The organism is Pseudomonas sp. LD120, from assembly GCF_009861525.1.
Lineage (GTDB): Bacteria > Pseudomonadota > Gammaproteobacteria > Pseudomonadales > Pseudomonadaceae > Aquipseudomonas.
This window is the reverse complement of record NZ_WVHL01000005.1, coordinates 1598320-1711526: the sequence shown is the minus strand read 5'-3', so window position 1 is coordinate 1711526 and position 113207 is coordinate 1598320. Positions and strand designations below refer to the sequence as shown.

Below are 113207 nucleotides of genomic sequence, written 5' to 3'. Positions count from 1 at the left end.
AGTGACAGGTAGGCCCCTGCATCCCAGGTGGCCTCCAGGCGCAGTTGCAACAGCGAGTGATAGAAGGCCAGGCTGCGGGGCAAGTCGCTGACCGCCAGGGTCAGGTGATTGAGGCCGGTGAGCATCGATTACTGTCCTTTCAGGGCTTTGCTCAGTGCATAGCGCTGGCCGTCATAATGCAGGGTCGCCACCGTGTTCCTGGGCGGCAGATCACGGCTTTCACAGCCGTCGCTGCCCTTGAAATGCCTGGTGCTGACTTCACGGGTACGCACGATCAGATCGGCATAACCGTTGCGCTGGCCACTGCCGACTTCCAGGGTCCGGTGCAGGGTCCGGGAGCGGCCCTCGCACTCACTGCCCCAGCCAAACTCGCCGTGGCTCTCATCCATCACCAATCCTTCCAGCAGCGGCAGGACTTCCTTGTCTTCACGTCGATACAGGGTCAGCACGCTTTTCTCGTAGGGCATGGCACTGGAGCTGTGGTGATAGAGAACCCGCAGGCCAAAGGCTCGCTGCTCTTTATTCAAACGGTAGCGCCCGGTGTCGATCTGCAGCCCCTGCAGGGCCACGGCATCGGAGAACAGAGCGGAGTCCTTGTAGTTGCTGGCCAGGGTCCAACCGGAGTCGATGTCCTGCAGCGATACGTCCAGGCTGTAGCTGCTGACGTCGCCAGTCTGGCTCCCGGGCATGGGCGTCGCCCGGGCACTGATGCTCAGCTCCGGCTCCGCGGGCCAGGGCTTGCAGACATAGAACTCTCCGGGAACACCCGTCGTGTTGTCGCACCCCGCTTGCGCCGCCGTGCCCCCCCCCAACCCGGCACAAAGGGCCAGGCCCAGGCCGCATGATTCAAGCCACTTCATCAAAACTCCCTCAGATACCGCTGTAACCATTGGGCAGGACGTAACGCTGGCCATCGTAATGCAGAGTGATGAGCACCGGTTTGGCGGTCACGGACGTGGACCGGCACGCTTCCCCGACTTTTTCGCTCTGGGTACTGACGCTGACCGAACGCACGATCAGGTCGGCATAACCATGGCTGCGGGTCTTGGCGATCTCCAGGGTACGCGTGGTTTGCGTGCCCTCGCCAGCGCACTGGCCATTCCATTCTCCGCTGTAGGAATGGGCCAGGAACTTCTCCAGCACCGGGCGCAGAGTGCTGCCTTCGCGCACGTAGAGGCTGAGCCAGATCTGATTGAAGGGATTGACCCGGGATGAGCCCTCGAACGCCGCCCGAACCCCAAACGCCCGCAGCTGTGGCGTCAATTGGAAGCGCCCGGTGTCGAGCGTCAGGCTGTCCAGGCGGAAGGCATCGGAAACAAAAGCCACAGGTTGCCTGTAACTGGCCAGGACCTGCCCGCTGTGGCGCTCCAGCAGCGCCAGTTGCAGGCTGTAGGTGCCGTCCCCCTGACCAGTGTCGCTGGGGTCCGGGACCCGTTCGGACAGCAGGCTGATGCTCTGATCGGCAAAGGCTGGCCAGTCCTTGCACAGGGAAAAGCCCGGGACCTCGGCATTGCGTGGCGGCGGCAGGCACTGGGCCGAGACCGTACCCAGCCACAGCAGCGCTAGGCTACCCAGAACAAGCGTCAGGAAGGATGGACGGTTCATTCACGGTTCCTTGTGATCAGACGGGATAAGAACCGCACTATCCTCTTTGGAACCTGTGCTTTCAACGCTGCTGACCTTGAATAGGATGACGCAAGTGCGCCTGGCCTGGTAACCGCTCCCTGCGCGTCCTGTCCCTGCGCTTGCCCGATCTGAAGCCCTCGCTCCGTGGGCAGAAGCCCGGCGGGGCCTGGACGGGCCCTTTGCCGGCAAGTCGACTCAGCAAGGGTCGGCCTGCCAGCACAAGTGCTCCAGCGGTTCCTCAAAATGCGCTGCGGAAAATCTCCTCGATCTGTCGTTGATCCGCCGCACGCGGGTTGGTCAGGCCACAGGCGTCTTTCAGGGCATTGGCCGCCAACAGCGGAATGTCTGTCAACTTGGCGCCCAACTCGCGCAGACCGGCAGGAATATCCACATCACGGGCCAGGGCGCGAATCGCCGTGATCGCTGCTTGAGCCCCCTCCTCCGGGCTGAAGCCACGAATGTCCGCGCCCAGGGCGTGGGCCACGTCGGTCAGGCGCTCGGCACAAACGCTGGCATTGAAGCTCTGCACATGGGGCAGCAGCACCGCGTTGCACACGCCGTGAGGCAGGTCGTAGAAACCGCCCAACTGGTGGGCCATGGCGTGCACGAAGCCCAGGGAAGCGTTGTTGAAGGCCATGCCGGCGAGGAACTGCGCATAGGCCATGTTCTCCCGCGCCAGCAGATCGCTGCCATCGTGCACTGCCTGACGCAGGTTGTGACTGATCATGCTGATGGCTTTCAACGCGCAGGCATCGGTGATCGGGTTGGCGGCGGTGGACACATAGGCCTCCACCGCGTGGGTCAGGGCATCCATGCCGGTGGCGGCGGTCAGGCCCTTGGGCATCGCCACCATCAGCGCCGGGTCGTTGACCGACAGCAGTGGCGTGACATTGCGGTCGACGATGGCCATTTTCACGTGGCGCGACTCATCGGTGATGATGCAAAAACGCGTCATCTCGCTGGCGGTGCCGGCGGTGGTGTTGATGGCGATCAGTGGCAACTGCGGTTTGCTCGACTGATCAACCCCCTCGTAATCGCTGATATGCCCGCCGTTGGTGGCACACAGGGCAATGCCCTTGGCGCAGTCATGGGGCGAACCGCCGCCCAGGGAGATCACGAAATCGCATTGCCCCTGCTGCAGGTGCGCCAGTCCTTGTTCGACGTTGGCGATGCTCGGGTTGGGCTTGGCGCCGTCGAAGATCTGCGAGTCGATGTCCTGCATCGCCAGCTTGTCGGCGATCATGCTGGCCACGCCAGCCTTGGCCAGACCGGCATCGGTAACGATCAACGCTTTACGAAAGCCATAGTTGCGGATGGCGCTCATGGCCTCGTCAAGGCAACCAATGCCCATGATGTTGACGGCTGGAATAAAGAAGGTGCTGCTCATGAGGAGGTCTCCGGGCGAATGCTCAATGCGGGATGTCGATTCAGGTCTGCCCGACAGGATCGACTGATCGGTCACGGACGATCTTGATCTGGCTCAAGAGTCGGTCGTGATAAAGTCGGCGCCCTGACTCCCTTCTGCCTTGAGACCGATGACCGCAATGATGGATTTCCAGGAATTTGACGCCGAACTTGAAGACTGGAACGCCCTGCGCGAAAGCACCTCGTTTACCGGCCTGCTGATCGGCAACGGCGCCAGTCGCGCTGTGTGGGAAGACTTCGCCTACGACTCGCTGTTCGAAAACGCCCGCACCGTGGAAGAAAAGCCCCTCAGCCCCTCCGAACTCAGCGTGTTCGAAGCCCTGCAGACCCGCAGCTTCGAGCAGGTATTGGGGGCGCTGAAAACCACCAGCCGGGTCAACAAGGCCCTGGCGGTCAGCTCGGCGGCACCGCGCAATCGCTACTACGCCATCAAGGAAGCGCTGATCAACACCGTGCACGCCGTGCACATTCCCTGGCGCCTGGTGCAGGCGCAGAGCCTGGCGGCCATCAACCAGGAACTGCGGCGCTATCCCACGGTGTTCACCAGCAACTACGACCTGCTCAACTACTGGGCCGTGCAGCATGACACCGAAGGCCTGGACGACCTGTTTGACGGTGCCGATCCGTCCTTCGAACTGGGCGCCGCCAGCACCGGGCAGGCCCGCATCCTTTACCTGCACGGCGGCCTGCACCTGGTGCGCAATCTGGACGGCAGCGCACGCAAGCTGACGTCCACCGAAGGCACCCTGCTGGGCAGCTTCGCCATCAACAACACCCTCAAGACCCTGGACGACGTGCCGCTGTTCGTCAGCGAAGGGCCGCTGGCGGACAAGCTCAAGACCATCCGCAGCTCGGACTACCTGTCGTTCTGCCACCAGCAACTGCTGGATCACAGCGGCGCCCTGTGCATCTTCGGCCACAACCTCGGGCCCCAGGACGCGCACCTGGTGCAGGCGATCCGCCAGTCGGCCGCCACGACCCTGGCGATCTCCATCTACCCGCGCAGCGCGGCGTTCATCCAGCACCAGAAGCGTCACTATGCCAAGCTATTCGAAGGCCTGGACCTGAGCCTGCGCTTCTTCGATTCCAAGACCCACGCCTTGGGCAACCCGGCGCTGTCGGTGCCCGTGGAACGCTGATTGCGCCGGGCGCGGGAGTCCTTGGGATTGCTGCAGGCCTGCGGCCCGTTCGCAGCCTTCGGCAGCGGCTACAAGGCTCAGTCTTCGTTGCTGTGCACGACCACCAGCAACTGCGCCTGCACGTCCCCCAGGGAGCGGATGCGGTGGGGTTTCTGCGCATTGAAGTGCAGCGCGTCGCCACGGTTGAGAATCACCCGCTCGTTCATGAAATCCACTTCCACCTGGCCTTCGTGGACGAACAGGAACTCTTCCCCCAGGTGTTCCTTGAAGGTCTTGTCACTGAACTCCTTGGCCGGGTAGATGATGAACGGCAGCAGGTTGCGCTCGCTGACCTGATGAGCCAGCACCGCATAGCCCGGGGCTTGGTCGTTGGTCGCCAGCGACTGGCGCTCGCCACTGCGCACCAGGCTGTAGCTGTCGAGGCTGATGCTGTCCTCGGCGAACAGCTCCTCGACCTTGACGTTCAGCGCCTTGGCCAGTTTCAACGCCGCCGCGATCGACGGAGTGTTCAACCCGCGCTCGACTTTCGACAGGTAACTCTTGGTCATCCCGGATTTTTCGGCCAGGGCCTCCAGGGTCACACCAAGTTTTTTTCTCAGTAATTTCAAACGGATAGACATGTAGAGCGGTTAATCCATCTAGGAAACAACGATTGGCGCTTGCCAATGACACAACGTGTCATATAGCCTCTTAAGTGTCATCGCGACTCACCCAACGACCTCGCAAGCAGCAGGTGAAGCGCAGATCCGACGTCCATTGCACTCCTCAAAGGACCTTCGACATGGCCAAGACATTAGCACTGCCCAAAGACCAGCTGGTCAAGCAAGCCCTGACCCAGATGCAAAACACCCTGGCGGATAATACGTGGACCGACCGGCAAAAGCTGGCCCTGACCTGCCGCATCCTGTTCGAGAACGGCCATGACTCGGGCCTGGCCGGGCAGATCACCGCCCGCGGCCCGCAACCGGGCACCTACTACACCCAACAACTGGGCCTGGGCTTCGATGAAATCAGCGCCAGTAACCTGCTGCTGGTCAACGAAGACCTGGACGTCCTCGAAGGCCACGGCATGCCCAACCCGGCCAACCGCTTCCACAGCTGGGTGTACCGCGCCCGGCCGGATGTGAACTGCATCATCCACACCCACCCGACCCACGTTGCCGCGCTGTCGATGCTCGAAGTGCCGCTTGAGGTGTCGCACATGGACCTCTGCCCGCTGTACGAGGACTGCGCCTTTCTCGAAGCCTGGCCGGGGGTGCCGGTGGGCAACGAAGAAGGCGAAATCATCTCCGCGGCCCTGGGCGACAAGCGCGCGATCCTGCTTTCCCACCACGGCCAGCTGTCCACCGGCGCCAGCATCGAGGAGGCCTGCGTGATCGCCCAACTGATCGAGCGCGCGGCCAAACTGCAACTGCTGGCCATGGCCGCCGGCCGCATCAAACCGATCCTCCCGGAGCTGGGCCGCGAAGCCCATGACTGGATCTCCAAGCCCAAGCGCCACGGTGCCGCTTTCAACTATTACGCTCGGCAAAACCTGAAAAAACACGCCGACTGCCTGAACTGATCCCCCCCCTTATGCCTTGCAGGAGTTGCACCATGCCTACCCCCAAGATCCACGGCATCATCGGCTACACCGTCACCCCCTTCGGCGCCAACGGCGAAGGCCTGGACCTGGATGCCCTCGGGCGTTCCATCGACCGCATGATTGACGCCGGCGTCCACGCCATCGCGCCCTTGGGCAGCACCGGCGAAGGCGCCTACCTCAACGACGCAGAATGGGATCAGGTCGCCGAGTTCAGCCTCCAGCACGTGGCCAAGCGCGTGCCGACCATCGTCAGCGTCTCCGACCTGACCACCGCCAAGGCCATCCGCCGCGCGCGCTTTGCCCAAGCCCAGGGCGCCGACGTGGTGATGGTGCTGCCCGCCTCCTACTGGAAACTCAGCGAGGCCGAGATCCTCGCCCACTACCAGGCCATCGGCGCCAGCATCGACGTACCGATCATGCTCTACAACAACCCGGCCACCAGCGGCACCGACATGTCGGTGGAGCTGATCCTGAAGATTTTCCACGCCGTGGAAAACGTCACCCTGGTCAAGGAAAGCACCGGCGACATCCAGCGCATGCACAAGCTGCAACTGCTGGGTGAAGGCCAGGTGCCGTTCTACAACGGCTGCAACCCCCTGGCCCTGGAAGCCTTCGCCGCCGGCGCCCGCGGCTGGTGCACGGCGGCGGCGAACCTGATCCCCCAGCTCAATCTCGATCTGTACCAGGCTGTGCTGGAACATGACCTGCAACGGGCCCGGGCGCTGTTCTACCGTCAGCTGCCGCTGCTGGACTTCATCCTCAAGGGCGGCTTGCCGGCCACGGTCAAGGCCGGGCTGGAACTGACCGGGCTGAACGCCGGCGAGCCACGCCGGCCGGTGTTTGCCCTGAACGACAGCGCACGCCAACAGTTGCAGACGCTGCTGCAGACCCTGAGTTGAAGCCCTGACCAAAAAGCCCGGGCGGCTGACACCGTCCGGGCTTTGGCATGGGTCACGTTCACGCGTGACTCAGTGACTGTTCAGCGCCACCGGGGCCAGGGCCTTGAACTGCGGGTCCTGCAGCATCTGCGCAATGAAGTCGTCGGTGATGCGCTGCACATGCTGGTATTGGCCACCATCGGGGTTGGCCCAACCGCGCCAGGAACGAGTGTGGTTGCTGACCCGGTACTTGGCCAGTGGCTGGTCGCCACGGCTGACATGGAACATCACCTGACTGTCCCAGGTGGCCCGGCCCGGTACGATGAAAAAGGTCATCGCACTGAGCAGCCCCATGGGAATGTTCTGCCAGCCAAAGTAATCACTGTTGGCCATCACGATCACGTTGTAGCCATCGACGCTGAACCCCGACTGCACCTGCTCGAAGGTGCCGCGCCGACGCAGTTCATCACGGATCAGGCCGGCAGGGATGGCCCCCATCACACTGACGCTGATCGCCGGCAACCGCTGCTGATAATCCACCTCGGCCGGCTTGAGACTATGGCTGGTCTGGCAACCGCCAAGCCCCAGCATCAGCACCAGCAACAACCACAACCGACTGCGCATTACAGATCCCCCGAGAGCATGGCCTTGAGCATCGACGCCTTGGGCCCCTGCTCCTTGACGATCAACGACGTGACGTCTTCCATCTTCTCGAGATCGACCCGCTGCAGGCTCGGCACCTGCGGGTACTTGGCGCGTACCAGGGCGGCGTCGCGCTCCAGGTGGTCACTGTGCAGAAACACGCACTTGGCCCCCGCCGCCGACAGGCAGCCAGCGCGGAAATCACCGACGTAATAGGCCTTGCCGGCTTCCAGTTCCAAGGGAATGGAGAAGTCTTCGCGGCTCCAGGCGGTGGCGTTACCGCGGTCGAAGTGCAAGTTGTAGATCTCGTAGCGCCCGGGTTTGAGCGGCATCACGAACAGGCTGCCAATGCCGTGCCAAGTCTCGCGCACATCCCGTGGCGTGCGGCCGTAGATCTGGTTGTACAGGCGCGCCGAGGCGAATCCTTCACCGCCCCGTGGGCGAATCAGCAGCATCTGTTCGTTGGCGGTGTGCACCGCCTTCGGCCAAATGCCCACCACGCCCACCACATACGCCCCCCCCGACTGCGAATCCGGGCGCATGCTCTCGGCGATTTTCGTGGAAGGCAGGCTGTAGCAACCGCTCAGCGCCAGCAGCGCGGCGAGTAATACGAGAGGGCGAATCATGAGGTCGCAGATCCCTTGGACAATGATCGATAACGTCACTCAAGGTGCCTGGCATGCCGAGCGCCCGGTGACGGGCGCGGAGGATAATGCATGCGATGGCGTTTCGCCATGATTCCATCGCCAGTCGGCTGACGCCCGGCAGAGGCTCGAATTCAAGCTCGCCGCCATCGCAAGTGACGAGCTTCAGCCAAGCCGATGGCGGTGCAGCAAGGCCGCCTGGCCCCTGATCAGGCCGGACGGCCTTGCTGCGCCGGGCTCAAACGGCAGTCAGGTCCTTGATGTTGTGGCTCGGGCCGTTGGCCTTGACGCTGGCAATGCCCTTGTCCCGGGCTGCTTCCGACGAATAGGTTTCACTGCTGCCGATGATCTGGTGATTGGCTGCCTTGAGATTGAAATAGGGTTTACCGTCCTTGGCGCTCTTGCGTTCGTAGCGTTCCTCCAGCGGGCTGTTGGTCTGCACCGAGGCAATGCCATTCTCTGCGGCAGCGCGGGTGGTGTATTGCTCGCTGGTGAGAATGATCTCGGCGTTGGCCGCCTTGAGTACAAAACGGAACTGGCCGTTGCTGCTTTTCTTCAACTCATACCATCCGGACATGCTGTTGCTCCTTGTGTTGATCGCTGGGCGTTGCGCCTTGAGAGTAAAGACCCTTTCAGCGATTCAGCCATTGCCCCGATGACTGAAAATTCGGTTTTCCACTCGCGCAAATCCCAGGTGTTCGCGCAGGGTAAGCCCCGTGTACCGCTGTCGGAGCAAGCCCTGGCGTTGCAACTGCGGGGTGATCAATTGCACGAAAATCCTCGATGGCTTCCGGCAAATGAGTGAACAACACATTGAAGCCACCGGCGGCGTATTCCTCGCACCAGGTCGCCAGTTCATCGACGATCTGTACTGGCGTCCCCAGCAAGACCTTGCGCCCGCCGGCAAGCCGGCTCCAAGGCGCAGAACCGGATTGGCCCGGAAAAACAGGTGCTTGGGACCCCATCATCAGCAAAGTGACAAATAGCAATAATTCTCGATATCATTCGCGACCTCATGCTCACCGCGTCGTCAAGAAGGATATCCATGTCTCGCTCCAAGACCGACTCTGCGTCGGCGGACTCTGTTCGCGGGTTCTATGCGGACATCCTGCACTTCCTGCGTAAACGCACGGACAACGCCAGCGACGCGGCGGACATGACCCAGGACGTGTTCACCCAATGGTTCGATTACCGTGATCGGGCGCAGGTCGAGCAGCCCCGGGCCTTCCTGTTCCAGATGGCGCGCAATCTGTTACGCGATCATTGGCGGCGCCAGCAAGTGCGCTCCAAGGCCCGCCCCGAGGAAAATTTCGACAGTGAGCCCCTGGCCGACGAACAGCACGAGCCGCTGCCCGCCGCCCAGCGCCTGCAACGCCTGGAACAATTGAAAGAAGTCCTCGCGCAACTCTCGCCGCGCCGCCGCGAAGCCCTTATGCTGCATCGCTTCGAAGGGCTGAGCCAAGCGCAGATCGCTGAACGCATGGGCATTTCCGTGAGCATGGTAGAAAAACACATTGCCTTTGCCCTACTGCACTGCAAGCAGCATCTACAACGAGAGAAAGGCAAGGAGCAGCCTGAATGAACCGCTTTCCCGGCACCCACGACGACCCCGACAGTGAACAGATCGATGCCGAGGCCGCCAGTTGGTTCGCCCGTAATCGTAATAATCCGGACCGTGCCACGCGCAAGGCCTTCGATAGCTGGATCAGTGAACCGGCCCATTCCTGGGCCTACGCCGAATTCGAGGCGCTGTGGGACGACCTGGCGCAGTTGCAAAAACTGAGTCGCCCTGTGCCCCAGCCCCGACGCAAGACACCACGCTGGCGCCCTGCCGTGGCGGTGGCCGCAGCCGTGCTATGCGCTGTGCTCGCGGTCAACCTGGGCAAGCCACAAGGGCCCTTCACTCAACAGATCGCAGCTCAGCAACAGGGCGCGCGGTCCTTCCAGCTACCCGATGGCAGCACCTTGTACGTCAACGCCAACACCCAGGTGCAGATCGATTTCAGCGCGCAACAGCGCGATATCTACCTGCAACAAGGCCAGCTGTACCTGGAAGTCGCTGCCAACAAAGACCGGCCACTGTGGGTGCATATCGGCGCGGCCAAGGTACGGGTGGTGGGCACCGCCTTTGATGTGCGCCGCGGCCAGCGCCAACTGGTGGTCAGCGTGGCCCACGGTCAGGTGGCTTTCAGCCCGGACGGCAAACCCGAGGCATTGACTCTGCTGGGCGCCCGGCAGCAAGCCACCTACGACCTGAAAAAAGGCACCCTGCGCCAACAGACCCTGGACCGCGACGAGGTGGCCGACTGGCGCAGCGGGCGCCTGGCCTTTCGCAACCGCGACCTGGCCAGCCTGGTGGACGAGCTGAACCTGTACCGCCATCAACCGGTGCAACTGGCCGAGGGCCCGCTGGGCGCCTACAAGGTTTCCGGCAACCTCGACGTCAACGATCCCGATGCCCTGCTCAAGGCCCTGCCGGCCCTAATCCCGGTGAAAACCCGAGTCCAAGCCAACGGTCAGCTGAAGATCGAAGCCCGCTGACCCACACATGAGAATATCTTTCATTCGCATATGAGGTTTTTTTTCACTGCCGCGTCTTCCTCCCGTCTGCGATCTGCACGCAGCGCTTTTTTTGGCCTTTAAGCCACTTTGGGGGAAGTCATGTTTCGCGCGTTCTTACCTGTTCCGTTAGTCCGTACCCGCCCGACCCTATTCGCTGCCTGCCTGGCATTGAGCCTGCAAGCTCACGCCGGGCCGCTGCATTTCCAGTTGCCGGCGCAACCTTTGGCCACCTCCCTGAGCCAGATCGCGCAACAGGCGAAAATCCAGCTGCTGTTCGATGAGCAACTGCTGAGCAATGCCAAGGCCCCAGCCCTGCAAGGCGACTACAGCCCGGAAGAGGCGATCCGCGCCCTGCTGCCGGACGGCCGGTTCAGCCTGATGAAGGTCGACAACACCTATATCGTGCGCCCTACCGAGAGCAGCCTCAGCAGCGGTTCAGCCCTGCAGTTGGGGGCCATGAGCGTGATCGGCAACGGCACCGAGGTGGACTCCGCCAGTGTTGGCCGCTCGACCCTGAACCAGGCGCAAATTGATCGTCACCAGGCCACCAACGTGGTCAGCCTGATCGACACCTTGCCCGGGATCAGCCTGGGCGGCTCGCTGAAACCCGGCGGTCAGACCATCAATATCTGGGGCCTGGGAGACGCCGAAGACGTGCCAATGAGCGTCGATGGCGCCACCAAAAGCGGTTTCGAACGCTACCAGCAGGGTTCAATCTTTATCGAGCCGGAGATGATCAAGCGCATCGAAGTGGAAAAAGGCCCGCACTCCCCCGAAACCGGCAACGGAGGCTTCGGCGGCACCGTACACATGGAAACCAAGGACGCCCCGGACCTGCTGCAAGACGGCCGTAACGCCGGCGCCATGGTCAAGTACGGCTACAGCAGCAACAGCCATGAACAGGCCTACACCGGTGCGGTATACGGCCGGACCGACGATCAGCGTTTCGACGCCTTGGCCTACTGGACCAAGCGTGACGGCGACGACATGAAACTGGCCAGCGCCCAGCCGGACCCGAACAATGAATACCCGATCAATCCCAAGCGCCTGCCCAATACCGCCCAGGACCTGGAGGGCGAGCTGTTCAAGCTGAATATGCAGTTGACCGACGAACATCGCCTGGGCTTCACCTACATGCGCTCCATCAGCCATATCTGGGCGCCCTTCTCGGCCAAGAGCTACCCGACACCGCCAAAACAGAGAGACATCGACAGGTTCGGGTATGACGGCGCTACCCGGCGCTTTTTGGCCCAGCGCAATACCGTCGATACCACCTGGCTGGCCAAGTACCAATACACCCCGGTGGATAACCCATGGATCGACTTCCAGGCGCAGTACTCGGACTCGATCACCGACCAGACCGATGAGCGCGGCCCGAATGCCTACTACCAGCCCTCCTCCGGCGGTCGCAAGATCACCGTCGGCTACGAGGACCGGATCCTCTCGCTGAAAAACACCAGCCGCTTCAGCACCGGCGCGCTGGAACATACGCTGGTCAATGGCCTGCAGATCCGTAAACACGCCCGCGAAGTGGACATGTGGATGCCAGGCAAGACCTACGGGGTGCCCAAGTACAACAACGGCTACTACCAGCCAGGGTTCATGCCGCACGGCAAGGTCGACACCCACTCTTTCTATATTCAGGACGCCATCGCCCTGGGCGATTTCACCCTGACCCCGTCCCTGCGCTACGACCATGTGCGCAACCGTGGGCAGAAAAACGACGCACCGATCTACAACAGCCCCGATCCGCTGGCCGGTCACGATTACGGTGACAAGACCTACACCGGCTGGTCCCCACGCCTATCGGCGTTCTGGACAGTCACTGCGCAATTGGACCTGTTCGCCGACTACAGCAAGACCTGGCGCGCGCCGGTGATCGACGAACAATACGAAGTCCAGTCCGCCACCAGCACCCGCTCGGCCACCAGCCGTCACCTCGACCCGGAGCGCATCAGCGCCTTGCGTGGCGGCGCCATCACCCGTTTCTCCGACGTCCTGACCAAGGCCGATACCGTGCAGATCCGTACCACGGTGTTTCGCAACCAGATCAAGGACGAGATCATGAAGAACCTGGGGATCGGCTGCCCCGAACAACTGAGCACCGGCAAAAGCATTCGCCAGGTGTGCAACCAACCGACCATCGGGGTGTATCGCAACATCGGCGACCTGACCATCAAGGGCTTCGAAGTCGAGAGCTTCTATGACGCCACCTACCTGTTCGGCTCCCTGTCGTATTCCTGGATCACCGGCAAGCATCAAGGCGCCTATACCAACCCGTGGGGGCCGAACGTCTGGGCCCGGGACATTCCACCACGCAAGTGGGTCGCCAGCCTGGGGGTGAAAATCCCGCAGTGGGATGCGCAAGTGGGTTGGCAGGGCCAGTGGGTTCGCCAGACCGACCGCGTGCCCAGCGACATCTACCCGAACGGCCCGGCCAGCGCCGCAGGCGACTCCTACTGGGATCAGTACGAAAACAAGCGTTACAACGTGCACGGTCTGTTCGCCAACTGGAAACCGCAGCAGGCATACCTCAAAGGCACCGAAGTCAACTTCACCCTGGATAACATGTTCAACCGCGACTACCGCCCGCCATTGAGCGGCGAAAACGCCTCAAGCCTGGGGCGCAACGCCAAGATCAGCGTCACGCGTTTTTTCTGATGGCCACGCTGCCCGTCGGCGGGCAACTCCTCCCCCGCGCCCGCAAAGGCGCGGCCAGCAGCGAGGTCTGACGCCAGGCCCTACAAAGCGTTGCGGCGAACCAGGCTGAGATCGGGAGCCGTGACGCGACGCTGGCTCAGGTAGCGGGTGCAACTAACCCGCAGGAAGGAGGCGAAATTCACCACTTCGCCGCGGTAGTCCATGACCTCTTCATACAGCTTGGCAATCAGCTGGTTGGTGGTCATGCCGTCGACTTCGGCAATTTCGCTGAGGATGTCCCAGAACTGGTTTTCCAGGCGCAAGGTGGTGACCACGCCACAGATACGCAACGAGCGGGAACGGGATTCATAGAGAATCGGGTCGGCCTTGACGTACAGCTCGCACATGGCGTGGTCCTCGCTTACAGGGTGATTTTGGTGCCCAGCAGGCCAAGGAAACCGGCCAGCCAGCTGGGGTGCGCCGGCCAGGCTGGGGCGGTGGCCAGGTTGCCCTGGACGTGGCCATCAGTCACCGGAATGTCGATGTAGGTACCACCGGCCAGCCGTACTTCCGGGGCACAGGCCGGGTAGGCGCTGCACTCGCGGCCTTCAAGGATGCCGGCCGCGGCCAGCAGTTGCGCGCCGTGGCACACCGCGGCAATCGGCTTACCGGCCTGGTCGAATTCCTTGACCAGTTGCAGGACTTTTTCGTTCAGGCGCAGGTATTCCGGTGCACGTCCGCCGGGGATCAGCAGGGCATCGTAGTCGCTGGAGGCGACCTGGGAGAAATCGAAGTTCAAGGCAAACAGGTGGCCCGGTTTTTCGCTGTAGGTCTGGTCGCCCTCGAAGTCGTGGATCGCTGTACGCACGGTCTGCCCGGCGCGCTTGTCCGGGCACACGGCGTGCACCGTGTGACCGACCATCAGCAGCGCCTGGAATGGCACCATCACTTCGTAGTCTTCAACGTAATCGCCAACCAGCATGAGGATCTTTTTCGCGGCCATGGAGTGGGCTCCTTTCAGGGCAAGACGTGGGCGGAATGAGTACTCAAGGTAGTCCCATTCCGCCAGCCCGGGTAATAGCCACTTACTACAGCGGCAAGCTGTAAGCCTCAAGCTGCTGGCGTGGAACTCCAGACTGGTGGCTTGCAGCTTACTGCTTGGCGCTGCGGCTCTGTAGATAGCCGTCGGCCTTGAGCAGGGTTTCCAGGCAGTGCTCGCTGATCTGGTAGAACGCCTTGAGTTCTTCGATCCTGGCCAACAATTGGGTCGGGTCGAGCGGTTCGGCGCGCTTGACCGCCAGGATCATCTTGTTCTTGTTGGTGTGTTCCAGGGAGATGAACTCAAAGACCTTGGTGTCATAACCGCAGGCTTCGAGGAACAGCGCCCGCAGGCTGTCGGTGACCATCTCCGCCTGCTGCCCCAGGTGCAGGCCGTATTGCAGCATCGGCTTGAGCAGCGCCGGGCTCTGGATCTGCAGGCGGATCTGCTTGTGGCAGCACGGCGAGCACATGATGATCGCCGCGCCGGAGCGGATGCCGGTGTGGATCGCATAGTCGGTGGCGATGTCGCAGGCATGCAGGGCGATCATCACGTCCAGTTGGCTGGGGGCCACGCTGCGCACGTCACCGCACTTGAACACCAGGCCCGGGTGTTCCAGGCGCTGCGCGGCGGCGTTGCACAGGGTCACCATGTCCTCGCGCAATTCGACGCCGGTCACCTCGCCCTCGGCCTTGAGAGTGTTGCGCAGGTAGTCGTGGATGGCGAAGGTCAGGTAGCCCTTGCCGGAACCGAAATCCGCCACCCGCACCGGCTGATCAAGATGGATCGGCGAGCTGCTCAGGGCGTGGCTGAAGACCTCGATGAACTTGTTGATCTGCTTCCATTTGCGCGACATCGCCGGGATCAGCTCATGCTGCTTGTTGGTCACCCCCAGGTCGGCGAGAAACGGCCGGCTGAGGTCGAGGAAGCGGTTCTTCTCTCGGTTGTGCTCGGCCGACGGCACATCGCGCTGGGTTTGCGGCTTGCCCTTGAACAGTGAGCTTTTGCCCTTCTTACTGTATTCGAGCTGTATTTCATCGGTCAGGGTCAGCAGATGGGCGTTCTTGAACGCAGCCGGCAGCAAGCCGGCAATGCTCGCCACGCCCTCGTCCAGCGGGAAGTTCTTGGTGATGTCGCGGGTCTTGTAGCGATAGACGAAGGACAGGCACGGCTGCTCCTTGACCGTCAGTTGCTTGATGATCAGGCGTTGCAGGTCCGCCTCCGGGCCCACGTGCTTGGCCAATACCAGCTTGATAAAGGCGTTCTGTGCGAGGCTGGTGTCGAGCAATTGCAGAAACTGGGCGTGGTGATCCGGCGCGGAGCGGGCGGAAGGTGCGGTAACGGACATGGGGGCAGGTGCCTCGGGCGATGCGGGGTGTGAATCAGGGAGTGGCGGGTATTTTAGGGAGCAAACCCCGTCGGGGCACGGAGTTATTCACCCGACGGTAAAAAAATCGTCGCCCACAGGGACTGGATTGCCAGCACAGGCGTCCCCGAGGGCGGTACAAGGCTCAGGGGGGCTCTTCGCCGGCAAACCGTCCACTACAAGAACACCCGCGATATCGCGCCAGCTGGAGCCGGCTGCCAGCGAAGGCGTCCTCAGGACGGTACAAGGCTCAGGGGGGGCTCAGTTGAGCACCACCAGGCGGTTGGGCAATTCGTTGCGCACCTGGGTCAGGGGTACATGGGCCTTGAGCAGTTCGCCGCTGGCGTCAATGCAGTCGAGAAAGCCCTGCAGGGTCTGGCCCTGCCGGACTTGCTGGGTAAAGTTGCGCACAATGCCGTTCCACTGTTTGTTATCCAGACGCTTGGAAATACCCTCGTCCACGAGGATTTCCACGTAACGCTCGGCTTCGCTGACAAAGATCAGCACCCCGGTGCCGCCGACGGTGTGGTGCAGATTCTGTTCGAGGAACTGGCGCCGGGCCAGGTTGGAGGCCCGCCAGTGGCGTACCGAACGCGGAATCAACCGGGTGGTGATCCGTGGCAGGCGCAACACCAGGCCCAACACGATAAAAGTCGCCCATTGTGCCAGCAGCAACAGGTGCATGTTCAGCCAGCCAGTGACGTAGTGCACCACCCCCGGCACCACCAGCGCCAGCAAGCTGGCCCAGAGCAGCGCAATGTAGGCGTAGTCGTCGGCCCGGGCGGCCAGCACCGTCACCAGCTCGGCGTCGGTATGGCGCTCGACCCGGGCGATGGCTTCGGCCACTTGCCGTTGTTCGTATTCACTGAGTAATGCCATGTCGTTGGATATCCGCTCTTTATGTTGAGTTACCAGCCGCCGGAGGAACCACCGCCGCCAAAACTGCCGCCACCGCCGCTGAAGCCACCGCCGCCGGACCCACCACCAAAACCACCACCGCCGAAACCGCCACCGCCACCGCCACCGCCGCGCCCGCTGGTGGTGGTGATGAACCCAAGCGCCTGCGCCACCATGACCACCAGGATGAACAGCAGCACCAGGAACAGGAACAGCAACGGATGACGCTGGACAAAGTCGTCCTGGGGGCCACTCTCGCCGCTGTCGTAGGCCGTGGCCGGCGCGTCCAGCGGCGTGCCGCCGAGCACCAGCAGCATGGCCGAGACGCCGTCGCTGATGCCCTTGCTGAACTGCCCGGTCTTGAACGCCGGAGTGATCACCTGGTGGATGATCACCGAGGCCTGGGCATCGGTCAGGCGATCCTCCAGGCCATAACCGACTTCGATGCGCAGCTTGCGCTCGTCGCGGGCAACGATCAGCAGCGCGCCGTTGTTCTTGTCCTTCTGGCCAATGCCCCAGTGGCGCCCCAACTGATAGCCGTAGTCCTCGATGCTGGCGCCTTGCAGGTTCGTCAGGGTCACCACCACCAGCTGCTCGCCGGTGGCCTGTTCGTGGGCTTGCAGTTGCTGGGTCAGCTGGGCGCGGACGGTTGGCTCGATCATCTGCGCCTCATCCACCACCCGCCCGCTCAGGGCCGGAAACCTCAGCTCGGCCTGGGCCGTGACTGCGAAGACCCAGAGCAACAGCACCAGGCCGATTTTATAAAGTCGCATCAGCACCTCATCCTTAATGTTTTTCCCCGTGGGCTACCACTGCCGGACGCCCCGCCACCGCCAAAACTGTCACCGCCGCCACGGCCTCGGTCCGCAGATCGTCCAGCCCCTAGCCAACTTCGATGCGCACCTTGCGATCATCCAGCGCCACCCGCAGCGGGACACCGTTGTTCTTGTGCTTCTGGCCACGCCCCAGTAACGGCCCAAGCGCAGCCCTACGTCGTCGATGCTGTAGCCCACCCAGGTTCGCACCGGTGACCACGACCACTTGGTCGCCGGTGCTACGCTCGCGCCGGGCCAGCATTTCGCTCAGGTACGGCCCCCTCTCCGGCGTCAGCTTCTGCGCCGTGTCCACCACCGGCCCCGTGAGTTTGGGGAACAGGCTTTCAATTGGCCCTGCGGTGGCAATGACCGGTACGGGCTCGACCCAGACAGCAGGTTGCGACGCACGCACTGGCCCGCCATCCGTGAGCGCGGCCCCTGGTTGTTGCGCCAGTGCGGCGCCACTCGCCAGCCATAGCGCCAGCAGCGCGCTTCGCAACACGCGCTGCCCCCGAGGCATCAGAATTTGACTTGCGGAGCTTTGTCGGCGTCAGGGCTCGTGGCCTCGAAGGATTCACGCACCGGCAGGTCGCTGTACAGCAGGCCGTGCCACAGCCGACCAGGGAAGGTGCGGATCTCGGTATTGTACTTCTGCACCGCCAGGATGAAGTCGCGGCGGGCCACGGCGATGCGGTTCTCGGTGCCTTCCAGCTGGGATTGCAGGGCCAGGAAGTTCTGGTTGGCCTTCAGATCCGGGTAGCGCTCGGAGACCACCATCAGACGGCTCAGGGCACCACTCAACTGATCCTGGGCCTGCTGGAACTGTTTGAGTTTTTCCGGGTTGTCCAGGGTGCTGGCGTCCACCTGGATCGAGGTGGCCTTGGCTCGCGCCTCGATCACCGCGGTCAGGGTTTCTTCCTCATGCTTGGCGTAGCCCTTGACGGTTTCCACCAGGTTGGGGATCAGGTCGGCGCGGCGCTGGTACTGGTTCTGCACCTGGCCCCAGTCGGCCTTGACCTGCTCATCGAGGGTCGGAATGTTGTTGATACCGCAGCCGCTGAGCAGGCTGCTGAGCAGCAACAGCGCGGCAATGGGCCAGCTCGAGCGCAGGCTTTGGGTGATGTTCATGGGTGGGGCTCCTTGCACAACCTGATTGAAATGGATCGTTTGCCCGGTTTCATGCAGGGCGCGGGGCAAAATCTGCCTGCGCCACTGGAATGCCTCGGGCTGATGGGCTAAAAGAGGCCCAGCGCGAAAAACAGTTCGGAAGTGTGATGGATTTATCTGAACAACAATAGTCGCTCCCTAAATGTCGGCTGCTCGACGCCTCTCGCCTGCGTCGATCTTGAGCCCTTGAGAACCATATTCATGAAGAAGCTGTGTTTGCTCAGCCTGCTGGTCAGTCTGGCCTGTCACCCGGTGCTTGCCGAATCCGCCCCGGTCCCCCTGGAAAACAAAGATGCCTTTATCAGCGATCTGCTCAAGCGCATGACCCTGGAAGAAAAAATCGGCCAGTTGCGCCTGATCAGCATCGGCCCGGAAATGCCCCGCGAACTGATCCGCAAGGAAATCGCCGCGGGCAACATCGGCGGCACCTTCAACTCCATCACCCGCCCGGAAAACCGCCCGATGCAGGACGCGGCCATGCGCAGCCGGCTGAAGATCCCGATGTTCTTCGCCTATGACGTGATCCATGGCCACCGGACCATCTTCCCCATCAGCCTGGCCCTGGCCTCCAGCTGGGACATGGACGCCATCGGCCGCTCCGGGCGCATCGCTGCCAAGGAGGCCAGCGCCGACAGCCTGGACATCACCTTCGCGCCGATGGTGGATATCTCCCGCGATCCGCGCTGGGGCCGCACCTCCGAGGGCTTCGGCGAAGACACCTACCTGGTCTCGCGCATTGCCAAGGTCATGGTCAAGGCCTACCAGGGCCAGAGCCCGGCCCTGCCGGACAGCATCATGGCCAGCGTCAAGCACTTCGCCCTGTATGGCGCGGTGGAGGGCGGTCGCGACTACAACATCGTCGACATGAGCCCGGTGAAGATGTACCAGGACTACCTGCCGCCCTACCGCGCAGCCATCGACGCCGGTGCCGGCGGGGTGATGGTGGCCCTGAACTCGATCAACGGCGTGCCCGCCACCTCCAACACCTGGCTGATGAACGACCTGCTGCGCAAGGAATGGGGCTTCAAGGGCCTGGCGGTGAGCGACCACGGTGCGATCGTCGAACTGATCCGCCACGGCGTGGCCAAGGACGGTCGCGAGGCCGCCAAGCTGGCAATCAAGGCCGGCATCGACATGAGCATGAACGACTCGCTGTACGGCAAGGAACTGCCGGGGCTGCTCAAGTCCGGCGAAATCGAACAGAAGCACATCGACAACGCCGTGCGTGAAGTGCTGGCGGCCAAGTACGACATGGGCCTGTTCAAGGACCCTTACGTGCGCATCGGCAAGGCCGAGGACGACCCGGCCGACACCAACGCCGAAAGCCGCCTGCACCGCAGCGACGCCCGGGACATCGCGCGGCGCAGCCTGGTGCTGCTGAAGAACCACAACGACACCCTGCCGCTGAAGAAAACCGCGAAGATCGCCCTGGTCGGCCCGCTGGCCAAGGCGCCGATCGACATGATGGGCAGTTGGGCCGCCGCCGGCGTGCCGGCGCAGTCGGTGACGCTCTACGACGGCATGCGCAACGTCCTGGGCGACAAGGCCCAGTTGGTGTACGCCCGGGGTTCCAATATCACCGCCGACCAGAAGGTGGTGGACTACCTGAACTTCCTCAACTTCGACGCCCCGGAAGTGGTGGACGACCCACGCCCGGCGCAGCAGATGATCGACGAGGCAGTGAAAGCGGCCAAACAGGCGGACGTGATCGTCGCCGCCGTGGGTGAATCCCGGGGCATGTCCCACGAATCCTCAAGCCGCACCGACCTGCTGATTCCCACCAGCCAGCGCGAGCTGATCAAGGCCCTCAAGGCCACCGGCAAGCCTTTGGTGCTGGTGCTGATGAATGGCCGGCCACTGTCGCTGCTGGAAGAAAACCAACAGGCCGACGCGATCCTGGAAACCTGGTTCAGCGGCACCGAGGGCGGCAACGCCATCGCCGACGTGCTGTTCGGCGACTACAACCCGTCGGGCAAGCTGCCGATCACCTTCCCCCGCACCGTGGGGCAGATTCCGACCTACTACAACCACCTGACCATTGGCCGGCCGTTCACCCCGGGCAAGCCGGGCAACTACACCTCGCAGTACTTCGACGACACCACCGGCCCGCTGTATCCGTTCGGCTATGGCTTGAGCTACACCCGCTTCAGCCTGTCGGACATGGCCCTGTCCTCCAGCACCCTGAACAAGAGCGGCAAACTCGACGCCAGCGTGACCGTGAAGAACACCGGCAAGCGTGACGGTGAAACCGTGGTGCAGTTGTATATCCAGGACGTGGCCGGGTCGATGATTCGCCCGATCAAGGAACTGAAGAACTTCCAGAAAATCATGCTCAAGGCCGGAGAAGAGAGGTCCATTCACTTCACCATCACCGAGGACGACCTGAAGTTCTACAATGCCCAGCTCAAGTACGCTGCGGAACCGGGCGACTTCAATGTACAGATCGGCCTGGATTCCCAGGACGTCAAGCAACAGAGCTTTGAACTGCTCTGATCCCAGTCAGCGGCCGGAACAAGACCTGCACCGGCCGCCTCCCTTTGCCCTGTGCCCTCTCTACAACCGCTGCAACCTCCGCAACCTCCGCAACCTCCGCAACCGCGCAATCTCTACCGCTGCTGCGAGGCTGCGACAAGGTCCGCAGGACCTTGCTTGACGATCTCCCGCCGAACCTCCTGCGCCCTTGAGCCCCCCGCGGTCCTTCAGGCCGTTCGCAGCCTGAGCAACGGCAATCAACCGCGCCGATCCAACAGATTGACCACCAGACGGTCGACCCAGCCCCAGATCCGCTGCTTGATCCGCCGCCATAACGGCCGATTAAGCCACTGCGCCAGGCTGACCTCTTCGCTCTGAGCGAAATCCGCCTCGAAACTCGCCGCCACCGCACGGGTCAGTGACGGGTCCAGGGCTTCGAGGTTGGCTTCCAGGTTGAAGCGCAAGTTCCAGTGGTCGAAGTTACACGATCCAACGCTCACCCAGTCATCCACCAGCGCCATCTTCAAGTGCAGGAACTGTGGCTGATATTCAAAGATCCGTACCCCGGCCTTGAGCAGGCGCGGGTAATAACGGTGACCGGCATAACGCACCGCTGGGTGATCGGTGTGCGGTCCGGTCAGCAGCAGGCGCACGTCGATGCCCCGGGCCGCTGCCTTGCGCAGCGAGCGGCGCACCGACCAGGTGGGCAGAAAATAAGGCGTGGCCAGCCAGATGCGCCGTCGGCCGCTACTCAAGGCGCGAATCAATGAATGCAGGATATCGCGATGCTGATGGGCATCGGCGTAAGCCACCCGGCCCATGCCCTTGCCCTTGTCCGGCACGCGCGGTAGCCGCAGCAAGCCGAAGTCGGCCTGGGGCTTCCAGGCGCCACTGCGCAGGTTGGCAACCCATTGGCGATCGAACAGCATTTGCCAATCGCGCACCATGGGGCCGGCGATTTCCACCATGACTTCATGCCAGTCGCAGTTGTTGTATTCAGGCCGCCAGAACTCATCGGTGACTCCGGTCCCTCCCACCATTGCCAGGGACTGATCCACCAGCAGCAGTTTGCGATGGTCGCGGTACAGGTTGAGAAAGCCCTGGCGCCACTTAAGGCGGTTGTAGAAACGCAACTCGACACCCGCCCGCAGCAGGCGCTGACGCAAGACCTGGGTAAACGCCAGGCTGCCGTAATCATCGAACAGACAACGTACTCGCACCCCGCGCTCGGCGGCCTGCACCAGCGCCTGGACCATGGCTTGAGCACAGGTGCCGGCTTCCACCAGGTACAGTTCAAGCTCGACCTGTTCCTGAGCACGGGCAATGGCCACCAGCATTCGCGGAAAGAACTCGGGACCGTCGATCAACAACTCGAAGCGGTTGCCTTCGCGCCAGGGGAACACCGCTCCACGCATTTCAACGCGCCGTGAAGATCAGTACCGCACCCACCGGCACCGAAAAGCTGATGGCGGACAAACCCGCAACCTTGCGCAAGCTCTCCAGGCCCGGCGCCAGGTTGAAGTCTTCTGCATTGAGGACCAGCGGTTCGAGGGTCACCACTTGAAAACGCTGGTCATCAAGACGAGTGGCCAGCAGTTCGGCGTTATAGGTGTGTTCCTCGCCGTGCAAGGCCACAGTGACCGGCAACAGCAACTCGATCTGCGCGCCAGGGGCCAGGTCATTGATCGGTCGCAAGTTGATCTGCGCGGTGATCAAGGCGTCGGGAAATTGCTGAACCTGAAACAGATCCTGGCGCAGCCGTTCATCACGCAGGGGAATGCCGCCGCTGACCGAATCCAGCTCGATCTGCAACTGGGCCTTGCCCTTGTCGTCGACCTTGCCATGCAGCACCAGGAAGCGCTGGACCTCGGAAATATTGGCATTCTTGGTGGTCACGAAGGACACACGGGAAGACTCATTGTCCAGATACCAGCCAGCGTGGACCGGCAGGGCCAGCACTCCGAGCAGGCTGAGAAGAAGGCGAATCGGCGTACGCATGCAAGCTCCCGTGAACAGAAGGCGCCACCTTAACCGGCCGCCAGAAGGCTGGCAAACTCCGCGACAGGGTGGCACCCACCGATAGAGCCAGAAGCGATAGTTATAGTTCAGACAGAAACGTTCGGCGCTGTGGCGGGTGATCCTCGCCGCGCCCTCATCAACCGCGGGCGTGACCAGAGAACACGCAGTGCAGGTCGAGCTTGAGACCTGTCCAACCGAAATCGGCCACGCTCGTCACCCTGGCCCTGGACCAGCCGGGCGCCCGGCGGAATGCGCGAATAGCGTTCGGCCTCCCACGCAATCACCTGTTCACCTGATTGGCATGGACATCACGGCCGTCGTTGACAGAGCTCGCCTCACTCTCGGATCACCGGGCACAGCCCGATGGCCAGGGGGTGCACCGAGTGGAATCGAGCGGTGACGGCACCGCGACGTCCGTCACCTGTGTGCAATGCCCCCAAAGCTGGATTCAGACCAGGCGTTTCTGCACTTGCTCGATGGTGTCGGCCAGCAACGTCAGATGGCGATTGCGCACTTGCTCGACACAGCTCAGGTCCGTTGGCCAATGCAGAGCAATGCTGCCAATCACCCGACCTTCGGCCCGCAACGGCAAGGCCACGGCTCGAATCAGAAACGGCAGGCGCACCGGATATTCCCAGTGACCTTCTGTGCGTTGGCCGAACCCCAGGTACTGGGACTGCGCGCGAGCCTGTTGCTGCTCTTCGACCGGCACATGCTCACGCTCGGCCAGACGCTCGACTTCGTCGCAGGCCAGGGCCCCCAGGCAGGCTTTGCCCATGGCGGAATGAAACAGACTGGCGTGCAGGCCGACAATCCGGCCGTTACTCGGGTAGCGCTTGCGCAACACTCCAGGCACGGCACTTTCCAGAACTTCCAGGCAGTTGCCATCAAAACTCGACAAATCGCTGACCAGGCCGGTTCTCGCACTCAACTCCAACAGCCAGGGCGCAATCTGTTCCACCAACTGGCATTTGCAGCGTTGTCGGCTGTCGCCGAACATGCTGCGCGCACTCAAGCGATAACGCCGGTCACTCAGACCACGGTAGAGCCAGCCCTTCTCCTGCAGGGTCAGCAGCATGCGCGACACCGTTGCCTTGGGCAGGCCCGTCAGGTAGTGCAGCTCCTCCAGACCCAGGGCCTGGTGCTGGCCCAGCAACTCGACGATGGCCAGCGCGCGCTCGACTGAACGCACACTGCCGGTTTCCACCTTGCGGACCATTGTCCGAACTCCCTAACGACTGAGGATGAGCAATGACCTGACACAGCAGGATGCAGGCCACAGGCACGTATCGACAGCGCTTGGTTGATTACAGCAGATTGCTGGGAGGGTGCTGGCGTACCCACTGCGTGAGCTGCTCGTGGGCACAAGCCAGTGGCAGCACGGCATGGTCGGCCTGGGCCGGACCGATGATCTGCAACCCCATGGGTAAGCCTGAAGGGTTGAACCCCACAGGGATGCTGATACTCGGCAGACCGGCCAGGGTTGGGCCAATCACCACTTCCATCCAACGGTGATAAGTGTCCATTTCCTGCCCATTGATCGGCTTTGGCCAAGGCTGGCGCGCATCGAAAGGGAACACTTGGGCGGTAGGTAACAACAGAAAGTCATAACGCTCGAACAGCCGCAGCAGCGCACGGTACCCATCACTGCGACTCTGAGACGCGCGATACACATCCACCGCACGCAAGCTTGCCGCGCCCTCGACCTCCCAGCACGCCTCAGGCTTGAGCCAGCGACGTTTGTCCGGATCGTTGTACAAGGGTCCCAGGGTGCCCTGGACCAGCCAGTGCCGGTGCACCAGCCAGCAGTCCCACAACTGGGCCAGGGAGAACTCCGGCTGACAGTTCTCCACCTCGCACCCCAGGCTGATGAAGTCGGCAAGAGCCCGCTCGCACAGACTCAACACGCCGTCTTCCATGGCCAGATAACCGTTGTAGTCTCCCAACCAACCCAGGCGCAGACCTTGTACGTCGCGCTGCAGGGGCGCCCTCAAGAACACCGGGTCGTCCTTCAGGGACAAGGGCACTTGCGGGTCGTAACCGGCCTGAGTTCTCAACAGCCGCGCCACGTCGGCTACCGTGCGTCCCATGGGGCCTTCGGTGGCCAGTTGCTGGACGAATAGCTCCGGGGTCGGACCGAACGGCCCCCGTCCCAGGGAGGGGCGCATGCCAAACACATTGTTGAAGGCCGCCGGGTTGCGCAGCGACCCCATCATGTCGCTGCCATCGGCCACCGGCAGCATGCGCAAGGCCAGGGCCACCGCAGCCCCGCCGCTGCTGCCTCCGGCGCACAAACCGCTGTCGTAGGCATTGAAGGTGGTGCCCAATAGCTGATTGTAGGTATGCGAACCCAAGCCAAACTCCGGCACATTGCTCTTGCCGACGATGATCGCGCCACTGGCCCGGACCCGGGCCACGCTGATAGCGTCAACCTGGGGCACCTGTTGGGCGAACAGCGGCGACCCCAGGCTGGTGGTCAGCCCCTCGGTGAATGCCAGGTCCTTGATCGCCTGGGGCATGCCATGCATCCAGCCCATGGACTGTCCTCGGTCCAGTTGCCGGTCGCGCTCATCGGCCTGGGCCAGCCAGTCTTCGGAATCGCGCAGCAACACCAGGGCATTGACCTCGGGATTGAAACTCTCGATTTGTACCAAGCAAGCCAGCATCACCTCTCGGCAAGACAGCTCGCGGGCATGGATCGCCCACGACAGCGCCAGAGCGTCCAGTTCGACAATCGGGTTATGCCAGGGCGTGAGGGGCTCATGATGGTTGATCAAGACTCACCTTCCAGGGTCACGGGATCGGGCTTGTCGTCTCTAACCGCGTCATACATGTAGTAGATGCCCAGCAGGCTCACGATCGAGGTCAGCAAGACATAAAAAGACGGCGCCACCGGCGTCGCCATGACCCGGCTCAGCCAGGTCACGATCAACGGCGCAAACCCGCCAAACAGCATCGCCGTGATGTTGTACGCCACCGCCACTCCGGTGGAGCGCACCTCGATGGGAAACTGTTCTGCCAGGGCAGTGGGTCCCGGCCCGAAGAACCCACCGATCGCCGTACATAACAGGGCCTGCATCACCAACAGCCGCTCGATGGAAGGTGCCACCGCGACCCAGACATACAGCGGATAGACCATGATAAAAAACGCCAGTGTGAAAGCCATCAGTACCGGGCGCCGGCCGACACGGTCGGACAGTGCTCCGGCCAAGGGAATCACCAAGGTCATCAGGGCCACGGCAAGCATTTGCACCAGCAGTACCTGATTCAGCGGCAGGCCGAGATTGGTGTGGGCAAAGGTCGGCATGTTCACCAGCACCACATAGAAAGACACCGTACCGCCGCAGCCGAGCGCCATGGAGACCAGGATCGACCGGCGATAAGCCCGTACCACCTGCATCAGGCTGGGATCATGGCCACGTACTTGCTTACGGGCGTCGAGATAGACCTGCGGCTCTTGCATGTACTTGCGAATCCACAATCCCACCGGACCGATCAACAAGCCCATCACAAAGGGGATGCGCCAACCCCAGAGATCCAGGGTCTGCGGCGAAAAGGCATGAGTCACCGCTGCCACCATCGCCGCACCACTGAACACCGCCAGGCACTGCCCCACGAGTTGCCAGGAACCGTACAAACCCTTCTTGTCGGCCGGTGCGCTTTCCACCAGGTAAGCCGTAGCGCTGGCGTACTCGCCCCCCGTGGCAAACCCTTGAAGCATGCGCGCCACCACGATCAGCAACGGTGCTCCCAAGCCAATGGCCGCGTAGGTGGGGGCAAACACAATCATGGCGATGGCCAGGGTCATCAACTGGATAATCACCAGCATCGCCGCCTTGCGGCCTTTACGGTCGGAATAGATGCCCAGCAATACGCCGCCCACCGGGCGCATGAAGAACCCCACGCCAAAGGTGGCCAGGGCCATCAACAACGAGGTGTATTCATCTTCCCCCGGAAAGAACTGACGGGCGATGAAACTGGCGAGAAAGCCATAGACGATGAAGTCGTACCATTCCAGGGCGTTGCCGACGACAGCGGCAACCACCTGCCGGGTCTTGGAAGCAGCGGGGCTCGGAGTGCTCATGGAAAGTTCCTTGGTTACTTTTGAGCCTTGGGCCAGGCTCGGAAAAGTGCCGGGCGCCTACAACGCTCGGGCCGGTCAGAAACACAGGAGCAGGAAGAGTCAGGAGGGCTTGAGCCAGCTTTCCGCCAGGGCGCTCCAGTAAGCGGCCCCGATCAGCAGAATGTCGTCGTTGAAGTCGTAACCCGGGTTATGCACCATCGGCTGCGCAACGCCATTACCAATGAACAGGTAGCTGCCGGGACAGCGTTGCAGCATCCAACCGAAGTCCTCGCTCCCCATCAGTTTTGGCGTGTTGCCGTTGACCGCGTCGGCCCCTACCAGCTCAACTGCGACCTGCCGGGCGAACTCGGTTTCTTCCGGACTGTTGACCAGCACCGGATACGCCGGACGATGCTCGATGCTGGCGCTGCAGCCAAAACTTGCGGCTTGGGTCTGGATGATCGCCTTGACCCGCTCCAGCATCTGCTCGCGCACCGGCGCATTGAGCGCCCGCAGGCTCAAGCGCAAAAGCGCCTGCTGAGGGATCACGTTGGCGGCTTCGCCAGCCTGCAGGGCGCCGACGGTGACCACCGCGGCTTCCTGGGTATCGATATTGCGCGCCACCACCGTCTGCAAGGCCATGACGATACTGGCCGCCGCCACCAAGGGATCTACCGCCAGATGCGGCATGGAGCCATGACCGCCCACACCCTCGACGATCACCTCGAGTAAATCCTGTGACGCCATCATCGCCCCCTCGCGAAACCCCATGTGCCCGGCCGCCAGCCCCGGCATATTGTGCAGCCCGAACAATGCGTCACAGGGGAAACGCTCCAGCAAACCATCGGCCAGCATCGCCTCGGCTCCGCCCTGGCCCTCCTCCGCGGGCTGGAAGATCAGGTTCAGGGTACCGTCGAACTGGCGAGTAGCCGCCAGATAGCGCGCAGCTCCCAGCAGAATCGCGGTGTGACCATCGTGTCCGCAGGCATGCATGCAACCGCTGTAACGACTGCTGTAGGGAACCCCGGTGTTCTCGATGATCGGCAGGGCATCCATGTCAGCCCGCAGCCCCAGGGTGCGCGAACCATGGCCATTGCGCAGCACGCCCACGACCCCGGTCCGACCGACCCCCGCATGCACTTCGTAGCCCCATTTTTCCAGGCAGCGGGTCACCAGCGCCGAGGTGCGATTCTCCTCAAAGCCCAGTTCGGGGTGGGCGTGAATATCTTGGCGGATGGCCCGCAGATCGCTGGCGACATCATTGAGCCAGGCAAAGATGTGCTGGTGTCGGGTCATGGTGTATCTCCTTTGGATCGGGTGCATTCCCGCTCTTGTTTTTCGGAGCACGGCACGAAGTGGCAAGGCGTGCTCAAAGCTCCGCGTCAGGTAACCGCGAGCCTGAACACAGGACAATCAAATGCGGTTCCATTAGACGGAACACATACCGTGGGCGGGTCAATCATCGAGGTTCAAGGATCGAGGCGGCAGCCTTCTCGCGGGCCCAGCCAGAGCGCGCTGTGGCTACGCCCCAGAGCACTGGCGGTGACCCTTCGGGACTGCGTGTCATCGCTAAAATCGCTGAGGGGCAGGTACTGGCGGACATAGGCGCGACAGTCGTTCGCTGTGTGTTGCATCACGTAACGGCAAGAGCAGTATTCCTTGGCGGTATAGGCACCGAGAATATCCGGGAAGGCCTGCAAGGCAAGCCGTTGCTGCCAGACCCAGCCCATCAGCAGGAGTCCCGCCATCAACAGCAGGCTGAGCAGCGGACGACGACGGATAAAGGCCCGATGCTTCATCGCGGCTCGCTTGTGCCAAAAGCCGCGAGGACACGTTTCAGCAGTTCATTGTGCTGATAGCTGCCATCGCGATCGTCGCCATAGCGCACGATCACCAGTCGCTCGGCGGGCAGCACATACAACGCCTGCCCCCAGTGCCCCAAGGCCGCGTAGGTATCCGCCGGCGCATCCGGCCAAGGCTGGGGGGCGCCATCCAGCGCCCGGTTGAGCCACCAGTGCCCGCCCGCCACGGCCACATCCTGCCGGGCTCGATAACCGGCAAACGGTGTACGACAAAACTCCACCCAGGCCTTGGGCAGCAACTGCTGTTCGCGCCAGCGCCCGTCACGTTGCATCAGCAGGCCAATACGAGCCAGATCACGGGCCGTCAGATAGAGATAGGAAGACGCCACGAAGGTGCCGGCGGCATCCCGCTCCCACGCCGCCTGGGTGATGCCCAACGGCTCGAACAATGCCTGCCAGGGATAGTCGGGGTACTGCGCGCCGCCGACCATGCCCCGCAGGCTGGCCGCAAGCAGATTGCTATCGCCACTGGAGTAGCGAAACGCCTGACCGGGGGTGCTGGAAGCCGCTTGTTGCGCGGTGAACGCTGCCATGTCCCGATGTCCTCGGGTGTAGAGCATGGCCACCACGGAGGAATTGAGCGGGGCGTATTCGTAGTCTTCCTGCCAGTCCAGACCTGAAGCCCAGTGCAGCAGATCGGCCACAGTGATACGCGGATGGGCCTTGAGCGCCGGGTAGAAACGCATGGCGGGGTCCTGCAATTGAAAGCGTCCTTCACCGAAGGCGACTCCCAGCACCACCGCCAGCACGCTTTTGCTGGCGGACCAGATGAGATGCGGCGTCTGCGGCCCGTTAGGCCCGGCGTAACGTTCGTAGAGCAACTGACCGTCACGAATCACCAGCAAGGCATCGGTGCGCACGCCCTTGCGTGACTCATCATCGCGGGCAACGAAGGCGTACGCCTCCAGGGCCTTGAGCGCCGGACCGCTGGCGGCAGGCCCGCGGCTCCACTGCTGCGTCGGCCACTCCTCGGCCCAGACCGGCAAACAGAGGTACACGAGCAACGCCAGCAAGATCGGACGTTTGACCATGGATGAAACTCGAATGACGTCAGCCAACGAGGCTAGTCCAAGCTGATGACAGTTTTACTGCAAACGCCGACCTGTGTCGGAGCGGGCTTGCCAGCGAGGGCGTCATCAAGCCTTGTGCAAATCCCCGCCCCTTTCGCCGGCCAGCCTGCTTCTCGGGGGCGGCCCTTTCTAATGCGCGGCCAGGGCTTTGGCCAGACGTTGCTCCCGAGCGCTGGCCGCCAGGTCCAGCAAGGCCTGGTCCCGGGCCCATTGACCACGCCAACACTCAGGGCCATTGGCGAATGCCGCGTCGATTCCAGCCCGCAAAACCTGGAACTGCGCGAATAAACCGCCCAATAGAATATGTCCGCCACTCAAGGAAGGGTTTTGCCGGCTGACTTCGGCACACCCCGCCAGCAACCCCAGCAACTGCAGTTGCAGGGACTGCGGCCAGCCACTGTCCTGCCCCACGCCATACAACCAGGCACACATGGCGCTCAGTACATAGATGTCTTCCAGGGTGCGAAACGGTTTGACGTAAGCATCCCAGCCATCGCCGGCCAGCAGCTCGCAGGTGGCGTTGTCCAGCAGCAAGCAGCCATGGCTGATCTCCGGCATCAAGCCAATGGCCGGCAGAGTCTGGACCTTGACCCCGGGTTCTCCGGCATAGACCACGGTCAAGCGTAACGCCGCACGTTCCCCCGGTGCCTCGCAGCGCGCCGCCACCAGCAACCAGTCAGCGGCATCCCCGGCGGTGACGAAATCCTTGCGTCCGTGCAGGTGCAGGTCTTCCAGTCGGGTCTGCATGTCCGCCGGATGCAGGCTGCGGCGTTCAGTCGCGCACAAAGCTCCCAGACTGAGGGGGGCACTGGGCCACAACATGCGCAACGCCGCTTGGTAACCCACCAGGAAGGCCAGCCCCGGCGTCGCCATCAGGCGCCCGCCCAACACCGCCAGTTCGAAGGGCGTGACGCTGCCCAGATGCGCCAGCAACGCCCCGTAGCCTTCGGCAAGATCGGGGGTAACGGGCAGTCGTTGACGGCTGTCGAGCAGAGCTTGCCAGGGCATTCGAAGGTCCTCAGGGGCTGTCATATAAGCATCACCAAAGCTTCATGGCGATGACACCGGGGCTACATAGCCTGACTTTGCACAACAAAGTCGATTGGCTGCAACCCAAGGCGGGTCAGTGGCCCGCACGGAGATTCACAATGACTCAGATCGCCCGCATCAGCGACACCGGCACTGAACGCCGCCTGCAAGCCGAACGCCTGATCGGCGCCCAAGCCCTGCAGGAAGCCCAAGCCTTGCGCTTCAACGTCTTCAGCGGCGAGTTCAACGCCAAGCTCAAAGGCGCAGAATTGGGTCTGGACATGGATGACTATGATGTTCACTGCAGCCACATTGGTGTGCGCGACCTGAACACCGGGCGCCTGGTGGCCACCACCCGCCTGCTGGACCACCAGGCCGCCAGCAGTCTGGGGCGGTTCTACAGTGAAGAGGAGTTCAGCCTGCACGGCCTGGTGCATCTCAAAGGGCCGATCCTGGAAATCGGCCGCACCTGTGTCGATCCGGCCTACCGCAACGGCGGCACCATCGCCGTGCTCTGGGGCGAGTTGGCAGAAGTCCTCAACCAGGGCGGCTACAGCTACCTGATGGGCTGCGCCAGCATTCCGATGCAAGATGGCGGCGTGCAGGCCCAGGCCATCATGCAGCGCCTACGCGAGCGCTACCTGAGCACTGAACACCTGCGTGCCGAACCGAAGACCCCGCTGCCGAGCCTGGACATTCCGTCCAATGTGATCGCCGAGATGCCGCCGTTGCTCAAGGCCTACATGCGCCTGGGCGCGAAGATCTGCGGCGAACCGTGCTGGGACCAGGACTTCCAGGTAGCCGACGTGTTCATCCTGCTTAAGCGCGACGAGTTGTGCCCGCGTTATGCCCGGCACTTCAAGGCAGCCGTCTGATGGGCCGGCTGCGGATCTACGGGCGTATCGCCCGGGTACTGCTGGTGGTGGCGCTGGGGCTGAGCATGGCCAGTGTCTTCGGTCTGCTGGAGCGCCTGGGCGTGGCCAATTCCATGATCCGGCGCCAGCGCTGGTCGCGCTTCTTCATGGCGCGCTTGAGCAATGCCCTGCCCTTCCAGATCTCAGTACATGGCGAGTTGCCCGCGCAGCCGATGCTCTGGGTCAGTAATCATGTGTCCTGGACCGACATTCCGCTGCTGGGCATGCTCACGCCGCTGTCCTTCCTGTCCAAGGCTGAAGTGCGTACCTGGCCCGTGGCCGGCTGGCTCGCCGCCAAAGCCGGCAGCCTGTTCATCCGCCGTGGTGCCGGTGACAGCCAATTGATCCGCAAGCAGATGACCCGCCATCTGCAGGAACAACACCCGCTGCTGCTCTTCCCCGAAGGCACCACCACCGACGGCCGCGGCCTGCGCACCTTCCACGGGCGCCTGCTGGCCAGCGCCATTGATGCCCAGGTGTTGCTGCAACCCGTGGCGATCCGCTATTTGCGTGACGGCCAAATCGATAGCCTGGCGCCCTTCATTGGCGACGATGACCTGCTCTCGCACCTGATGCGGCTGTTCGCCAACGACCGGGGCCAGGTGGAGATTCATCTGCTCAAGCCGATTGCCTGTCAGGGCCAGGAACGTGCGGCGCTGGCCTTTCAGGCACAGCAAGCGGTGCAAAAGGCACTGTTCGGCGATGTGGCCCAGCCGGCCGAACCGCGCCGCAGCGGCGAATTGGTCGCCGCCTGACCCGTCCTGCGGGAGCCGGCTTGCCAACGAAACAGCCCTCGCCCCCTGCGCCGTTGATGAGGGCCCTTCGCTGGCAAGCCAACCCCAAGAACGATCGCGAGTCAGGACAAATGGCTGCGCTGCGCAGCGAATGCCTGCAACTGCGGGTAGAAGGCGCGGAAATCTTCGCTCAACGGCTCGTACAACCGCTCCAGCTCGCCCATCGCCGCAGTCAGCTCCTGTGGCTGTGACAGGCGCCGGGCGATCCCCCGCAACACCTGCTCCAGCACTGCAAATTCGCGATAGGAACCAAGCCAGTCATCCGCCGCCATATAAGGCGCAATGTGCGCCAGGCGCGCCGGCAACTGCGGCTCGGCCGCCAGCACCCGGTACACCTCGGCAGTGAACGATGGCAAGGGCTGGTCGGCGTAATGCTGCCAGTCCCGAGCCAGGCAATGATCGAAGAACACGTCGATGACGATGCCGGCATAGCGCCGCCGGGTCAGGGAGAAGCGCGACAGCGCCGCCGAGACCAACGGGTGGCTGTCGGTGTAGGTATCGATGCGCCGATGCAGCTCAATTGCCGCCTCGACCTCGGGGGCAAACTGCCCTTGCAGGCGGCCTTTGACGAAATCGCCATATAAGCTGCCCAGTAATTGACCCGGGCGCTGGCCGCCAAGGTGCAGATGTGCGAGATAATTCATTCGCGCAGCTTAGCACCGCGCCCAACATATCGTTATAACTCGATATACCAATAAGCGATGACCTAAGATCAAAAATATATTGGAATATCGCGAAATAACGATTTAAATTTCGCCTCATCGCGATACAACGTTTTACGGAAAACGAGCACCGCCATGTCCCTTGACCTCGACGAAATAATAAAAGCGCTGGCACATCCGGTTCGCAGAGAAATCCTGCACTGGCTGAAAGACCCGACTGTCGAATTCCCCGATCAGGCTCACAGCAATGAACACGGCGTCTGCGCCGGACAGATCGATCAACGCTGCGGCCTGTCGCAGTCGACCGTGTCCGCCCACCTCGCCACCTTGCAACGAGCGGGCCTGATCACCAGCCGAAAAGTCGGCCAATGGCATTTTTTCAAACGCAATGAGGAAGTCATCCAGCAGTTCCTCACGCAAATGAGCCAACAGCTCTGATCTGACAAGGACCCGACAATGCCCCTTTCGCTCCTCATCCTGGCCTTGAGCGCCTTCGCCATCGGCACCACCGAGTTCGTCATCATGGGGCTTTTGCCCGATGTGGCGGCGGACCTCGGGGTGTCGATTCCCGGCGCCGGCTGGCTGGTCACCGGTTACGCCCTGGGCGTGGCGATCGGTGCGCCGTTCATGGCCCTGGCCACCGCCAAACTGCCACGCAAGGCGGCCCTGGTGGCGCTGATGGGGATCTTCATTGTCGGCAACCTGCTGTGCGCACTGGCCAGCGATTACAACGTGCTGATGTTTGCCCGAGTAATCACCGCGCTGTGCCACGGTGCCTTCTTCGGTATCGGTTCAGTGGTGGCCGCCGGCCTGGTGCCCGCCAACAAACGCGCTTCGGCCGTGGCCCTGATGTTCACCGGCCTGACCCTGGCCAATGTCCTCGGCGTGCCCCTGGGTACTGCCCTGGGCCAGTCAGCCGGATGGCGCTCGACCTTCTGGGCGGTGACGGTGATCGGCGTGGTGGCCCTGATCGGCCTGGTGCGTTTTTTGCCGGCCAAGCGCGATGAGGAAAAACTCGACATGCGCTCGGAACTGGCAGCCCTCAAGGGTGCCGGAATCTGGCTATCCCTGAGCATGACCGCGCTGTTCGCCGCGTCGATGTTCACCCTCTTCACCTATGTCGCGCCGCTGCTCGGCGATGTCACCGGGGTCTCGCCCCAGGGCGTGACCTGGACTCTGCTGCTGATCGGCCTGGGCCTGACCTTGGGCAACATCATCGGCGGCAAGCTGGCGGACAAGCGCCTGGGCGCCACCCTGATCGGCGTGTTCGCAGCCATGGCGGTGGTCTCCACCGTACTGACCTGGACCAGCGTTGCCCTGATCCCCATGGAAATCACCCTGTTCCTCTGGGCCACCGCCTCCTTCGCCGCCGTGCCAGCCTTACAAGTCAATGTGGTGACCTTCGGCAAGGCCGCGCCAAACCTGGTTTCGACCCTGAACATCGGCGCCTTCAACATCGGCAACGCCCTGGGCGCCTGGGTCGGCGGCAGCGTCATTGCCCACGGTTTTGGCCTGACCAGCGTGCCACTGGCGGCGGCGGCCCTGGCGATCCTGGCCCTAGTGGTGACGCTGATTACCTTTCGCCAGGGCGGCCATGCCGAACTGGCTCCTGCGAACCACTGATCCGTTCCTTTAATGAAGGCTGCATTCCATGACGACTCTCTTTGATCCGATCAAGCTCGGCGACCTCGAACTCTCCAACCGCATCATCATGGCGCCGCTGACCCGCTGCCGTGCCGACGCCGGCCGTGTGCCAAACGCGTTGATGGCCGAGTACTACGTGCAACGGGCTTCCGCGGGCCTGATCCTCAGCGAAGCCACTTCGGTTACGCCCATGGGCGTGGGCTACCCGGACACACCCGGCATCTGGTCCAACGACCAGGTGCGTGGCTGGGCCAACATCACCAAGGCGGTGCACGGCGCCGGCGGCAAGATCTTCCTGCAACTGTGGCACGTCGGACGGATCTCCCACCCGTCCTACCTGAACGGCGAAACGCCAGTGGCGCCGAGCGCCATCCAACCCAAGGGCCATGTCAGCCTGGTGCGTCCACTGGCCGACTACCCGACCCCGCGGGCCCTGGAAACCGCTGAGATCGCCGACATCGTCGAGGCTTACCGGGTCGGCGCGGAAAACGCCAAGGCGGCGGGTTTCGACGGTGTGGAAATCCACGGCGCCAACGGTTACCTGCTGGATCAGTTCCTGCAAAGCAGCACCAACCAACGCACCGATCAATACGGTGGTTCCCTGGAAAACCGCGCTCGCTTGCTGCTGGAAGTGACGGATGCGGCGATCGAGATCTGGGGCGCCGGCCGAGTAGGCGTGCACCTGGCACCAAGGGCCGATGCCCACGACATGGGCGATGACAACCTGGCGGAAACCTTTACCTACGTGGCGCATGAACTGGGCAAGCGTGGCATCGCCTTTATCTGCTCCCGGGAAAAGGAAGGCGCCGACAGCCTTGGGCCGCAACTCAAAGCCGCCTTCGGGGGCCCGTACATTGCCAACGAGCGCTTTACCAAGGACAGCGCCAATGCCTGGTTGGCCAGCGGCAAAGCTGACGCCGTAGCATTTGGCGTGCCCTTCATCGCCAACCCCGACCTGCCGGCCCGCCTTAAGGCCGATGCACCGCTGAATGAAGCGCATCCAGAAACTTTCTACGGCAAGGGTCCGGTCGGCTACATCGACTACCCAACGCTGTAAGCCTGCCTCTGTATAACTAAAAAGCCCCGACGCTCACCAGCCGGGGCTTTTTAGTTACCAGCAGAATCAACGTTTGCGCTGAGCCCAGGCAACAGCCAAGCCGCTGAGACAGATCACCGCAATACCGACAAAGCCATAGTTGTCCGGGGTGTGGCCGAAGATCAGGTAGCCGTAAAGGCCGGCGAAAAGAATCTGTCCATAACTGAACGGCGCCAGCATCGCCGGCGCCGCATGACGGAAGGCCTGGGTCAGTAGCATATGGCCCAACATGCCGCAGGTGCCCAGGCCAATCATGAACAGGCCGTGAACCCAGGTCGGCGTACTCCAGAAAAACGGCAGCAAAGTGCTCATGATCAGGCTATTGAAGATGCCAGTGAGGAAGTTGCTGGTGGTCGGGCTATCGATACCGCTGAGTCTACGGGTGAGTAACTGGTAGCAACCAAAACACAATGCCGAGCCCAAAGGCAGCAGGATCGCCGGAGTAAACAGAGCACCGCCGGGACGCACGACGATCAAGACCCCGACGAACCCGGCCAACACGGCCAACCACTGGGCCCGGGTGACCCGCTCCCCCAGCAGCGGCACCGACAAGGCGGTGACCAACAGAGGCGCGAGAAAGTTGACCGCGGTCGCTTCCGCCAGAGGGATGTAGCGCAGGCCAGTGGTGAACAGCAGGCTGGTACCGATCAAACACAGGGCCCGAAGCAGTTGCAGACCGGGACGCTTGGTGCGCACCACGGCGGAAAAGCCGCTACGTGGGACGAACACCACCAGCATCAGCAGGGTATGCACTACATAACGGGCCCAGACCACCATGACGATGGGATAAAAAGCCGAAAGGTATTTGGCCAGCGTGTCATGGCTGGCAAAGAGCAGAACCGCCAGACACATCAGGGCGATCCCTTTGATGGGCTGCTCCGCGCCACTGAACGGTGAAGGGGTCACACTCATTCACATACCCGCAACAAATTCCCTACAAAATACGTAGCTGACTATCTATCAAGATGCAGCCAGCCCCTATATAAAAGCACCCCACTGCAATCTGGCGACTTTAGGAAGCAATGCCCGTCGCCTTAAATCTTGACACAACTAGACTCAATTACGCATGTTGTCTTAATGACGCAGACTGGGACTCAAGCGCAGCATATCCAGCCCAATATCGATCCAGCGCTCGGCCTCGCTGTGCAAGGAAAAGCTGTCCGGGGCCAGCAACCATTGGTAAAGGATGCCATCGATAAATGCATGCATGCTGATCGCCGCCCTGACCGTATCGAGGTTCTCGGGCAACTGCCCGCGATTCACTGCATTGCGCAATGCCAACTCGATGTGAACGTTGCACTCGAGACTGGCGGCTCGACGCTGGCGGCGCAAATCGCACATTTCATCGGTGAATTCGCACTTATGAAACAGAATTTCATTAACGCGCCGGGTCTTCGGATCCAGGGCAACTTGATGAAACAAATGAATGAGCAATTTGCGCATCCAACCCAAGGGGTCTATTTCATCTACATTTTCACTGGCGGCGGCCATCTCATCCAGAGGCTCACGCAGGCTGTCGAGCATGGCCTGCACCAAATCGGCCTTGTTGCTGAAGTGCCAATAGATAGCGCCACGTGTCACCCCCGCCAGCGCCGCGATGTCTGCCAGGGTGGTACGCGCCACGCCACGCTCGTAAAAGGCCTTTTCAGCCGCCTCGAGTATCTGGCTGCGGGTTTCTTGTGCTTCCTCTTTGGTACGACGGACCATGGCAGTAAACCTCGATCAGGATCTTTCAGCGATGCGTGAAGACCTTCTGAATAAATATGGAACGGCATCTGGGGTGCCGTTTGACCAACCTAAAATTCAACACCTACAGGGGCTTTTGTCACCGGATAGGTACGCCGCCAGGGTATTTACAAACAACCGTGAACGTAAGTATATTCCTTAGCAAGCTACTAATCCACTTAGCCAACGCCTTTTCACCTTCCACTTTTCTTGTGCGCATCTTGCGTGCCTGACCGAGGATCTTCATGCAACTCAAGCCAGCTGTTACCGCTCTGGTCACTGCCGTCGCCCTGGCATCGCTGCTCAGCGGATGTAAAAAGGAAGAGGCGGCACCTGCCCCTCAAGCCCCTCAGGTCGGTGTAGTCACTCTGCAACCACAAGCCTTCACCTTGACTTCCGAACTCCCGGGCCGGACCACTGCGTTTCGCATCGCCGAAGTTCGCCCACAGGTAAATGGGATCATTCTCAAGCGCCTGTTCAAAGAAGGCGGAGATGTTAAGGAAGGTCAGCAGCTTTATCAGATCGATCCATCGATCTATCAGGCAACGCTGAAGAGTGCCGAGGCTAATCTGCAAGCCACCAAGTCGATTTCTGATCGCTACAAGCAGTTGGTCAATGAGCAAGCCGTAAGCCGTCAGGAATACGACACGGCCGTGGCTAATCGCTTGCAATCGGAAGCCGCATTGCAAAGCGCCCAGATCAACCTGCGCTACACCAAGGTGTTGTCACCACTGACCGGGCGCATCGGACGTTCTTCGGTGACTGAGGGCGCTCTGGTGAGCAACGGCCAAGCCGATGCCATGGCGGTGATCCAGCAGTTGGACCCGATCTACGTCGATGTCACCCAATCCTCGGTGGAATTGCTGGAACTGCGCCGCGAGCTGGAAAGCGGGCGACTGCAGAAAGTCGGTAACAACGCGGCCAAGGTCAAACTGACCCTGGAAGACGGCAGCCAGTACAAGCTCGACGGCAAGCTGGAGTTCTCGGAAGTGTCGGTGGATGAAACCACCGGTTCGGTCACCCTGCGTGCTGTATTCCCCAACCCTGAGCACACCCTGCTGCCGGGCATGTTCGTCCACGCCCAACTACAAGCCGGTGTGAACAGCTCAGCGATCCTGGCGCCGCAACAAGGTGTGACCCGTGACCTGAAAGGCACCCCGACCGCCTTGGTGGTGGGTCCGGACAACAAAGTCCAACTGCGCGAACTCAAAGCCAGCCGCACGGTCGGCAGCCAATGGTTGGTGGAGGATGGCCTCAACGCCGGAGATCGACTGATCACCGAAGGCCTGCAATTCGTTAAACCTGGCATTGAAGTCAAAGTCAGCGAAGCGACCAACGTTCCAGCAAAGAACCCGGCCCCCGCACAGGCAACTGACAAAGCTGCAGGCGGCAAAGGGGAGTAAACCATGTCGAAATTTTTTATCGACCGTCCGATCTTCGCCTGGGTAATTGCCCTGGTGATCATGTTGGTCGGGGCTCTATCGATCCTCAAATTGCCGATCAACCAGTACCCGAGCATCGCCCCTCCGGCGATTGCGATCTCCGTGACCTACCCGGGCGCTTCTGCACAGACCGTACAGGACACCGTGGTCCAGGTGATCGAGCAACAGCTCAACGGTATCGACAACCTGCGTTACGTGTCCTCGGAAAGTAACTCCGACGGCAGCATGACCATCACCGCCACCTTCGAGCAAGGCACCAACTCGGACACCGCGCAGGTCCAGGTACAGAACAAGCTCAACCTGGCCACCCCGCTGCTGCCGCAAGAAGTGCAGCAACAGGGTATCCGCGTGACCAAGGCGGTGAAGAACTTCCTGCTGGTGATCGGGGTGGTGTCCGAGGACGGCAGCATGTCCAAGGACGATCTGTCGAACTACATCGTGTCGAACATGCAGGACCCGATCTCGCGAACCGCGGGTGTGGGTGACTTCCAGGTGTTCGGTGCCCAGTACGCCATGCGAATCTGGCTCGACCCGGCCAAGCTGAACAACTTCAACCTGACCCCGGTGGACGTGAAGACCGCGGTTGCCGCACAGAACGTCCAGGTCTCCTCCGGCCAGCTCGGTGGCCTGCCCGCCCTGCCCGGCCAGCAACTGAACGCCACCATCATCGGCAAGACTCGCTTGCAAACGGCCGAACAGTTCAAGGCGATCCTGCTGAAGGTCAACAAGGACGGCTCGCAAGTACGCCTGGGTGATGTTGCCGATGTAGCGCTGGGCGGTGAAAACTACGCCATCAGCGCCCAGTTCAACGGCAAGCCGGCGTCCGGTCTGGCGGTGAAGCTGGCCAACGGTGCCAACGCCCTGGACACCGCCAAGGCGCTACGCAAGACCATCAGCGACCTGGAACCCTTCTTCCCGCAAGGCATGAAGGTGGTATTCCCCTACGACACCACGCCAGTGGTCACCGAATCCATCAAGGGCGTGGTTGAAACCCTGGTGGAAGCGATCGTCCTGGTGTTCCTGGTGATGTTCCTGTTCCTGCAGAACTTCCGCGCCACGGTGATCACCACCATGACGGTGCCGGTGGTACTGCTGGGGACCTTCGGCATCCTCGCGGCGGCCGGCTTCAGCATCAACACCCTGACCATGTTCGGCATGGTACTGGCCATCGGCTTGCTGGTGGACGACGCCATCGTCGTGGTGGAAAACGTCGAGCGGGTGATGCACGAGGAAGGCCTGTCACCCAAGGAAGCGACAAAGAAATCCATGGGCCAGATCCAGGGCGCCCTGGTGGGTATCGCCCTGGTGCTGTCCGCAGTACTGCTGCCGATGGCGTTCTTCAGTGGCTCCACGGGGGTGATCTACAAACAGTTCTCGATCACCGTGGTGTCGGCCATGGCCCTGTCGGTGCTGGTGGCCCTGATCTTCACCCCGGCCCTGTGCGCCACCATGCTCAAGCCTGTGGTTGCGGGGCAGAATCATGAGAAGCGCGGCTTCTTCGGCTGGTTCAACCGCACCTTCGATCGCAGCGTGAAAGGCTACGAGCGCGGCGTCGGCAACATCCTGCGCAACAAGGTTCCGTACCTGCTGGCCTACGTCCTGATCGTCGTGGGCATGATCTGGCTGTTCACCCGCATCCCGACTGCGTTCCTGCCCGAAGAAGACCAGGGCGTACTGTTCGCCCAGGTGCAGACTCCGGCCGGCTCCAGTGCCGAACGGACCCAGGTGGTGGTGGACGAGATGCGCGCCTACCTGCTGGACAAAGAAAAGGACACTGTGGCTTCGGTGTTCACCGTGAACGGCTTCAACTTCGCCGGTCGCGGCCAGAGCTCGGGCATGGCCTTCATCATGCTCAAGCCCTGGGGCGAGCGCTCCGCAGAAAACAGCGTGTTCAACCTGGCGGCCCGTGCCCAGCAGCACTTCTTCAGCTTCCGTGACGCGATGGTGTTCGCCTTCGCCCCGCCAGCGGTACTGGAGTTGGGTAACGCCACCGGTTTCGACGTGTTCCTCCAGGACCGCGCCGGTATCGGTCACGAGAAGCTGATGGCTGCGCGCAACCAGTTCCTCGGCATGGCGGCCCAAAGCAAGGTGCTATCCCAGGTGCGTCCGAACGGCCTGAACGATGAACCGCAATACCAGTTGAGCATCGATGACGAACGCGCCAGCGCCTTGGGCGTCAGCCTCACCGACATCAACAGCACCTTGTCGATTGCCTTGGGCAGTAGCTACGTCAACGACTTCATCGACCGTGGTCGAGTGAAGAAGGTCTACATCCAGGGGCAGGCCAGTGCGCGCATGAGCCCCGAAGACCTGAAGAAGTGGTACGTACGCAACAGCGCCGGGACCATGGTGCCGTTCTCCGCCTTCGCCAAGGGCGAGTGGATCTACGGTTCGCCGAAACTGGCCCGTTACAACGGCGTGGAAGCCATGGAAGTCCTCGGTGCACCAGCCCCTGGCTACAGTACCGGTGAGGCCATGGCCGAAGTCGAAGCCATTGCCGCCAAGCTGCCGCCGGGTGTGGGTATCTCCTGGACCGGTCTGTCCTACGAGGAACGCCTGTCGGGTTCGCAGGCGCCTGCGTTGTACGCCTTGTCCCTGTTGATGGTGTTCCTGTGTCTGGCAGCGCTGTATGAAAGCTGGTCGATTCCGATCGCGGTCATGCTGGTGGTACCTCTGGGGATCATCGGTGCGCTGATGGCCACCAGCCTGCGCGGCCTGTCCAACGACGTGTACTTCCAGGTGGGGCTGTTGGTGACCATCGGTCTGGCGGCGAAAAACGCCATTCTGATCGTGGAATTCGCCAAGGAACTGCACGAGCAGGGCCGCACATTGGTGGATGCCGCCATCGAGGCCTGCCGCATGCGTCTGCGTCCGATCATCATGACCTCCCTGGCCTTCGTCCTCGGGGTCGTGCCATTGGCCGTCTCCACCGGCGCCGGCTCGGGCAGCCAGCATGCGATCGGTACCGGGGTAATCGGCGGCATGCTCACCGCGACCATTCTGGCGATCTTCTGGGTGCCATTGTTCTTCGTCACGGTATCGTCCATGGGCCGCAGGAAAGCGGACCAATCAGAAATTACTGCAACTTCTAAAGAGGCTGGCCAATGAGCAAGTCGCTACTCTCCCTAGCAATCGCCGCCATCGCGCTGAGTGGTTGCTCGCTGATACCGAATTATCAGCGACCGGATGCGCCGGTGGCGGCGCAATTCCCCCAAGGCCCTGCCTACTCGCCCAAGGAGGCCGCCAACGTGGCGGCCGCCGAACAGGGCTGGCGGCAGTTCTTCCATGACCCAGCGTTGCAGCAACTGATCCAGACTGCACTGGAAAACAACCGCGACCTCAAGGTCGCGGCGCTGAACATCGATGCCTACGCCGCGCAGTACCAGATCCAGCGGGCTGATCTGTTCCCTGCGGTTTCGGCCAACGCCAGTGGCAGTCGTCAGCGCACGCCGGCGCGTATGTCGCAAACCGGCAAAGCCGGGATCACCAGTCAGTATTCGGCCACGGTGGGCGTCAGCGCCTATGAGCTGGACCTGTTCGGCCGTGTTCGCAGCTTGAGCGACCAAGCCTTGCAGACCTACTTCTCCAGCGAAGAAGCCCGACGCAGCACCCAGATCAGTCTGGTGGCCAGCGTGGCCAATGCCTACATGACCTGGCAGGCCGACAAGGAGCTGCTGAAGCTGACCCAGGACACCCTAGATACCTACGAGGAAAGCTACCGCCTGACCTCGCGCAGCAATGAAGTGGGCGTGGCTTCGGCCCTGGACCTGAGCCAGGCGCGGACCTCGGTGGAAAACGCCCGGGTGCAACTGGCTCGTTACACCCGCCAGGTGGCTCAGGATGAAAACAGCCTGACCCTGCTGCTGGGTACCGCAATTCCGGCCAACCTGCCAGAAGCCCAACCGCTGTCGGCCAACCTGCTGAGCGATCTGCCAGCCGGACTGCCATCGGAACTGCTGCAACGGCGCCCAGACATTCTCGAAGCCGAGTACAAGCTCAAAGCAGCCAACGCCAACATCGGCGCAGCACGGGCAGCGTTCTTCCCCAGCATCAGCCTGACGGCCAACGCGGGGACCTTGAGCCCGGACCTCTCGGGGCTGTTCAAGGGCGGCTCGGGCACCTGGCTGTTCCAGCCGCAGATCAACCTGCCGATCTTCAACGCCGGCAGCCTGCGCGCCAGCCTGGACTATTCGAAAATCCAAAAAGACATCACCGTCGCGCAGTACGAGAAGTCCATCCAGACCGCCTTTCAGGAAGTCTCCGATGGCCTGGCGGCACACCAGACCTACAACCAGCAGTTGCAGGCGCAGCGAGATTTCGTCAACGCCAACCAGGACTACTACCGCCTGGCAGAGCAGCGCTATCGCATTGGGGTCGACAGTAACCTGACCTTCCTCGACGCCCAGCGCTCCCTGTTCAGTGCCCAGCAGGCGTTGATCACCGATCGACTGTCGCAACTGACCAGTGAGGTCAACCTGTACAAGGCCCTCGGCGGAGGCTGGAACGAACAGACAGCGAAGAACGAGCCACTGGCTGAAAAGGCCCCGGCACTGCATCTGTTCTGAAGCACTGCCTGTGCGTATGAAAAACCCACCTGACGGTGGGTTTTTTTATGCCTTGCGCGCCCTCCCCTCAGCCGCCGGCACCATTGAGCAGGAACACCGGCTCGCGCAGGTAATCCAGGCCCAGTCGGGTTTCGAAGGTCTCGTCGCGCAAGGCTGCCGTGGTGCAGCTCTTGAGCCCCAGCGCCGTGGCCACCAAGGCGAAGCTCTGACTCAGGTGGCCGCAGTCCATCAAGGCCACGCGCAAGGCCCGGCTGCCCGGGTACTTCCAGGCCAGGCGCTCAAGCCGCGCGGTGGACAGAAACACCACGGCGGCCTTGCTGATCCAGTCCTGCTCGCCACAGGCTGCGCCAATCCACGCCCTGGGGTCCTCTCGCGACAACAGTTCAAGCCCGTGCCGACGCACCGAATAGTGGTACAACCCCGCCTCGAAGCCCTGCACATTGAGCAGGATCGGATAGACCTCGATGGCATGCAGAGAGCCGCCGGAGGCCGAGGTTTTCTTCAGGAAGAAGTCGCCCATGGGGTTGCGGCGCATCTGGGTAGCGCCCCAGGTGTAATACAGCAGCAGGGACAACTGCCGGGCGCTCAGGGGCGAACCGTCGAAGGTGCGGCAAGTTTCGCGATCGCTCAGGACGTCCAGCAGGCTCTGCTGACCCAGCGCCGGTGCAGATGCCAACAGAGGATTGTCCAGGGCAAGGAACGGGTGTGAAAAGTAGTCCTTGAACGCCGATGGCTGACGCTGCTGCAACGCCTTGCCTGCCAGCTGTTCTTCCATCTGCGCCACACTGATGTAGGGCGTAGCGGTTTGAGTGCGAGTCCCCAGGTAGAAATCCAGGGCGTCCTGCCAATGGGCCCAGATATCGCTGGCGTCCTCGGGCTCGGCAAGGCCCCGGGACTGCCCGGGCTGCAACAGGCCCAACTCAATCAGCTCCTGGAGCACCGCCAGGCTCTCGCCCTGCAACGCGCCGGGTAGCAAGAGTGCACTGTCCAGGGTCCGCGGGCAGAGAAAATGCCGTACCAGCGGCAAAAACTCCGTCGACAACTCCAGGTCCAGACCGCGCCGACGATCGCGCAGGGAAAAGGACTGATGGGCGAAACCGAGCCAGGTCCCCGGCCGCAGTTCGAACAAACTCTGGCCATCCACCGCGCCACCCGCCGGAGCCGGCGCACTGGCAACAGGCGCAGCCTGCCAGAACAGAGGTTCGGACCGCAGGGCCTTGATCTCCTTGATCAGCGCCGACAACTGCGGGTCCTCGGCTCGATCGGCAATGTCCCACTCGATGGTGATCGCCTTGAGCGGCGCACACTGCAAGAGTTGGCGCAATATGTCCCAGTCCCGGCGCGGATCGCCGATATGCACCTCAATCAGACGTTGCAGCGGCAATGAGCGCAGGTAATCGCGCAAGTCGTAGCCCAGGGCCCTGGCCGTGCTGATGGCGCTGTCCAGGTCCAGAAGAAAGCCACTGTCACTGCGCTCGACCACACTGCAAATGAACCCGCCTTCGGAGAGTTCCTGGCCAATGTCCATGGAAAACAGCCGGGGAGCGTTCTCCAGCACCAGGGGGGTCCGGGTGAAGGCCTGCAGCTCGAGGGCGTTGGCCACCACCGTATCGGCCACTTCGCGGGCCAGGCTCGGCAAAATGAAATGCTGGGTATCACCGCCCTGAAACCGTGACCAGGAAATATGCTCCGCCAGCCAGGGGGATGAGGTCCGATCGCACAGACGGCGGGTCATGTGCAAAAACTCCCGGTCCATCTCAATGCCGACGCTGCCCAGGGACAGGCTGGAAGAATGCAGCAGCACCGGCACCCGTCCGCCCAGCTCTTTCAGCCGCGGCTGCAGAATGCAGTGGGTGGGTTGGAACTCCAGGTAATCGAAGTACGGCAGCCCTTCACCCAGAATCCGCTCGATGGTGGGATCGAGCCCTCCTGCCCCGGCGCCATGCGGCAAATGGTATTCCAGCCCAACCCCGGCTTCGGGGAAACGCGAAGAATCGAAGTTTTGCATGTTCGCCTCCCTGGCTCAGGCCGTCAGGTGCAGGGGCGCGACAACGGTGCTGGCACCCTCGCCCCGACTCAGCAACCCGGCATGACGACGCTCCAGCCGACGCACTTCCTGCATCAGGTTGCCCAGCAGTTCCCGCCCTTGCGCGGTGAAACCCGGTGCGGTTTCGAAATCCGCCAGCGCCTTGCTCAAGCCCCGCAGGATAAACAGCATGCGCTGCTCGGCCCGGCGCATTTCCTCTGCCGGACGGGCCTGGACCCGCTCCAGGTACTTGACCAGGGCGATGTAGACGTAGAAGGCGTGGAAGTAGCCATACAAGTCACGCTGCTGCCCCGACCAGGGCAAGGAATACAGGGCCTCTTTGGAAGCGTGTGGCTCCACCACCGCAGCGACTTCAACGATGTTGTACAGCAACTGGTGGGTTGCTTCATGCACCAGCGACTCTTCCATATCGAGTATCGAGTTGTCCCGGCTCGACAGCAGGATCACCCCGGTATAACGGGACGCCGAGCAACTGCGAAAACTGCCGTCGGGCAAATAACACACGGCCTTGACCAGCACTTGCCACTGTTCATGACAGGCCGGCCAGGTGTGCTTGATCCGCAGCAGGGCAAGTTGCATGACGTCCTTGAAAAAGGCTTTGGAATAACCCGCCCGCTCCAGCTGACGCCGGGTCTGCTCATCTGGCGGATAGTCATAACTGGGCGGCGTGACCTGGGTGATCAACGGGTCGACATCGAATCGATAAACCGGCGGGTATTGCTCATCGACCTGTGCATCCTGCGAAGCTTCGATCCGTTGCAGTACTTGCGCAAACTCCAGCAGCCTGGCTTTAACTTCAGCATCATCCAGCGTCTTTCCGGTCAACAGATAGTTAACATCACGAAACGTCAGAATGCTCCAGATCTGAAACACTGGATGGGCGATAAGTTTGGCGCGAGCACTGGGTGGAGACAGAATAATATCCAGCGCCTGTTTAAAAAAAAGATTCAACGCAGAGTCGGCGACAAACAACTTTGACAGCTCGGCATATAACGCGACAAACATCGTATAACGATTCTTTTCGACGTGCTCCTGTAACTTTAAAAAACGTTCCGACTCGCTGTCCGGGAGAAAAGTAGTGCCCTGAAATAGCTCATCAATGGAAAGTTCTGGTTGCTGACTGTTAACGCTGTCCATGGTTCAACCTTCCCTTAAGGTCACGGCAAGGGCTTGCTCATCGTCAGGCTGGCGACTTCATAGCCCAGCAGTTCATAAAGACGACGCGCCCCTAGGTTGTGCCCGAAGACATGCAAACGCATCTCGTCACACCCCCACTCACGCGCCGCCGACTCACCGGCCAGCAGCGTCTGCCTGGCGTAACCCCGGCGACGTTCGATCGGTTCGATATAAAGATCGAGGATGAAGGCAATCCGTCGAGAGCCCACCTGGCGCTCGGCGATCCACAACTCGCCCACCGCCCGTCCCGCACACAGCGCCCGCCACAAGTGATTGTGCGTACTCAGACGCCCCTGCGGCAGCAACTGGCGGAACACCTCTGCCGCCTGGAGCGAAGCCTGCTCCGGCAACCATTCCCCGGCCGCCACCATGCCGGTGGCGTATTCATCCAGGGCTCGCTGGGCGAAACGACTGAAGTCGGCTTCCTGCATCGACACCAGGGTGATGGACACGGACAGGCACTCCACGATGACCTTGAATCTCGGTTCCGGTGTGCCGCACTGATGAAAACTTGAGCGCGGCACCCCGGACTGCACACGCCTGGCTCAGTCCATGCGCGCCTGTTGCTGTTGAGTGTCAAAGATTGCCGCGACACCAATTTTGTCGCGAATCGCCGAACCGGCGCTGGTCAGTTTTGCCGTATCGATACTTTTCACTGCACCCACTTCGGTAACACTCAGGTGCACGCCGATGCCTTTGGCCGCTGCTTCTGGGTCCTTTTGCAACTGTGCGGCGAACTCCTTATCCAGAAGTGCGCGACCGACTACCGACGCCAAGCGTTCCTGATTGACTCTCGTACTCATGGTATTTCTCCTTGTATATTCACAACACGATAAAAAGCCCTCTCCCGACGAAACTTTAAACTTATCCTTGTCCGCCTTGAGGAACTTTAATATAGCAAGGCAAACCTGCTTTTCCAGCGAGCACAAACCTTTCACTTAAACCTTTTTACGATAATCGATAACACCGAATATCAAGCTTAACTGGCGATTAGCCCTATATCCTTTTATATAAGAACAACATCCAACAACAAGGATTTACTACTAAAGCAATAAGTCCTTTTTATTAACTAGTTGATGCCGCCCGCAGCGTCATGGAAATAGCGCAACTTCCAGCATTGATCGATCAGCGAGGACAACCTCAGGATTCATCAGGGATATATCCACTGGCGGCTCGCCACACCCGGCCCGATAACTGTTCGTTAATCGCCCAGAACCCGCATTCGCCAATTGATCGGCCCTGATCCGCGACGCACCATTCCCGGCACCCGAACACACCAATAACAACAGGTTCGATGCCATGCCCTCACGTCCTACCCGCTCCGGCTGATCCTGCAAGCACCTCCTCCCACACCTTGAAAGCTGTCCGCATGGGCTTTTTGCGGCAGTGGATCGTTGCACCCCTAACAATTAGAGAGACCGACGAATGAAGCCAATCACCCCGCCGCAATACCTTCTGCCCAGCCTTCTGGCCCTGGCGCTGACCAGCGCCGCCCTGCCGGTCATGGCCGCAGAGTCGGGCTTTCTCGAAGATGCCCAGGCCAACCTGAACCTGCGCAACTTCTACATCAACCGCAACTTCACCAACCCGAGCAAGGTCCAGGGCAAGGCTGAAGAGTGGACGCAGAGCTTCATCCTCGACGCCAAGTCAGGATTCACCCAGGGCACGGTAGGCTTCGGCATGGATGTATTGGGCCTGTACTCGCTGAAGCTCGACGGTGGCAAGGGCACCGGCGGCACCCAACTGCTGCCCCTGGACCACGACGGGCGCCCGGCGGACAACTTCGAGCGCCTGGGAGTGGCCTTCAAGGCCCGGCTGTCGCAGACCGAGGTCAAGGTTGGCGAATGGATGCCGGTGCTGCCGATCCTGCGTTCGGATGACGGTCGCTCGCTGCCGCAGACCTTCCGCGGCGGCCAGATCACCTCGAAGGAAATCGCCGGCCTGACCCTCTACGGCGGTCAGTTCCGTGGCAACAGCCCCCGCGACGACAGCAGCATGAGCGACATGACGATGTTCGGCAAAGCGGCCTTCACCTCGGATCGCTTCAACTTCCAGGGGGCCGAATACGCCTTCAATGACAAGCGCACCCAGATCGGCCTGTGGAATGCCGAACTCAAGGACATCTACAGCCAGCAGTTCGTCAACCTGATCCACACCCAGCCCCTGGGCGACTGGACCCTGGGGGCCAACCTGGGCTTCTTCTACGGCAAGGAAGACGGCAGCGCCCGGGCCGGCGATCTGGAAAACCGCACCTGGTCCGGCCTGTTCTCGGCCAAATACGGCGGCAACACCTTCTACGTCGGCCTGCAGAAACTCACTGGCGACAGCGGCTGGATGCGGGTCAATGGCACCAGCGGCGGGACCCTGGCCAACGACAGCTACAACGCCAGCTACGACAACGCCAAGGAAAAATCCTGGCAACTGCGCCATGACTACAACTTCGCCGCCCTGGGCGTGCCTGGTTTGACCCTGATGAACCGCTACATCAGCGGCAGCAACGTGCACACCGCCACCGTCAGCGATGGCAAGGAATGGGGCCGGGAAAGCGAGCTTGGGTACACGGTGCAGAGCGGCACCTTGAAGAACCTCAACCTGAAATGGCGCAACTCCACCATACGCCGTGATTTCAGCAACAACGAGTTCGACGAGAACCGCCTGATCGTCAGCTATCCGCTGAGCCTGCTGTAACCGCGCCTGGCTGATAGATCCATTCCACCAGCAAGCCGGCTTCTGCAACAACAAAAAAACTCGATCCGTCTTTTGCAGGAGGAGCCCCCAATACGATTGCAGACGATTTTTTCACGCCCGTACGCTGGAGTTATGACGGAGTGTGCAAGCTCCTCTTGGGAAGGTCAGGCTCTATATCCCTGGCCCTCCGGCCCTCCCACCTTCCTTGCTTGGTTTTCCGGCACAGAGTGATGGCTCTGCTTGATACAAGGTCACAGCAGTTCCCGGTGGTGCCCAAACCAGGAACAGGCCAAGACAGGATGCCAAGTGAGACTCTGAACTTTCCCCTTTAAGGCTAAAGATTTTACTGAATAACCGACAGAATACTCTCAATAAGTTTGTGTCTATTGCTCTAAAAGAGCCTTGAACAGCTTATTTAGCCTCACGATAAATCTCTCGCCCCCTGTCTTTCCCCAATCAATCCAGAGCATTGCGTGCCCTGAATAGTTTTTTACCTGCCCGGTAGGCTGTTGACCCTGGCCGAAGTTCAGCAACAACATTGCCCGGCGATTCAACAGCCCAATAACCCAAGGAACGGGAAAGCCATGTCCTCTCATCACATCGAACATGTCGAGGCCCATCTCGTCGGCCTACCTCTACTGCGGCCGCACAAATTAGCGATGCACACCATAGAAACCCAATTGACAGTGATTCTGCGCATACGCTGCAGTGACGGAGTTAGCGGAATCGGCGAAGCAGCCACCATTGGCGGCCTGTCCTATGCCGGAGAGAGCCCGGAGAGCATCAAGGTCAACATCGAGCGCTACTTCACTCCACTGCTGATCGGACAAAATCCCTACAACCTCAACGCATTGATGGAGCGTATAGACAACTCGATAAAGGGCAATACCTTCGCCCGCTCTGCAGTTGAAAGCGCATTGCTGGATGCTCAAGGCAAGCACCTCGGCCTGTCGGTGGCCGAAGTGCTCGGAGGACCGCTAGTCGACGCCCTGGAAGTCGTCTGGGTCCTGGCCAGCGGCGATACACACCAGGACATCGATGAAGCCGAAAAGATGCTGGACCTACATCGCCACCGGCACTTCAAGGTCAAGCTGGGAGCGACCTCGCTCGCCCGGGACGTCCAGCACGCGGCCACGATCAAGCAGGCATTGGGCAATCGTGCCAGCGTGCGCGTCGACATCAACCAGTCCTGGAGCGAGTCGCTGTGCATCGGTGCGGGTGCCCAGTTGGCCGCAGCCGGCGTCGAGATGATCGAGCAGCCCGTACCCCGTCACGACTGGCGAGCCTTGGCACGGCTGAGCCGCCACCTGCCCATTCCATTGATGGCCGATGAAGCAATCGAATCCGTAGCCGACAGTTTCAACCTGGCTAGCGCCGCCTCTGCGCCAATCTTTTCCCTGAAGATCGCCAAGACCGGCGGCCCCCGCGCAGTCTTGCGTACGGCAGCTATCGCTCAGGCCGCAGGAATCGATCTGTATGGCGGCACGATGCTCGAAAGTAGCATTGGCACACTGGCCTCAGCCCATGCATTTGCAACCTTGCCACCACTGGCTTGGGACACTGAACTGTTCGGCCCCTTGCTGCTGGCCGAGGACGTGGTCAGCGAGCGCCCGCAATACCACGACTTCAAGCTGTGGTTACCCAAAGGGCCGGGGCTGGGGGTGCAGATTGATGAAAACCAATTGGCGCGGCTCATCCAACGTTGAAACCTGCTCAAACCTGACTGGAAACGGCCTGAATCAATCTCGATACCTCTTGCTGGAGGGCCGTCTCCCGGCGCTGCGGATGACGCATCAGAACAGCCGTACGGGTGGCATCTGGATTTTGAATAGGAATATGCACCAACAATGGGTCTACACGCAGCTTGTGTTCGAAATGCACCAAGGCAATCTGCGGGTTCGACCGTACAAGACTCAACAAACAGTCAAGAGAACCTAACTCGACCTTTATACTTTCGTCGATAAAATGCCCAAGCAATTCATCGATCAGTTTCCTTGAGTGATAACGCGAGGTCTGCAACGCTAGGTTCATGGATGTAAGCTCAGTGGCATCAACAACTGTTCTAGATGCAAAAACATGAAGAGTCGATACCGTCAGCACCAAGGATTCAACAAATAGGGGCATCACTTGAAAATCGAGCTTAAATGATTCCGAGAATGAAATACCCAAATCGATCCCACCGGACAACAATGCTTCTGCAACCTCACCAGCCGATAGTTCCTCGGCAACTACTCGAACATTTGGATATCGCCTATTCAAAGAGGAAACCACCTTGGGTAACAAGCTATCGATATAACTACTGATACCACCTATGCGTATAAGACCGTGGGCCGGAGAGTCTATGTCGCGCAGCGCCAGCGCCCCCTCCTCGACCTCCCTCAATGCGCGAATGGCATATTCCAGAAACGCTTTTCCGGAAAAGCTCAACTCAACCCCACGGCCAACTCGATCGAAAAGCTGTACCCCCAACAATGTTTCCAACTGTTTTATTTGATGCGAAAGAGTGGATTGGGTCACACATAACGATTCTGCCGCACGAGTCATATGCTGAAACTTGGCAATCGCAATAAAATAACGAAGATGCCTTAACTCAATCATGATCAATCACCAGCATCGATGAATATGATGGAAATATACCATTGGTTGTCTTCTACAACGCTGCCATACCATTTCCAGCCGCTGCGCGACTGCGCGCAAAGTCAGGAATATTTTCCAGGAGGAACGACGGCAGTGAACAATCATCCACGTACAGAAAAACATAAGAACTTCCTTCCCATAGAAACTCAAAGCAACCACATCCCGCATTTTAATTACCCCAATGAGTTTTACGATTTCATCCGGGACCAAGTACCAACCTGTGGCCATGCCTGGGACTGTGCCACTGGCCGAGGCCAGGTAGCAATCAACCTGGCAGTGTTCTTCGAAAGGGTGACTGCTACCGATATCAGCGCGCATGAAATTCACAATACCCCCTATATCTCCAACGTGAACTTTCAGGTTCTCGCAGCAGAAGACGCCTGCTTCGCAGCCAATCTCTTCGACACTGTGTGCGTGGTCCAGGCCATTCACTTGATCGATACGCAAGCCCTCTATCGTCAAGTCGATCATTGCCTGAAAAGCCAGGGGCTGTTGCTCATCGCTGGCTATACCTTCAACAAGCCGTTGAGTACCGCATTGGAACAGGTAGTCGAGCACTTCCGCTGTGTAGTCCTGCAGAAGGACTGGCCAGCAAATCACCTGCTATTGCTTGATGGGCTGCAGCACCTGCCCTTTCCCTACGAACGCATTCACACCCCCAAACTCCTTATTCGCCAACGCTGGAATCTACAGGACTACCTCCGTCACATCCGAACTTGGTCGGCGACCCAACGCTATGTCGAACGCTGCAGGCTGGACCCGATGCCAAGACTGGCCAGGGAACTGGCGGCCGCGTGGCCGGCAGGCCGGGAATACCTGGAATTCGAATGGGAGTTGTTCCTGCTGGCAGGCAAGAAGCCTTGAACAGGACAGCCCCGAAAGTGCTTGGCAATACCTCGAACAATAGGCCCACACTCAAGGAAGAATCATGAACTCAATCGTCTCTTTTTTCACCGAACTGATGCGGCGTTTCCTGCCAGATCCGTTTGTCTTCGCCATCGTGCTGACCTTTCTGGCACTGCTGTTGGCGATACTGGTCGAGGGCGTTCCTGCTGTTGAGTCACTGCTGCAATGGGGCGATGGTTTCTGGAACCTGCTGGCCTTTACCACCCAAATGGCGGTGATCCTGGCGATGGGCTATGTGCTCGCCACATCACCTCTGGTGAACCGTACCCTGGACGCCATAGTGCGACGGGTGAGTACGCCACGGAATGCAATCATCATCGCCACGCTGGTGGGAGGCCTGGGCAGCTATCTGAACTGGGGATTCGGCCTGGTGGTAGGAGGCATCGTCGCGCGCAAACTGGCAGTGCATATCCGCGGCATTCACTATCCATTGATCATCGCCTCCGCCTATAGCGGCTTCACTCTCTACGGACTTGGCCTGTCGGCAACCATTCCAGTGCTGATCTCCACCCCAGGGCATCCGATGCAGCACAACCTGGGGCTGATCAGCCTTAGCCAGACCATATTTTCCTGGCCAATGCTGCTCACGGCACTGGCCGTGCTGATCACCTTGCCACTGCTCAATGCCGCACTACACCCCGCGCCTGGCACCCCGATAGTTGAAATCGATATTGGTCAATTCGAGTCGCAGCAAACACAAAAGCAAGGCGCGCCCTTGCTTGGAGACCACACTCTGGCGACCCGCCTCAATAACAGTCGGCTGCTGAGCCTGGGTATCGGCCTACTGGGGCTGAGCTATCTGGCCGTAAGCTTCTATCGTGGTGCGAGCCTGGACCTGAACAAGGTCAATGGACTGATTCTGTTTCTCGGCATACTGCTGTTGCGTACGCCCGCGCAATACATCATCCGCCTCAACGACGGTATCAGAACCATCAGCGGCATCATTCTCCAATACCCCTTCTACGCGGGAATCATGGCGATCATGGCGGGGTCTGGCTTGGTGGACAGCATCTCCAGGGTCTTCGTGGATATCTCCACTCAACAGAGCCTGCCCTTCTGGGGACTGATCAGCTCATTCCTGATTAACTTCTTTGCCCCTTCGGCCGGCGGACATTGGGCAATCCAAGGCCCCTTCATGATCGAAGCCGCTAAAGCCCTGGACAGTTCCCTAGCGCAAACCTCGATGGCGGTGATGCTGGGCAATGCCTGGAACGATCTGGTACAGCCCTTCTGGATATTGCCCGCCCTGGCGCTTTCCCGCCTGCAGCTCAAGGACATCATGGGTTACACCGTGATCAGCATGTTCTGGGTAGGTCTGATCTACATCACCAGCGTGCTGCTCTGGGGCTATATGGGCCAAGGCTGAGAGGACTCGACCCAATACTCGGCGTAGCGCACCAAAGAACATCCCTGGCTCCCAACTCGGCGGCGCATCCTGACCGGCAGGTGGCATAACCTGTTCAAGGACATCTAGCGCTGGCAGGTCGTCAGCCTGATTCATAGCCGGCTACCGGGCCACCGGGCCTGGACCTGGTTGTTCTCGGCCAAATACGCTGCCAACAACGCCCATAGCTAACGGCCCTTTTCGCCGGCAAGCCGGCTCCAACGACAGCATCAGCACCATCTGCTCTGCGTAGGAGCGAGCCTGCTCGCGAACAGCAGCAAGGCCGTTCGCCTACAGCCGCGATTCGATGCCCAGTTCATCCCAGATCGATTCAGCCAGATGGAAGGTACTGTTGGCTGCCGGGACCCCGCAGTAGATCGCGCTGTGCATGATCAACTCCTTGATTTCTTCACGCTTTACACCGTTGCTCGCCGCAGCCCGCAGATGCATTTTCAGTTCGTCATTACGATTAAGGCCGATCAGCATGGCAATGGTGATCAGGCTGCGGGTATGCCGCGGCAGGCCCGGACGGGTCCAGATATCACCCCAGGCATGGCGGGTGATCATTTCCTGGAACTCCGAGTTGAACTCGTTCAGGGCATTCAGGCTGCGGTCCACATGGGCGTCGCCCAGTACGGCGCGGCGCACCTGCATGCCTTCGTCATAACGTTGTTTCTCGTCCACAAAGGGCTCCTTGAATCCGGGGTCAGGCCAGCAGGAATTCCACGACACGGTCGCTGAACGCGTCACCGGCCTGGACGTTGGACAGGTGCGCGGCATAGAACTCGGCGTACTCGGCACCGGCCACGTGCTGCTGGATGAAGTGACTGCCAGAAGGCGGCGTCACCGCGTCTTCGCTGCCAGCAATCACCAGGGTCGGCACCTTGATCGCTGCCAATTGCTCACGGAAATCCGCATCGCGCACCGCTGCGCAGTTGGCGGCATAACCCTGGGGCGAGGTGGCGGCGAGCATGTCGGTGATCAGCTTGGCCTGATGAGGATTGGCCTCGGCATAGTCCTCGGTGAACCAGCGGGCGATGGACGCATCGCGCAACGCCACCATGGCGGCCTGGCCGTCACGCAATACCGTCTCGATGCGTGGGTTCCAGATGGACGGGTCACCAATCTTCGCCGCGGTGTTGCACACCACCAGCTTGTGCAGACGCTCGCCGGCATTGATCCCCAGCCACTGGCCGATCAGGCCGCCCATGGACAGACCGCAAAAATGCGCCCGGCGTATATCCAGGGCATCGAGCAGTGCCAGCACATCCTGGCCCAGTTGCTGGATGCTGTAAGGCCCCTCGGTCACCAGCGAACGGCCATGGCCGCGAGTGTCCATGCGCAACACCCGAAAGTGCCGGGTGAACGTCGCGATCTGCTTGTCCCACATGTGCAGATCGGTGCCCAGGGAGTTGGACAGCACCAGTACCGGCGCACCTTCTGGCCCTTCGAGTTGATAGTGCAGATCGCCCTCGGCGAGTTTCACGATTCCCACAGCAGTCTCCTTCAGGCCTTCAAGGCAAAATGTTCAGCCACGGCGCGCTCGACCCAGGCCTGGGCCTGGCCGAGGTAATGCGCCGGGTCCATCAGACGATCCAGCTCTGGCGCCGACAGCTCGGCGCTGACCTGGGCATCGTCCGCCAATACCTCGCGCAGATGGCGTCGTTCAGCCACCGCACGTTTGCAGCATTGTTCCAACAGGTGATGGGCCGTCTCCCGCCCCAGGCGCTGGGCCAGCTCAATGCTCACCGCTTCCGCCAGAACCAGGCCCTGGGTCAGGTCAAGGTTGCGCGCCATGCGTGCGCTGTCGACCTCCAGGCCCTCGGCGACCAGCAAGGCTTGTTGCAGGGCTCCGGACACCAGGCAGCAGATCTCCGGCAGGGTTTCCCATTCGGCGTGCCACAAGCCGAGGCTGCGCTCGTGCTCCTGGGGCATGGCGGCAAACATCGTCGCCAAGAGCCCCGGAACCCGGGTCGCGGCGCTGATCAAGACCGCCGCGCCCACCGGGTTGCGCTTGTGCGGCATGGTGGACGAACCGCCCTTGCCCGGCGCCGAGGGCTCGAAGACTTCCGCCGCCTCGGTCTGCATCAACAGGCTGATATCGCGCCCCAGCTTGCCCAGGCTGCCGGCCAGCAGGCCCAGCACCGAGGCGAACTCCACCAGGCGATCACGCTGGGTGTGCCAGGGCTGCTCCGGCAGGCTCAATTGCAACTGCTCGGCCAAGGCCCGGGCAATCGGCAGCGCCTGCTCACCGAGGGCTGCGAGGGTTCCGGAGGCTCCGCCAAACTGCAGCACCAACAGGCGCGGCTTGAGTTGCTGCAGGCGCTCACGGCTGCGGGTCAGCGCCCCCAGCCAACCGGCGATTTTCATGCCCAGGGTCACCGGCGTCGCGTGTTGCAACCAGGTACGGCCGGCCAGCGGGGTGTCCGCATAGCGTTGCGCCTGAGTCGCCAAGACCTCGCCCAGGCGATGCAGGTCCTGTTCCAGCAGATGCACGGCACGACGCACCTGCAGCACCAGCCCGCTGTCCATCACATCCTGGCTGGTGGCGCCCAGGTGCACATAACGCTCGGCCTCGGCATCGGTCCGGGCGATCTGCTTGCCCAGGGCCTTGACCAGAGGAATCGCCGAATTGCCGGCCGTGGCGATCGCTTCACCCAGGGCCTGGAAGTCATAGAGATGGGCGTGGCAAGCCGCCTCGATGGGGGCAACCGCCGCGCTCGGAATCAACCCGGTCCGCGCCTCGGCCCGGGCCAGGGCAGCCTCGAAGTCGAGCATGGCCTGGACCCGCCCCTGGTCACAGAACACCCCACGCATTTCCCGGGCAGTAAAGTAGGCATCGAACAACTGGTTGCTCGCAGGTAAGGTCATAAACAGTCCTTGGTGCGCCTGTGCCCTAGGCGGGCACAGGCGTACGGGTCAAAGGTCATGGTGCAAGTATGCAGCCTGTTTCGGCAGACGCAGGCTGAACAGGAAAGCAATCGCCATCATCGCCGTGACATACCAGTAGAAGGTGTTTTCCATGCCCATGTTCTTGAAGTTCAGGGCCACCCATTCTGCCGAGCCACCGAAGATCGCATTGGCCACCGCATAAGCCAAGCCTACCCCCAGCGCCCGCACTTGTGGCGGGAACATCTCGGCCTTCACCAGGCCGCTGATGGAGGTGTAGAAACTGACGATGGCCAGGGCCAGGGTGATCAGTACAAAGGCCAGGAACGGACTGCTGACGGTCTTCAAAGTCAGCAGGATCGGGACGGTGAACAGGGTGCCCAGGGCGCCGAACCAGAGCATCGAATTACGCCGGCCGATCCTGTCCGCCAGCATGCCGAACAACGGCTGCATGCACATGTAGCAGAACAGCGCGCCCGTCATGATGTAGCTGGCGGTCTTGGCGTGCATGCCCGCGGTATTCACCAGGTACTTCTGCATGTAGGTGGTGAAGGTGTAGAAAATCAGCGAGCCGCCGGCGGTGTAGCCGAGCACGGTAATAAAGGCCGCCGAATGGTTCTTGAACAGCGCGGCGATGCTGCCGGCATCCTTGTTCTCGCGCATCTCCTTGCTGGTGGTTTCTTTCAGCGAGCGACGCAGCAACAGCGAGATCAACGCAGCAATGGCACCGATCACAAACGGAATGCGCCAGCCCCAGGCTTTGAGTTCGGGCTCATCGAGAAACTGCTGAAGAATCACCACCACCGACACGGCCAGCAGTTGCCCGCCGATCAGTGTCACGTATTGGAAGGAGGCGAAGAAGCCACGCTGGCCCTTGAGCGCCACTTCACTCATGTAAGTGGCCGTAGTGCCGTATTCGCCCCCCACCGATAGCCCCTGGAACAGCCGCGCCACCAACAGCAGGAACGGTGCCCAGGCGCCAATGCTGGCGTAGGTTGGCAGAAAGGCGATGACCAGAGAGCCGGCGCACATCATCAGCACCGAGATCATCATTGAGTTCTTGCGCCCGTGGCGGTCGGCGACCCGGCCGAACAGCCAGCCACCGATGGGGCGCATCAGAAATCCTGCTGCAAATACCCCGGCAGTGTTGAGCAACTGCACCGTGGGATCGTCGGAAGGAAAAAAGGCCGGGGCAAAATAGATGGCGCAAAAGGCGTAGACGTAGAAATCGAACCATTCCACCAGGTTGCCGGAAGATGCACCGACAATCGCAAAAATCCTTTTGCGGCGTTCCTCTCCGGTGTAGTGACTTGTGCTTGTAGTCATGTTTTTCACTCATGGGGGACGGTGTGAGCCTAGACACACCTTGCAACACTCCCGTTCCCCGTGGATAGCGCCCTGCCCACTCCCGGGCAGGAATCAATCTTGGTCTGTGGACCTGTAGCCGCTGCCGAGCCCCGGCAAGGCTGCGAAAAGCCCCACCCCGAGCCCTGCTTGGCGCTCTCAAGCCGAACCTCTTGCGGCCTATCAAGCTCGTCGCCTCTGCTGCGTCGGTATGCCGCCCAAGCCGCTCGCAGCCTGCGGCAGCGGCTACAAACTGCTCCGAGTCAGTAGTCGAAGAACACGGTTTCGGCATCGGAACCCTGGAGAATCACGTTCCACTGATAGCAGCCCTCGGCATCGGCCTTGGCCAGCAAGGTGGTGCGGCGCTCTTCGGGCACGCAGGCCAGCAGTGAATCGGCGGCATTGGCCGGCTCGCCGTCGAAGTAGATGCGGGTCAGCAGGTGCTTGACCAGTCCACGGGCAAACACCAGTACCACCAGGTGCGGCGCCTGGGTCGTGCCCTTCAGGCCCGGCACCGTACCCGGCTTGATGGTGGTAAAGCGGAAACGCCCTTCGGCATCCACCGGCACCCGGCCAAACCCCTGGAAGTGCGGGTCCAGGGGTTTGGCCTGCTCGTCCTCGCCGTGGCGGTACTTGCCTGCAGCGTTGGCTTGCCAGACTTCCAGCATGGCGTCGTTGACGAAGTTACCGTTGCCGTCCACCACCTGGCCGGTGATCGCCACCCGCTCGCCCAGGGTGCCTTCCTCGGTCAGGTCCTCGCGATTCAGCCAGGTCAGGCCGATGTGGTAGTAAGGGCCAACGGTGTGGGAGGTAGTCGCGGTCAGGGTCATGTCATTTCTCCATCGGCGTGGCATCGCGGCCGCGCAGGACGATGTCCCAACGGTAACCGAGGGCGTAGGAAGGGATGGTTTTCTCTAGATCGAAACGGGCGATCAGGCGTTCCTTGGCACGGGTGTCCGGCACGCAGTTGTAGATCGGGTCATATTCCAGCAGCGGGTCGCCGGGGAAATACATCTGGGTCACCAGACGGGTGAGGATGCTTGGGCCGAACAGCGAAAAATGGATATGCGCCGGGCGCCAGGCATTGTGGTGGTTGCCCCAGGGGTAGGCGCCGGGCTTGATGGTCTGGAACTGATACCAGCCGTCGGCATCGGTCACGGTGCGCCCGGTGCCGGTGAAGTTCGGATCCAGCGGTGCATCGTGCAGGTCGCGGTCGTGGTTATAACGACCGGCGGCGTTGGCCTGCCAGATCTCCACCAGGATGCCCGGCACCGGCAGGCCGTTTTCGTCCAGCACGCGGCCGTGGATGATGATCCGCTCGCCCTGGGGCTGGCCTTGGTGCTGGGCTGTCAGGTCGTTGTCCCGTTCCTGGATCGATTCGGCGCCGATGCTCGGGCCGGTGATTTCCGACAGCGAATGGGGCAGGAACACCAGCGGCTTGGACGGCGAGCGGGTGTTGGTCGACTGGTAGGCCGGGTGCAGGTAATCAGGCTGAGTACCCGCTTGCGGGCGCCGGTAACCGGGCTTGTCACTCATGGTGGTTCCTCGTTCTCTTCTTATAAGGCAGGCAGTCAGACCCGCTCGATGGCCAGCGCAAGCCCTTGGCCGACACCTACGCACATGGTGGCCAGGCCTTTTTTACCGCCGTTCTTTTCCAGCTGATGCAGGGCCGTCAGCACCAGGCGCGCGCCGCTCATGCCCAGCGGGTGACCGAGAGCAATGGCGCCGCCATTGGGGTTGACCTGTGGCGCATCGTCCGCCAGCCCCAGTTCGCGCAGTACCGCCAGGCCCTGACTGGCGAAGGCTTCGTTGAGTTCGATCACATCGAAATCGCTGACCGCCACCCCCAGCCGCTCGACCAGCTTGCGCACCGCCGGCACCGGGCCAATGCCCATCACGCGCGGCGCCACCCCGGCGCTGGCCATGCCCAGGACCCGGGCCCGAGGGGTCAGACCGTGCTTTTCCACCGCTTCAGCCGAGGCCAGGATCAGCGCCGCGGCACCGTCGTTGACCCCGGAGGCATTGCCGGCGGTAACGGTCTTGTCCGGACCGTTGACCGGCTTGAGCTTGGCCAGGGTTTCCAGGGTGGTGTCGGCACGCGGATGTTCGTCCTGCTCAACCACTGTCTCGCCCTTCTTGTGGGCGACGCGCACCGGAACGATTTCCTCGGCGAAGAACCCGGCGGCCTGGGCCGCGGCCGCGCGCTGCTGGCTGCGCAGGGCGAAGGCGTCCTGGTCGGCGCGGGACACTTGATAGTCGTCAGCCACGTTGTCGGCGGTCTGCGGCATGGCATCCACGCCGTACTGGGCCTTCATCAGCGGGTTGATGAAACGCCAGCCGATGGTGGTGTCTTCCAGTTTCATGTTGCGCGAGAAGGCCGTATCGGCCTTGCCCATGACAAAGGGCGCACGGGACATGGACTCGACTCCACCGGCAATCGCCAGCTCCATCTCACCGCTGGCGATGGCGCGGAACGCGGTGCCGATGGCGTCCAGGCCCGAGGCGCAGAGACGGTTGAGGGTAACACCGGGCACGCTGTCCGGCAGGCCGGCCAGCAGCAGCGCCATGCGCGCCACGTTGCGGTTGTCCTCGCCAGCCTGGTTGGCGCAGCCGAAGAACACCTCGTCCACGGCACTCCAGTCCACGCTCGGGTTGCGTTCTATCAAGGCCCTGATCGGCACTGCCGCTAAATCGTCGGCACGGACCACCGAGAGGCCGCCGCCAAAACGGCCGATGGGGGTACGAATGGCATCGCAGATGAATACGTCACGCATCAGGCTTCTCCAGGAGCTTGGCCATGGGCCGCGGCGGTGCGTGCTTCCAGGTCACGCAGGGCGGTCAGTTCGACTTCGGTGGGTGCGGCCGTCTCGACCACGTGTTCGGCGAAACGGATCGCCCAGCCGGTGGCGGCCACCACCTGCTCGCGGGTCACGCCCGGGTGCAGCGAGGTGACGATGAATTCGTGGGTGCCAGCTTCCGGCTCCATGATGCACAGGTCGGTGATGATCCCCACCGGACCGGCGCCGGGCAGGCCCAGACGCTGGCGCGAGTCGCCACCCTCGCCGTGACCGACGGAAGTGATGAAGTCCAGCTTGTCGACGAAGGAACGGGACGACTGCTTGAGGATGATCAGCACGCTTTTCGCCGAACCGGCGATTTCCGGAGCACCGCCGGCCCCCGGCAGGCGCACCTTGGGCCGGTGGTAATCACCGACCACGGTGGTGTTGATGTTGCCGAAGCGGTCGACCTGGGCCGCGCCGAGGAACCCCACGTCGATGCGCCCGCCTTGCAGCCAGTAGCGGAAAATCTCTCCGGTGGGGACTACGGTATCGGCGGTTTCCGCCAGTTCACCGTCACCGATGGACAGCGGCAGCACGCTGGGCTTGGCACCAATCGGGCCGGATTCGTAGATCAGCACTACGTCCGGCGACGAGGTCAGGCGCGCCAGGTTGGCGGCCTTGGACGGCAGGCCGATGCCGACGAAGCACACCGAACCGTTCTGCAGGCGACGGGCGGCGGCCACGGTCATCATTTCATGGGTGGAGTAGTTCATTACTGGGCCTCCGAAGCTGCGGCCAGCTTGGCCTGAAATTCGCTGAAGTCGGCACTGCCGCGAATGTATTCGTTGATCCAGGCAGTGAAGGTTTCACGGTCACGGGCGATCGGATCCCAGGCCTGGTAGAAGCGGTTGTCACGCTCGGAATAACCATGGGCGTAGGACGGATGGGCACCGCCCGGCACATGGCAGACCGCGCTCAGGGCCCAGGTCGGCAGCACGCAGGCGTTCATCGGGGCGTTCAGGTCGTCGACGATTTCCTCGACAGTGACGATGCAGCGCTTGGCGGCCAGGGCGGCCTCTTTCTGCACACCCAGGATCCCCCACAGCAGCACGTTGCCCTTACGGTCGGCTTTCTGCGCGTGGATCACCGTCACGTCGGGGCGTACCGAAGGCACCGCCGCCAGCACTTCACCGGTGAAGGGGCAGGTCACGGTCTTGATCAGCGGGTTGACCTTGGGCAGGTCGGAGCCGGCGTAGGCCCGCAGCACGGCGAACGGCAAGCCCGAAGCGCCGGCGACATAGGCGTTGGCCAGGTCGGCGTGGCTGTGCTCTTCGATTTCCAGCGGCTGTGGCCACTGTTTTTCCACGGCATCGCGCAGGCGATGCAAGGAACCCACGCCCGGATTACCGCCCCAGGAGAAAATCAGCTTGCGAGCGCAACCGGCACCAATCAATTGGTCGTAGATCAAGTCAGGGGTCATCCGTACCAGAGTCAGGTCTTTCTTACCCTGGCGGATGATTTCATGACCTGCGGCCGTAGGAATCAGGTGGGTGAAGCCTTCGAGCGCGACGGTGTCGCCGTCGTTGACGAATTGCTTCACCGCGTCGTGCAGCGAAAGGATTTCAGCCATGGATGGGGTCTCCCGATAGTTATTCAGCGACTGGAGAAAAAGGCGCTCTGGGCGCGCCGCAGTGACTGAAGATTAAGCGGGAGCCAGACCCCAAACAATCCGATAATCGACTGAGTGTTCGATTATCGAACGAATTGTTGCAAGGCTATCGATTACCGCTCTCCCGCCTCACAACAGCCCTGACGGTCGGTTGTGGCCGCCACCGCAAGCTTCGAAGCACCTTGCGGTGGGCCTTCAGGAGCAGCGTGCCCTGCGGGCCCGATCGCACAGCGGGGCGAGATGCCGTCAGGTCGCATCCGCGTGACTGACCATGCCTTTGATCACCACCGCCGTAGTGGCCAAGGCCGCCGGAATCACCAGGGCGGTCAGTACCTGTTCGAAGTTCCAACCCAGGCCCAGCAGGGTGGCGCCCATCCAGGCACCGAGAATGGCGCCGAAACGGCCGATGCCGAGCATCCAGGACACCCCCGTGGCACGCCCCTGGGTCGGATAGAAACGCGCCGCCAGGGAGGGCATCGCCGATTGCGCGCCGTTGACGCACATGCCGGCGATCAGCACCAGAATGGCCAGTAAGGTGATATTGCCCAGGCTCTGCCCAACGGCGTAGGCGAAGACCCCGGCCAGCAGGTAAAAACAGCCAATCACCTTGTGCGGATTGAAACGGTCCATGGCCCAGCCCACGCCCACGGCGCTAAGCACCCCACCGAACTGGAACAAGGCACCAATGAAGGCGGCCTGCTCCATGCTGGCGCCGCTGTCGCGCATCAAGGTCGGCAACCAACTGGTCAGCAGATAGACGATCACCAAACCCATGAAATAGGTCAACCACAGCAGCAAGGTGCCGACGCTGTAAGCACCGGAGAAGATCACCGCAAAAACGTTACGCGCCTTCACCGTCTTCTGTTCCGGCACGCTGAAGCTGCCGGCCTCGCCGACGATTGCCGGGGCAATCGGGGCCAAGGTTTTGCGCACCTTGTCAGTGCCGCGATTGCGCACCACCAGGTAGCGCGCCGACTCTGGCAGCCAGACCACCAGCACCAGGGTCAGGATCAACGGCAGAACCCCGCCGATCAACAACAGACTGTGCCAACCAAAGGCGGGAATCAGCTTGGCGGAAATGAAACCGCCGCCCGCCATGCCCAGGTTGAAGCCGCAGAACATGCTGGTTACCAGCAACGATTTGTGCCGCTCAGGGGTGTATTCCGAAAGCAATGTAGTGGCATTGGGCATGCCCGCTCCCAATCCGAGGCCGGTAAGAAAGCGCAAAACCAGCAACTGGTCGACATTGCTGCTGTAGGCCGACGCCAGACTAAACGCGCCAAACAAGAACACTGCCCCCACCAGCACCACTTTGCGGCCGAAACGGTCAGCCAGCGGCCCGGAACCCAGAGCGCCGAACACCATGCCGATCAGCGCGGCGCTCATCACCGGACCAAGGCTGGCGCGGTCGATCCCCCAGTCCTGGGACAGTGCCGGGGCGATGAAGCCCATGGCCGCAGTGTCCAAGCCATCGAGGAAGACAATCAGGAAACACAGGATCACCACTCGCCATTGGTAACGGGACAAGGGTTGGGCATTGATAAAGGACTGCACATCGAGGCAGTTGCCAACAGCAGATTGGGGTTGATTCATTATTTTTATTTCCACACTAAAACGCAGGCAAGCGCATGCTGCCAAGGCTGATCAGTTCACGTAACGAGGAGGAGCGGAATCAGGCGATTCGAGCAGGACGACAAGAGCGGTCGTGGCAACGGCGCGGGGAGAGCGTGCTCATGAGTGGGCCTCTTCTTTATTATGGGACGGGCCATCGACCGCGGGCAGGCAACACCTGTTTGCCGCCGATGACGCTGCCGCGACATTAATGAGCCGAGGGAAACAGCGTCAATTCGCCAGAGGAGTATCTGTGCGTTTATCGAACAGCTTACGCAAACAGCTGAGCACTGAGGTCGCGACTGGCGCTCAATAAACCAGGCAGAAAGCGCTGTTCCAGCTCGGCACGACTGACCCGAGCGGCGTGCGTACTGACATTCAGCGCCGCCAGCACCTGACCGGAAGCGTCGTATACCGGCACCGCAATGGAGCGCAGCCCCTGCTCCAGTTCCTGATCAACAATGCACCAACCTTGCTGACGCACTTGCTGCAAGCATTCCAACAGCGCTTCGGGGGTGTGCAGGGTCCGGCTGGTCTTGGCCTGCAGATCGGCGTGTTCAAGGTATTCGTGGAGCGACAAGTCATCCAGCGCGGCCAGCAGAATCCGCCCCATGGAAGTGCAGTACGCCGGCAGCCGCCCACCCACCGAAAGATCGACGGAAATCAGCCGCTGAGTCGTGGCTGAACGGGCAATATAGAGAATGTCATCACCTTCCAGCGTGGCCATGTTGCAGGCTTCATGGAGTTGCTCGCTCATGCGATCCAGATAGGGTTGCGCAGACACTGCCAGGGGCGTCGACGACAGGTAGGCATGGCCCAGGGTCAACACCTTGGGCAGCAACGAATAAGTGCGCCCGTCGGTGGTGGCGTACCCCAACTTGATCAAGGTATGCAGACAGCGACGCACCGCCGCCCGCGGAATCTCCGTACGGTGGCTGATCTGGGCAATGGTCAGGTGGCGCTTGCGCTCCTGGAACGCCTGCACCACCGCCAACCCCCGGGCCAGAGAAGTCATGAAATCAGGGTCACCGGTCAACGCCTGAATCCTCTTCGCCGCGGAGGCCACAATCGGCGGCGCTACTGAGGTAAAGGAATTACGCATCTGATCGTTCATGTCAGGTTCTCTGCGACGAAATTCTGCCGTATTACAAGCCGTATTGGAGCGTCAACACAAGCTGGTACCCGCAACATTGGGCGATTATCGAACCGTCGACCGATTATCGCAATCCACCACGCAGACCATCGCAGCGCTGTATTCCGCGCATTGATTGCAATGATTGGCAGCAGTAAACGGCAACTGCCAGGTAACACGCTCAGTATTTCCTCAGCCCGTCACTTGTATAAATAAGTAACTCGTCCCATATAGGTTTCCGTCAGTAGAGTACGTCGACGGCACCGATCATGTAGGAAATGACTAGAACTTACGTGTCACAAAATCCTCACAATAAAGTTGACTGTTTAAAACTAATCAGCAATAGAGTTATTCTTCTCCGAAGCTATACTGCTGGAGTGAGAAAAGCGGAGTCACTCCCATCCGCACTCATTCAGGTGACCTGAGGCTACAATCGGTCATCCTCCGCAAGCGCTTGACCTCAAATCAGATTCGGCCAAACCGCTTGCAGCCAACAACACTGTTGCTACGACAGTCGTTTTCATCCGGTGACGTGGCCGCATGCAACAATAGGCACGCTTGAAAGGATCAGGTGTCAGGACTCAACAGGTCGTGAAGCCGATTCTTTAAAGTGGCTCACAGGCAATGCGTAGCACCGGAATGGACCTCTCATCAATTAGGTAACACTGTGACAAAAGACGAACTGCGCGCGGAACTTGAGCGCCAGGAACAACGTTACAAGGAAGTTTACGGCGGTGAAATCACCCGCTATGCAGCCCAGCCCGAACCTGAACGCAAACCTTGGCGCAAACGCGCCAGTGTTCGTGACCAAGCGTTCACTCAAGAACTGCAAAAAATGGAAAAGGAACTCAAGGCCGAACAGCCATAGTGCTGCCCGCCTGACTTTTTCAGGGCTTGCACCCTTGTCCGCTCGATGACCTCAGCGGCCGGACAGATCATTGTCGCTCGCTACCTCGAGCCCTTCGCCGCCGCGCTCTATCCGGGCGAAAAACGGCACCCGACAAGCCCTTATGTTGAAATTTCATACAAGCGTTTTAACTCTTGCAAGCTCCCTGTCATTTCCTCGGCCGCTGCGTCCAGCCCAGTAAAATCAATGGCTTGCCGCGCATAATAGAAATCAAAGAAAACGCTGCTCCCGGTCAGTTTTTTCGTTGAAGAATGTTACCGACGAGCACCTTGTGCATTGATTACCAGGGTTTTCTGGCATAATCGCGCCCCCTTATGACCGGGTCAGAAAACCTAAATGATCGATTTATTCAGCGGACTGGATGCGTGGGTGCTTGTGAGCCTCTTGCTCGCCCTGGCTTTTGTCCTCGCCTACGAGTTCATCAACGGCTTTCATGACACCGCTAATGCGGTTGCCACTGTTATCTACACCAAAGCCATGCCGCCGCACCTGGCTGTATTTTTTTCCGGTGTTTTCAATTTCCTCGGCGTGTTGCTGGGCGGCGTTGGCGTGGCTTACGCCATCGTCCACCTGCTGCCGGTAGAACTGCTGATCAATGTCAACACCGGGCACGGTCTGGCAATGGTCTTCTCGTTGCTGGCCGCTGCCATCACCTGGAACCTGGGCACTTGGTACTTCGGTATTCCCGCCTCCAGCTCGCACACGCTGATCGGTTCGATCCTCGGTGTCGGCCTGGCCAACGCCCTGCTCAATGACATCCCCCTGGGAGATGGCGTGAACTGGCAGAAGGCGATCGATATCGGCGCGTCCCTGGTGTTCTCGCCAATGGCCGGCTTTATTATTGCAGCGCTGGTATTGATCGGCCTGAAATGGTGGCGACCGATCTCCAAGATGCACAAAACCCCGGAACAGCGCCGCAAAGTCGATGACAAGAAGCATCCGCCGTTCTGGAACCGTCTGGTTTTGGTGATCTCGGCCATGGCGGTAAGCTTTGTCCACGGTTCCAACGACGGCCAAAAAGGTATTGGCTTGATCATGTTGGTACTGATCGGCATCGTGCCTGCGCAGTTCGTGCTGGACCTCAACAGCACCACCTACCAGATCGAACGGACCCGCGACGCGACCCTGCACCTGAGTCAGTTCTATGAACGCAACCACGACTCTCTGGGCGAATTCCTGGCCCTGGGCAAGAGCGTAAAAGACGACCTGCCGGGCAAATTCCGCTGCAACCCGCAACAGACTGAGCCCACCATCAGCGCCCTGCTGAGCAGCCTCAAGGGTGTCGCCGACTACCACTCGCTGTCGCCGGAAAGCCGCATCGAAGTGCGTCGCTACTTGCTGTGTCTGGATGACACGGCGAAGAAAGTGGGCAAACTGCCGAACCTGTCAACCCGTGAAAAGGCTGACCTGGACAAGTTGCGCAAGGACCTGACCGCCACCACCGAGTACGCACCGTTCTGGGTGATTCTGGCCGTTGCTCTGGCGCTCGGCATGGGCACCATGATCGGCTGGAAGCGCGTCGTGCTGACCATTGGCGAAAAGATCGGCAAGCAAGGCATGACCTACGCCCAGGGCATGTCGGCACAGATCACTGCGGCAGGCTTGATTGGCCTGGCCAACATCTTCAGCCTCCCGGTCTCCACCACCCACGTGCTGTCTTCCGGCGTAGCCGGGACCATGGTCGCCAACAAGAGCGGTCTGCAGGGCGGTACGGTGAGAACCATCCTCATGGCATGGGTTCTGACACTGCCGGCCACCGTGGCGCTGTCTGCCGGCCTGTTCTGGCTGGCGTCCACGATTCTGGGCAACTGATACACGCCCAGCGAAAAAAGGTGCGTCCTCGGACGCACCTTTTTTTTCGCTCGCACTTTCTTACAGGCAAAAAAAAGGGCAACCGAAGTTGCCCAAAATGCCTTGCGTGCTCGTTGCCCTGGAAAGACCTAAGGTTTCTTGCGCTTATTTGCGTCTTTCCAGATGAAGAATCCAAACCCTGCGAAAAACAGAACCATGAGGCCGACAGTCAGCACTCCGGCGATCACCACATTGTCGAAAAACATGACTGGCCTCCTGCTCTTGCCCTGTTGCGATGGGGCTAAGTTAACCAAACAGGCGGCGGGGAAAATTGACCGGGGTCAATGTCGCCCAAGACAGGGCGGGAGGAAGGGGGAATAACTGATCCAAATCAACAGAAAGCGCCCTGTTCAGCGCTTTTTCGGTTTGTTTTTCGGCTTTTTCTTGGTTTTACCCAAAGGCATGGCTTGCTCGAATGCCTGACGCACCTCATTCAAGCGCTTTTCATTGAGATCATGCACGCGCTTGGCGCGCTCAGTGTTCAGGTCGATCAGCTTGTCATCTTGATTCATGGCTTGGCTTGCATCACTCGAGATCAATATCAGCCGCCCTGTGAGGAGATACAGAGCGACCCGGGCAGAGGTGACAATAATGCGACGTGGCGCCGCACCTGACCAGTGATCAGACCTGCACTGCGGCAATAAAATCGCTGCCAGGGGATGTCTTATTCGCCACTCAGACCTCGACGTCCACCCACAAGCCCTGGCGCGGGGCACCTTCGATCAAGGGTGCCACTGGCACGGTATTGTCGGCGTTCAACTCATCGCCTGGCACTGCCGAGTGCGCCTGCGAATCGTCTTCGGCTTCAGCTTCGCGCTCGCGTCGCCGTTGCTTTTGTTGCTGGCGCTGCTGCTCCTCACGCAAGAGCAATGCCGACTGCTCGGCATCACGCTTTTGCATATCAATGGTGCTTTCATTGGAGCTTTCCTGCACTGGCACCACCGGCGGGATATCCGGACGCTGGCGCACCGGGTCCTGCTGGGAAGTGATAGGCACGGCGCTCAAAGGGAGCATCGGTGGCAGCATATTATTGATCTCCTGTCGGCAGGCTGTCGGCTGCGGCATGGGCGACTTGAGCCATCGGTCGTAAAACTGTGACCCAGTCGTCAGCCGATAGTGCCCGGCTCCCCGATGAACGCCCGCTCTACGCTACCTTTATCGTGCAGGTGTTTTATCAGAGTTCTTTGGACTAGAAGCATCGTTCCGTTAAGATAGTCGGCTTTTTCAAAGCGGGAGTCAGGCAGCATGGCGCAGCAGTATCAACCGGGGCAACGCTGGATTAGTGACAGCGAAGCCGAGCTGGGTTTAGGCACCGTTCTGGCACAGGACGGTCGCTTGCTGACCGTGCTCTATCCGGCCACTGGCGACACCCGCCAGTATGCGCTACGGAATGCACCTCTCACTCGTGTGAGGTTCTCTCCGGGTGACAGCATCACCCACTTCGAAGGCTGGAAAATGACCGTACAGGAAGTCGATGACGTCGACGGCCTGCTGGTCTACCACGGCCTCAACGGGCAGAACGAAGCCGTCACCCTGCCAGAAACCCAGCTCTCGAACTTCATCCAGTTCCGTCTGGCCAGCGACCGTCTGTTCGCTGGCCAGATCGACCCGCTGGCCTGGTTCTCTCTGCGCTATCACACCCTGGAACACACCAGCCGCCAGCTGCAATCCTCGCTCTGGGGCCTGGGTGGCGTGCGCGCCCAACCCATCGCTCACCAGTTGCACATTGCCCGTGAAGTGGCCGATCGCATCGCGCCGCGGGTCCTCCTGGCGGACGAAGTGGGTCTGGGCAAGACCATCGAAGCCGGCCTGGTGATCCATCGCCAGCTGCTATCGGGTCGCGCCAATCGGGTGCTGATCCTGGTTCCGGAAAACCTCCAGCACCAGTGGCTGGTGGAAATGCGCCGCCGCTTCAACCTGCAAGTGGCGCTGTTCGATGAAGAACGCTTTATCGAGAGCGATGCCAGCAACCCGTTCGAAGACACCCAACTGGCCCTGGTGGCCCTGGAGTGGCTGGTGGACGACGAGAAAGCCCAGGACGCACTGTTCGCCGCCGGCTGGGATCTGATGGTGGTCGACGAAGCCCACCACCTGGTGTGGCACGAAGATCAGGTCAGCCCGGAATACGCCCTGGTGGAACAGTTGGCCGAGACCATCCCCGGCGTGCTGCTGCTGACCGCGACCCCGGAGCAACTGGGCCAGGACAGCCACTTCGCCCGTCTGCGCCTGCTGGACCCGAACCGTTTCCACGACCTCGCGGCCTTCCGTGCCGAGAGCGAAAACTACCGCCCCGTGGCCGAAGCCGTACAGGAACTGCTGGATAAAGGCAGCCTGTCGCCAAAAGCCCACGAAACCATCCAAAGCTTCCTCGGCAACGAGGGCGAAGCCCTGCTGGCGGCGGTCAACGAGGGCGACAGCGAAGCCAGCGCACGCCTGGTGCGCGAGCTGTTGGACCGCCACGGCACCGGCCGCGTGCTGTTCCGCAACACCCGCGCCGCCGTGCAGGGCTTCCCGGAGCGCAAGCTGCATGCCTACCCGATGCCCTGCCCGGACGAATACCTGGAACTGCCGCTGGGCGAACACGCCGAACTGTACCCGGAAGTCAGCTTCCAGGCTCAGCCAGAAGCCAGCGACGAAGAGCGTTGGTGGAAGTTCGACCCGCGGGTCGAGTGGCTGATCGACCAGTTGAAGATGCTCAAGCGCACCAAGGTCCTGGTGATCTGCGCCCACGCGGAAACCGCCATGGACCTGGAAGACGCCCTGCGCGTGCGCTCCGGCATCCCCGCCACGGTGTTCCATGAAGGCATGAACATCCTTGAGCGCGACCGCGCCGCAGCCTACTTCGCCGATGAAGAGTTCGGCGCCCAGGTGCTGATCTGCTCGGAAATCGGCAGTGAAGGCCGCAACTTCCAGTTCGCCCATCACTTGGTGCTGTTCGATCTGCCGTCGCACCCAGACCTGCTGGAACAGCGCATCGGCCGCTTGGACCGGATCGGCCAGAAACACGTGATCGAACTGCACGTGCCGTACCTGGAAACCAGCCCGCAAGAGCGCCTGTTCCAGTGGTACCACGAAGCACTGAACGCCTTCCTCAACACCTGCCCGACCGGCAACGCCCTACAACACCAGTTCGGCCCACGCCTGCTGCCGCTGCTGGAAAATGCCGACGATGGGCAGTGGCAAGCGCTGATCGACGAGGCCCGCGGCGAACGCGAACGCCTGGAAGCCGAGCTGCACACTGGCCGCGACCGTCTGCTGGAACTCAACTCCGGCGGTGCCGGCGAAGGCGATGCTCTGGTGGAAGCGATCCTTGAGCAAGACGATCAGTTCACCCTGCCGATCTACATGGAAACCCTGTTCGACGCTTTCGGCATCGACAGCGAGGACCACTCGGAAAACGCCCTGATCCTCAAGCCCAGCGAGAAGATGCTCGATGCCAGCTTCCCCCTGGGCGACGACGAAGGCGTGACCATCACCTATGACCGCAACCAAGCACTGTCCCGCGAGGACATGCAGTTCATCACCTGGGAACACCCGATGGTGCAAGGCGGCATGGACCTGGTGCTGTCGGGCTCCATGGGCAACACCGCCGTGGCCCTGATCAAGAACAAGGCGCTGAAACCCGGTACCGTGCTGCTCGAGCTGCTGTATGTGAGTGAAGTGGTTGCCCCGCGTTCGCTGCAACTGGGTCGCTACCTGCCACCGGCCGCACTGCGCTGCTTGCTGGACGCCAATGGCAACGATCTGTCGGCTCGGGTGGCCTTCGAAACCCTGAACGACCAGTTGGAAAGTGTACCCAAGGCCAGCGCCAACAAGTTCATCCAGGCCCAGCGCGATCAACTGGCGCCGAAGATCAACGCTGGCGAAGCCAAGGTCGCACCGCGTCACGCCGAACGTGTGGCCGAGGCGCAACGACGCCTGGCCGCGGACACCGATGAAGAGCTGGCGCGCCTGACCGCGTTGCAAGCAGTCAACCCGACGGTCCGTGACAGCGAGTTGGTGACCTTGCGCAAACAGCGCGAACAGGGCCTGGCCATGCTGGAAAAAGCCGCCCTGCGCCTGGAAGCGATCCGGGTGCTGGTGGCGGGCTGATTGCCCGGCTCCATCCGCTCAACAAAAGGCCCGCATCATGCGGGCCTTTTTTGGTTCTTCCCGGTCATCCGTGAAGCCCCTTTTTTAGCTGCCTTGTGAAGGAGCGGGCTTATCCGTGAAGGCTCGCCGCGCAGCGCCACCCGGCCTCAGCCTCTTTCGCACTCTTCGCTCTCCTCACCGAACAAGCCGGCGCCTACAGATGGGGCGGTGTCCAAGCTCAGACCGCCAGTGCACGGGGTCCAGGCGCGGCCAGCGCCAAACCGTCCTTCATGCGCTGGGCATCGCCAACAAAGCAACGGGCGGCCTGGAACAAAAACAGCAGGGTCAGAAACAGCGCCACCGGAATCAGGTACATGGCGTCGTGCAGACCGATGGCCTTGAACTCCTCGGTCATCAGCTCGGCACCGGCGGCATACATCGCCGAGTGGGCGAAGTGATCCGACAGCGCACCGACCACCACTGGCCCCAGGCCACCGCCCAACAGGTACAGGCCGGCGAAAAACAAGGCCATGGCCGTGGCCCGCAAACGGGGTTCGACCACGTCCTGCAAGGCGGTATAGACGCAGGTGTAAAAGTTGTAGGCAAACAGCCAGCCGACGCTGAACACCGCGACAAACACCCCGATCTCGACGCGCCCGGCATGCAGCGCCCAGCCGGTGGCCAAGGTCGAAATGATCAGGCTGCAGGCGGCGAACAGCAGGCGGCCGTTGGCAACCCGTTGATGGATCTTGTCGGCGACCCAGCCGCCCAGGGTCAAACCCACCAACCCGGTGACACCGACAATCAGCCCCGTCGCCATGGCTGCCTCCTGCAAGGGCATGAGGAAGTAACGCTGGAGCATCGGCACCAGGAACGAGTTGCAGGCGTAAGTGGCGAAGTTAAAGGTCAGCCCGGCCAGGGTCAGCCAAAGAAAGGTCGGGATCGCCAGCACTCGGCGAATCGGTCGGTCGATAGGTACTTGCGCCACCTTCACCGCTTCCGCCGCGCCGCGCTTGGGCTCCTTGATGAAGAACATGAACACCGCCAGCACCAACCCCGGCACCGCCGCGATAAAAAATGGCGCTCGCCAGCTGTCGAAGGCCTTGACCATGGCGCCGATGGTAAAAAACGCCAGCACCAGCCCCAGGGGCAGGCCGAGCATAAAGATCCCCATGGCCCGGGCTCGGCGGTGAGCGGGAAACAGGTCGCCGATCAGCGAGTTGGCGGCCGGTGCATAGCTGGCTTCGCCAATGCCCACGCCCATGCGCACCAGCAAAAAGCTCCAGAAGCTGCCGACCATGCCGTTGACCGCGGTCAGCCCGCTCCATACCGTCAGCCCCCAGCCCATCAGCTTGCTGCGCGAGCCGGTGTCGGCCAGGCGCCCCAAAGGCAGACCGGCGATGGCGTAGACGATGGTGAAGGCCGTGCCGATGATCCCCAGCTGGAAGTCACTCAGGTGCCACTCCATGCGGATTGGCTCGATGATGATGGCCGGGATGGTGCGGTCGAAGAAGTTGAACAGGTTTGCCAAAAACAACAGGAACAGGATGCGCCAGGCATTTGCCGCTTGAGTCGAGTTATCCATGGGTCGATCTCTTTGTTGTTATTCGGCCAGACGCAAGCGAGCCTGGAAGCTGCAATCTAGTCAGGCCTCCGCGAACTGTCTGTGATCATTCGCCACCCTGATATCCAACCATCGCGGCCACGCTCCAGCGCCGCCCTCTCAACCTGCGGCGAAACGCCCCTCCAACCTGCACCAAAGCCCGCGTTATCCAGGCGTTTCCCAGTCTTTTCAAGGGCTTGGCCGAGGCTGAAAAAATACCTGACGCGCCCCCTTCCCAAGGCCGATAGGAAGCCTAGAATAGCGGCCTTGCCTGCCCCCCCTACCCTTCCCTCTCCCTTTGAATACGCCCATGTCCGAAGCCAGTCCGTGTCTGAATTGCGGTGCCTGCTGTTCATACTTTCGTGTGTCTTTTTTCTGGGGCGAATGCGCCTCTTCCGGTGGCACGGTCCCCGATGATCTGGTGCAAAGCATCAGTCCCACTCGGGTAGCCATGCTCGGCACCGACTGTAAATCACCGCGCTGCGTCTCCCTGGAGGGCGAGGTTGGTAAAGGCGTGAGCTGCTCGATCTATGAGCAACGCTCCAGCCCATGCCGCGAATTCGAAGCCTCCTGGGCCGACGGCCAGCACAATAGCGACTGCGATGCCGCCCGAGCCGCCTTCGGCCTGGCGCCTCTGGAGCCCACGGATTACGAACCTTGGTATGAGAAAAGCGCTTAGCACTATTGGCGATAGGCCCCATCAGCAAATCATTGGCGGCAAAGTGCCACCTCCAGTTCCTGAGACCGAGTGCCTTCTATACTCCAGACACTCGTTGGCACGCGGGTCCGCCGCCGCCACATGACTCAGAGATGGGCATGCTATGGACTGGCTGGGTCTGCATTTCATAACTGAGCTACCAGACAGCGGGCAGGTCATCCTGCAGTGCACCCACTACCCGGTGCTGGTGCTACTGGCGTACCTGGTGGCTTGTGCCACCAGCTTTGCCACCCAGGACATGGCCGAACGTGTCAGCCACGCTGAACGACCGAATCGCCAACGCCTGTGGCGCTGGCTGGGCGCTGGTTGCCTAGCTGCCGGTCTGTGGAGCGTGCACTTCATCGCCATACTGGCGCTCGAAGTACCGCTGAATACTCACTACCACCTGCCGTTGATCCTGATTTCCCTGCCGATTGCCTTGGCCACTGCCTGGCTGGTGATGAACGCCCTGAGTCACGAACAATTGTCGCCCTGGCGCTACGGCGGTGCGGCGCTGAGCATCGGCCTGGGCATCTGCGGCATGCACTACATGGGCATCGCGGCCCTGCGCACCAGCGCCCATGTGTTCTACCAGCCACAACTCATAGGGCTGTCACTGCTGTTGGCGATCGGGTGCAGCCTGGCGTTATTGCTGCTCTCGCGCCACCTGCGCGAGGGCAGCGGGATGTTTCATCAATTGCGCAAGTACACCAGTAGCCTGGCGCTCGCGGGCCTCATCATGCTGCTGCATTTCACCGAAGCCAGGTCGATCAGCCTGGTGCTGCCCGCTGGCAGCCCACCCTCGGCGCTAGTGCCCAACAGCCACCTGCAACTGGGGCTGACCCTCAGTGTGATCAGCCTGTTGATCATCGCCAGCATGATCAGCGCCGCCGTGGCGGATAAGAAACTGCAACAAAAGGAACGGGATCTGCGGCGGGTCAATGCCCTGCTCTCGCAATTGGACCAGGCCCGGTTTTCCCTGCTACAGGTGGCCCATTACGATGCTCTGACCAACTTGATCAATCGTCGCGGTTTCAATCAGCTGTTCGCGGAAAAGCTCATGGAGGCGAGTACCTTCGGCGGCATGCTGGCAGTGATATTCCTCGACATCGATCACTTCAAGCGCATCAACGACAGCCTCGGCCACGACGCCGGAGATGAATTGCTCAAGGCCATTGCCGGGCACATCAAGAGTTCAACCCGTTGCCATGAAGATGTGGTGGCGCGCCTGGGCGGCGATGAATTCTGCATTCTGGTCAATCTGCGCCAACGTGATGAAGCCCAGCAGATGGCGCGACGCATCATGCAAAGAATGAAAGAGCCGATCGAGCTGGCAGGACGGCGCATGGTCATGACCACCAGCATCGGCATCAGTATTTTTCCCGACGACGGTGAGACCTGCGATGAATTGCTGAAGAACGCCGACCTGGCGCTGTATCAATCCAAAGATGCCGGACGCAACAGCCTGCACTTCTTCAGCTCGACACTGAAAACCCGCGCCACCCTCGAACTGCAACTGGAAGAGGAGTTGCGCAACGCGCTGCGCGACGATCAAGAGCTGCTGCTGTATTACCAACCGATCTACGACCTCAGGAGCGCCAGGGTCACCAAGCTCGAAGCCCTGATTCGCTGGCAACACCCGCAACACGGACTGCTGGCCCCGGATCGCTTCATCAACATTGCCGAAGCCAACGGAATGATCGCGGAATTAGACAACTGGGTCCTGCGCAAGGCATGCGAGGACCTGGCCTACTTGTCGCGCCAAGGCTGCGGTGACCTGAAGATTGCGGTCAATTGCTCCGCTCTGAACCTGACCCGTGAAGACTTGCCCGGAGAAATCGAAAGCGCCCGGACGCGGCCCAGGTAGTGCCCCATCGCCTGGAGCTGGAAGTCACCGAAAACGCCCTGATGGGCAATATTGCCAGCACCCTGGCTCTGCTCAAGCAGATCCGTAGCTTGGGCGTATCGCTGTCGATCGACGACTTTGGCACCGGCTATTCATCCTTGGCCTACCTCAAGCGCCTGCCCCTGAATACCTTGAAGATCGATCGTTCGTTCATCCAGGACATCGCCAAATCAACCCAGGACATGGAGATCGTCCAGGCGATCATCGTCATGGCCCATACCTTGCACTTGCAAGTGGTCACCGAAGGAGTCGAAACCGCAGAACAGCAACAGATCCTCGAACGCTGCGGCTGCGACTATCTACAGGGCTATCTGCTCAGCCGCCCGGTGCCGTTGCCTGAGCTACAAGGAGTGCTGGATGAGCTCAACCAGCGCCATAGCCCGGCGCCCATCAATTCGCAGAAACCGGATCCCGATACAGAGCGACCAGGGTCGCGGGGTCCTTTTCCAGAAAGCCCTGCCCACCATGCAGACGCATCAACTGCGCAGCTAACCCGCTGATTGGCGTTGCCGAACCCTGCTCCCGAGCAAACTTCACCGCGCCATCGAGGTCCTTGAGCAGGGTCCGCACATGCCATTTCACCGGTTCAAAACGGCTTTCGGCCATTTGCGGGGCGAGGATCTGCAGCGGCTTGGAGTCAGCGAAGCCACCGGCCAGCGCCTCGGCGATCAAGCTGGCATCGACACCCGAGCGCTCGGCCAAGGCCACCACCTCGGCAATCACCAGGGCATTGCAGGCGACAATCATCTGGTTACAGACTTTGCTCACCTGCCCGGCCCCCACCGCCCCCATGTGCGTCACCCGCTGCCCCAAGGCCAATAGCACCGGGCGAACCCGTTCGACGTCCGCAGCCTCGCCGCCCACCATGATCGCCAGGCTGCCGGACTCGGCGCCGGAGGTTCCACCGGAAACCGGCGCATCGACCCAAGTCATGCCGGTGTCGCGAGCCAGCGCTGCGGCCATTTCCCGAGTGGCGGTGGGTTCCAGGCTGGACAGGTCCAGGAGCAATTGCCCGGCCCGGGCGCCTTGGGCGATCCCCTCTTGAGCAAACACCACCTCGCGCACCACTTCGGTATTGGCCAGACACAGCAGCACCAGGTCCGCGTGCTCGCACAGTTGCGCCGCAGTGGCAACTTGCCGTGCTCCGGCGGCCACCAGAGGCGCACACTTTTGCGGGTTGCGGTTCCACACCGTCAGCGAATAGCCCGCCGCCAGCAGACGCTGGCACATGGGCAGGCCCATCAGACCAATTCCGGCAAACCCGAGAGAAGGTAACGCTGACATCATATTGCCCTCATTTGATTAAAGATCACCGAGTATTGGCCGATTCATCAGAATTAAGGTAAAGATTCACCCCTGCGTCGTGCAAACAACAGGTCGACGCCCAGGGCAACATTCGCGTTCCACGCAGTGACGAGGTCCCATTCCGTGATGGTTCGACGACCCCTCGTCCACGAGCTAACCTGACAAGGCATATGGCGCACAATGACTTCTAAAACCCCCCCTGCCAACGCAGTTTCCGAGATCACGCTGAGCGCCACCCCATCGAGCCATTCAGATACAAAGCCGTTGCCCAGTTCACGCCCCCTGTCGACCCAGCAATACCTGTACTTCACCGAAACCAATACCGACCGCATCCTCGATAACCTCGACGGCCTGCGCGATACCGTGTTCCCGCGCCCACCACACCAGGAAGGCGAGCAGGAGAGCCGTCGCGACCAGGAATTCCCGTCGGTGTGCCTGATCGGCCTGGGTCGCTGCGGTTCCAACATCGCTCTGGATGTCGCGGAGCTGGTGTACAACGCGCGCAAGTTCTACCTCAACGAATTCAACAACGAAGACAAACCCTACGAGGGCAACTACAGCCCCGCCCAGTGGATCCGCCAGAACCTGCGCCTGGGCCAGAGCAAGGCCAGTAAGCCAGTGTTCCTGGTGGAGCCGCTGGTGATGCTCGGCGACCTGGACAAGGACATCGCCGGGCGCATCCGCTTCTCGCGCAAGGGTGAAAAAAGCGGTTTCATCCGCGACTACAGCAAGATGAAGATCATGGACCTCTCGGAAGTCCACGCCGGTGGCGCCGGTAACGCGCCGATCCTCGGCCAGTACCTGGCCAAGATCATCCTCAACAAGGACACCCAGCGCTTCTCCAGCCCCGACTGGAAGATGATCCACTCGTACCTGATCGATTCCTGCGGGATCAAGGCCAACCAGTCGCGCCTGTACTTCTCGATCTTCAGTGCCGGCGGCGGTACCGGCTCGGGCATGGCCTCGGAGTTCGGCCTGGCCCAGCAGTACTCGTACATGAACAAGACCTTCGACACCAAGCCGATGGACGAGCACGACAGCAAGAGCGGGCACTCCTTTGTCTTCGAGCCGATTTTCACCAGCGGCATCTGTGTGCTGCCGAACATCTCGGACCATCGCAGCGAAATGTCCGAGGCGCTGCACATCAACGCCGGCCGCCTGCTGTGCAAATACCTGTCCGAAGAGTGGGACTTCTCCTACAACTTCGACAACGAAGACAGCAGCGAAGCCAGCGTCATGGGCCGCATCCGCCCGTGGAACGCGATGATGCTGATCTCCAACGACATCATGCGCTACGCCGAAGAAAGCGATGACGGCAACATCCAGAACATCGACGTCAACGCCATGGAGAAGCACGCCAACCAGTACATCTCCCAGCAGATCTTCAACATCCTCACTGCCCAGGCAGTGACCACCGACTACGACCAGAACTACTTCCGTCGCGCCGGCATCGACATCGGTGAGACCATCCGCCTGGACGCCAACGACCTGTTCATGAGCCTGGCCGGCCCGGTGGCGATCGCCTACGCCGAATCCGTGGTGCCGGAGCAGCCGGTGCCCACCGGCGACAAGTTCAAGGTGTTCGAGAAAGAGCCGCAGCGCCTGAACATCGACGACCTGTTCTTCCGCTCCATCGACCTGCCGCACTTCAACAAGGTGACCCAGGCCATTGAAGGCATCAGCCTGCTGCCGATCGAGTCCAAGCGCTATCGCGCGGCCCTGGAGCAGTACAAGGCCTCGGGGTATGACGCGGCGGCGCTGCACGACTTGCACTTCTTCAAGAACTGCTCGTCGGTGGTATCGATCGTCTCCCTGCCCAAGGACTACAAGCTGTCCTACATGGACCTGAACCGGCTCAAGACCCACCTCAACAGCCTGTTCCCCAACACCACCCTCAAGCGCTATGCGCTGGTGATCGGCGCTTCGGCCAACCTGTCGCTGACCACCCTGATCGCCAAGAGCCCGTGCCTGTCGGACGACTTCCTGACCCTGATCGTGGCCTTTATCAAGCGTTGCTTTGCGCGCAATCCGTACCGCTTCGACGACACCCTGGACAACTCGGTGCTGGACTTCATCGTCAGCGAGCAATTCGACGAAGACCGCATCGACGATCTGCTCAACGAATTCGAGAACCCGGCGAAGATCCTCGATACCAACTGGTACGCGATCAAGCCGATGTACGAGAAGAAATACCGCGAACTGATCAACGACAAGGACAAGTTCGTCTCGATCAACGACATCCGCCTGTCGCGCGATTGCGTGAAGAAGGCCATCAAGTACCTGCGGGAAATCTACCGTCACCGCATCGGCAAGACCCGGGTCATCTCCCTCAATAGCCACACGGGCAAGACCGCCTATTAACCAGTGCCTCGCCGGCCAGCCGGCTCCTGCAGACGCGAAGGGCATTGCCCTGATGCGCGGGAGTCGGCTGGCCGACGCACGGGTTATGGGCTCACACCACGAAACAATTAAGCAGCTCGTCGGACGGGCTTGAAACTGTGTCCCTTCCGTGAACGTCACCCTGACCGAAACCCTTGTGGGGCCTTTCTCTACGGCAAGATGCCATCACTGGATTCACGGTTACTCGGCTACACACTTTTGTCGGACAACAGGGCGCACTAAATCGGCGCACGCCTTCAGCGCAGCGCCCTTTCCTGGGTCAGGATCCACGGCGAAACCACCACCGCCCACAAGCTCGGATCACGCTCAAACAGATCGGACGCCCGCGTCGCAGACAGTTTTTCCACCTTCCCTTCAGCCAGCCAGGCCGCCACTTTCTCGGCCTGATTCTGCGCCACGGCCTGTGCGGCCTCGATCAGATCCAGGTCGGCGTCGACCCACAATAGGGCACCCTTGGCGAAGAACGGCTCCAGTTCCTTCCAACGGATAGATGCGGTCTCGCCAAGCAGCTTGGCATAGAGGGTGCTAGGTTCTTGAGTCATGGGCCTGTCCAGAAAAGAAATCGGCGCAATCATAGCGTCGGAGCTCTGGCAGAAAAACCCAGAAGCAAATGCGTCACCGATCGAGAAGCTCAGGAGCGCTAGGGTCCGACGTCGAACCGGGCATAAGCAACGCCGCATATCTGTCTTTTTCTTTCAATTAAGCGACACTCCGCGTTTTTGTCCCCGGCCGCCAGCTTTTCAAGCGAACAACCGGCGCTCTACACTGTACCGGTACAGTTGCCAGGGGCATTTCCGACGGATATCGCGAGTTATCTGATTCGGTTCTGCGACTTAAGGCCGCCGGAACTATAAAAATTACAACAGTAAGAGTGGAGCACTATGAATAAGGCTACTAAGCAGATTTCCAAACTGTTTGCCGCTATGGTCCTGGCCGGTGTTGCCAGCCATTCGTTCGCAGCTGACACCATCAAGATCGGTATCGCCGGCCCCAAGACCGGCCCTGTAGCCCAATACGGCGACATGCAGTTCAGTGGCGCGAAAATGGCCATCGAACAGATCAACGCCAAAGGCGGCGTCAATGGCAAGCAACTCGAAGCCGTTGAATACGATGATGCCTGTGATCCAAAACAAGCCGTAGCAGTGGCCAACAAAGTGGTCAACGACGGCGTCAAGTTCGTGGTCGGCCACCTGTGCTCCAGCTCGACTCAGCCAGCATCCGACATCTACGAAGATGAAGGCGTAGTGATGATCACCCCTGCCGCCACCAGCCCGGACATCACCGCCCGTGGTTACAAAATGGTGTTCCGCACCATCGGCCTGGACAGCGCCCAAGGCCCAGCCGCCGGTAACTACATCGCCGATCACGTGAAGCCGAAAATCGTCGCGGTGCTCCACGACAAGCAACAGTACGGTGAAGGCATCGCCACCGCCGTGAAGCAGACCCTGGAGAAGAAAAACGTCAAGGTTGCCGTGTTTGAAGGCATCAATGCCGGCGACAAGGACTTCTCTTCGCTGATCGCCAAGCTCAAGCAAGCCAATGTCGACTTCGTCTACTACGGCGGTTACCACCCGGAGCTGGGACTGATCCTGCGTCAATCCCAGGAAAAAGGCCTAAAAGCCAAGTTCATGGGCCCGGAAGGCGTGGGTAACGACTCTATTTCGCAGATCGCCAAAGATGCGTCCGAAGGCCTGCTGGTAACCCTGCCGAAATCCTTTGACCAGGACCCAGCCAACATCGCCCTGGCTGACGCGTTCAAAGCCAAGAAAGAAGACCCTAGCGGTCCTTTCGTATTCCCTTCCTACTCCGCCGTTGAAGTCATCGCCGGTGCCATTGCCAACGCCAAGAGCGAAGATTCGGCCAAGGTGGCCGACGCCATCCACGCCGGTACATTCAAAACCCCCACTGGCGACCTGAGCTTCGACGCCAAAGGCGACTTGAAAGACTTCAAATTCGTGGTCTACGAGTGGCACTTCGGCAAACCAAAAACCGAAGTTTCTCCTCAGTAAGGCGCGCCCTGACTGACTGCCAATAAAGCCCACGGCGTGCCGTGGGCTTTGTTTTACGAATGAGTGTATGGGCCGTGCCCCCGTGATCCGGGAGCCTCCCCACCTGAAAATCTCAAAACCGTCATCAGCGGTTCGCTGGCAAAACCCAGCCCGAAGTGGGTGCAGATCCACGGGGCCTGGGCGGGAAAATGACTCCACCAGTGAAATGCGTATCAGGTTTTTAGGAGCGTAGTTAATGCCTGACATCTATCACTTTTTCCAACAGCTGGTTAACGGTCTCACCGTTGGCAGCACGTATGCCTTGATTGCCATCGGCTATACGATGGTTTACGGCATCATTGGAATGATCAACTTCGCCCACGGCGAGGTGTACATGATCGGCTCCTACGTGGCGTTCATCGCCATCGCCGGGCTGGCCATGATGGGACTCGACAGTGTGCCGCTGTTGATGACCGCAGCCTTTATCGCGAGCATCGTTGTCACCAGTGCCTACGGCTATAGCATCGAACGGATCGCCTACCGCCCCTTGCGAGGCAGTAACCGCCTGATCCCGCTGATCTCTGCCATCGGTATGTCGATCTTCCTGCAGAACACGGTTCTGCTGGCGCAAGACTCCAAGGACAAATCCATCCCCAACCTGATCCCGGGCAACATCTCCATCGGGCCAGGTGGTGCACATGAAGTGCTGATTTCCTACATGCAGATCGTGGTATTCGTGGTGACCCTCATCGCCATGCTCGGCTTGACGCTGTTCATCTCTCGTTCTCGCCTGGGGCGCGCCTGCCGTGCCTGTGCCGAGGACATCAAGATGGCCAACCTCCTGGGGATCAATACCAACAACATCATCGCCCTGACCTTCGTGATCGGCGCCGCGCTGGCAGCTGTCGCCGCGGTGTTGCTGAGCATGCAATACGGTGTGATCAACCCCAATGCCGGCTTCCTGGTGGGCCTCAAAGCCTTTACCGCAGCGGTTCTGGGCGGCATCGGCAGTATCCCGGGCGCGATGCTCGGCGGGCTGGTGCTGGGGGTGGCTGAAGCCTTTGGCGCTGACGTGTTCGGCGACCAGTACAAGGACGTCGTGGCGTTCGGCCTGTTGGTTCTGGTGCTGTTGTTCCGTCCGACCGGCATTCTGGGCCGTCCGGAGGTTGAGAAAGTATGACTAGGAATCTTAAATCGGCGCTGTTCAGCGCCCTGTTGGTCTGGGCTGTAGCGTATCCGGTACTGGGCCTGAAACTGACCATCGTCGGCATCAACCTGGAAGTGCACAACACCAGCCCGGCCATTCTCGCCACCATCGCGGTGTGCTCGGTGCTGATGTTCCTGCGGGTGCTGTTCCATAGCCAGATCAGCGCCGCCTGGAAGTCTTCTCCCAGCATGCCGCTGATTCCGGCCAAGGCCAGCAACTTCCTGACCCTGCCGGGCACCCAACGCTGGATTATCCTGGCGCTGATCGTCGTTGCCCTGGTCTGGCCGTTCTTCGGCTCCCGCGGCGCGGTGGACATCGCCACGCTGATCCTGATCTACGTGATGCTGGGCCTGGGCCTGAACATCGTCGTCGGTCTGGCCGGCCTGCTGGACTTGGGCTACGTGGGCTTTTATGCCGTCGGCGCCTACAGCTACGCGCTGCTATCGCACTACTTCGGCCTGAGCTTCTGGATCTGCCTGCCAATCGCCGGGATGATGGCCGCCACCTTCGGCTTCCTGCTGGGCTTCCCGGTGCTGCGCCTGCGGGGTGACTACCTGGCCATCGTGACCTTGGGCTTCGGTGAAATCATCCGTCTGCTGCTGCGCAACATGACCGATCTTACCGGCGGCCCCAACGGCATCAGCAACATCGACAAGCCGACCTTCTTCGGCCTGACCTTCGAGCGCAAGGCAGCGCAAGGCATGCAGACCTTCCACGAGTACTTCGGCCTGCAATACAACTCGATCAACAAGGTGATCTTCCTTTACCTGGTAGCCCTGTTGCTGGCGCTGGCGGCATTGTTCGTCATCAACCGCCTGCTGCGCATGCCGATTGGCCGCGCCTGGGAAGCCCTGCGCGAAGACGAAATCGCTTGCCGTGCTCTGGGCCTGAACCCCACCGTGATCAAGCTCTCGGCCTTTACCCTGGGCGCGGCGTTTGCCGGTTTCGCCGGCAGCTTCTTCGCCGCGCGCCAAGGCCTGGTGACCCCGGAGTCGTTCACCTTCATCGAGTCGGCGATCATCCTCGCCATCGTCGTGCTGGGTGGCATGGGCTCGCAACTGGGTGTAATCCTGGCGGCGATCGTGATGATCCTCTTGCCTGAAATGATGCGTGAATTCAGCGAATACCGGATGTTGATGTTCGGCGCCATGATGGTGCTGATGATGATCTGGCGTCCTCAAGGTCTGCTGCCCATGCAACGTCCTCACATGGAGCTGCGTAAATGAGCCGTGAGATCCTCAAAGTAACGGGCCTGTCGATGCGTTTCGGCGGCCTGCTGGCGGTCAACGGCGTGGCCTTGAGCGTCAAGGAAAAACAAGTGGTGGCGCTGATCGGCCCGAACGGCGCCGGCAAGACCACAGTGTTCAACTGCCTGACCGGCTTCTACCAGCCCAGCGCCGGTAGCATCCTCCTGGACGGCGAGCCGATCGAAGGCTTGCCTGGGCACCAGATCGCCCGCAAGGGCGTGGTGCGGACCTTCCAGAACGTACGCTTGTTCAAGGACATGACCGCGGTCGAGAACCTGTTGATCGCCCAGCACCGTCACTTGAACACCAATTTCCTGGCCGGTCTGTTCAAGACCAAAGCGTTTCGCAAGAGCGAACGCGAGGCCATGGAGTACGCCGGCTACTGGCTGGACAAGGTCAACCTGCGTGAATTCGCCAACCGCCCCGCCGGCACCCTGGCCTACGGTCAGCAACGCCGCCTGGAAATCGCCCGCTGCATGATGACCCGCCCACGGATTCTCATGCTCGACGAACCGGCCGCGGGCCTGAACCCCAAGGAAACCGAAGACCTCAAAGCGCTGATCAGCATGTTGCGCGAAGAGCACAACGTCACCGTGCTACTGATCGAACACGACATGAAACTGGTCATGAGCATTTCCGACCATATCGTCGTGATCAACCAGGGCACGCCCCTGGCCGACGGCACACCGGAACAGATCCGCGACAATCCCGAAGTGATCAAAGCCTACCTGGGGGAAGCGTAAATGCTGCAGTTCGAAAACGTTTCCACCTTCTACGGCAAGATTCAGGCCTTGCACAGCGTCAACGTGGAGATCCGCCAGGGCGAGATCGTCACCCTGATCGGCGCCAACGGCGCCGGCAAATCCACCCTGCTGATGACCCTCTGCGGTTCGCCTCAGGCCCACAGCGGCAGCATCCGTTACCTGGGTGAAGAGCTGGTGGGGCAAAGCTCGGCGCAGATCATGCGCAAGAGCATTGCCGTGGTGCCGGAAGGCCGTCGGGTGTTTGCTCGCCTGACCGTGGAAGAAAACCTCGCCATGGGCGGTTTCTTCACTGACAAGGGCGACTACCAGGAGCAGATGGATAAGGTCTTGCACTTGTTCCCACGGCTCAAGGAACGCTTCAGCCAGCGCGGCGGCACCATGTCCGGTGGCGAACAGCAAATGCTCGCCATCGGCCGCGCGCTGATGAGCAAGCCCAAGCTGTTGCTGCTGGACGAACCGTCCCTGGGCTTGGCGCCGATCATCATCCAGCAGATCTTCGACATCATCGAACAACTGCGCCGCGACGGCGTGACGGTGTTCCTGGTGGAGCAGAACGCCAACCAAGCGCTGAAGATCGCCGACCGCGCCTACGTGCTGGAAAACGGTCGGGTGGTGATGCAAGGCACCGGTGAACAGCTCTTGACCGACCCCAAGGTGCGCGAAGCCTACCTGGGCGGCTGAGTACCTGCGTCAATGGAAACGGCCCTTCGGGGCCGTTTTTTATTGCCCGGAAAAAGATCGATAGAAAAAACCACACCGCCTTGTAACAAATCCCGACAAGCCCTCTCTAGAGGGGTAAGCAAGCACCAATGCTTCCTTACCTTCCCCTCTTTGGAGATACACCATGAGCACTACTCGCACCCTGTCCACCACCGCCCTGGTTCTGGCCCTGGGCTCCGCCCTGAGCGTCGCCGCCCTGCCTGCCACTGCCCAAGCCGCCGACATGGAGAAATGCTTCGGCGTGGCCCTCAAAGGCAAGAACGACTGCGCCGCGGGCGCTGGCACCACTTGCGCCGGGACCTCCAAAGTCAACGACCAGGCCAACGCCTGGAAGCTGGTCCCCAAAGGCACCTGCGAAAAAACCACCAGTAGCACTTCGCCTACAGGTTTCGGCCAGCTCGAAGCCTTCAAGGCCAAGTCCTGATCTTGCGCCTGCCTGAGTGTCGATGATGAACACAGCCCTGATCCAAGGTCCTCGCCACGGCATTCAGGCGCGAGCTGCAAACCTGCCAGCCCGCGCCGGCCTGGGCCTGAAGACCGAGCATTTCCAGGAGGTGCTCGAACAACGGCCCGATATCGGTTTTTTCGAGGTGCATGCCGAGAACTACATGGTGGCGGGCGGGCCCTTTCATCATTACCTGGGGTTGATCCGCGAACGCTATGCGCTGTCGCTGCATGGCGTCGGCCTGTCCATCGGTGGCGAGGGGCCTTTGGACTCCCGCCATCTGGATCGGCTGGCGACCTTGATCGAGCGCTATCAACCGCAGTCATTCTCCGAACACCTGGCCTGGTCCAGCCACGGCCCGGTGTTTCTCAATGATCTGCTGCCCCTGGCCTACGACGTGCCGACCCTGAACCGGGTCTGCGAACACATCGATCAGGTGCAGAACCACCTGGGCCGCAACATGCTGCTGGAAAACCCGGCCACCTATCTGCAGTTCCAGCGCTCGACCCTGGACGAGACCGACTTCATCCAGGAGGTGATCCAGCGCAGCGGCTGTGGCCTGTTGCTGGACGTCAACAACCTGTATGTCTCCTGCATCAATCATCAGCGCGATCCACTGACCTATTTGCAAGCGCTGCCGCTGCACGCCGTGGGGGAAATCCACTTGGCGGGGTTCGCTGAAGACCAGGACAGCCTTGGCGACCGCTTGTTGATCGACGATCATGGCGCACCGGTGGACCGAGCCGTCTGGAGCCTGTTCCAGCAGGTACTCGAGCGCATCGGCCCGATGGCCACGTTGATCGAACGAGACAACCAGATACCGGCCTTTGCCACTCTCCAAGCTGAAGCCTGCCAGGCCGAAGCGCTGTTGCTCTGTGCCCAGGTGCAGCGATGAGCAGCCAAGCGGATTTTGCCAGCGCCCTATTGCGCGCCGAACCAGGCTGTCCAGCGGGGCTGTGCAGCAGCAATGGCGCCGACCCGGCGAGCCGCTTCGCGGTCTATCGCAACAACGTGCAAAGCTCGTTGCTCAAGGCCTTGGCCGACACCTTCCCTGTGGTGATGCAACTGGTGGGCGAGGCGTTTTTCAATGCCATGGCTCGTCTCTACGCCCAGGACTACGCCCCGCGCAGCCCGCTGCTCAGCGATTACGGCCAGGACTTTGGCGACTTCATCCAGGGCTTCGCCCCTGCGGCTTCCCTGCCTTATCTGGCCGACGTCGCACGACTGGAACGCTTGCGGGTCGAGGCCTACCACGCCGCCGACGCCCGCCCCCTGGAACACGCACGCCTACTGAGCGCGATGAACCAACCCGACAGCCTCGGCCAACTGCAGTTGCAACTGCATCCATCACTGCGCACCTTGCACTCGCGCTTCGCGGTCGTGACCCTATGGGCCGCCCACCAAGGCGCTGAACAGTGGCCGCAGTTCAACCTGCATCAGGCTCAGTACGCACTGGTGCTGCGCAATAACCTCGAAGTTGAGGTGATCGCCATCGACCTCGGCTGCCTGACTTTCATCAACAGCCTGCGCCACCACTGGCCGCTGGAAATCGCCGCCGCTTATGCCCTGGACGCCCAGGCAGACTTCGATCTGGGCCAGTGCCTGGGCCTGCTGCTGGCCCACGGCGCCCTCATCGACCTGCAACCTCACCAAAAGGCTTGACCATGAACACCCAGACACCTGCCCCCGTTAGCGGACTGCTGCACCGAATCATTCAAGGGTTCGAGCGTATTCCCTACAGCCTGATCGCCTTTATCGCGCGCTTTTCCATCGCCGCGGTGTTCTGGAAATCCGGCCAGACCAAGATCGAGGGACTGGCCATCGACCTGTTCTCCGGCACCTTCGAACTGGGCTGGCCGCGCTTGGCGGATTCGACCATTCCATTGTTTCAGAGCGAGTATCACGTGCCCGTGCTGTCACCGGAGGTGGCGGCGCATCTGGCAGCCTTTGCCGAACACTTGTTCCCCGTGTTGATCCTGCTGGGCCTGGCGACCCGCTTTTCCGCCCTGGCGTTGCTGGGGATGACCCTGACCATCCAAGTGTTCGTCTACCCGGATGCCTACCCGACCCACGGCACCTGGGCGGCGATCCTGCTGTTGTTGATGGCCCGGGGCCCGGGGGTGTTTTCCCTCGACCGTTTGCTCGCCCGACACTTTCGCCCCACGTCCCGCTAACCGCTGCCTCAGGCTGCGAAAAGGGCCGCAAGCCCTTCAACAGATTCAAGTCCGCCGCCCACTTGCCGCGACTACAAACGATCCAGGGCCTCGCCACTGCGGCGGAACCAGTCCATCAGGTAGTCGACCAGTACCTGGGTGCGCTTGGGCAAACCACCCTGATAGGGGTGCACCAGGTACATCGGCATGCTGCGGGTCTGGTAGTCGCGCAGCAGCCAGCGCAGGCGACCGTCCGCCAGCTCGCCGTGCAGCAGGTAGGACGGCAGCCGGGCGATGCCCGCCCCCACCAGGGCGGCCTTCTTCAGCAGGTTGTAGTGGTTGCTGGCAAAGGAGCCATTGACCCGCACCCGCAGCAGTTCATGGCGCTGGTGATACAGCCACTCTTCTCGGCCGCTGTAATGACTGTTGAGCAGGCAACGATGCTCGGCCAGCTCCCTAGGCGTCTGCGGTTCGCCGTATCGCTCCAGGTAGGCCGGACTGGCGCAGGTCATTTCGTGCCAGGCCAGCAGCGGCCGGGCCACCAGCCGCTGATCGTTGGCCACCTCTGAACGCACGGCAAGGTCGAAACCTTCCCGGGTCAGGTCACGGTAATGGTTGTTCAGGTCCAGCTCGATCTGCACCTGGGGATAGTGCAGCGAGAATTCCAGCAGCAGGCCATCGAAAAAGGTTTCCCCCAACGAAACCGGCACAGTCAGGCGCACCGGCCCGGCCATGTCGTCCTTGAGCCGGGCCAGGGCCTGATGCGCACGCTCCACCTGGGCCACCAGCGCCTGGGCCTGAGGCAGCAACGCCGCACCGGCGGCTGTCAGATCCAGGCGCCGGGTGGTGCGCTGCAACAGGACCACGGCGTAGCGCGCCTCCAGAGCACTGATGCGCTTGGACAACTGGCCCTTGCTGCACCCCAGTTGTTGGGCCGCCTGGGTGAAACTGCCAGCTTCCACCAGCACCGCAAACGCCGCCAGATCATCCATCTCGCTCATGGATTGTTTCCATTTGAAAACCAAAGGTTGCCTATTAGCACGTTAATCCATGAAAAAAACCACTCTAGACTGCAACCTCGTCCCCTTTTCGAGGAACAGCCCATGAAGATTCTCTTGATCGGTGCCAACGGCACCATTGGCTCGGCGGTAGACCGGGAACTGTCCCAGCGCCACGAAGTGATCCGTATCGGCCGCACCAGCGGTGACTTCCAGGTGGATATCAGTGATGCCCAGTCGATCCGCGCACTGTTCGAAAAGACCGGTCGCTTCGATGCGCTGGTCTGTGCCGCAGGCAACGTCACTTTCGCCCCCTTGGCAGAAATGACCGCCGAACACTTCAGCCTGGGCCTGCACGACAAACTGATGGGCCAGGTCAACCTGCTGCTGATCGGCCGCGAATACGCCAACGACGGTGCGTCCTTCACCTTCACCACCGGCGTGCTGAGCCACGACCCGATCCGCAGCGGCGCCTCGGCGGCCCTGGTCAACGGCGCCATCGACAGTTTCGTGCGGGCCGCCGCCATCGAGCTGCCCCGGGGCCTGCGAGTCAACTCCATCAGCCCCAACGTGCTGCAGGAAGCCATGGACAGTTACGCCCCGTACTTCCGCGGTTTCAAGCCGGTGCCGGCAGCCGACGTCGCCCTGGCCTACGCCAAGAGCGTTGAAGGCCTGCAGACGGGGCAGACCTTCCACGTCGGCTGAACAAGGTATAGACGCAGCAGACTTGCCAGCGAAAGTACGCTCTTGGACAGCACAAGGCTTCATCGGCGCCTCTTGCATGGCACGCCGGCACCAGACGGTAGGTGATGACGGGCGATCCGGGGTTGTGGTGACCGGGCGGGCTGCGTAACGTGTCGGCTTCCGTTTGGAGGCCCAATGATGCGCACCGCCCGTTCACTGCTTTGTTTCGCTCTGCTGCCGCTGTTTGCCGGCTGCCAGATGCTGCCGATGTTCAACCAACCGCCCAAGGCACCGTCCATGGCCGGGCTGACCCGGATGCAGGGTGAACTCAGCGCAGCGGATGGCAAGCTGCTGTTCAAACCCTGCACTGAAGATCGCCGGTACGTGGTCAGCGATGGCGGCGGCACCAGCGTGCTGCAGGAAGCCGCGACCCTGGCGGAAAAACAAGGCCAACTGTTCGCCGATCTGCGGGGCAAGTTCTCCGCCAGCGGCAACGGCGACGGCCAACTGGATCTGCGCCAGCTGTATCGCATCGAACGCGCCAGTCATGCCTGCAACAACCCGAACTTCCAGCGGCTGATCCTGCGGGCCGGCAGCAAGAACCCGGTCTGGAACGTCGATGTCAGCACCCGGGGCATGATGATCGAACGCGCCGGCCAGCCGACCCTGGCCCTGCCCTATCTGGAAGAACAACTGGGCGATGGCCGCTTCAACCTCTCCAGCGAAGCCAATCACCAGCGCGTGGAGCTTTGGGTGGCGCCGCAACGTTGCGTCGACAGCGTGACCGGCAGCGTCCAGCACCTCACTGCAGAGCTACGGATCGATGGTCAGGTACAACGCGGTTGCGGCTATTTCGGCGGCTCACGCAACGACTGAGGCGACGAGCAGCGGTTTTAGCCTCACGGCAATGGTGGATTGCGGCTTATAATCGCCGGTTTGTGCAAAGCAAGCCGGCGCACTGTTGCGCACCGCCTACCCGGATCCTGTCATGTTACGAATCACCGAACTCAAGTTGCCGATCGACCATCCCGATGAAGACCTGCGCGCCGCTATCGTGCAGCGCCTGGGGATCGCCAGCGATGAGCTGCTCGATTTCACCTTGTTCAAACGCAGCTACGACGCACGCAAGAAGTCTTCCGAGCTGTGTTTTATCTACACCATCGACCTGAGCGTGCGCGACGAAGCGCCGCTGCTGCTCAAGTTCGCCGACGACCGCAACGTCAACCCGGCGCCGGATGTCAGCTACAAGGTGGTGGGTCAAGCCCCGGCAGACCTCGGCGAGCGGCCCATCGTGGTGGGTTTCGGCCCATGCGGGATCTTCGCCGGCCTGCTGCTGGCGCAGATGGGTTTCAAGCCGATCATCCTTGAGCGTGGCAAGGAAGTGCGCCAGCGCACCAAGGACACCTGGGGCCTATGGCGTAAAAGCGTGCTCAACCCCGAATCCAACGTTCAGTTCGGCGAAGGCGGCGCCGGGACCTTCTCCGACGGCAAGCTCTACAGTCAGATCAAGGACCCACAACACCACGGCCGCAAGGTACTCCATGAGTTCGTCCGCGCGGGCGCGCCGGAGGAAATCCTCTACGTCAGCAAACCGCACATTGGTACTTTCCGCCTCACCGGCGTGGTGGAAAACATGCGTCAACAAATCATCGCCCTGGGCGGTGAAGTGCGCTTCGAACAGCGAGTCACCGACCTGTTGATCGAAGACGGCCAGGTGCAGGCTGTGGAACTGGCCAGCGGTGAACAACTGCGCTCCCGGCACGTGATCCTGGCCCTGGGCCACAGTGCCCGCGACACCTTCCGCATGCTCCACAGCCGGAACGTGTTCATGGAAGCCAAGCCGTTCTCGGTGGGTTTCCGTATCGAACACCCGCAATCACTGATCGACAGCGCGCGCCTGGGCAAGTACGCCGGTCACCCGAAACTCGGCGCTGCCGACTACAAGCTGGTGCATCACGCCAAGAACGGCCGTTCGGTGTACAGCTTCTGCATGTGCCCGGGCGGCACCGTGGTGGCCGCCACCTCCGAGCCGAATCGGGTGGTGACCAACGGCATGAGCCAATACTCGCGTAACGAACGCAATGCCAACTCCGGCATCGTGGTGGGCATTACCCCGGAAGTGGACTACCCCGGCGGCCCGCTAGCGGGAATCGAATTGCAGGAGCGCCTGGAGTCCCACGCCTTTGTCCTGGGGGGCAGCAACTACCAGGCACCGGCGCAATTGGTCGGCGACTTTATCGTCGGCAAACCCAGCACCGCGCTGGGCAGCGTCGAGCCGTCCTACAAGCCGGGCGTCAACCTGGGCGACCTGGCCCTGGCTCTGCCGGACTTTGCCATCCAAGCCATCCGTGAAGCCTTGCCGGCCTTCGAGCGGCAGATCAAGGGCTACTCCCTGCACGATGCGGTGCTGACCGGGATCGAGACCCGCACTTCATCACCGCTGCGCATCACTCGTGATGCTTCGATGCAGAGCCTGAATGTGAAGGGGCTGTATCCGGCCGGTGAAGGCGCCGGTTACGCCGGGGGGATTCTCTCCGCCGGGGTCGACGGGATTCGTGTTGCCGAAGCCGTGGCTCGCAACATCCTCGGCACCCAGGCCTGACGCACCGGCTCTTTCGCCGGCAAGCCGGCTCCTGCAAATCTTCAGGAGCTGACTGGCCAGCGAAGGCGCCTTGCGAAACGACACACCCCCCCTGGAACTGTTCGCCGGCCAGTCGGCTCCCAAGCCGGGTTCAGATGCCGGCGCGCAATACGCTGGCAGGCAAGGCCTGGCCCCGCTCGACACTGGCCGCCACCGCCTCGATCAACGCCGTCAGTTCATACCCCTGCTCCGCCAGCCACTGCTGATCGTAGTAAGTGGTCGCATAGCGCTCACCGCCATCGCAGAGAATCGCCACGATCGAACCGGTCTCGCCGGCCGCGGCCATGTGCTGCGCGGCTATCAGGGCACCGATCAGGTTGGTCCCACTGGAGCCCCCAACCCGACGCCCCAAACGCTGGGCCAGGTAATGCATGGCCGCCAGGGACAGGGCATCCGGCACCTTGACCATGGCGTCGATCACCTTGGGCAGGAACGACGCCTCGACCCGGGGCCGGCCGATGCCTTCGATCCGCGAACCGCAGTCCAGACGCAAGCTGGCATCACCGCTCTGGTAGTAATCGAAGAACACCGAACGCTCGGCGTCGGCACACAGCACCCGGGTGCGGTGCTGGCGATAACGCACGTAGCGTCCGAGGGTTGCGGTGGTGCCGCCGGTACCCGGGCTTGAAATCAGCCAACTGGGCTCTGGGTAACGTTCAAAACGCAACTGCTGGAAAATCGACTCGGCAATATTGTTGTTGGCCCGCCAGTCGGTGGCGCGTTCAGCATAGGTGAACTGGTCCATGAAGTGCCCACCACTTTCACGGGCCAGACGCTCGGACTCGGCATAGATCTGCGTCGGGTCCTGCACCAGGTGGCTCTTGCCGCCGTAGAACCCGATCTGGGCGATCTTTTCCTGGGAGGTGGTGGCGGGCATCACGGCAATGAACGGCAGGCCCAGAAGGCGGGCGAAATAGGCTTCGGAGATCGCGGTGGAGCCGCTGGAGGCTTCGATCACCGGAGCGCCAGGCTTGAGCCAGCCGTTACACAAGGCATACAGAAACAATGAGCGCGCCAGGCGATGCTTGAGGCTGCCGGTGGGATGGCTGGATTCATCCTTGAAATACAGCTCGATGCCCGCCAGGCCCGGAAGTGGCAGCGGGATCAAGTGAGTGTCGGCGCTGCGCTGAAAGTCGGCCTCGATGATGCGGATGGCCTCACGGGCCCATTGGCGATTGTCGCTCATGTTCTATTCTCGTCGGATGGAACGCCATACCGGCGCAGGAAGATAAAATGCACCTGGCATTGGTGATCCAGGACCGGGGCAAACCGGTGTTTTTATCAACGGAAAAACGGCCTGAGAGCCGCTCCGGTCGGACATCTTAGGAAATATCTTTACCCCCTGACAGGTACAGCTGTGAAGCAATTGGAAACACAACTGCGAGATGGTATTTCTCAGGAAGCCATTTGCCTTCTGCATATAACAAAAAAGAATATAACTTTTGTTTTAACAACTAACTGTACAGGTTAGGGTGTGCCACCTTTTTTAGTTTTAGATGGAGAGCGACCTTGCCTCTGCGTAGCACTTTCACTCGTTTCTTTGCCATGGAAGCTGCCAGCGGTCTGTTATTGATCGCCGCAGCCATCCTGGCCCTGATCATCAACAACTCACCGTTATCCTGGCTGTACAACGGCCTGCTGGAAACCCCGGTGGTGGCTCAGGTCGGCGCGTTGACCATCGCCAAACCGTTGTTATTGTGGATCAACGACGGCCTGATGGCGCTGTTTTTCCTGCTGATCGGCCTTGAGGTCAAGCGCGAAGTCCTGGATGGACAACTGTCCAAGCCTTCACAGATTGTCCTGCCCGGCGCGGCGGCTATTGGCGGCATGCTGATCCCGGCGCTGATCTACTGGTTTCTCAACCGCGACAACCCGGCGGCACTCAATGGCTGGGCGATTCCGACCGCCACCGACATCGCCTTCGCCCTGGGCGTGCTGGCGCTACTGGGCAAGCGGGTTCCAACCTCGCTGAAGCTGTTTTTGATGACCTTGGCGATCATTGATGACTTGGGCGCCATCGTGATCATCGCAATCTTCTACTCCGGCGCCTTGTCGACCCTGTCGCTGATGCTGGCGGCAGCTTGCATCGCGGCGCTGGTGGCGATGAACCGCTTGGGCGTGGTGAAGCTCGGGCCGTACATGATCATTGGCCTGATTCTCTGGGTGTGTGTACTCAAGAGTGGCGTTCATGCCACCCTGGCCGGCGTAACCCTGGCGTTCTGCATTCCCCTGCGCACCCGCAATGCCGAACCTTCGCCCTCCCTGGCGCTGGAACATGCGCTGCATTCATGGGTGGCGTTCGGCATCCTGCCACTGTTCGCCTTCGCCAACGCGGGCCTGTCCCTGAGTGGCGTGACCCTTGAAAGCTTTACCCACCATGTACCGATGGGCATTGCCATTGGCCTGTTGCTGGGCAAGACCGTTGGCGTGTTCGGTCTCAGCTGGTTGGCGGTCAAGAGCGGACTGACGACCCTGCCTGCCGGCGCCAACTGGGGCCAGATCCTCGGCGTGGCGATTCTCTGCGGGATCGGCTTCACCATGAGCCTGTTCGTCGGCTCCCTGGCCTTCGTGCCCGGCAGTAGCGAATACGCCGGCATGGACCGCATGGGAATTCTCACCGGCTCACTGCTGGCCGCGCTGATCGGCTACGCCGTCACGGCCATCGCCAGCCGCAACAACAAGGCGCTGGAGTCCTGATCCAGACTGATCCGGCAGCCTGAAAACACAAAACCCCGACCAGTTGCCTGGCCGGGGTTTTGTTTGATCGGAAAACGCTTAACGAGTAACGCGGCTGGTACCGTTGACGGTCATGATGCGCACCCGATCACCAATACGGAACACTTCGTTTTCCTGAACCTGCTGGACATAGGCACGCATGCTGCCGTCGTCTTCACGCACGGTGATTTCCACGCCCTGGGTACGGGTCAGGCCTTCTTCGGTGGCCGAGCCCAACAGGCCGCCGGCTACCGCACCGATCACAGCGGTGACGATACTGCCACGGCCGCCGCCGATGGCGCTGCCACCCACACCGCCGATCACAGCGCCAGCAGCGCCGCCAATCGGGGTCTTGGTGCCTTCGATTTTCACCGGGCGCAGGGATTCGATAGTGCCCATACGCACCGATTGCACACGACGCGCTTCATCGCGAGAGTAAGAGTCACCGGTCAGGTTAGAGGCACAACCGCCGAGCAACATCGCCATCGTGGTGAAAGACGCAACCAGCAAGACAGACTTACGCATAGGATCAACTCCAAAGGACAGATAGTCATTAGACTCCGCAGCTTGACACCTGTCACGGCGCCGCCCGGATAAAATTGGTTTCATTCAGCCCAAGTACAGACTGGGTAAACCCTAAGCCCTCTCAATGCAGTAACGCCAGTTTCTAGCATAGCGCCACCGAACAAAGGATCTTTCATGGATTACTTCATCATCATCGTGACCACCGTCGCTGGTCTGTATTTCCATTGGTGGCTGTACGTGCGCATCAAGCGCTGGGTGGACCGGGATCTTGCTTTGTCCCTGGCCGGTGCCGATGAACAGAAAAAACAATTCATGCTGCAACAATTGGCCGAAGCCCAGCGCCAGAAAGTAAAACGCCGGGACCTGCCGCAATGGCTGGAAGCCGCCGCGGCCGGTTATCCCGGCGAGTGACCTGCGATTCTCAGGGAGCCAGACGCTCGCGGACCCACCGTCCATCAGCCTCAAGACGATAGTTCAAACGGTCGTGCAGACGGCTGGGGCGCCCCTGCCAGAACTCGATACGCTCCGGCAGCAGGCGATATCCACCCCAGTGTTCCGGGCAATCGGGCTGGCTATCGCTGAAACGCGCCTCGGTGGCCTTGAGCAACTCCTGCAACTCACTACGATCGGCAATCACCCGGCTTTGCGGCGACGCCCAGGCGCCCAGACGGCTGCCCAGAGGACGCACCTGATAATAGGCGTCAGACTCTTGAGGCGTGACCTTGACCACACGGCCTTCGATCCGCACCTGGCGTTCCAGGGCCGGCCAGAAGAATGTCATCGCGGCAAATGGCCGCGCTGCTATGTGCTGCCCCTTGGCGCTTTCGTAGTTGGTGAAGAAGGTGAACCCTTGCTCATCCAGGCCCTTGAGCAGCAGGATGCGGCAATGGGGGCGCCCCTCAGCATCAACGGTCGCCAGGGTCATGGCATTGGCCTCCACCGGCGGCTGCTCGGTGTTCACCGCATCGGCAAACCACTGATGGAACAGCGCGAAAGGCTCGTCCGGGGCCTGGGCCTCGGACAAACCATCGCGGGTGTAATCGCGGCGCATATCAGCCAGAGACTGAGTCATGCCTGCTTCCTTTTCCTTGAGAATCAGTTTTTAGCCTGAGCAGTCGCCGTCGCTTTCTTCGCAGGAGCCGCAGCCTTTTTCGCAGGAGCCTTCTTGGCCACGTGCTTCTTGGCAGCAGCGGTGCGCTTGGCTGGTGCCGCGGCCTTTTTGCGTGCAACCGCTGGCACCGGAGGCTTGGCATCCTGCACGGCAACCATTTCGCTTTCAGACGGCGTCGGCTGGTTATATTTGCTCAGCAGGCCCAACAGGGTGCTGCGCTGGGTCAGCATGATTTCCACGCGACGGTTCAGCGAGCGGCCCTGAGGACTGTCGTTGGCCGCGCGAGGCATCACCGCGCCCATGCCACGCAGCATCAGGCGGTCTTGTTTCAAACCGCTGAGACTGAAGATAGCGGCAATGGACTGGGCTCGTTCACGGCTCAGCTTCTGGTTGGCCAGGGTCGGGCCGGTGGCATCGGCGTGGCCGAGAATCAGCACCGCGGTCTTCGGATCACCTTCAACGGCCTTGGCGACACGGGTGAATGGACCCAGGGTCACGGGCAACAGCATGGCCGGACGATCCGGGTTGAACGACCCGTCCACCAGCGCTGTGACCACCAATACGTTCTCGCGACGCTCCACTTGCAACTTGCTGTTCTTCACCGCTTCACGCAGACGAGGCTCGTAATCGTCCAGCCACGCCTGGGTGATTTTCGGGTCAGGCATCGGGATGTCGGTCACGTTGACCTTGCTCAGCGGCTTTGGCTGGCTCTTGGCAAACGGCCACCACCAATGGGTCTCGGACTCCGCGGCCTTTGCCACAACGGGCGCTGGTGTCGGCTCGCCCTGCTTCGCTTCGGCTACTGGCTTGTCGGCAGCCTCCTTGGCGGAGAACGGCCACCACCCGCTGCTCTCGGTCTTGGTGGAAGCGGCCACCGGGGCGGCGGTAGCTGGCCCGGCAGCCGGTGCCTTGGCTGCGGGCGCCGCTGCTTTGATGGACGCGCTGGCCGGGCTTTCAGCGATTTGCGGGGCTTGTTTGCTGCTGGTCTTGTCGGACCCGAACGCCCACCAGTGGCCACCATCAGCTTCATTCTGCGGGTTTTGTGCACAACCGGTGACGGTAAGGCAAATGGCCAAGGCTAACGACTTGTTCGACGACATGGGATATCCACAAAATGAGATAAAAATTCGGTCCAAATAACCGTTACAAACAGACGCTTGGAAATTATAAAAGCCACAGGGTTCAATCCTGCAGCTTTGCACGCATGTTTAAGCAAAAAAATTCTTAACAGCAACCTTTTTACAGACAATCCGACAGAACCCGCGCCAGCTTCTGGGCCCGGGGGTCCATCAGTACATAAGGCCCCAGGGTATTTGTCACAAAACCGAACGCCACATCATGCTCCGGATCAGCAAAACCGATGGAACCTCCTGCCCCCGGATGCCCGAACGCACGAGCGCCCAGACCGAAGGTGGCATTGGCCACCTGGGGTTGATCGAGCATGCAGCCCAGGCCGAAACGGGTTTGAGTCAGCAAGGTCTTGTCCATTCCCAGGCTGTGCTCGCGAGTCAGTTCTTCGAGCATGTCCGCTTCGAGCAAGCTGCCATCCAGCAGACCGCTGTAGAAGCCCGCCAAGCTGCGGGCATTGCCGTGTCCATTGGCCGCTGGCTGCTGCATGCGTCGCCACTCGGGCTTGTTGGTGCTGGTCATGATAGACGGTGGATTGGTAAAGGCCCGGGTGCTCATGGCGGCCGGTTCACGCAGGGTCACTTGCAACAGGCGCTGCGCCGCGGCATCTCCGACATTGCCCTTGCCGCGGGCAATGTGCGCTACCCGGTGGAACTCTGCATCGGCCAGGCCAACATGGAAATCCAGCCCCAACGGTTTCGCCACCCGGGCGACGATCGACTCACCAGGACCGCGACCATCGGCGCGCCGAATCAGCTCGCCCACCAGCCAGCCATAGGTAATGGCGGCGTAGCCATGCCCCTCGCCCGGCGTCCACCAGGGCTGCTCGGCGGCCAAGGCGTTGACCATGATCGCCCAGTCATACAGGGCTTCGGCGGGGAGCAACTCACGCAGCGCCGGCAGGCCGGCCTGATGACAGAGCAACTGGCGCAGGGTGATGGCCGCCTTGCCAGCAGCGGCGAACTCAGGCCAGTAATCCGCCACCGGGGCATCCAGCTTGAGCTTGCCTTCAGCCACTAACTGCAAGGCAGTAACCGCGGTGAAGGTCTTGGTGCAGGAGAACAGGTTGGCGATGGTATCGCTGTGCCAAGCCTCGGCTCCGTCCTTATCGGCGGTGCCGGCCCAGAGGTCGATGACGGTCTGCCCACCGATCTGGATACATAGCGCCGCGCCGCGCTCCTGCGGATCGTCAAACAGCGCTGCGAAGGCTTCGCGTACCGCCTCGAACTTAAGTTCGTAATGACCTTGAATCTGCACCCGTGACTCCCCCGCAACCATACTCGACAACGTGGCGCGCATTGTTCCAGCCCGCAAGGGATTTGGGAACAACCGGCGGGCCGCGCCTTATTGATCCAGAGCCTCGGGCGGCTCAATGACCATTAGCGGCATGGCCACCAGCATGACCTTCCTGCCCGTTGTCCGCCGGCCCCTTGCCGTGCTCTTTCGCGGCCTGCTCGGCCGCGATCACCTGCTCCGCCTCGGCTCGGGCCTTTTGCGCTTGCCGGCCCAACTGATCCATGGCCCGCAGGTTGCTTTTACGCACGCTGTCGACAAAGCCATGGAATGGCACATCGGTAATGCCCACCAGGCCGAAATGACCGTTTTCGCCGTCCAGCAAACGCCCGGTCACCGGTTGATCGAGGTACTGAAACCAGTGCACACCGACAATCGACGGTTCGCTGATCGCTTGCCTGAGGAAGTTGGCGTAGGCCGGAGCGCGATCCTCTTCCCGGGCCAGCTCAGTCACGCCGCCCCAGAACGGGCCGCGATCCCGGGAGCCAAAGTTGAACTCGGTCACCAGTACCGGTTTGTCGAGGCTGTGCAGGTACGCAAAGTCCTGACCGTCCTGCGGTTTGAGTGTGTACATGTTGAAGCTCAGTACATCGCAGTACTGGGCGCAGGCGGCGATCGCTTCAGGGTTGCTCACGGCAAAGCGCCCCCCCAACAGCAGGTGGTTGGGCGCGTGCCACTCCAGCGAATCGGCGATGGTCTTGAAATACGTGTCGGCGAAGACCTTTTGGAAGTGCTTGAAGTCGGCTTCGATTTCCGGATGCTCAGGGTTCGGCAACGGCGGCTCGAAACCTGGATCCTCCATCAACTCCCATGCCGGCAGATCAATGCCCCAGGCTTTCGACAGGCCGGCCTGATTACGGTACTTGTCCCGCAGTTGTTTGAGAAAGGCGCGCTTGGCGGGGACGTCGGTGGTCAGGCGCAAGGTTCCATAAGCCAGGGCATAACGGGCTTTCGGATCATCCCCGGGACCGGCCCATGCCAGCTCGTTGTCGGCAAAGTAACCGATCAGCCAGGGGTCATCGCGATGATCGCGAGCGGCAATGGCCACGGCCCGCTCGGTGGCCATGGCAAAGCGCGGGTCGAATGGATCAGGCATGCCGCCCCACCAGTCGCTGCCCGTGCTGATGCTGGCGTAATCACCCACAATCGACAGTGGCAAGGTGTAGGGCAGCCGATCGGCAAGCCCCAGGGCCGGCGCGCTCCAGTTACCGATGGTGTTGAAGCCCCAGGCCTGCAAACGGTCCAGGGTGTGGTCGATCCAGCGTTTCTGATCAAATGCAGGCGCCGCACAGGGCGCTGCCGGCACCGCCGCCTGGGCCTCGCTGCCACCCGCTTCGGCCGGGGCTTGGGCGCTGACCGCGCAGGGTCTGGCATAAGTGCGCTGCAAGTTGGCCCGGTAGAAGTCGTACCAACGCCCGGTGTTATAGCCGCGCCCCCGGTCGGCACCGTTGCCGCCACGGTGGTCGCCTTCCCCGTAAAACGCCGCGAGGGGTTGGTCGTCCTTGGGCAAATCCGCGAACATCCACTCGCGCCCCGCGACATAGGTCTGACTGTTGTCAGGCGCCACGGTGTTGACCCCCAGGGAATAGAACGGATGGCCTTGCGGAGTCACCAGAAACCAGCGGCCATCGCGTTTTTCCGTGCGAAAAAAACCACTGGCCTTGAAACTCGGGCCCTGGTTCCAGCCGCCGAATGGATCCAACGGGGCCTGTTCACGCTCGCTCAGCCAACCTTTGAGCTGTTGCTGCTCCTTGGCCTGAGCGGCTTTGAGCTGATCATCGCGGCTGATTTTTTCCGGCCAGCGTGCTCGGGTCGACTGGCCGTAGCCATCCACCAGATCACCATAGACCGCCCTGATCACGCCTTCACCGTCCTGCACCCCAAAACGCTCCAGAAGAATGCTCTGAGCCGCCTTGGGGCTATCCATGGACAAGGTCACCGACACCACTTGGCTGCGATCCAGTTGCCCTTCGCTGCTGGCCAGCAGAATCCGCTGACCATCCACGTTCATCGGCATCGGCGGCGCTGCCTTCATGCCCTGGTTCAACGGACTGCTGGCCACCAGAGGCACCAACAAGGTCTGCGCCGGCCCAGCCGGCAAGTCGACGCGGCTGACCAGGGTCTTGCCGTCGTTGCTTTGAATGGTCACGTACAAGGTCAGGGCCCAGTTCATCGCGCTCTGGATACGCAGGCTCATCATCTGTGACTGCGACCAGTCCCAGACACCGCTTTGCGGGGTCAGGCTCAGACTGGGCTTGGTGGTAGGACTGAAAATGATCCGCCGCAACACTTCACCTTCGGCCGTTTGCTCCGCGTTGGACTGCGGCAAGCTGGCATCTTGTGTCGACACCTGCACTACAGCGGCAGGCCGGACAAAGTTGAACAGCGTCTGTTGTCCCGCAGGGGCCGCCACCAGGGGCGCGGCAAACAACAGGGCAAGTACGGCGGGCAACGAACGGCGAATCATATGAACCTGGCTCTCCCTAATGACCGATAGACGGCCGGTGCTGAAGCAGTGATATGAAGTAGACAGCACAGCGCGCATCAGCGCGCCACGCTTAAGCTATTTCTCGACGAAATGGCGGCAAGGCATTGAGGATTGCCTTGCCGTAACGCTGGGTGACCAAACGGCGGTCCAGCAAGGTGATGGTGCCGCGGTCCTGTTCGGTGCGCAGCAAGCGACCACAGGCCTGGACCAGTTTGAGTGACGCATCCGGCACCGAGATTTCCATGAACGGATTGCCGCCCCGGGCTTCGATCCACTCCGCCAGGGCCGCTTCCACCGGATCGTCCGGCACCGAGAACGGGATTTTGGCGATCACCACGTGTTCACAATAGGCGCCCGGCAAGTCCACGCCTTCGGCAAAACTCGCCAGACCGAACAACACGCTGGAATCGCCACCGTCGACCCGGGCCTTATGCTTGTTCAGGGTCTCCTGCTTGGACAGGTTGCCCTGGATGAACACCTGCTTGCGCCAGTCGCGATCCAGGCCGTCGAACACGTCCTGCATCTGTTTGCGCGAGGAGAACAGCACCAGGGTGCCGCGGGAACCTTCCACCAGTTGCGGCAGGTCACGGATGATCGCCGCGGTATGCGCCGGCGCATCGCGCGGGTCGGCCCGCAGGTCGGGCACTCGCAGCACCCCAGCATCGGCGTGGTGGAAGGGGCTCGGCACCACGGCGGTCACGGCTTTCTTCGGCAGGCCGGCGCGCATGCGGAAACGGTCGAAGGTCCCCAGGGCGGTCAGGGTCGCCGAGGTCACCAGAGCGCCGTAGGCCACGTTCCACAGATTGCGCCGGAGCATCTCCGCGGCGAGGATCGGGCTGGCGTTGACCTCGATGTCGAACAGCGAGCCACTCTCGGCCAGGGTCAGCCAGCGGGCCATGGGCGGGTTGTCTTCCGGGTCCTCGACGGTGAATGCGGTCCACAGCTCCCAGTTGCCCGAAGCCCGCGCCAGCAGACTGCCGAACAGCGGGTACCACTCTTCAGCCTGGTTGCTGGCGATGCCGATGTTGACCTCGCCATCCATGCCTTCCTTGAGCAGCTCGGTGAGGCGGGTGAACAGGTCAGTAAGACGGGAGAAGCCCTTCTTCAGCTCGATGCCCATCTCGCGCATGTGCTCGGGGATCAGCCCGCCGACGAAGCGATGACGTGGCCGTTCGCGGCCTTCCATGTCTTCGCCGGTCTTGAAGTCGGCGATCTGCTCGCAGGCGCTGAACATAAACTGCTGCTGGGTCTTGATCTCCCGCGCCAGCTCCGGCACCTGCTCGATCAGGCGCCCCAGGTCCCCAGGCAGCGGATGCTGGGCCAGCAGTTTGGTGAGGTTCTTGGCGGTCTGCTCCAGCCAGTCGGCGGTGGAGCGCAGCCGCGTGTAATGGGCAAAGTGGCCGATGGCCTTGTCCGGCAGATGGTGACCTTCGTCGAACACATACAGAGTGTCACGCGGGTCCGGCAGCACGGCGCCGCCGCCCAAGGCCAGGTCGGCCAGGACCATGTCGTGGTTGGTGACGATCACGTCCACCTTGCCCATGCCTTCGCGGGCCTTATAGAAGGCGCACTGGCCGAAGTTCGGGCAATGGCGGTTGGTGCACTGGCTATGGTCGGTGGTCAGGCGTGCCCAGTCGGCGTCTTCCAGGGCCGTGGGCCAGCTGTCGCGGTCGCCGTCCCATTTATTCCCGGCGAGCTTCTCGATCATGCTGGTGAACAGCTTCTGGCTGGCTTCATCCACTTCGATCTTGAAGCCTTCCTCCTCGAACAGTTGGGCCGTGGCGGTCTGGGCATGGCCTTCCTGGAGCAGCATGTCGAGCTTGGACAAGCACATATAGCGCCCGCGGCCCTTGGCCAGGGAGAAGCTGAAGTTCAGCCCGCTGTTGCGCATCAGGTCCGGCAAGTCCTTGTAGACGATCTGTTCTTGCAGGGCGACGGTGGCGGTGGCGATCACCAGGCGCTTGCCGGCGGCCTTGGCCGTGGGAATCGCCGCCAGGCTGTAGGCCACAGTCTTGCCGGTGCCGGTGCCGGCTTCCACCGCGACCACCGCCGGGTCGCCACTGCGCCGGCCTTCGTCGTCGGTGTCGATGTCACCCAGGACCTTGGCCACCTCGGCGATCATCAGGCGCTGGCCGTAACGCGGCTTGAGGCTCTTGGCTTCGAGAAAACGCGAATAGGCGCCCTGGATCGTGGTTTTGAGTTCGTTGCTGATCATGGTTTTTCGGGCGCACAAAACGCTGGATAAATTTTCAGTGGTTCGAATCGGCCGCTATCATACCCCGCTAATTCATGTCGCGCAGAACGGAGTACCCCAATGACCGCTTTCGCCCTCGCTTACACCTTGCATGTGCTGGCCGCCCTGGTCTGGGTCGGTGGCATGTTCTTCGCCTGGATCGTCCTGCGTCCGGCGGCCGTGGCCGCCCTTGAAGGACCGGCGCGGCTGAAGCTCTGGGCGCAGGTGTTTCCGCGTTTTTTCATCTGGGTCTGGGCTGCAGTGGTGCTGTTGCCGATCAGCGGTATCGGCCTGTTGCACCTGCGCTTCAATGGCTTTGAAAGCGCGCCACGGTATGTGCAGATAATGATGGGTTTGTATCTGGTCATGACCGCGCTGTTCATCCGCATCCAGGCCCTGCAACTGCCGCAGTTGCAGCAAGCGGTGACGGCTGAAGACTGGCCGGAGGGCGCGGCGACGCTGGGCAAAATCCGTCGTCTGGTGGGCATCAACCTGATCATCGGCCTGCTGGTGGTAGCCCTGGCTTCGGCCCGACCGCTTTTCTAAAAGCCACCGCCCGCGACAAGAGCGGGCGGTGGGAGAACAACCGTCACTCGACCAAAAGCCTCACTACAAACGCTGCACCGTCAGCGAACCCGCTTCTCCTGCTGGCCCAGGTTGCCCATTAGCGCCTGGGCGTCCGCTCTTGCCTCCGTCAGCCCGGTAGATCAGGCAGCCCTTGGACTTACCCCCAGCCCCAGGCTTGCCACCGGCACCGGCCAGACCGCCAGCGCCGCCCTCGACCCAGACCTTGATCTGCTCGTCGGGGAAGTCACGGGGCAATTCCAAGCGCACATGAGCCCCCGAGGCTCCCGGCCGACCGTCACCGCCATTGTCGCCATCGGCGCCACGCCCAGCCTGCCCCCAAGCACAGCCAGGCTCCTGACCATTGGCCCCGTCGAGACCAACGTAACCGGGCGCACCGGTGCCGCCACGGGCATCTACCGAAAGTTCCTGGGCTTGCAGCGATTCAATGCGCAGATTCAGATCGCGGCCAGGCTTGGCGGCCTTCTGATAAGTGCCTGGCGCACCGCGTGCGGTGATTTGACTGCCCGCTTCCAACTGCGCGCGCTGAACAATCAGTTGCAGACTGTGCTGGGTGGGCACGATGGCAATCCGCGCTTCACGCCCCAAGTGCAAATCGTCGACCTTGAGCTCGGTGACATTGCCCGGAATCAGCAACGTGCCGTAATCGGCCACGTCCAGACGCTCCAGTTGTAGGGTGCTGGCGGTATTGGGCAAACGCATGAGCGAGTTGGCGTCGACCTTGACCACCTGGGCCACGGCCAGGGGACTGCACAACAGGGCCAACAGGCAGAGCTTACGCATGATCGGCCTCGACAAGATCAGGAGCAGGAAGGGTTTGCAGGTGGAAGATGCCCACCAGGAGAATGTGCCAGCGATCACGCCAAGGATGCGCCCGGCCTTTGAGACGGCCATTGAACAGCAGCAACTCCAGCAAATGGGTGAGCAGCAACAGGCTGCCCGCCAGATTGACCAGTAGATGCAGCGGATTGATCAACGGCATGGCCAGGTTGATCAGCACCACCAGCCAAAATACCAAGGTCAGACACTGACCTAGCCCCCATAAGACCTTCATACGCCCCCCTCGTGAATTATTCTTTGTGCGCACAGTAGCGACTTATCCCGGGGATAAGCCAGAGGGGGATGAAAATTCTTCCCAAGGCGACCGTTCAGCCACCGGGCCGGCGAGAATCACCGACCCGGGACGACTGTTCAACGCTGAATCAACAGCTCTACACGGCGGTTCTGCGCCCGCCCCTGTTCGCTGTCGTTGTCGGCTACGGGCTGGCTTTCACCCTGCCCCTGGCTACTGACTTTGTCCGCCGCCAGCCCCTGTTCAAGGAGGAAGGCCGCAACACTGCTGGCGCGACGCTCAGAGAGTTTCTGGTTATAGCCATCGCTGCCCTGACTGTCGGTATGACCGATGACCTTGACACTCAGCACATCGGCCGCTGCCAACTTGGGTAACAGTGCCTGCAGCTGGGTACGTGCCTCGACGGTCAGTTGCGACGAGTCAAACGCGAACAGCACATGCCCCTGATCACTCAAGGTGATCACTTCCGTGGCCGGTTCAGCTACCGGCTCCGGTGCCTGGGACACCGGGTACTGGGGCATCGGGCAACCCCGATTGTCCACGGGGGTATTGGCCGGCGTATCAGGGCAGCGATCACGGCGATCGAACACCCCATCAGCATCTTCGTCACCGTCCTGGGCGTAACAGATCAAACCGCCGCCGATCAATCCCAAGGCCGCGCCACCCGCGGCCCAGCTACCGCTTTCGATCGCCCCGAGACCACCACCGGCAAGCCCGCCAAGCAAGCTGCAAAGCGGCCAGGTGCGTTGATTGAGGGGGGCGCTGCCATCACTGTGAGTCGCGCAACCTGTCAGCAGACTGCTGAGCAGCAGGACCGAGAACGCGACTCGAGGGAGATGATTCATCGTGAATGCTCCTGTGTTACCGGAAAGACCGGTCACACAGGAGTAAAGACTGCCATACGCGGCTGTACAAGCCGCGCCGGCAAAGGACTTTAGCGGTTGATCTGAATCTCCGTGCGACGGTTCATGGCCCGGCCCTCGGCGGTTTTATTATCCGCCACCGGCTGGCTTTCACCGGCACCGGTCACCGAAACGAAGCTGCTGCGAGCAATACCGTTGCTGACCAGGTAATCCACCACCGAGTGCGCACGCTTGTCCGAGAGTGTCTGGTTGTAGGCAGCACTGCCGACGCTGTCGGTGTGGCCGGTCACGCGCAGTTGAACGCTTGAGGCTTCCTGTTTCAGGCGAGTCACAATGGTGTTGAGTTTGGACTTGTCAGCCTCGGTCAACTTGGCCGAGTCGAACTGGAAGTGCACATCGCGAATAACGATGGTTTCTTCCTTGACCACGACCACCTCTTCAACCATGGGTGGCGGTGGCGGGCAGCCGTTGGCATCGACTTGCACGCCTCTCGGGGTATGCGGGCATTTATCACGACTGTCCAGCACGCCATCACCGTCCTCGTCGCCATCGCCATGCACCCAGCAATATGCGCCTGCCAGGCCTCCCACCAATAACGCACCACCACCCGCCCACGAGGAGCTTTCAGTAGCTCCCAGTGCCGCGCCCGTCACGCCACCGACCGCCGCGCATGTCGGCCAGTCGGTTTTCTGCAAACCTGCACAGCCCGTCAACACACTGGCTATTAGAACCAAGGGTACTGCCGTCCGAATGATGCTCATCTGATTTCTCCTGTGGGATCGGCTCACAGCCGATTGAGGGAGTAAAGACCCCGCCATTGATCTCCGCCAGCAAAGGGCCACCCTCGGTTTTCCCCAGTAAATACGGGAAGGTCGCGCAATTAAGTGGTGAACCGCTCTAGGCCCGGCGATGCCGGCGCGCTAGTCTTTAGCGTTCTGATCGAGGAGCGACGATGAGCGCCGACATGTCTACCCGCACGCCCCAACAAGCCCTGGCAGCCCTACTGGATCGTTATGCCCCAGCACAACTGCTGTTGATCGGTGCCAGCGACTTCCCGGCCCTGGCCGCATTCAAGGCTGCTCATCCTGAGACCCAGGTGGCCCAAGCCGCGCCGGGCCCACTGCCGGCAGCACTGGCAGCGCGACGTTTTGACCTGGCCCTGGCGGTGGATTGCCTGGAACATCTGCCCAAGCGTGATGGTCTGAACCTGCTGGGAGGGATTCGCAACCTCAACGCCAGCCGGATTGCGGTGCTGGCCGACTTGTCCGCCTGCGGTTGGCAAGAAACCGACTTTTTCTCCCTGGCCCTGCAAGCCAGCGAACGCTTCCAGCGGGACGAGCAGGTACTGACCCTGTTCACCTATGACCTGCTTGACTACAAACAAGTACCTGACTGGCTCAATTCACGCTTCTGGGCGAACCCGGAAAACTTTGGAAAGTATTGGTGGTAAGACGATGAGCGCCTCGATTTGTCCCTGCGGCAGCGGCAACCTGCTGGACGCCTGCTGCGGCCATTACCATGCCGGCCATCCTGCGCCCAGCGCCGAAGCCCTGATGCGCTCGCGCTACAGCGCCTATGTGCTAGGGCACGTAGACTACTTGCTGGCAACCACGCTGCCAGTGCAGCAGGCGGGGCTGGATCGCCAGTCCATCAGTGACTGGAGCGCGCAAAGCACCTGGCTGGGGCTGCAAGTGGAAAGCGCGGAAGTCTTCGGCGGCCAGCCCGAACATGCCTTCGTCACCTTCACCGTGCGCTGGCACGATAGCCAGGGCGAACACAGCCACCGCGAGCGTTCATCCTTCGTGCAGAACCAGGAACAGTGGTACTTCATCGACCCCACGGTGCCCCTCAAGGCTGGACGCAATGATGCCTGCCCCTGTGGCAGCGGGCATAAATTCAAGAAGTGCTGCGCCAGCTACTTCACCCTCTGAGCCCTCGCTCGCCGCGATCACCCTCAAGCCCAGGACGGGCACCGGGGATTCAAATGGAGTCTTGCAATGATCGGTGCGCTGCGCCTGCTACCCACCCTCTGCCTGCTCGGCCTGCTGAGCCTGTCGGGCTGCGCGTCCTGGTTCACCACCGAGCAACTCGATCCTGAGGTGCACCTGGTTAAGGTCGAGGTGATCAAGGCCAACCTGCTGGAGCAGCGTTTCACCCTGCGCCTGCGGGTAGACAACCCCAATGACAGCGATCTGACGGTGCGCCGCCTGATCTATCGGATCTACCTGGATCGGTTCCTGCTCAGCGACGGCGAGCATGAGCACTGGTTCACCGTCACGCCCCACAGTAGCGGTTACTTCAACGTGCCAGTGCGAACCAACCTGTGGCCGCAGATCCGCGATGTGGTGAAACTGCTGCGCAAACCCGAGCGACCAATTCCCTATCGCCTGGAAGGTGAACTGGAAATCGGCTTATTCATCGGCAAGGACGTGCACCTCAAGCGTAATGGCGTGATAATTCCCGGCGATTTTATCCCGGAGTAACCCGTAATGACCCAGCAACCTCATGTCCATGGCCCCGACTGCAACCACGATCATGACCACCACGATCACGACCATGGCCATGTTCACGGTCCGCATTGCAACCACGCTCACCAGGAGCCGGTACGCAACGCACTGAAAGACGTTGGCCGCAACGATCCTTGCCCATGTGGCAGCAGCAAGAAGTTCAAGAAGTGCCACGGCGCTTGATCCGAGCCTGAAGCGACCTGGCAACGCAGCGACGCAGGCAAGGCGCCTACAGCAACTGCGCCAGAGTCAGCACCGTGGCGTATTCGCCATGCAGGTTGGCCAGTGACATGGCATGCACCTCTTCAGCGCTACGAGCCCGACCGGCAAAGTCGGGCTTGTCGAAGGTGTAACAAGCGTCCGCCACCACCCACACGTTGAACCCCAGATTGCCCGCGGTCCGCGCTGTCGACTCCACCGAGTTGTTAGTGGCCACGCCCGCAATCACCAGATGCTCGATCCCCTTGCGGCGTAAGTCCGCGTTCAGTGAATGACCACAAAACGCATCCGGCACTTGCTTCTGAACCAGCCATTCGCCTGCCTGCGGCGCAAAGTCCGGTTGAAACTCCACGCCCGCCTGCCCCGGCCAAAACACCGAATCCCTTGAGCGCGACAAGTGCTGCACATGGATCACCGGCCAGCCCCGCAGACGCCAGTGGGCCAGTAATTCGAGCATCCGCTGCTCAGCCTTGGGGTTGTTCCGTGGTCCAAGCCGGGGATGCAGGATGCCTTGTTGCTGATCAATAAGGATCAGCGCGGTATTGGGCGCAATCAACATATGAAGGGTCTCTTGAGAAGTGCTCGTGGGAAGTCGCTCACTTGAGCATTTACGACTGCTACGGGCAAGCCATGGCACCTGAAACTGGGAGGATTGGCTTTGGGCGCCGACTATTTGCGCGGCCAGTCGACAAATACCCAGGCGCCTGCTTGCGCGGCACTCGCCCGCTCACTAACGTAGCGCCTTTATCGACGCTACCCCCCCGCAGGAGCTTTGCCATGGCCTCGCCAGCCCTCTCACATTTTCTTCCCCGGTTCGGCGTTGCCGCGGCAGTGGCCGGCGCTCTCAGCCTGGCCGGTTGCCAGTCCTGGAATGCCCAAAACAGCTTGCCCCCCACCTCTGGCGTGCACCCCCTCAAAGGCTTGGCGCAAAATGTGTCGGTGCGGCGCAACCCGGTCGGTGTGCCGCTGATCGAAAGCAACAGCTTCCACGATGCGCTGTTCACCCTGGGCTATGTGCATGCCAGCGACCGCATTGGCCAGATGGTGACCCTGCGTCTACTGGCCCAGGGTCGCCTGGCCGAGATGTCCGGCGCCGAGGCGCTGGACGTCGACCGTTTGATGCGCGCGGTCAACCTGAAGCACAGCGCCGACCAGCTGTACAAAGCTTCTTCGCCGCGGATCAAGCGCTTCTTCGAGGTCTATGCCCGGGGCGTCAATGCCTACTTGTTCCGCTACCGCGACAAGCTGCCGCCGGACCTCGCGGCCCACGATTACACCCCCGAATACTGGAAGCCTGAAGATTCAGCACTGATTTTCTGCCTGCTGGACTTCGGCCAGTCCGCCAACCTGCTCGAAGAAATCAACGCCCTGGTGCTCGCGCAGAAGGTCGGCAGCGACCGTCTGCCGTGGCTGCTCCCGAGTTACCCGGATGAACCGCTGCCCCTGGCCGAAGCCGACAAGCTCAAGGGCCTTAACCTCAACATCCCCGGTTTGAACGAAGTCAGTCGCGCCGCCAACCAGTTGGCGCACCTCAATAGCCTGGGTACGAGCGGCGGCAGCAACCTGGCCATCGCCCCTCAACACAGCCGCAGCGGCCGCAGCCTGCTGGCATCCGACAGTCACCTGGAGGCCTGGCATTACGTACAGATCCGTGCGCCCAAGTACCAGGCCGCCGGTGCTTCAATTGCCGGCCTGCCCGCGATTCTCCAAGGCTTCAATGGCAAGGTGGCCTGGAGCCTGAGCTCGGTGATGGGCGACAACCAGGACCTGTTTCTGGAGAAACTCAAACGCCAGGGCAATGCCCTGTATTACCTGAACAACGGCAAGTGGCAGCCGCTGACCGTGCGTAACGAAACCTACTTCGTCAAAGGCCAGCGGCCGATTCGCGAAGCGGTGTACGAAACCCGACACGGACCACTGCTCAACAGTGCTTTGGGTGTGTCTCAAAGTACCGCGCTGGCGAACGGCTACGGCTTGGCCCTACAGACACCAGAACTCAAGAACGACAAGACCCTGGACGCATTCTTCGATCTGTCCCGGGCACAGAGCGTCGAGCAAGCCTCAGACGCCAGCCGGGAAATCCGCGCCATCGCCCTGAACATGGTCTTCGCCGATGCCGGCCATATCGGCTGGCAGGTCACCGGCCGTTTCCCCAACCGCCGCGAAGGCCAGGGCCTGCTGCCTTCTCCCGGCTGGGAGGGTCGTTACGACTGGGACGGATATGCCGATCCGATGCTCCACCCTTATGACCAGGACCCAGTGCAAGGCTGGATCGCCACCGCTAACCAGCGAGTGATTTCTCGCGGCTATGGCATGCAATTGTCCAACTCCTGGTCGGCCCCCGAGCGCGCTGAGCGCATCGCTCAACTGGCGTCCCAGGGCAAGCAGGACAATCGCCGCCTGATCGCCCTGCAATACGATCAAAACACCTTGTTCGCCGCCAAGCTGAAGAACATGTTCGAGGCGCCGGGCATGGCCCAACCACTGAAAAAAGCCATCCAGGCCCTGCCCGATACCGACCGCGCCAAGGCCCGCGAGGCCTACAGCCGTTTGTTGGCGTTCGATGGCAAGGTCTCCGCCAACTCGGCCGATGCGGCGCTGTATGAACTGTTCCTGCAGGAAAGCGCCAAGCAGATCTTCCTCGACAAACTGGGCCCCGAGTCCGGCGCTCCTTGGCAAGCCCTGGTCAACAACGCCGGGCTGGCCTACTCAGCTCAGGCCGATCATCTGCTCGGACAGGAAGACAGCCCATTCTGGGACGACTCGCGCACCGCGCAGAAAGAAGACAAACCGGCGATTCTCGCCCGCAGCCTGGCCGCCGCCGTCCGTTCCGGCG

At 61.3% G+C, this 113207-nt stretch carries 107 protein-coding genes and 1 pseudogene (2 of these 108 only partly in view); 45 read left to right on the top strand and 63 right to left on the bottom strand.

What is annotated here, in order from left to right; all coding sequences use genetic code 11:
* From fos to yiaY, 4 genes are all read right to left on the bottom strand, one after another.
* Nucleotides 1–125: the 5' end (the start) of a fosfomycin resistance glutathione transferase gene (gene fos / locus PLD_RS22160; RefSeq protein WP_159896519.1), read on the bottom strand. The gene continues 292 nt to the left of window position 1, outside the view; the window shows 125 of its 417 coding nt (coding positions 1–125); the start codon lies at nucleotides 123–125; its stop codon lies off the left edge, out of view.
* A 3-nt stretch (nucleotides 126–128) separates the two neighbouring features.
* Nucleotides 129–860, bottom strand: a complete 732-nt coding sequence (locus tag PLD_RS22155; protein ID WP_159896517.1) for a hypothetical protein — start codon at nucleotides 858–860, stop codon at nucleotides 129–131.
* A 10-nt stretch (nucleotides 861–870) separates the two neighbouring features.
* Nucleotides 871–1605 (bottom strand): hypothetical protein, encoded by a 735-nt coding sequence (locus PLD_RS22150; RefSeq protein ID WP_159896515.1) that lies wholly within the window; start codon nucleotides 1603–1605, stop codon nucleotides 871–873.
* 259 nt (nucleotides 1606–1864) lie between these two features.
* Nucleotides 1865–3013 (bottom strand): L-threonine dehydrogenase, encoded by a 1149-nt coding sequence (yiaY, locus tag PLD_RS22145; protein ID WP_159896513.1) that lies wholly within the window; start codon nucleotides 3011–3013, stop codon nucleotides 1865–1867.
* Nucleotides 3014–3170: 157 nt separating this feature from the next.
* On the opposite strand from yiaY, the gene PLD_RS22140 reads away from it, so the two are divergent.
* The gene (locus PLD_RS22140; RefSeq protein ID WP_159898187.1) at nucleotides 3171–4190 is read left to right on the top strand and encodes a DUF4917 family protein; all 1020 of its coding nucleotides are present in this window, start codon (nucleotides 3171–3173) and stop codon (nucleotides 4188–4190) included.
* 77 nt (nucleotides 4191–4267) lie between these two features.
* Here PLD_RS22140 and PLD_RS22135 read toward each other — a convergent pair whose 3' ends face one another.
* Nucleotides 4268–4810: a helix-turn-helix domain-containing protein gene (locus PLD_RS22135; RefSeq protein WP_159896511.1), complete on the bottom strand. Its 543-nt coding sequence runs from the start codon at nucleotides 4808–4810 to the stop codon at nucleotides 4268–4270.
* A 161-nt stretch (nucleotides 4811–4971) separates the two neighbouring features.
* Here PLD_RS22135 and PLD_RS22130 point away from each other — a divergent pair, with 161 nt between their 5' ends.
* Nucleotides 4972–5754, top strand: a complete 783-nt coding sequence (locus PLD_RS22130) for an aldolase (RefSeq protein WP_159896509.1) — start codon at nucleotides 4972–4974, stop codon at nucleotides 5752–5754.
* Between the two features lie 32 nt (nucleotides 5755–5786).
* The gene (locus tag PLD_RS22125) at nucleotides 5787–6674 is read left to right on the top strand and encodes a dihydrodipicolinate synthase family protein (RefSeq protein ID WP_159896507.1); all 888 of its coding nucleotides are present in this window, start codon (nucleotides 5787–5789) and stop codon (nucleotides 6672–6674) included.
* A 69-nt stretch (nucleotides 6675–6743) separates the two neighbouring features.
* Here the strand turns inward: PLD_RS22125 and PLD_RS22120 are convergent, their stop codons facing one another.
* The 4 genes from PLD_RS22120 to PLD_RS22105 form a co-directional block, all read right to left on the bottom strand.
* Nucleotides 6744–7277 (bottom strand): hypothetical protein, encoded by a 534-nt coding sequence (locus PLD_RS22120; protein WP_159896505.1) that lies wholly within the window; start codon nucleotides 7275–7277, stop codon nucleotides 6744–6746.
* Nucleotides 7277–7921 (bottom strand): hypothetical protein, encoded by a 645-nt coding sequence (locus PLD_RS22115; RefSeq protein ID WP_159896503.1) that lies wholly within the window; start codon nucleotides 7919–7921, stop codon nucleotides 7277–7279. Before PLD_RS22115 ends, PLD_RS22120 begins: the two co-directional genes overlap by 1 nt.
* Nucleotides 7922–8177: 256 nt before the next feature.
* Nucleotides 8178–8516, bottom strand: coding sequence for a YegP family protein (locus tag PLD_RS22110; RefSeq protein WP_159896501.1), 339 nt, complete (start codon nucleotides 8514–8516; stop codon nucleotides 8178–8180).
* A 55-nt stretch (nucleotides 8517–8571) separates the two neighbouring features.
* Entirely contained in the window at nucleotides 8572–8928 is a 357-nt protein-coding gene (locus tag PLD_RS22105) for a hypothetical protein (protein WP_371929078.1), read from the bottom strand.
* A 56-nt stretch (nucleotides 8929–8984) separates the two neighbouring features.
* Here PLD_RS22105 and PLD_RS22100 point away from each other — a divergent pair, with 56 nt between their 5' ends.
* From PLD_RS22100 to PLD_RS22090, 3 genes are all read left to right on the top strand, one after another.
* Entirely contained in the window at nucleotides 8985–9521 is a 537-nt protein-coding gene (locus tag PLD_RS22100) for an RNA polymerase sigma factor (protein ID WP_159896499.1), read from the top strand.
* Nucleotides 9518–10480 (top strand): FecR domain-containing protein, encoded by a 963-nt coding sequence (locus PLD_RS22095; RefSeq protein ID WP_159896497.1) that lies wholly within the window; start codon nucleotides 9518–9520, stop codon nucleotides 10478–10480. The genes PLD_RS22100 and PLD_RS22095 overlap by 4 nt, the downstream gene beginning before the upstream one ends.
* A gap of 120 nt (nucleotides 10481–10600) precedes the next feature.
* Entirely contained in the window at nucleotides 10601–13162 is a 2562-nt protein-coding gene (locus PLD_RS22090; RefSeq protein WP_159896495.1) for a TonB-dependent receptor, read from the top strand.
* A gap of 80 nt (nucleotides 13163–13242) precedes the next feature.
* Here the strand turns inward: PLD_RS22090 and PLD_RS22085 are convergent, their stop codons facing one another.
* The 7 genes from PLD_RS22085 to PLD_RS22055 all read right to left on the bottom strand — a co-directional run bounded on the left by PLD_RS22085 (nucleotide 13243) and on the right by PLD_RS22055 (nucleotide 18386).
* Nucleotides 13243–13548 (bottom strand): ribbon-helix-helix domain-containing protein, encoded by a 306-nt coding sequence (locus PLD_RS22085; RefSeq protein ID WP_159896493.1) that lies wholly within the window; start codon nucleotides 13546–13548, stop codon nucleotides 13243–13245.
* Between the two features lie 14 nt (nucleotides 13549–13562).
* On the bottom strand, nucleotides 13563–14144 hold the full coding sequence (locus PLD_RS22080; RefSeq protein WP_159896491.1) for a DJ-1/PfpI family protein: 582 nt from the start codon (nucleotides 14142–14144) through the stop codon (nucleotides 13563–13565).
* Nucleotides 14145–14292: 148 nt separating this feature from the next.
* Nucleotides 14293–15528, bottom strand: a complete 1236-nt coding sequence (locus tag PLD_RS22075) for an SAM-dependent methyltransferase (RefSeq protein WP_159896489.1) — start codon at nucleotides 15526–15528, stop codon at nucleotides 14293–14295.
* Between the two features lie 279 nt (nucleotides 15529–15807).
* On the bottom strand, nucleotides 15808–16425 hold the full coding sequence (locus PLD_RS22070) for a TPM domain-containing protein (protein WP_159896487.1): 618 nt from the start codon (nucleotides 16423–16425) through the stop codon (nucleotides 15808–15810).
* A 29-nt stretch (nucleotides 16426–16454) separates the two neighbouring features.
* A complete protein-coding gene (locus PLD_RS22065) occupies nucleotides 16455–17216 on the bottom strand; it encodes a YgcG family protein (protein ID WP_159896485.1) in 762 nt (253 codons plus the stop codon).
* Between the two features lie 109 nt (nucleotides 17217–17325).
* Nucleotides 17326–17760: a YgcG family protein gene (locus PLD_RS22060; protein ID WP_159896483.1), complete on the bottom strand. Its 435-nt coding sequence runs from the start codon at nucleotides 17758–17760 to the stop codon at nucleotides 17326–17328.
* Between the two features lie 17 nt (nucleotides 17761–17777).
* Nucleotides 17778–18386 carry a LemA family protein gene (locus PLD_RS22055; protein ID WP_159896482.1) on the bottom strand — a complete coding sequence of 203 codons (609 nt, stop codon included), beginning with the start codon at nucleotides 18384–18386 and terminating at the stop codon, nucleotides 17778–17780.
* Between the two features lie 240 nt (nucleotides 18387–18626).
* Between PLD_RS22055 and bglX the strand changes: the two genes are divergently transcribed.
* A complete protein-coding gene (gene bglX / locus PLD_RS22050) occupies nucleotides 18627–20918 on the top strand; it encodes a beta-glucosidase BglX (protein ID WP_159896480.1) in 2292 nt (763 codons plus the stop codon).
* A gap of 236 nt (nucleotides 20919–21154) precedes the next feature.
* Here bglX and PLD_RS22045 read toward each other — a convergent pair whose 3' ends face one another.
* The 9 genes from PLD_RS22045 to PLD_RS22005 form a co-directional block, all read right to left on the bottom strand.
* Nucleotides 21155–22312: a phosphatidylserine/phosphatidylglycerophosphate/cardiolipin synthase family protein gene (locus PLD_RS22045; protein WP_159896478.1), complete on the bottom strand. Its 1158-nt coding sequence runs from the start codon at nucleotides 22310–22312 to the stop codon at nucleotides 21155–21157.
* A 1-nt stretch (nucleotide 22313) separates the two neighbouring features.
* Nucleotides 22314–22895 carry a YceI family protein gene (locus tag PLD_RS22040; RefSeq protein WP_159896476.1) on the bottom strand — a complete coding sequence of 194 codons (582 nt, stop codon included), beginning with the start codon at nucleotides 22893–22895 and terminating at the stop codon, nucleotides 22314–22316.
* 469 nt (nucleotides 22896–23364) lie between these two features.
* Nucleotides 23365–24135: an IclR family transcriptional regulator gene (locus PLD_RS22035; RefSeq protein ID WP_159896474.1), complete on the bottom strand. Its 771-nt coding sequence runs from the start codon at nucleotides 24133–24135 to the stop codon at nucleotides 23365–23367.
* 88 nt (nucleotides 24136–24223) lie between these two features.
* The gene (locus tag PLD_RS22030; RefSeq protein ID WP_159898186.1) at nucleotides 24224–25690 is read right to left on the bottom strand and encodes an amidase; all 1467 of its coding nucleotides are present in this window, start codon (nucleotides 25688–25690) and stop codon (nucleotides 24224–24226) included.
* Nucleotides 25690–27000 carry an MFS transporter gene (locus PLD_RS22025; protein ID WP_159896472.1) on the bottom strand — a complete coding sequence of 437 codons (1311 nt, stop codon included), beginning with the start codon at nucleotides 26998–27000 and terminating at the stop codon, nucleotides 25690–25692. Before PLD_RS22025 ends, PLD_RS22030 begins: the two co-directional genes overlap by 1 nt.
* Before the next feature lie 99 nt (nucleotides 27001–27099).
* The gene (locus tag PLD_RS22020; RefSeq protein WP_159896470.1) at nucleotides 27100–28275 is read right to left on the bottom strand and encodes a M20 aminoacylase family protein; all 1176 of its coding nucleotides are present in this window, start codon (nucleotides 28273–28275) and stop codon (nucleotides 27100–27102) included.
* 173 nt (nucleotides 28276–28448) lie between these two features.
* Nucleotides 28449–28778, bottom strand: a complete 330-nt coding sequence (locus tag PLD_RS22015) for an amidase (RefSeq protein ID WP_159896468.1) — start codon at nucleotides 28776–28778, stop codon at nucleotides 28449–28451.
* Complete coding sequence (locus PLD_RS22010; protein WP_159896466.1) at nucleotides 28775–29872, bottom strand: serine hydrolase; 1098 nt, start codon at nucleotides 29870–29872, stop codon at nucleotides 28775–28777. The genes PLD_RS22015 and PLD_RS22010 overlap by 4 nt, the downstream gene beginning before the upstream one ends.
* A 168-nt stretch (nucleotides 29873–30040) precedes the next feature.
* Nucleotides 30041–30919: an acyl-CoA dehydrogenase gene (locus PLD_RS22005; protein WP_159896465.1), complete on the bottom strand. Its 879-nt coding sequence runs from the start codon at nucleotides 30917–30919 to the stop codon at nucleotides 30041–30043.
* Nucleotides 30920–31059: 140 nt separating this feature from the next.
* Here PLD_RS22005 and olsB point away from each other — a divergent pair, with 140 nt between their 5' ends.
* Both olsB and PLD_RS21995 read left to right on the top strand, forming a co-directional pair.
* Nucleotides 31060–31815: an L-ornithine N(alpha)-acyltransferase gene (gene olsB, locus PLD_RS22000; protein WP_159896463.1), complete on the top strand. Its 756-nt coding sequence runs from the start codon at nucleotides 31060–31062 to the stop codon at nucleotides 31813–31815.
* The gene (locus PLD_RS21995) at nucleotides 31815–32609 is read left to right on the top strand and encodes a lysophospholipid acyltransferase family protein (RefSeq protein ID WP_159896461.1); all 795 of its coding nucleotides are present in this window, start codon (nucleotides 31815–31817) and stop codon (nucleotides 32607–32609) included. Before olsB ends, PLD_RS21995 begins: the two co-directional genes overlap by 1 nt.
* A 101-nt stretch (nucleotides 32610–32710) precedes the next feature.
* Here PLD_RS21995 and PLD_RS21990 read toward each other — a convergent pair whose 3' ends face one another.
* A complete protein-coding gene (locus PLD_RS21990; protein WP_159896459.1) occupies nucleotides 32711–33292 on the bottom strand; it encodes an ACP phosphodiesterase in 582 nt (193 codons plus the stop codon).
* Between the two features lie 153 nt (nucleotides 33293–33445).
* On the opposite strand from PLD_RS21990, the gene PLD_RS21985 reads away from it, so the two are divergent.
* Genes PLD_RS21985 through PLD_RS21975 form a run of 3 tightly spaced genes read left to right on the top strand, consistent with a single transcriptional unit; the run spans nucleotide 33446 to nucleotide 36011 of the window.
* Complete coding sequence (locus tag PLD_RS21985; RefSeq protein ID WP_159896457.1) at nucleotides 33446–33748, top strand: helix-turn-helix transcriptional regulator; 303 nt, start codon at nucleotides 33446–33448, stop codon at nucleotides 33746–33748.
* 18 nt (nucleotides 33749–33766) lie between these two features.
* Entirely contained in the window at nucleotides 33767–34933 is a 1167-nt protein-coding gene (locus PLD_RS21980) for an MFS transporter (RefSeq protein ID WP_159896455.1), read from the top strand.
* Between the two features lie 28 nt (nucleotides 34934–34961).
* The gene (locus PLD_RS21975; protein ID WP_159896453.1) at nucleotides 34962–36011 is read left to right on the top strand and encodes an alkene reductase; all 1050 of its coding nucleotides are present in this window, start codon (nucleotides 34962–34964) and stop codon (nucleotides 36009–36011) included.
* A gap of 66 nt (nucleotides 36012–36077) precedes the next feature.
* Here the strand turns inward: PLD_RS21975 and PLD_RS21970 are convergent, their stop codons facing one another.
* Both PLD_RS21970 and emhR read right to left on the bottom strand, forming a co-directional pair.
* Entirely contained in the window at nucleotides 36078–36962 is an 885-nt protein-coding gene (locus PLD_RS21970; RefSeq protein WP_159896451.1) for a DMT family transporter, read from the bottom strand.
* 162 nt (nucleotides 36963–37124) lie between these two features.
* Nucleotides 37125–37757, bottom strand: coding sequence for an efflux system transcriptional repressor EmhR (emhR, locus tag PLD_RS21965; protein WP_159896449.1), 633 nt, complete (start codon nucleotides 37755–37757; stop codon nucleotides 37125–37127).
* A 263-nt stretch (nucleotides 37758–38020) separates the two neighbouring features.
* Between emhR and emhA the strand changes: the two genes are divergently transcribed.
* The 3 genes from emhA to adeC are packed head-to-tail and all read left to right on the top strand — an operon-like array spanning nucleotide 38021 to nucleotide 43782.
* Nucleotides 38021–39178, top strand: coding sequence for an efflux RND transporter periplasmic adaptor subunit EmhA (gene emhA / locus PLD_RS21960; protein ID WP_159896447.1), 1158 nt, complete (start codon nucleotides 38021–38023; stop codon nucleotides 39176–39178).
* Between the two features lie 3 nt (nucleotides 39179–39181).
* A complete protein-coding gene (locus PLD_RS21955; protein ID WP_159896445.1) occupies nucleotides 39182–42325 on the top strand; it encodes an efflux RND transporter permease subunit in 3144 nt (1047 codons plus the stop codon).
* A complete protein-coding gene (adeC, locus tag PLD_RS21950; RefSeq protein ID WP_159896443.1) occupies nucleotides 42322–43782 on the top strand; it encodes an AdeC/AdeK/OprM family multidrug efflux complex outer membrane factor in 1461 nt (486 codons plus the stop codon). Before PLD_RS21955 ends, adeC begins: the two co-directional genes overlap by 4 nt.
* Nucleotides 43783–43849: 67 nt before the next feature.
* Here adeC and PLD_RS21945 read toward each other — a convergent pair whose 3' ends face one another.
* The 4 genes from PLD_RS21945 to PLD_RS21930 all read right to left on the bottom strand — a co-directional run bounded on the left by PLD_RS21945 (nucleotide 43850) and on the right by PLD_RS21930 (nucleotide 47808).
* A complete protein-coding gene (locus PLD_RS21945; protein WP_159896441.1) occupies nucleotides 43850–45790 on the bottom strand; it encodes a DUF692 family multinuclear iron-containing protein in 1941 nt (646 codons plus the stop codon).
* A 15-nt stretch (nucleotides 45791–45805) separates the two neighbouring features.
* Nucleotides 45806–46654 carry an HEXXH motif-containing putative peptide modification protein gene (locus PLD_RS21940; RefSeq protein WP_256674714.1) on the bottom strand — a complete coding sequence of 283 codons (849 nt, stop codon included), beginning with the start codon at nucleotides 46652–46654 and terminating at the stop codon, nucleotides 45806–45808.
* Between the two features lie 332 nt (nucleotides 46655–46986).
* Entirely contained in the window at nucleotides 46987–47457 is a 471-nt protein-coding gene (locus PLD_RS21935; RefSeq protein ID WP_256674713.1) for a GNAT family N-acetyltransferase, read from the bottom strand.
* A gap of 93 nt (nucleotides 47458–47550) precedes the next feature.
* Nucleotides 47551–47808, bottom strand: a complete 258-nt coding sequence (locus PLD_RS21930; RefSeq protein WP_102861503.1) for an Os1348 family RiPP precursor — start codon at nucleotides 47806–47808, stop codon at nucleotides 47551–47553.
* A gap of 622 nt (nucleotides 47809–48430) precedes the next feature.
* On the opposite strand from PLD_RS21930, the gene PLD_RS21925 reads away from it, so the two are divergent.
* On the top strand, nucleotides 48431–49693 hold the full coding sequence (locus PLD_RS21925; RefSeq protein WP_159896437.1) for an OprD family porin: 1263 nt from the start codon (nucleotides 48431–48433) through the stop codon (nucleotides 49691–49693).
* Between the two features lie 584 nt (nucleotides 49694–50277).
* Nucleotides 50278–51399, top strand: coding sequence for a muconate cycloisomerase family protein (locus PLD_RS21920; RefSeq protein ID WP_159896435.1), 1122 nt, complete (start codon nucleotides 50278–50280; stop codon nucleotides 51397–51399).
* A gap of 7 nt (nucleotides 51400–51406) precedes the next feature.
* On the opposite strand, the gene PLD_RS21915 is transcribed toward PLD_RS21920, so the two are convergent.
* Nucleotides 51407–52291, bottom strand: coding sequence for a LysR substrate-binding domain-containing protein (locus PLD_RS21915; RefSeq protein ID WP_159896433.1), 885 nt, complete (start codon nucleotides 52289–52291; stop codon nucleotides 51407–51409).
* Between the two features lie 18 nt (nucleotides 52292–52309).
* On the opposite strand from PLD_RS21915, the gene PLD_RS21910 reads away from it, so the two are divergent.
* Together PLD_RS21910 and PLD_RS21905 are read left to right on the top strand one after the other, a co-directional pair.
* Nucleotides 52310–53194, top strand: a complete 885-nt coding sequence (locus tag PLD_RS21910; RefSeq protein WP_159896431.1) for a class I SAM-dependent methyltransferase — start codon at nucleotides 52310–52312, stop codon at nucleotides 53192–53194.
* Nucleotides 53195–53258: 64 nt separating this feature from the next.
* Nucleotides 53259–54602: a short-chain fatty acid transporter gene (locus PLD_RS21905; protein ID WP_159896429.1), complete on the top strand. Its 1344-nt coding sequence runs from the start codon at nucleotides 53259–53261 to the stop codon at nucleotides 54600–54602.
* Between the two features lie 309 nt (nucleotides 54603–54911).
* Here the strand turns inward: PLD_RS21905 and pcaC are convergent, their stop codons facing one another.
* The 11 genes from pcaC to pcaR form a co-directional block, all read right to left on the bottom strand.
* A complete protein-coding gene (pcaC, locus tag PLD_RS21900; RefSeq protein WP_159896427.1) occupies nucleotides 54912–55304 on the bottom strand; it encodes a 4-carboxymuconolactone decarboxylase in 393 nt (130 codons plus the stop codon).
* A gap of 22 nt (nucleotides 55305–55326) precedes the next feature.
* A complete protein-coding gene (gene pcaD / locus PLD_RS21895; RefSeq protein WP_159896425.1) occupies nucleotides 55327–56115 on the bottom strand; it encodes a 3-oxoadipate enol-lactonase in 789 nt (262 codons plus the stop codon).
* An 11-nt stretch (nucleotides 56116–56126) separates the two neighbouring features.
* Entirely contained in the window at nucleotides 56127–57491 is a 1365-nt protein-coding gene (locus PLD_RS21890) for a 3-carboxy-cis,cis-muconate cycloisomerase (RefSeq protein WP_159896423.1), read from the bottom strand.
* A gap of 48 nt (nucleotides 57492–57539) precedes the next feature.
* Nucleotides 57540–58835: an MFS family transporter gene (locus PLD_RS21885; RefSeq protein WP_159896404.1), complete on the bottom strand. Its 1296-nt coding sequence runs from the start codon at nucleotides 58833–58835 to the stop codon at nucleotides 57540–57542.
* A gap of 281 nt (nucleotides 58836–59116) precedes the next feature.
* Nucleotides 59117–59683: a protocatechuate 3,4-dioxygenase subunit alpha gene (gene pcaG, locus PLD_RS21880; protein ID WP_159896402.1), complete on the bottom strand. Its 567-nt coding sequence runs from the start codon at nucleotides 59681–59683 to the stop codon at nucleotides 59117–59119.
* Nucleotide 59684: 1 nt separating this feature from the next.
* Entirely contained in the window at nucleotides 59685–60389 is a 705-nt protein-coding gene (pcaH, locus tag PLD_RS21875) for a protocatechuate 3,4-dioxygenase subunit beta (RefSeq protein ID WP_159896400.1), read from the bottom strand.
* Nucleotides 60390–60424: 35 nt separating this feature from the next.
* Nucleotides 60425–61630 (bottom strand): 3-oxoadipyl-CoA thiolase, encoded by a 1206-nt coding sequence (pcaF, locus tag PLD_RS21870; RefSeq protein WP_178116242.1) that lies wholly within the window; start codon nucleotides 61628–61630, stop codon nucleotides 60425–60427.
* A complete protein-coding gene (locus PLD_RS21865; RefSeq protein WP_159896396.1) occupies nucleotides 61627–62406 on the bottom strand; it encodes a CoA-transferase subunit beta in 780 nt (259 codons plus the stop codon). Before PLD_RS21865 ends, pcaF begins: the two co-directional genes overlap by 4 nt.
* Nucleotides 62406–63263 carry a CoA transferase subunit A gene (locus tag PLD_RS21860; RefSeq protein ID WP_047284229.1) on the bottom strand — a complete coding sequence of 286 codons (858 nt, stop codon included), beginning with the start codon at nucleotides 63261–63263 and terminating at the stop codon, nucleotides 62406–62408. The genes PLD_RS21865 and PLD_RS21860 overlap by 1 nt, the downstream gene beginning before the upstream one ends.
* A gap of 285 nt (nucleotides 63264–63548) precedes the next feature.
* A complete protein-coding gene (locus PLD_RS21855) occupies nucleotides 63549–64895 on the bottom strand; it encodes an MFS transporter (protein WP_159896394.1) in 1347 nt (448 codons plus the stop codon).
* Between the two features lie 289 nt (nucleotides 64896–65184).
* Nucleotides 65185–66027, bottom strand: coding sequence for a pca regulon transcriptional regulator PcaR (gene pcaR / locus PLD_RS21850; RefSeq protein WP_159896392.1), 843 nt, complete (start codon nucleotides 66025–66027; stop codon nucleotides 65185–65187).
* Between the two features lie 685 nt (nucleotides 66028–66712).
* On the opposite strand from pcaR, the gene PLD_RS21845 reads away from it, so the two are divergent.
* Both PLD_RS21845 and PLD_RS21840 read left to right on the top strand, forming a co-directional pair.
* Complete coding sequence (locus tag PLD_RS21845; RefSeq protein WP_159896390.1) at nucleotides 66713–66913, top strand: hypothetical protein; 201 nt, start codon at nucleotides 66713–66715, stop codon at nucleotides 66911–66913.
* 375 nt (nucleotides 66914–67288) lie between these two features.
* Nucleotides 67289–68764: an inorganic phosphate transporter gene (locus tag PLD_RS21840; RefSeq protein WP_159896388.1), complete on the top strand. Its 1476-nt coding sequence runs from the start codon at nucleotides 67289–67291 to the stop codon at nucleotides 68762–68764.
* Between the two features lie 128 nt (nucleotides 68765–68892).
* Here the strand turns inward: PLD_RS21840 and ccoM are convergent, their stop codons facing one another.
* The 3 genes from ccoM to PLD_RS21835 all read right to left on the bottom strand — a co-directional run bounded on the left by ccoM (nucleotide 68893) and on the right by PLD_RS21835 (nucleotide 69829).
* The gene (ccoM, locus tag PLD_RS30960; RefSeq protein WP_015634423.1) at nucleotides 68893–69009 is read right to left on the bottom strand and encodes a cytochrome c oxidase subunit CcoM; all 117 of its coding nucleotides are present in this window, start codon (nucleotides 69007–69009) and stop codon (nucleotides 68893–68895) included.
* 144 nt (nucleotides 69010–69153) lie between these two features.
* Nucleotides 69154–69315 carry a hypothetical protein gene (locus PLD_RS30485; protein WP_178116198.1) on the bottom strand — a complete coding sequence of 54 codons (162 nt, stop codon included), beginning with the start codon at nucleotides 69313–69315 and terminating at the stop codon, nucleotides 69154–69156.
* Nucleotides 69316–69478: 163 nt separating this feature from the next.
* On the bottom strand, nucleotides 69479–69829 hold the full coding sequence (locus PLD_RS21835; protein ID WP_159896386.1) for an aspartate-semialdehyde dehydrogenase: 351 nt from the start codon (nucleotides 69827–69829) through the stop codon (nucleotides 69479–69481).
* Between the two features lie 219 nt (nucleotides 69830–70048).
* On the opposite strand from PLD_RS21835, the gene rapA reads away from it, so the two are divergent.
* The gene (gene rapA / locus PLD_RS21830) at nucleotides 70049–72895 is read left to right on the top strand and encodes an RNA polymerase-associated protein RapA (RefSeq protein ID WP_159896384.1); all 2847 of its coding nucleotides are present in this window, start codon (nucleotides 70049–70051) and stop codon (nucleotides 72893–72895) included.
* 217 nt (nucleotides 72896–73112) lie between these two features.
* On the opposite strand, the gene PLD_RS21825 is transcribed toward rapA, so the two are convergent.
* Nucleotides 73113–74459: an MFS transporter gene (locus PLD_RS21825; RefSeq protein WP_159896382.1), complete on the bottom strand. Its 1347-nt coding sequence runs from the start codon at nucleotides 74457–74459 to the stop codon at nucleotides 73113–73115.
* 328 nt (nucleotides 74460–74787) lie between these two features.
* On the opposite strand from PLD_RS21825, the gene PLD_RS21820 reads away from it, so the two are divergent.
* Both PLD_RS21820 and PLD_RS21815 read left to right on the top strand, forming a co-directional pair.
* Nucleotides 74788–75156 (top strand): YkgJ family cysteine cluster protein, encoded by a 369-nt coding sequence (locus PLD_RS21820; RefSeq protein WP_159896380.1) that lies wholly within the window; start codon nucleotides 74788–74790, stop codon nucleotides 75154–75156.
* A 142-nt stretch (nucleotides 75157–75298) separates the two neighbouring features.
* Nucleotides 75299–77580: pseudogene (locus PLD_RS21815) on the top strand (putative bifunctional diguanylate cyclase/phosphodiesterase).
* Here PLD_RS21815 and PLD_RS21810 read toward each other — a convergent pair.
* Complete coding sequence (locus PLD_RS21810) at nucleotides 77471–78367, bottom strand: NAD(P)-dependent oxidoreductase (protein ID WP_159896378.1); 897 nt, start codon at nucleotides 78365–78367, stop codon at nucleotides 77471–77473. The pseudogene PLD_RS21815 and the gene PLD_RS21810 sit on opposite strands and share 110 nt — an antisense overlap.
* A gap of 198 nt (nucleotides 78368–78565) precedes the next feature.
* Here PLD_RS21810 and PLD_RS21805 point away from each other — a divergent pair, with 198 nt between their 5' ends.
* Entirely contained in the window at nucleotides 78566–80746 is a 2181-nt protein-coding gene (locus tag PLD_RS21805; protein ID WP_159896376.1) for a hypothetical protein, read from the top strand.
* Between the two features lie 275 nt (nucleotides 80747–81021).
* Here PLD_RS21805 and PLD_RS21800 read toward each other — a convergent pair whose 3' ends face one another.
* Nucleotides 81022–81327 carry a DUF2288 domain-containing protein gene (locus PLD_RS21800; protein WP_159896374.1) on the bottom strand — a complete coding sequence of 102 codons (306 nt, stop codon included), beginning with the start codon at nucleotides 81325–81327 and terminating at the stop codon, nucleotides 81022–81024.
* Nucleotides 81328–81666: 339 nt separating this feature from the next.
* Here PLD_RS21800 and PLD_RS21795 point away from each other — a divergent pair, with 339 nt between their 5' ends.
* The 9 genes from PLD_RS21795 to PLD_RS21755 all read left to right on the top strand — a co-directional run bounded on the left by PLD_RS21795 (nucleotide 81667) and on the right by PLD_RS21755 (nucleotide 89330).
* A complete protein-coding gene (locus tag PLD_RS21795; RefSeq protein WP_159896372.1) occupies nucleotides 81667–82794 on the top strand; it encodes a branched-chain amino acid ABC transporter substrate-binding protein in 1128 nt (375 codons plus the stop codon).
* Between the two features lie 235 nt (nucleotides 82795–83029).
* The gene (gene livH, locus PLD_RS21790; RefSeq protein ID WP_159896370.1) at nucleotides 83030–83953 is read left to right on the top strand and encodes a high-affinity branched-chain amino acid ABC transporter permease LivH; all 924 of its coding nucleotides are present in this window, start codon (nucleotides 83030–83032) and stop codon (nucleotides 83951–83953) included.
* On the top strand, nucleotides 83950–85206 hold the full coding sequence (locus tag PLD_RS21785; protein ID WP_159896368.1) for a high-affinity branched-chain amino acid ABC transporter permease LivM: 1257 nt from the start codon (nucleotides 83950–83952) through the stop codon (nucleotides 85204–85206). The genes livH and PLD_RS21785 overlap by 4 nt, the downstream gene beginning before the upstream one ends.
* Nucleotides 85203–85970: a high-affinity branched-chain amino acid ABC transporter ATP-binding protein LivG gene (gene livG / locus PLD_RS21780; RefSeq protein WP_159896366.1), complete on the top strand. Its 768-nt coding sequence runs from the start codon at nucleotides 85203–85205 to the stop codon at nucleotides 85968–85970. Before PLD_RS21785 ends, livG begins: the two co-directional genes overlap by 4 nt.
* Nucleotides 85971–86672 carry an ABC transporter ATP-binding protein gene (locus PLD_RS21775; protein ID WP_159896364.1) on the top strand — a complete coding sequence of 234 codons (702 nt, stop codon included), beginning with the start codon at nucleotides 85971–85973 and terminating at the stop codon, nucleotides 86670–86672.
* 163 nt (nucleotides 86673–86835) lie between these two features.
* Entirely contained in the window at nucleotides 86836–87135 is a 300-nt protein-coding gene (locus PLD_RS21770) for a DUF2282 domain-containing protein (RefSeq protein ID WP_159896362.1), read from the top strand.
* A gap of 22 nt (nucleotides 87136–87157) precedes the next feature.
* A complete protein-coding gene (locus PLD_RS21765; RefSeq protein ID WP_371929077.1) occupies nucleotides 87158–88051 on the top strand; it encodes a DUF692 domain-containing protein in 894 nt (297 codons plus the stop codon).
* Nucleotides 88048–88818, top strand: a complete 771-nt coding sequence (locus tag PLD_RS21760) for a DNA-binding domain-containing protein (protein WP_159896358.1) — start codon at nucleotides 88048–88050, stop codon at nucleotides 88816–88818. The genes PLD_RS21765 and PLD_RS21760 overlap by 4 nt, the downstream gene beginning before the upstream one ends.
* 2 nt (nucleotides 88819–88820) lie before the next feature.
* The gene (locus PLD_RS21755) at nucleotides 88821–89330 is read left to right on the top strand and encodes a DoxX family protein (protein ID WP_159896356.1); all 510 of its coding nucleotides are present in this window, start codon (nucleotides 88821–88823) and stop codon (nucleotides 89328–89330) included.
* A gap of 71 nt (nucleotides 89331–89401) precedes the next feature.
* Here the strand turns inward: PLD_RS21755 and PLD_RS21750 are convergent, their stop codons facing one another.
* Nucleotides 89402–90310 (bottom strand): LysR family transcriptional regulator, encoded by a 909-nt coding sequence (locus PLD_RS21750; RefSeq protein ID WP_159896354.1) that lies wholly within the window; start codon nucleotides 90308–90310, stop codon nucleotides 89402–89404.
* Between the two features lie 102 nt (nucleotides 90311–90412).
* Between PLD_RS21750 and PLD_RS21745 the strand changes: the two genes are divergently transcribed.
* The 3 genes from PLD_RS21745 (at nucleotide 90413) to PLD_RS21735 (ending at nucleotide 93593) form a co-directional block, all read left to right on the top strand.
* Nucleotides 90413–91012 carry a short chain dehydrogenase gene (locus PLD_RS21745; protein WP_159896352.1) on the top strand — a complete coding sequence of 200 codons (600 nt, stop codon included), beginning with the start codon at nucleotides 90413–90415 and terminating at the stop codon, nucleotides 91010–91012.
* 177 nt (nucleotides 91013–91189) lie between these two features.
* A complete protein-coding gene (locus tag PLD_RS21740) occupies nucleotides 91190–91867 on the top strand; it encodes a COG3650 family protein (protein ID WP_178116241.1) in 678 nt (225 codons plus the stop codon).
* A gap of 112 nt (nucleotides 91868–91979) precedes the next feature.
* Complete coding sequence (locus tag PLD_RS21735) at nucleotides 91980–93593, top strand: NAD(P)/FAD-dependent oxidoreductase (RefSeq protein ID WP_159896348.1); 1614 nt, start codon at nucleotides 91980–91982, stop codon at nucleotides 93591–93593.
* Nucleotides 93594–93723: 130 nt separating this feature from the next.
* Here PLD_RS21735 and PLD_RS21730 read toward each other — a convergent pair whose 3' ends face one another.
* The gene (locus PLD_RS21730) at nucleotides 93724–94818 is read right to left on the bottom strand and encodes a PLP-dependent cysteine synthase family protein (protein ID WP_159896346.1); all 1095 of its coding nucleotides are present in this window, start codon (nucleotides 94816–94818) and stop codon (nucleotides 93724–93726) included.
* A 323-nt stretch (nucleotides 94819–95141) separates the two neighbouring features.
* Between PLD_RS21730 and nhaA the strand changes: the two genes are divergently transcribed.
* Entirely contained in the window at nucleotides 95142–96329 is a 1188-nt protein-coding gene (gene nhaA, locus PLD_RS21725; protein WP_159896344.1) for a Na+/H+ antiporter NhaA, read from the top strand.
* A 78-nt stretch (nucleotides 96330–96407) separates the two neighbouring features.
* Here the strand turns inward: nhaA and PLD_RS21720 are convergent, their stop codons facing one another.
* Complete coding sequence (locus tag PLD_RS21720; protein ID WP_159896342.1) at nucleotides 96408–96872, bottom strand: glycine zipper 2TM domain-containing protein; 465 nt, start codon at nucleotides 96870–96872, stop codon at nucleotides 96408–96410.
* 174 nt (nucleotides 96873–97046) lie between these two features.
* Between PLD_RS21720 and PLD_RS21715 the strand changes: the two genes are divergently transcribed.
* The gene (locus PLD_RS21715; protein WP_159896340.1) at nucleotides 97047–97283 is read left to right on the top strand and encodes a hypothetical protein; all 237 of its coding nucleotides are present in this window, start codon (nucleotides 97047–97049) and stop codon (nucleotides 97281–97283) included.
* A gap of 10 nt (nucleotides 97284–97293) precedes the next feature.
* On the opposite strand, the gene pdxH is transcribed toward PLD_RS21715, so the two are convergent.
* The 5 genes from pdxH to dinG form a co-directional block, all read right to left on the bottom strand.
* A complete protein-coding gene (gene pdxH / locus PLD_RS21710) occupies nucleotides 97294–97944 on the bottom strand; it encodes a pyridoxamine 5'-phosphate oxidase (protein ID WP_159896338.1) in 651 nt (216 codons plus the stop codon).
* 23 nt (nucleotides 97945–97967) lie between these two features.
* A complete protein-coding gene (locus tag PLD_RS21705) occupies nucleotides 97968–99083 on the bottom strand; it encodes an OmpA family protein (RefSeq protein WP_159896336.1) in 1116 nt (371 codons plus the stop codon).
* A gap of 139 nt (nucleotides 99084–99222) precedes the next feature.
* Nucleotides 99223–100368 (bottom strand): serine hydrolase domain-containing protein, encoded by a 1146-nt coding sequence (locus PLD_RS21700; protein ID WP_159896334.1) that lies wholly within the window; start codon nucleotides 100366–100368, stop codon nucleotides 99223–99225.
* A gap of 112 nt (nucleotides 100369–100480) precedes the next feature.
* A complete protein-coding gene (locus tag PLD_RS21695) occupies nucleotides 100481–102871 on the bottom strand; it encodes a beta-galactosidase (protein ID WP_159896332.1) in 2391 nt (796 codons plus the stop codon).
* Between the two features lie 91 nt (nucleotides 102872–102962).
* A complete protein-coding gene (gene dinG, locus PLD_RS21690) occupies nucleotides 102963–105107 on the bottom strand; it encodes an ATP-dependent DNA helicase DinG (RefSeq protein WP_159896330.1) in 2145 nt (714 codons plus the stop codon).
* A 99-nt stretch (nucleotides 105108–105206) separates the two neighbouring features.
* Here dinG and PLD_RS21685 point away from each other — a divergent pair, with 99 nt between their 5' ends.
* The gene (locus PLD_RS21685; RefSeq protein ID WP_159896328.1) at nucleotides 105207–105671 is read left to right on the top strand and encodes a CopD family protein; all 465 of its coding nucleotides are present in this window, start codon (nucleotides 105207–105209) and stop codon (nucleotides 105669–105671) included.
* A 63-nt stretch (nucleotides 105672–105734) separates the two neighbouring features.
* On the opposite strand, the gene PLD_RS21680 is transcribed toward PLD_RS21685, so the two are convergent.
* From PLD_RS21680 to PLD_RS30955, 4 genes are all read right to left on the bottom strand, one after another.
* Nucleotides 105735–106493 (bottom strand): collagen-like protein, encoded by a 759-nt coding sequence (locus PLD_RS21680; RefSeq protein WP_159896326.1) that lies wholly within the window; start codon nucleotides 106491–106493, stop codon nucleotides 105735–105737.
* Complete coding sequence (locus PLD_RS21675; protein WP_159896324.1) at nucleotides 106486–106764, bottom strand: DUF1145 domain-containing protein; 279 nt, start codon at nucleotides 106762–106764, stop codon at nucleotides 106486–106488. Before PLD_RS21675 ends, PLD_RS21680 begins: the two co-directional genes overlap by 8 nt.
* Before the next feature lie 137 nt (nucleotides 106765–106901).
* Nucleotides 106902–107627: an OmpA family protein gene (locus PLD_RS21670; RefSeq protein ID WP_159896322.1), complete on the bottom strand. Its 726-nt coding sequence runs from the start codon at nucleotides 107625–107627 to the stop codon at nucleotides 106902–106904.
* Nucleotides 107628–107716: 89 nt separating this feature from the next.
* Nucleotides 107717–108406 (bottom strand): OmpA family protein, encoded by a 690-nt coding sequence (locus tag PLD_RS30955; protein ID WP_159896320.1) that lies wholly within the window; start codon nucleotides 108404–108406, stop codon nucleotides 107717–107719.
* A 191-nt stretch (nucleotides 108407–108597) separates the two neighbouring features.
* Between PLD_RS30955 and PLD_RS21660 the strand changes: the two genes are divergently transcribed.
* The 4 genes from PLD_RS21660 (at nucleotide 108598) to PLD_RS21645 (ending at nucleotide 110335) form a co-directional block, all read left to right on the top strand.
* Nucleotides 108598–109095, top strand: coding sequence for a DUF6231 family protein (locus PLD_RS21660; RefSeq protein WP_159896318.1), 498 nt, complete (start codon nucleotides 108598–108600; stop codon nucleotides 109093–109095).
* A gap of 4 nt (nucleotides 109096–109099) precedes the next feature.
* Entirely contained in the window at nucleotides 109100–109576 is a 477-nt protein-coding gene (locus PLD_RS21655) for a YchJ family protein (RefSeq protein WP_159896316.1), read from the top strand.
* 66 nt (nucleotides 109577–109642) lie between these two features.
* Nucleotides 109643–110128, top strand: coding sequence for an LEA type 2 family protein (locus PLD_RS21650; protein ID WP_159896314.1), 486 nt, complete (start codon nucleotides 109643–109645; stop codon nucleotides 110126–110128).
* A 6-nt stretch (nucleotides 110129–110134) separates the two neighbouring features.
* Nucleotides 110135–110335: an SEC-C metal-binding domain-containing protein gene (locus PLD_RS21645; protein ID WP_007923047.1), complete on the top strand. Its 201-nt coding sequence runs from the start codon at nucleotides 110135–110137 to the stop codon at nucleotides 110333–110335.
* A 46-nt stretch (nucleotides 110336–110381) separates the two neighbouring features.
* Here PLD_RS21645 and PLD_RS21640 read toward each other — a convergent pair whose 3' ends face one another.
* The gene (locus tag PLD_RS21640; protein WP_159896312.1) at nucleotides 110382–110930 is read right to left on the bottom strand and encodes a cysteine hydrolase family protein; all 549 of its coding nucleotides are present in this window, start codon (nucleotides 110928–110930) and stop codon (nucleotides 110382–110384) included.
* 218 nt (nucleotides 110931–111148) lie between these two features.
* On the opposite strand from PLD_RS21640, the gene PLD_RS21635 reads away from it, so the two are divergent.
* A protein-coding gene (locus PLD_RS21635) for a penicillin acylase family protein (RefSeq protein ID WP_159896310.1) crosses the window boundary here: on the top strand, nucleotides 111149–113207 show its 5' portion. The gene runs 383 nt beyond the window's last position; 2059 of the gene's 2442 nt are visible here — the first part of the coding sequence; its start codon is at nucleotides 111149–111151; its stop codon lies beyond the right edge, outside the window.

What these genes read in the sequence shown, in the direction of transcription:
- PLD_RS22155 (WP_159896517.1), bottom strand. Translation starts at nt 860, where the DNA reads ATGAAGTGGCTTGAATCATGCGGCCTGGGCCTGGCCCTTTGTGCCGGG.
- PLD_RS22150 (WP_159896515.1), bottom strand. Translation starts at nt 1,605, where the DNA reads ATGAACCGTCCATCCTTCCTGACGCTTGTTCTGGGTAGCCTAGCGCTG.
- yiaY (WP_159896513.1), bottom strand. Translation starts at nt 3,013, where the DNA reads ATGAGCAGCACCTTCTTTATTCCAGCCGTCAACATCATGGGCATTGGT.
- PLD_RS22140 (WP_159898187.1), top strand. Translation starts at nt 3,171, where the DNA reads ATGATGGATTTCCAGGAATTTGACGCCGAACTTGAAGACTGGAACGCC.
- PLD_RS22135 (WP_159896511.1), bottom strand. Translation starts at nt 4,810, where the DNA reads ATGTCTATCCGTTTGAAATTACTGAGAAAAAAACTTGGTGTGACCCTG.
- PLD_RS22130 (WP_159896509.1), top strand. Translation starts at nt 4,972, where the DNA reads ATGGCCAAGACATTAGCACTGCCCAAAGACCAGCTGGTCAAGCAAGCC.
- PLD_RS22125 (WP_159896507.1), top strand. Translation starts at nt 5,787, where the DNA reads ATGCCTACCCCCAAGATCCACGGCATCATCGGCTACACCGTCACCCCC.
- PLD_RS22120 (WP_159896505.1), bottom strand. Translation starts at nt 7,277, where the DNA reads ATGCGCAGTCGGTTGTGGTTGTTGCTGGTGCTGATGCTGGGGCTTGGC.
- PLD_RS22115 (WP_159896503.1), bottom strand. Translation starts at nt 7,921, where the DNA reads ATGATTCGCCCTCTCGTATTACTCGCCGCGCTGCTGGCGCTGAGCGGT.
- PLD_RS22110 (WP_159896501.1), bottom strand. Translation starts at nt 8,516, where the DNA reads ATGTCCGGATGGTATGAGTTGAAGAAAAGCAGCAACGGCCAGTTCCGT.
- PLD_RS22100 (WP_159896499.1), top strand. Translation starts at nt 8,985, where the DNA reads ATGTCTCGCTCCAAGACCGACTCTGCGTCGGCGGACTCTGTTCGCGGG.
- PLD_RS22095 (WP_159896497.1), top strand. Translation starts at nt 9,518, where the DNA reads ATGAACCGCTTTCCCGGCACCCACGACGACCCCGACAGTGAACAGATC.
- PLD_RS22090 (WP_159896495.1), top strand. Translation starts at nt 10,601, where the DNA reads ATGTTTCGCGCGTTCTTACCTGTTCCGTTAGTCCGTACCCGCCCGACC.
- PLD_RS22085 (WP_159896493.1), bottom strand. Translation starts at nt 13,548, where the DNA reads ATGTGCGAGCTGTACGTCAAGGCCGACCCGATTCTCTATGAATCCCGT.
- PLD_RS22080 (WP_159896491.1), bottom strand. Translation starts at nt 14,144, where the DNA reads ATGGCCGCGAAAAAGATCCTCATGCTGGTTGGCGATTACGTTGAAGAC.
- PLD_RS22075 (WP_159896489.1), bottom strand. Translation starts at nt 15,528, where the DNA reads ATGTCCGTTACCGCACCTTCCGCCCGCTCCGCGCCGGATCACCACGCC.
- PLD_RS22070 (WP_159896487.1), bottom strand. Translation starts at nt 16,425, where the DNA reads ATGGCATTACTCAGTGAATACGAACAACGGCAAGTGGCCGAAGCCATC.
- PLD_RS22065 (WP_159896485.1), bottom strand. Translation starts at nt 17,216, where the DNA reads ATGCGACTTTATAAAATCGGCCTGGTGCTGTTGCTCTGGGTCTTCGCA.
- PLD_RS22055 (WP_159896482.1), bottom strand. Translation starts at nt 18,386, where the DNA reads ATGAACATCACCCAAAGCCTGCGCTCGAGCTGGCCCATTGCCGCGCTG.
- bglX (WP_159896480.1), top strand. Translation starts at nt 18,627, where the DNA reads ATGAAGAAGCTGTGTTTGCTCAGCCTGCTGGTCAGTCTGGCCTGTCAC.
- PLD_RS22045 (WP_159896478.1), bottom strand. Translation starts at nt 22,312, where the DNA reads ATGCGTGGAGCGGTGTTCCCCTGGCGCGAAGGCAACCGCTTCGAGTTG.
- PLD_RS22040 (WP_159896476.1), bottom strand. Translation starts at nt 22,895, where the DNA reads ATGCGTACGCCGATTCGCCTTCTTCTCAGCCTGCTCGGAGTGCTGGCC.
- PLD_RS22035 (WP_159896474.1), bottom strand. Translation starts at nt 24,135, where the DNA reads ATGGTCCGCAAGGTGGAAACCGGCAGTGTGCGTTCAGTCGAGCGCGCG.
- PLD_RS22025 (WP_159896472.1), bottom strand. Translation starts at nt 27,000, where the DNA reads ATGAGCACTCCGAGCCCCGCTGCTTCCAAGACCCGGCAGGTGGTTGCC.
- PLD_RS22020 (WP_159896470.1), bottom strand. Translation starts at nt 28,275, where the DNA reads ATGACCCGACACCAGCACATCTTTGCCTGGCTCAATGATGTCGCCAGC.
- PLD_RS22015 (WP_159896468.1), bottom strand. Translation starts at nt 28,778, where the DNA reads ATGAAGCATCGGGCCTTTATCCGTCGTCGTCCGCTGCTCAGCCTGCTG.
- PLD_RS22010 (WP_159896466.1), bottom strand. Translation starts at nt 29,872, where the DNA reads ATGGTCAAACGTCCGATCTTGCTGGCGTTGCTCGTGTACCTCTGTTTG.
- PLD_RS22005 (WP_159896465.1), bottom strand. Translation starts at nt 30,919, where the DNA reads ATGCCCTGGCAAGCTCTGCTCGACAGCCGTCAACGACTGCCCGTTACC.
- olsB (WP_159896463.1), top strand. Translation starts at nt 31,060, where the DNA reads ATGACTCAGATCGCCCGCATCAGCGACACCGGCACTGAACGCCGCCTG.
- PLD_RS21995 (WP_159896461.1), top strand. Translation starts at nt 31,815, where the DNA reads ATGGGCCGGCTGCGGATCTACGGGCGTATCGCCCGGGTACTGCTGGTG.
- PLD_RS21990 (WP_159896459.1), bottom strand. Translation starts at nt 33,292, where the DNA reads ATGAATTATCTCGCACATCTGCACCTTGGCGGCCAGCGCCCGGGTCAA.
- PLD_RS21985 (WP_159896457.1), top strand. Translation starts at nt 33,446, where the DNA reads ATGTCCCTTGACCTCGACGAAATAATAAAAGCGCTGGCACATCCGGTT.
- PLD_RS21980 (WP_159896455.1), top strand. Translation starts at nt 33,767, where the DNA reads ATGCCCCTTTCGCTCCTCATCCTGGCCTTGAGCGCCTTCGCCATCGGC.
- PLD_RS21975 (WP_159896453.1), top strand. Translation starts at nt 34,962, where the DNA reads ATGACGACTCTCTTTGATCCGATCAAGCTCGGCGACCTCGAACTCTCC.
- PLD_RS21970 (WP_159896451.1), bottom strand. Translation starts at nt 36,962, where the DNA reads ATGAGTGTGACCCCTTCACCGTTCAGTGGCGCGGAGCAGCCCATCAAA.
- emhR (WP_159896449.1), bottom strand. Translation starts at nt 37,757, where the DNA reads ATGGTCCGTCGTACCAAAGAGGAAGCACAAGAAACCCGCAGCCAGATA.
- emhA (WP_159896447.1), top strand. Translation starts at nt 38,021, where the DNA reads ATGCAACTCAAGCCAGCTGTTACCGCTCTGGTCACTGCCGTCGCCCTG.
- PLD_RS21955 (WP_159896445.1), top strand. Translation starts at nt 39,182, where the DNA reads ATGTCGAAATTTTTTATCGACCGTCCGATCTTCGCCTGGGTAATTGCC.
- adeC (WP_159896443.1), top strand. Translation starts at nt 42,322, where the DNA reads ATGAGCAAGTCGCTACTCTCCCTAGCAATCGCCGCCATCGCGCTGAGT.
- PLD_RS21945 (WP_159896441.1), bottom strand. Translation starts at nt 45,790, where the DNA reads ATGCAAAACTTCGATTCTTCGCGTTTCCCCGAAGCCGGGGTTGGGCTG.
- PLD_RS21930 (WP_102861503.1), bottom strand. Translation starts at nt 47,808, where the DNA reads ATGAGTACGAGAGTCAATCAGGAACGCTTGGCGTCGGTAGTCGGTCGC.
- PLD_RS21925 (WP_159896437.1), top strand. Translation starts at nt 48,431, where the DNA reads ATGAAGCCAATCACCCCGCCGCAATACCTTCTGCCCAGCCTTCTGGCC.
- PLD_RS21920 (WP_159896435.1), top strand. Translation starts at nt 50,278, where the DNA reads ATGTCCTCTCATCACATCGAACATGTCGAGGCCCATCTCGTCGGCCTA.
- PLD_RS21915 (WP_159896433.1), bottom strand. Translation starts at nt 52,291, where the DNA reads ATGATTGAGTTAAGGCATCTTCGTTATTTTATTGCGATTGCCAAGTTT.
- PLD_RS21910 (WP_159896431.1), top strand. Translation starts at nt 52,310, where the DNA reads ATGAATATGATGGAAATATACCATTGGTTGTCTTCTACAACGCTGCCA.
- PLD_RS21905 (WP_159896429.1), top strand. Translation starts at nt 53,259, where the DNA reads ATGAACTCAATCGTCTCTTTTTTCACCGAACTGATGCGGCGTTTCCTG.
- PLD_RS21890 (WP_159896423.1), bottom strand. Translation starts at nt 57,491, where the DNA reads ATGACCTTACCTGCGAGCAACCAGTTGTTCGATGCCTACTTTACTGCC.
- PLD_RS21885 (WP_159896404.1), bottom strand. Translation starts at nt 58,835, where the DNA reads ATGACTACAAGCACAAGTCACTACACCGGAGAGGAACGCCGCAAAAGG.
- pcaG (WP_159896402.1), bottom strand. Translation starts at nt 59,683, where the DNA reads ATGACCCTGACCGCGACTACCTCCCACACCGTTGGCCCTTACTACCAC.
- pcaH (WP_159896400.1), bottom strand. Translation starts at nt 60,389, where the DNA reads ATGAGTGACAAGCCCGGTTACCGGCGCCCGCAAGCGGGTACTCAGCCT.
- PLD_RS21865 (WP_159896396.1), bottom strand. Translation starts at nt 62,406, where the DNA reads ATGAACTACTCCACCCATGAAATGATGACCGTGGCCGCCGCCCGTCGC.
- PLD_RS21860 (WP_047284229.1), bottom strand. Translation starts at nt 63,263, where the DNA reads ATGGCTGAAATCCTTTCGCTGCACGACGCGGTGAAGCAATTCGTCAAC.
- PLD_RS21855 (WP_159896394.1), bottom strand. Translation starts at nt 64,895, where the DNA reads ATGAATCAACCCCAATCTGCTGTTGGCAACTGCCTCGATGTGCAGTCC.
- pcaR (WP_159896392.1), bottom strand. Translation starts at nt 66,027, where the DNA reads ATGAACGATCAGATGCGTAATTCCTTTACCTCAGTAGCGCCGCCGATT.
- PLD_RS21840 (WP_159896388.1), top strand. Translation starts at nt 67,289, where the DNA reads ATGATCGATTTATTCAGCGGACTGGATGCGTGGGTGCTTGTGAGCCTC.
- ccoM (WP_015634423.1), bottom strand. Translation starts at nt 69,009, where the DNA reads ATGTTTTTCGACAATGTGGTGATCGCCGGAGTGCTGACTGTCGGCCTC.
- PLD_RS30485 (WP_178116198.1), bottom strand. Translation starts at nt 69,315, where the DNA reads ATGAATCAAGATGACAAGCTGATCGACCTGAACACTGAGCGCGCCAAG.
- PLD_RS21835 (WP_159896386.1), bottom strand. Translation starts at nt 69,829, where the DNA reads ATGCTGCCACCGATGCTCCCTTTGAGCGCCGTGCCTATCACTTCCCAG.
- rapA (WP_159896384.1), top strand. Translation starts at nt 70,049, where the DNA reads ATGGCGCAGCAGTATCAACCGGGGCAACGCTGGATTAGTGACAGCGAA.
- PLD_RS21825 (WP_159896382.1), bottom strand. Translation starts at nt 74,459, where the DNA reads ATGGATAACTCGACTCAAGCGGCAAATGCCTGGCGCATCCTGTTCCTG.
- PLD_RS21820 (WP_159896380.1), top strand. Translation starts at nt 74,788, where the DNA reads ATGTCCGAAGCCAGTCCGTGTCTGAATTGCGGTGCCTGCTGTTCATAC.
- PLD_RS21810 (WP_159896378.1), bottom strand. Translation starts at nt 78,367, where the DNA reads ATGATGTCAGCGTTACCTTCTCTCGGGTTTGCCGGAATTGGTCTGATG.
- PLD_RS21805 (WP_159896376.1), top strand. Translation starts at nt 78,566, where the DNA reads ATGACTTCTAAAACCCCCCCTGCCAACGCAGTTTCCGAGATCACGCTG.
- PLD_RS21800 (WP_159896374.1), bottom strand. Translation starts at nt 81,327, where the DNA reads ATGACTCAAGAACCTAGCACCCTCTATGCCAAGCTGCTTGGCGAGACC.
- PLD_RS21795 (WP_159896372.1), top strand. Translation starts at nt 81,667, where the DNA reads ATGAATAAGGCTACTAAGCAGATTTCCAAACTGTTTGCCGCTATGGTC.
- livH (WP_159896370.1), top strand. Translation starts at nt 83,030, where the DNA reads ATGCCTGACATCTATCACTTTTTCCAACAGCTGGTTAACGGTCTCACC.
- PLD_RS21785 (WP_159896368.1), top strand. Translation starts at nt 83,950, where the DNA reads ATGACTAGGAATCTTAAATCGGCGCTGTTCAGCGCCCTGTTGGTCTGG.
- livG (WP_159896366.1), top strand. Translation starts at nt 85,203, where the DNA reads ATGAGCCGTGAGATCCTCAAAGTAACGGGCCTGTCGATGCGTTTCGGC.
- PLD_RS21775 (WP_159896364.1), top strand. Translation starts at nt 85,971, where the DNA reads ATGCTGCAGTTCGAAAACGTTTCCACCTTCTACGGCAAGATTCAGGCC.
- PLD_RS21770 (WP_159896362.1), top strand. Translation starts at nt 86,836, where the DNA reads ATGAGCACTACTCGCACCCTGTCCACCACCGCCCTGGTTCTGGCCCTG.
- PLD_RS21765 (WP_371929077.1), top strand. Translation starts at nt 87,158, where the DNA reads ATGATGAACACAGCCCTGATCCAAGGTCCTCGCCACGGCATTCAGGCG.
- PLD_RS21760 (WP_159896358.1), top strand. Translation starts at nt 88,048, where the DNA reads ATGAGCAGCCAAGCGGATTTTGCCAGCGCCCTATTGCGCGCCGAACCA.
- PLD_RS21755 (WP_159896356.1), top strand. Translation starts at nt 88,821, where the DNA reads ATGAACACCCAGACACCTGCCCCCGTTAGCGGACTGCTGCACCGAATC.
- PLD_RS21750 (WP_159896354.1), bottom strand. Translation starts at nt 90,310, where the DNA reads ATGAGCGAGATGGATGATCTGGCGGCGTTTGCGGTGCTGGTGGAAGCT.
- PLD_RS21745 (WP_159896352.1), top strand. Translation starts at nt 90,413, where the DNA reads ATGAAGATTCTCTTGATCGGTGCCAACGGCACCATTGGCTCGGCGGTA.
- PLD_RS21740 (WP_178116241.1), top strand. Translation starts at nt 91,190, where the DNA reads ATGCGCACCGCCCGTTCACTGCTTTGTTTCGCTCTGCTGCCGCTGTTT.
- PLD_RS21735 (WP_159896348.1), top strand. Translation starts at nt 91,980, where the DNA reads ATGTTACGAATCACCGAACTCAAGTTGCCGATCGACCATCCCGATGAA.
- PLD_RS21730 (WP_159896346.1), bottom strand. Translation starts at nt 94,818, where the DNA reads ATGAGCGACAATCGCCAATGGGCCCGTGAGGCCATCCGCATCATCGAG.
- PLD_RS21720 (WP_159896342.1), bottom strand. Translation starts at nt 96,872, where the DNA reads ATGCGTAAGTCTGTCTTGCTGGTTGCGTCTTTCACCACGATGGCGATG.
- PLD_RS21715 (WP_159896340.1), top strand. Translation starts at nt 97,047, where the DNA reads ATGGATTACTTCATCATCATCGTGACCACCGTCGCTGGTCTGTATTTC.
- pdxH (WP_159896338.1), bottom strand. Translation starts at nt 97,944, where the DNA reads ATGACTCAGTCTCTGGCTGATATGCGCCGCGATTACACCCGCGATGGT.
- PLD_RS21705 (WP_159896336.1), bottom strand. Translation starts at nt 99,083, where the DNA reads ATGTCGTCGAACAAGTCGTTAGCCTTGGCCATTTGCCTTACCGTCACC.
- PLD_RS21695 (WP_159896332.1), bottom strand. Translation starts at nt 102,871, where the DNA reads ATGATTCGCCGTTCGTTGCCCGCCGTACTTGCCCTGTTGTTTGCCGCG.
- dinG (WP_159896330.1), bottom strand. Translation starts at nt 105,107, where the DNA reads ATGATCAGCAACGAACTCAAAACCACGATCCAGGGCGCCTATTCGCGT.
- PLD_RS21685 (WP_159896328.1), top strand. Translation starts at nt 105,207, where the DNA reads ATGACCGCTTTCGCCCTCGCTTACACCTTGCATGTGCTGGCCGCCCTG.
- PLD_RS21680 (WP_159896326.1), bottom strand. Translation starts at nt 106,493, where the DNA reads ATGCGTAAGCTCTGCCTGTTGGCCCTGTTGTGCAGTCCCCTGGCCGTG.
- PLD_RS21675 (WP_159896324.1), bottom strand. Translation starts at nt 106,764, where the DNA reads ATGAAGGTCTTATGGGGGCTAGGTCAGTGTCTGACCTTGGTATTTTGG.
- PLD_RS21670 (WP_159896322.1), bottom strand. Translation starts at nt 107,627, where the DNA reads ATGAATCATCTCCCTCGAGTCGCGTTCTCGGTCCTGCTGCTCAGCAGT.
- PLD_RS30955 (WP_159896320.1), bottom strand. Translation starts at nt 108,406, where the DNA reads ATGAGCATCATTCGGACGGCAGTACCCTTGGTTCTAATAGCCAGTGTG.
- PLD_RS21660 (WP_159896318.1), top strand. Translation starts at nt 108,598, where the DNA reads ATGAGCGCCGACATGTCTACCCGCACGCCCCAACAAGCCCTGGCAGCC.
- PLD_RS21655 (WP_159896316.1), top strand. Translation starts at nt 109,100, where the DNA reads ATGAGCGCCTCGATTTGTCCCTGCGGCAGCGGCAACCTGCTGGACGCC.
- PLD_RS21650 (WP_159896314.1), top strand. Translation starts at nt 109,643, where the DNA reads ATGATCGGTGCGCTGCGCCTGCTACCCACCCTCTGCCTGCTCGGCCTG.
- PLD_RS21645 (WP_007923047.1), top strand. Translation starts at nt 110,135, where the DNA reads ATGACCCAGCAACCTCATGTCCATGGCCCCGACTGCAACCACGATCAT.
- PLD_RS21640 (WP_159896312.1), bottom strand. Translation starts at nt 110,930, where the DNA reads ATGTTGATTGCGCCCAATACCGCGCTGATCCTTATTGATCAGCAACAA.